Annotated in this window: 107 protein-coding genes, 1 other RNA gene and 2 pseudogenes (1 of these 110 running past the window's edge); 62 read left to right on the forward strand and 48 right to left on the reverse strand. The window is 49.6% G+C overall.

Features of this window, described 5'->3' with window-relative positions; genetic code table 11:
• From DESTI_RS19625 to DESTI_RS19650, 6 genes are all read left to right on the forward strand, one after another.
• Positions 1-549 carry the 3' portion of a hypothetical protein gene (locus tag DESTI_RS19625; RefSeq protein WP_014811720.1) on the forward strand. The gene continues 66 nt to the left of window position 1, outside the view, so 549 of the gene's 615 nt are visible here — the last part of the coding sequence; its start codon lies beyond the left edge, outside the window; its stop codon occupies positions 547-549.
• A 538-nt stretch (positions 550-1,087) separates the two neighbouring features.
• Positions 1,088-3,001, forward strand: a complete 1,914-nt coding sequence (locus tag DESTI_RS29170; protein WP_157212220.1) for a sigma 54-interacting transcriptional regulator — start codon at positions 1,088-1,090, stop codon at positions 2,999-3,001.
• A gap of 480 nt (positions 3,002-3,481) precedes the next feature.
• Positions 3,482-4,480, forward strand: a complete 999-nt coding sequence (locus DESTI_RS19635) for an ABC transporter substrate-binding protein (protein WP_041286340.1) — start codon at positions 3,482-3,484, stop codon at positions 4,478-4,480.
• A 148-nt stretch (positions 4,481-4,628) separates the two neighbouring features.
• Entirely contained in the window at positions 4,629-5,255 is a 627-nt protein-coding gene (locus DESTI_RS19640; protein ID WP_157212221.1) for an ABC transporter permease, read from the forward strand.
• Positions 5,252-5,980, forward strand: coding sequence for an ABC transporter ATP-binding protein (locus DESTI_RS19645; RefSeq protein ID WP_014811724.1), 729 nt, complete (start codon positions 5,252-5,254; stop codon positions 5,978-5,980). Before DESTI_RS19640 ends, DESTI_RS19645 begins: the two co-directional genes overlap by 4 nt.
• A 41-nt stretch (positions 5,981-6,021) precedes the next feature.
• Positions 6,022-6,360, forward strand: coding sequence for a cupin domain-containing protein (locus DESTI_RS19650; RefSeq protein ID WP_041287362.1), 339 nt, complete (start codon positions 6,022-6,024; stop codon positions 6,358-6,360).
• A gap of 154 nt (positions 6,361-6,514) precedes the next feature.
• On the opposite strand, the gene DESTI_RS19655 is transcribed toward DESTI_RS19650, so the two are convergent.
• The gene (locus DESTI_RS19655) at positions 6,515-6,859 is read right to left on the reverse strand and encodes a hypothetical protein (RefSeq protein WP_014811726.1); all 345 of its coding nucleotides are present in this window, start codon (positions 6,857-6,859) and stop codon (positions 6,515-6,517) included.
• 356 nt (positions 6,860-7,215) lie between these two features.
• Here DESTI_RS19655 and DESTI_RS19660 point away from each other — a divergent pair, with 356 nt between their 5' ends.
• On the forward strand, positions 7,216-7,662 hold the full coding sequence (locus DESTI_RS19660) for a DsrE/DsrF/DrsH-like family protein (RefSeq protein WP_014811727.1): 447 nt from the start codon (positions 7,216-7,218) through the stop codon (positions 7,660-7,662).
• 193 nt (positions 7,663-7,855) lie between these two features.
• Here DESTI_RS19660 and DESTI_RS19665 read toward each other — a convergent pair whose 3' ends face one another.
• The 5 genes from DESTI_RS19665 to DESTI_RS19690 form a co-directional block, all read right to left on the reverse strand.
• Positions 7,856-8,152, reverse strand: a complete 297-nt coding sequence (locus tag DESTI_RS19665; protein ID WP_014811728.1) for a hypothetical protein — start codon at positions 8,150-8,152, stop codon at positions 7,856-7,858.
• Between the two features lie 99 nt (positions 8,153-8,251).
• Positions 8,252-8,608 (reverse strand): hypothetical protein, encoded by a 357-nt coding sequence (locus DESTI_RS19670; RefSeq protein ID WP_014811729.1) that lies wholly within the window; start codon positions 8,606-8,608, stop codon positions 8,252-8,254.
• 266 nt (positions 8,609-8,874) lie between these two features.
• Positions 8,875-9,765: an ankyrin repeat domain-containing protein gene (locus tag DESTI_RS19675; protein ID WP_014811730.1), complete on the reverse strand. Its 891-nt coding sequence runs from the start codon at positions 9,763-9,765 to the stop codon at positions 8,875-8,877.
• A gap of 80 nt (positions 9,766-9,845) precedes the next feature.
• Positions 9,846-10,193, reverse strand: a complete 348-nt coding sequence (locus tag DESTI_RS19680) for a hypothetical protein (protein ID WP_014811731.1) — start codon at positions 10,191-10,193, stop codon at positions 9,846-9,848.
• Between the two features lie 701 nt (positions 10,194-10,894).
• Positions 10,895-11,455, reverse strand: coding sequence for an ankyrin repeat domain-containing protein (locus DESTI_RS19690; protein WP_014811733.1), 561 nt, complete (start codon positions 11,453-11,455; stop codon positions 10,895-10,897).
• Positions 11,456-11,959: 504 nt separating this feature from the next.
• Here DESTI_RS19690 and DESTI_RS19695 point away from each other — a divergent pair.
• The 3 genes from DESTI_RS19695 (at position 11,960) to DESTI_RS19705 (ending at position 16,260) form a co-directional block, all read left to right on the forward strand.
• Positions 11,960-13,300, forward strand: coding sequence for an efflux RND transporter periplasmic adaptor subunit (locus tag DESTI_RS19695; RefSeq protein WP_083846820.1), 1,341 nt, complete (start codon positions 11,960-11,962; stop codon positions 13,298-13,300).
• 236 nt (positions 13,301-13,536) lie between these two features.
• Positions 13,537-14,157, forward strand: coding sequence for a hypothetical protein (locus DESTI_RS19700; protein WP_014811735.1), 621 nt, complete (start codon positions 13,537-13,539; stop codon positions 14,155-14,157).
• Positions 14,158-14,274: 117 nt separating this feature from the next.
• On the forward strand, positions 14,275-16,260 hold the full coding sequence (locus DESTI_RS19705) for a B12-binding domain-containing radical SAM protein (protein WP_014811736.1): 1,986 nt from the start codon (positions 14,275-14,277) through the stop codon (positions 16,258-16,260).
• A 339-nt stretch (positions 16,261-16,599) separates the two neighbouring features.
• Here the strand turns inward: DESTI_RS19705 and DESTI_RS19710 are convergent, their stop codons facing one another.
• The gene (locus tag DESTI_RS19710; protein ID WP_014811738.1) at positions 16,600-17,550 is read right to left on the reverse strand and encodes an L-lactate dehydrogenase; all 951 of its coding nucleotides are present in this window, start codon (positions 17,548-17,550) and stop codon (positions 16,600-16,602) included.
• A gap of 227 nt (positions 17,551-17,777) precedes the next feature.
• On the reverse strand, positions 17,778-18,020 hold the full coding sequence (locus tag DESTI_RS19715; protein WP_014811739.1) for a hypothetical protein: 243 nt from the start codon (positions 18,018-18,020) through the stop codon (positions 17,778-17,780).
• A gap of 303 nt (positions 18,021-18,323) precedes the next feature.
• On the opposite strand from DESTI_RS19715, the gene rpsB reads away from it, so the two are divergent.
• The 7 genes from rpsB (at position 18,324) to dxr (ending at position 24,126) form a co-directional block, all read left to right on the forward strand.
• A complete protein-coding gene (gene rpsB / locus DESTI_RS19720; RefSeq protein WP_014811740.1) occupies positions 18,324-19,151 on the forward strand; it encodes a 30S ribosomal protein S2 in 828 nt (275 codons plus the stop codon).
• 75 nt (positions 19,152-19,226) lie between these two features.
• On the forward strand, positions 19,227-19,826 hold the full coding sequence (gene tsf, locus DESTI_RS19725) for a translation elongation factor Ts (RefSeq protein WP_014811741.1): 600 nt from the start codon (positions 19,227-19,229) through the stop codon (positions 19,824-19,826).
• A gap of 3 nt (positions 19,827-19,829) precedes the next feature.
• Positions 19,830-20,552, forward strand: a complete 723-nt coding sequence (gene pyrH, locus DESTI_RS19730) for a UMP kinase (RefSeq protein WP_014811742.1) — start codon at positions 19,830-19,832, stop codon at positions 20,550-20,552.
• A 37-nt stretch (positions 20,553-20,589) separates the two neighbouring features.
• On the forward strand, positions 20,590-21,147 hold the full coding sequence (gene frr / locus DESTI_RS19735) for a ribosome recycling factor (RefSeq protein ID WP_014811743.1): 558 nt from the start codon (positions 20,590-20,592) through the stop codon (positions 21,145-21,147).
• A gap of 254 nt (positions 21,148-21,401) precedes the next feature.
• Positions 21,402-22,157, forward strand: a complete 756-nt coding sequence (uppS, locus tag DESTI_RS19740) for an undecaprenyl pyrophosphate synthase (protein ID WP_014811744.1) — start codon at positions 21,402-21,404, stop codon at positions 22,155-22,157.
• Positions 22,157-22,972: a phosphatidate cytidylyltransferase gene (locus tag DESTI_RS19745; protein ID WP_014811745.1), complete on the forward strand. Its 816-nt coding sequence runs from the start codon at positions 22,157-22,159 to the stop codon at positions 22,970-22,972. The genes uppS and DESTI_RS19745 overlap by 1 nt, the downstream gene beginning before the upstream one ends.
• The gene (dxr, locus tag DESTI_RS19750; RefSeq protein ID WP_014811746.1) at positions 22,969-24,126 is read left to right on the forward strand and encodes a 1-deoxy-D-xylulose-5-phosphate reductoisomerase; all 1,158 of its coding nucleotides are present in this window, start codon (positions 22,969-22,971) and stop codon (positions 24,124-24,126) included. The genes DESTI_RS19745 and dxr overlap by 4 nt, the downstream gene beginning before the upstream one ends.
• Before the next feature lie 392 nt (positions 24,127-24,518).
• Here dxr and DESTI_RS19755 read toward each other — a convergent pair whose 3' ends face one another.
• Positions 24,519-25,280, reverse strand: coding sequence for an orotate phosphoribosyltransferase (locus DESTI_RS19755; RefSeq protein ID WP_014811747.1), 762 nt, complete (start codon positions 25,278-25,280; stop codon positions 24,519-24,521).
• A gap of 202 nt (positions 25,281-25,482) precedes the next feature.
• Between DESTI_RS19755 and DESTI_RS19760 the strand changes: the two genes are divergently transcribed.
• The gene (locus tag DESTI_RS19760; RefSeq protein ID WP_014811748.1) at positions 25,483-27,066 is read left to right on the forward strand and encodes an enoyl ACP reductase FabMG family protein; all 1,584 of its coding nucleotides are present in this window, start codon (positions 25,483-25,485) and stop codon (positions 27,064-27,066) included.
• Positions 27,067-27,152: 86 nt separating this feature from the next.
• Positions 27,153-28,265, forward strand: a complete 1,113-nt coding sequence (locus DESTI_RS19765; RefSeq protein ID WP_041286341.1) for a DHH family phosphoesterase — start codon at positions 27,153-27,155, stop codon at positions 28,263-28,265.
• Positions 28,266-28,672: 407 nt separating this feature from the next.
• Here DESTI_RS19765 and DESTI_RS19770 read toward each other — a convergent pair whose 3' ends face one another.
• The 4 genes from DESTI_RS19770 to glyQ form a co-directional block, all read right to left on the reverse strand.
• Positions 28,673-29,668, reverse strand: a complete 996-nt coding sequence (locus DESTI_RS19770) for a 2-hydroxyacid dehydrogenase (RefSeq protein WP_014811750.1) — start codon at positions 29,666-29,668, stop codon at positions 28,673-28,675.
• Positions 29,669-29,709: 41 nt separating this feature from the next.
• Positions 29,710-30,144: a hypothetical protein gene (locus tag DESTI_RS30895; protein WP_014811751.1), complete on the reverse strand. Its 435-nt coding sequence runs from the start codon at positions 30,142-30,144 to the stop codon at positions 29,710-29,712.
• 582 nt (positions 30,145-30,726) lie between these two features.
• Positions 30,727-32,802, reverse strand: coding sequence for a glycine--tRNA ligase subunit beta (gene glyS / locus DESTI_RS19780; RefSeq protein WP_014811752.1), 2,076 nt, complete (start codon positions 32,800-32,802; stop codon positions 30,727-30,729).
• Positions 32,799-33,701 carry a glycine--tRNA ligase subunit alpha gene (gene glyQ, locus DESTI_RS19785; RefSeq protein WP_014811753.1) on the reverse strand — a complete coding sequence of 301 codons (903 nt, stop codon included), beginning with the start codon at positions 33,699-33,701 and terminating at the stop codon, positions 32,799-32,801. Before glyQ ends, glyS begins: the two co-directional genes overlap by 4 nt.
• 273 nt (positions 33,702-33,974) lie before the next feature.
• On the opposite strand from glyQ, the gene DESTI_RS19790 reads away from it, so the two are divergent.
• Entirely contained in the window at positions 33,975-34,808 is an 834-nt protein-coding gene (locus DESTI_RS19790) for a macro domain-containing protein (protein ID WP_014811754.1), read from the forward strand.
• A 36-nt stretch (positions 34,809-34,844) separates the two neighbouring features.
• Here DESTI_RS19790 and DESTI_RS31420 read toward each other — a convergent pair.
• Positions 34,845-35,051 (reverse strand): annotated as a pseudogene (locus DESTI_RS31420) (IS1 family transposase); the annotation flags it as partial.
• Positions 35,052-35,184: 133 nt separating this feature from the next.
• On the opposite strand from DESTI_RS31420, the gene DESTI_RS19795 reads away from it, so the two are divergent.
• From DESTI_RS19795 to DESTI_RS19805, 3 genes are all read left to right on the forward strand, one after another.
• The gene (locus tag DESTI_RS19795) at positions 35,185-35,910 is read left to right on the forward strand and encodes a tetratricopeptide repeat protein (RefSeq protein ID WP_014811755.1); all 726 of its coding nucleotides are present in this window, start codon (positions 35,185-35,187) and stop codon (positions 35,908-35,910) included.
• Between the two features lie 84 nt (positions 35,911-35,994).
• Complete coding sequence (locus DESTI_RS19800; protein WP_014811756.1) at positions 35,995-37,272, forward strand: hypothetical protein; 1,278 nt, start codon at positions 35,995-35,997, stop codon at positions 37,270-37,272.
• Between the two features lie 127 nt (positions 37,273-37,399).
• Positions 37,400-38,314, forward strand: a complete 915-nt coding sequence (locus DESTI_RS19805; protein WP_014811757.1) for a nitroreductase family protein — start codon at positions 37,400-37,402, stop codon at positions 38,312-38,314.
• A gap of 271 nt (positions 38,315-38,585) precedes the next feature.
• Here the strand turns inward: DESTI_RS19805 and DESTI_RS19810 are convergent, their stop codons facing one another.
• From DESTI_RS19810 to DESTI_RS19820, 3 genes are all read right to left on the reverse strand, one after another.
• Positions 38,586-39,920, reverse strand: coding sequence for a protoporphyrinogen/coproporphyrinogen oxidase (locus DESTI_RS19810; protein WP_014811758.1), 1,335 nt, complete (start codon positions 39,918-39,920; stop codon positions 38,586-38,588).
• A gap of 236 nt (positions 39,921-40,156) precedes the next feature.
• Positions 40,157-40,387: a ChaB family protein gene (locus DESTI_RS19815; protein ID WP_014811759.1), complete on the reverse strand. Its 231-nt coding sequence runs from the start codon at positions 40,385-40,387 to the stop codon at positions 40,157-40,159.
• A 73-nt stretch (positions 40,388-40,460) separates the two neighbouring features.
• On the reverse strand, positions 40,461-41,300 hold the full coding sequence (locus DESTI_RS19820; protein ID WP_014811760.1) for a CheR family methyltransferase: 840 nt from the start codon (positions 41,298-41,300) through the stop codon (positions 40,461-40,463).
• Between the two features lie 205 nt (positions 41,301-41,505).
• On the opposite strand from DESTI_RS19820, the gene DESTI_RS19825 reads away from it, so the two are divergent.
• The gene (locus DESTI_RS19825) at positions 41,506-42,360 is read left to right on the forward strand and encodes an RNA polymerase factor sigma-32 (RefSeq protein WP_014811761.1); all 855 of its coding nucleotides are present in this window, start codon (positions 41,506-41,508) and stop codon (positions 42,358-42,360) included.
• 104 nt (positions 42,361-42,464) lie between these two features.
• Positions 42,465-43,220 carry a TlyA family RNA methyltransferase gene (locus DESTI_RS19830; protein WP_014811762.1) on the forward strand — a complete coding sequence of 252 codons (756 nt, stop codon included), beginning with the start codon at positions 42,465-42,467 and terminating at the stop codon, positions 43,218-43,220.
• 450 nt (positions 43,221-43,670) lie between these two features.
• On the opposite strand, the gene DESTI_RS19835 is transcribed toward DESTI_RS19830, so the two are convergent.
• The 4 genes from DESTI_RS19835 to tyrS form a co-directional block, all read right to left on the reverse strand.
• Positions 43,671-44,615, reverse strand: a complete 945-nt coding sequence (locus DESTI_RS19835; RefSeq protein ID WP_014811763.1) for a diacylglycerol/lipid kinase family protein — start codon at positions 44,613-44,615, stop codon at positions 43,671-43,673.
• Between the two features lie 25 nt (positions 44,616-44,640).
• Entirely contained in the window at positions 44,641-45,465 is an 825-nt protein-coding gene (locus DESTI_RS19840) for a metallophosphoesterase family protein (RefSeq protein WP_014811764.1), read from the reverse strand.
• Positions 45,466-45,653: 188 nt separating this feature from the next.
• Positions 45,654-46,271 carry a type 1 glutamine amidotransferase domain-containing protein gene (locus DESTI_RS19845; RefSeq protein ID WP_014811765.1) on the reverse strand — a complete coding sequence of 206 codons (618 nt, stop codon included), beginning with the start codon at positions 46,269-46,271 and terminating at the stop codon, positions 45,654-45,656.
• A 426-nt stretch (positions 46,272-46,697) separates the two neighbouring features.
• The gene (tyrS, locus tag DESTI_RS19850) at positions 46,698-47,939 is read right to left on the reverse strand and encodes a tyrosine--tRNA ligase (protein WP_014811766.1); all 1,242 of its coding nucleotides are present in this window, start codon (positions 47,937-47,939) and stop codon (positions 46,698-46,700) included.
• 427 nt (positions 47,940-48,366) lie between these two features.
• Here tyrS and DESTI_RS19855 point away from each other — a divergent pair, with 427 nt between their 5' ends.
• Positions 48,367-49,338, forward strand: coding sequence for a coiled-coil domain-containing protein (locus DESTI_RS19855; protein ID WP_014811767.1), 972 nt, complete (start codon positions 48,367-48,369; stop codon positions 49,336-49,338).
• A 193-nt stretch (positions 49,339-49,531) separates the two neighbouring features.
• A complete protein-coding gene (locus DESTI_RS19860) occupies positions 49,532-50,218 on the forward strand; it encodes a hypothetical protein (RefSeq protein ID WP_014811768.1) in 687 nt (228 codons plus the stop codon).
• Between the two features lie 126 nt (positions 50,219-50,344).
• Here the strand turns inward: DESTI_RS19860 and recO are convergent, their stop codons facing one another.
• From recO to DESTI_RS19885, 3 genes are all read right to left on the reverse strand, one after another.
• The gene (gene recO, locus DESTI_RS19865; RefSeq protein ID WP_014811769.1) at positions 50,345-51,115 is read right to left on the reverse strand and encodes a DNA repair protein RecO; all 771 of its coding nucleotides are present in this window, start codon (positions 51,113-51,115) and stop codon (positions 50,345-50,347) included.
• Positions 51,116-51,360: 245 nt separating this feature from the next.
• Entirely contained in the window at positions 51,361-52,737 is a 1,377-nt protein-coding gene (locus tag DESTI_RS19870) for a hypothetical protein (protein ID WP_014811770.1), read from the reverse strand.
• 839 nt (positions 52,738-53,576) lie between these two features.
• A complete protein-coding gene (locus DESTI_RS19885) occupies positions 53,577-54,305 on the reverse strand; it encodes a DnaA/Hda family protein (protein ID WP_157212222.1) in 729 nt (242 codons plus the stop codon).
• 279 nt (positions 54,306-54,584) lie between these two features.
• Here DESTI_RS19885 and rho point away from each other — a divergent pair, with 279 nt between their 5' ends.
• From rho to prfA, 4 genes and pseudogenes are all read left to right on the forward strand, one after another.
• The gene (rho, locus tag DESTI_RS19890; protein ID WP_014811773.1) at positions 54,585-55,838 is read left to right on the forward strand and encodes a transcription termination factor Rho; all 1,254 of its coding nucleotides are present in this window, start codon (positions 54,585-54,587) and stop codon (positions 55,836-55,838) included.
• Between the two features lie 126 nt (positions 55,839-55,964).
• Positions 55,965-56,153 (forward strand): annotated as a pseudogene (gene rpmE, locus DESTI_RS31625) (50S ribosomal protein L31); the annotation flags it as partial.
• Positions 56,154-56,304: 151 nt separating this feature from the next.
• Entirely contained in the window at positions 56,305-57,273 is a 969-nt protein-coding gene (locus tag DESTI_RS19900) for a DUF1385 domain-containing protein (RefSeq protein ID WP_014811775.1), read from the forward strand.
• Between the two features lie 8 nt (positions 57,274-57,281).
• Positions 57,282-58,361: a peptide chain release factor 1 gene (gene prfA, locus DESTI_RS19905; protein ID WP_014811776.1), complete on the forward strand. Its 1,080-nt coding sequence runs from the start codon at positions 57,282-57,284 to the stop codon at positions 58,359-58,361.
• 561 nt (positions 58,362-58,922) lie between these two features.
• Here the strand turns inward: prfA and DESTI_RS30900 are convergent.
• From DESTI_RS30900 to DESTI_RS19935, 6 genes are all read right to left on the reverse strand, one after another.
• Positions 58,923-59,099 carry a Ribbon-helix-helix protein, copG family gene (locus DESTI_RS30900; protein ID WP_014811777.1) on the reverse strand — a complete coding sequence of 59 codons (177 nt, stop codon included), beginning with the start codon at positions 59,097-59,099 and terminating at the stop codon, positions 58,923-58,925.
• A 488-nt stretch (positions 59,100-59,587) separates the two neighbouring features.
• Positions 59,588-60,526, reverse strand: a complete 939-nt coding sequence (locus tag DESTI_RS19915) for a bifunctional riboflavin kinase/FAD synthetase (RefSeq protein WP_014811779.1) — start codon at positions 60,524-60,526, stop codon at positions 59,588-59,590.
• 150 nt (positions 60,527-60,676) lie between these two features.
• Positions 60,677-61,117, reverse strand: a complete 441-nt coding sequence (locus DESTI_RS19920) for a hypothetical protein (protein ID WP_014811780.1) — start codon at positions 61,115-61,117, stop codon at positions 60,677-60,679.
• The gene (locus DESTI_RS19925) at positions 61,114-61,629 is read right to left on the reverse strand and encodes an HIT family protein (RefSeq protein ID WP_014811781.1); all 516 of its coding nucleotides are present in this window, start codon (positions 61,627-61,629) and stop codon (positions 61,114-61,116) included. The genes DESTI_RS19920 and DESTI_RS19925 overlap by 4 nt, the downstream gene beginning before the upstream one ends.
• A gap of 34 nt (positions 61,630-61,663) precedes the next feature.
• The gene (locus DESTI_RS19930) at positions 61,664-62,158 is read right to left on the reverse strand and encodes a metallophosphoesterase family protein (RefSeq protein ID WP_014811782.1); all 495 of its coding nucleotides are present in this window, start codon (positions 62,156-62,158) and stop codon (positions 61,664-61,666) included.
• The gene (locus DESTI_RS19935; protein WP_014811783.1) at positions 62,155-62,910 is read right to left on the reverse strand and encodes a hypothetical protein; all 756 of its coding nucleotides are present in this window, start codon (positions 62,908-62,910) and stop codon (positions 62,155-62,157) included. Before DESTI_RS19935 ends, DESTI_RS19930 begins: the two co-directional genes overlap by 4 nt.
• 311 nt (positions 62,911-63,221) lie before the next feature.
• Between DESTI_RS19935 and DESTI_RS19940 the strand changes: the two genes are divergently transcribed.
• The gene (locus tag DESTI_RS19940) at positions 63,222-64,199 is read left to right on the forward strand and encodes an FHA domain-containing protein (protein WP_041286346.1); all 978 of its coding nucleotides are present in this window, start codon (positions 63,222-63,224) and stop codon (positions 64,197-64,199) included.
• Here the strand turns inward: DESTI_RS19940 and DESTI_RS19945 are convergent.
• The 3 genes from DESTI_RS19945 to DESTI_RS19955 form a co-directional block, all read right to left on the reverse strand.
• Positions 64,135-65,463, reverse strand: a complete 1,329-nt coding sequence (locus tag DESTI_RS19945; RefSeq protein ID WP_041286347.1) for a hypothetical protein — start codon at positions 65,461-65,463, stop codon at positions 64,135-64,137. The genes DESTI_RS19940 and DESTI_RS19945 overlap by 65 nt on opposite strands.
• A gap of 147 nt (positions 65,464-65,610) precedes the next feature.
• The gene (gene cysK / locus DESTI_RS19950) at positions 65,611-66,522 is read right to left on the reverse strand and encodes a cysteine synthase A (RefSeq protein ID WP_014811786.1); all 912 of its coding nucleotides are present in this window, start codon (positions 66,520-66,522) and stop codon (positions 65,611-65,613) included.
• A gap of 11 nt (positions 66,523-66,533) precedes the next feature.
• Positions 66,534-67,001 (reverse strand): RrF2 family transcriptional regulator, encoded by a 468-nt coding sequence (locus DESTI_RS19955; protein ID WP_014811787.1) that lies wholly within the window; start codon positions 66,999-67,001, stop codon positions 66,534-66,536.
• Positions 67,002-67,488: 487 nt separating this feature from the next.
• On the opposite strand from DESTI_RS19955, the gene DESTI_RS19960 reads away from it, so the two are divergent.
• The 9 genes from DESTI_RS19960 to DESTI_RS20000 all read left to right on the forward strand — a co-directional run bounded on the left by DESTI_RS19960 (position 67,489) and on the right by DESTI_RS20000 (position 81,010).
• Positions 67,489-68,268, forward strand: a complete 780-nt coding sequence (locus tag DESTI_RS19960) for an electron transfer flavoprotein subunit beta/FixA family protein (RefSeq protein WP_014811788.1) — start codon at positions 67,489-67,491, stop codon at positions 68,266-68,268.
• Between the two features lie 34 nt (positions 68,269-68,302).
• Positions 68,303-69,283 (forward strand): electron transfer flavoprotein subunit alpha/FixB family protein, encoded by a 981-nt coding sequence (locus DESTI_RS19965; protein WP_014811789.1) that lies wholly within the window; start codon positions 68,303-68,305, stop codon positions 69,281-69,283.
• 734 nt (positions 69,284-70,017) lie between these two features.
• Complete coding sequence (locus DESTI_RS31630; RefSeq protein ID WP_014811790.1) at positions 70,018-70,662, forward strand: prepilin-type N-terminal cleavage/methylation domain-containing protein; 645 nt, start codon at positions 70,018-70,020, stop codon at positions 70,660-70,662.
• A gap of 174 nt (positions 70,663-70,836) precedes the next feature.
• Positions 70,837-72,912: a tetratricopeptide repeat protein gene (locus DESTI_RS19975; protein ID WP_014811791.1), complete on the forward strand. Its 2,076-nt coding sequence runs from the start codon at positions 70,837-70,839 to the stop codon at positions 72,910-72,912.
• A gap of 27 nt (positions 72,913-72,939) precedes the next feature.
• Complete coding sequence (locus DESTI_RS19980) at positions 72,940-74,940, forward strand: tetratricopeptide repeat protein (protein WP_014811792.1); 2,001 nt, start codon at positions 72,940-72,942, stop codon at positions 74,938-74,940.
• 63 nt (positions 74,941-75,003) lie between these two features.
• Positions 75,004-76,962, forward strand: coding sequence for a tetratricopeptide repeat protein (locus tag DESTI_RS19985; protein WP_157212223.1), 1,959 nt, complete (start codon positions 75,004-75,006; stop codon positions 76,960-76,962).
• Positions 76,963-77,272: 310 nt separating this feature from the next.
• Positions 77,273-79,075: a tetratricopeptide repeat protein gene (locus tag DESTI_RS19990; RefSeq protein WP_014811794.1), complete on the forward strand. Its 1,803-nt coding sequence runs from the start codon at positions 77,273-77,275 to the stop codon at positions 79,073-79,075.
• A gap of 375 nt (positions 79,076-79,450) precedes the next feature.
• Positions 79,451-80,221 (forward strand): hypothetical protein, encoded by a 771-nt coding sequence (locus tag DESTI_RS19995; RefSeq protein ID WP_014811795.1) that lies wholly within the window; start codon positions 79,451-79,453, stop codon positions 80,219-80,221.
• Positions 80,222-81,010, forward strand: coding sequence for a hypothetical protein (locus DESTI_RS20000; RefSeq protein ID WP_014811796.1), 789 nt, complete (start codon positions 80,222-80,224; stop codon positions 81,008-81,010).
• Between the two features lie 160 nt (positions 81,011-81,170).
• Here DESTI_RS20000 and DESTI_RS20005 read toward each other — a convergent pair whose 3' ends face one another.
• A complete protein-coding gene (locus DESTI_RS20005) occupies positions 81,171-81,695 on the reverse strand; it encodes a class IV adenylate cyclase (protein WP_014811797.1) in 525 nt (174 codons plus the stop codon).
• A 345-nt stretch (positions 81,696-82,040) separates the two neighbouring features.
• Here DESTI_RS20005 and DESTI_RS20010 point away from each other — a divergent pair, with 345 nt between their 5' ends.
• The 7 genes from DESTI_RS20010 (at position 82,041) to DESTI_RS20040 (ending at position 86,458) form a co-directional block, all read left to right on the forward strand.
• Positions 82,041-82,271: a thioredoxin family protein gene (locus DESTI_RS20010; protein WP_014811798.1), complete on the forward strand. Its 231-nt coding sequence runs from the start codon at positions 82,041-82,043 to the stop codon at positions 82,269-82,271.
• Between the two features lie 336 nt (positions 82,272-82,607).
• Entirely contained in the window at positions 82,608-82,967 is a 360-nt protein-coding gene (locus tag DESTI_RS20015) for a hypothetical protein (protein WP_014811799.1), read from the forward strand.
• Positions 82,968-83,554: 587 nt separating this feature from the next.
• Entirely contained in the window at positions 83,555-83,845 is a 291-nt protein-coding gene (locus DESTI_RS20020) for a hypothetical protein (protein WP_014811800.1), read from the forward strand.
• 58 nt (positions 83,846-83,903) lie between these two features.
• Entirely contained in the window at positions 83,904-84,149 is a 246-nt protein-coding gene (locus DESTI_RS20025) for a hypothetical protein (protein ID WP_041287370.1), read from the forward strand.
• A complete protein-coding gene (locus DESTI_RS20030; RefSeq protein ID WP_014811802.1) occupies positions 84,146-84,574 on the forward strand; it encodes a type II toxin-antitoxin system VapC family toxin in 429 nt (142 codons plus the stop codon). Before DESTI_RS20025 ends, DESTI_RS20030 begins: the two co-directional genes overlap by 4 nt.
• Positions 84,575-84,839: 265 nt before the next feature.
• Complete coding sequence (locus tag DESTI_RS20035) at positions 84,840-85,133, forward strand: nucleotidyltransferase family protein (protein WP_014811803.1); 294 nt, start codon at positions 84,840-84,842, stop codon at positions 85,131-85,133.
• A 71-nt stretch (positions 85,134-85,204) separates the two neighbouring features.
• Positions 85,205-86,458, forward strand: coding sequence for an SIR2 family protein (locus tag DESTI_RS20040; RefSeq protein ID WP_014811804.1), 1,254 nt, complete (start codon positions 85,205-85,207; stop codon positions 86,456-86,458).
• 33 nt (positions 86,459-86,491) lie between these two features.
• On the opposite strand, the gene DESTI_RS20045 is transcribed toward DESTI_RS20040, so the two are convergent.
• The 8 genes from DESTI_RS20045 to DESTI_RS20075 all read right to left on the reverse strand — a co-directional run bounded on the left by DESTI_RS20045 (position 86,492) and on the right by DESTI_RS20075 (position 94,193).
• Positions 86,492-87,115, reverse strand: coding sequence for an NYN domain-containing protein (locus DESTI_RS20045; protein ID WP_014811805.1), 624 nt, complete (start codon positions 87,113-87,115; stop codon positions 86,492-86,494).
• 189 nt (positions 87,116-87,304) lie between these two features.
• Positions 87,305-87,659, reverse strand: a transfer-messenger RNA (tmRNA) gene (gene ssrA / locus DESTI_RS30210).
• A gap of 86 nt (positions 87,660-87,745) precedes the next feature.
• Positions 87,746-88,219 (reverse strand): SsrA-binding protein SmpB, encoded by a 474-nt coding sequence (smpB, locus tag DESTI_RS20050; protein WP_014811806.1) that lies wholly within the window; start codon positions 88,217-88,219, stop codon positions 87,746-87,748.
• Between the two features lie 6 nt (positions 88,220-88,225).
• Positions 88,226-90,064, reverse strand: a complete 1,839-nt coding sequence (gene ptsP / locus DESTI_RS20055) for a phosphoenolpyruvate--protein phosphotransferase (protein WP_014811807.1) — start codon at positions 90,062-90,064, stop codon at positions 88,226-88,228.
• Positions 90,042-90,329: an HPr family phosphocarrier protein gene (locus tag DESTI_RS20060; protein WP_014811808.1), complete on the reverse strand. Its 288-nt coding sequence runs from the start codon at positions 90,327-90,329 to the stop codon at positions 90,042-90,044. The genes ptsP and DESTI_RS20060 overlap by 23 nt, the downstream gene beginning before the upstream one ends.
• Positions 90,326-91,117, reverse strand: a complete 792-nt coding sequence (locus DESTI_RS20065; RefSeq protein ID WP_041286349.1) for a PTS system mannose/fructose/sorbose family transporter subunit IID — start codon at positions 91,115-91,117, stop codon at positions 90,326-90,328. Before DESTI_RS20065 ends, DESTI_RS20060 begins: the two co-directional genes overlap by 4 nt.
• Positions 91,118-91,369: 252 nt before the next feature.
• Positions 91,370-93,475, reverse strand: a complete 2,106-nt coding sequence (gene lpxC / locus DESTI_RS20070) for a UDP-3-O-acyl-N-acetylglucosamine deacetylase (RefSeq protein ID WP_014811810.1) — start codon at positions 93,473-93,475, stop codon at positions 91,370-91,372.
• Positions 93,476-93,806: 331 nt separating this feature from the next.
• Positions 93,807-94,193, reverse strand: coding sequence for a hypothetical protein (locus DESTI_RS20075; RefSeq protein ID WP_014811811.1), 387 nt, complete (start codon positions 94,191-94,193; stop codon positions 93,807-93,809).
• A 1,011-nt stretch (positions 94,194-95,204) separates the two neighbouring features.
• On the opposite strand from DESTI_RS20075, the gene sucC reads away from it, so the two are divergent.
• The 4 genes from sucC (at position 95,205) to DESTI_RS20095 (ending at position 99,580) form a co-directional block, all read left to right on the forward strand.
• Positions 95,205-96,368: an ADP-forming succinate--CoA ligase subunit beta gene (sucC, locus tag DESTI_RS20080; protein ID WP_014811812.1), complete on the forward strand. Its 1,164-nt coding sequence runs from the start codon at positions 95,205-95,207 to the stop codon at positions 96,366-96,368.
• Positions 96,369-96,387: 19 nt separating this feature from the next.
• Positions 96,388-97,257: a succinate--CoA ligase subunit alpha gene (gene sucD / locus DESTI_RS20085; protein WP_014811813.1), complete on the forward strand. Its 870-nt coding sequence runs from the start codon at positions 96,388-96,390 to the stop codon at positions 97,255-97,257.
• 299 nt (positions 97,258-97,556) lie between these two features.
• Positions 97,557-99,101, forward strand: coding sequence for an acyl-CoA carboxylase subunit beta (locus DESTI_RS20090; RefSeq protein WP_041287372.1), 1,545 nt, complete (start codon positions 97,557-97,559; stop codon positions 99,099-99,101).
• A 77-nt stretch (positions 99,102-99,178) separates the two neighbouring features.
• Positions 99,179-99,580: a cobalamin B12-binding domain-containing protein gene (locus DESTI_RS20095; RefSeq protein WP_014811815.1), complete on the forward strand. Its 402-nt coding sequence runs from the start codon at positions 99,179-99,181 to the stop codon at positions 99,578-99,580.
• Positions 99,581-99,672: 92 nt separating this feature from the next.
• Here the strand turns inward: DESTI_RS20095 and DESTI_RS20100 are convergent, their stop codons facing one another.
• Positions 99,673-100,680: a trypsin-like peptidase domain-containing protein gene (locus DESTI_RS20100; RefSeq protein WP_014811816.1), complete on the reverse strand. Its 1,008-nt coding sequence runs from the start codon at positions 100,678-100,680 to the stop codon at positions 99,673-99,675.
• 261 nt (positions 100,681-100,941) lie between these two features.
• Here DESTI_RS20100 and DESTI_RS20105 point away from each other — a divergent pair, with 261 nt between their 5' ends.
• Positions 100,942-101,124 (forward strand): Rho termination factor N-terminal domain-containing protein, encoded by a 183-nt coding sequence (locus tag DESTI_RS20105; protein ID WP_014811817.1) that lies wholly within the window; start codon positions 100,942-100,944, stop codon positions 101,122-101,124.
• A 73-nt stretch (positions 101,125-101,197) separates the two neighbouring features.
• On the opposite strand, the gene DESTI_RS20110 is transcribed toward DESTI_RS20105, so the two are convergent.
• Positions 101,198-101,455, reverse strand: a complete 258-nt coding sequence (locus DESTI_RS20110; protein ID WP_014811818.1) for a hypothetical protein — start codon at positions 101,453-101,455, stop codon at positions 101,198-101,200.
• A 271-nt stretch (positions 101,456-101,726) separates the two neighbouring features.
• Between DESTI_RS20110 and panB the strand changes: the two genes are divergently transcribed.
• Together panB and DESTI_RS20120 are read left to right on the forward strand one after the other, a co-directional pair.
• Positions 101,727-102,569: a 3-methyl-2-oxobutanoate hydroxymethyltransferase gene (gene panB / locus DESTI_RS20115; protein WP_014811819.1), complete on the forward strand. Its 843-nt coding sequence runs from the start codon at positions 101,727-101,729 to the stop codon at positions 102,567-102,569.
• Positions 102,570-102,697: 128 nt separating this feature from the next.
• On the forward strand, positions 102,698-103,627 hold the full coding sequence (locus DESTI_RS20120; RefSeq protein WP_014811820.1) for a ketopantoate reductase family protein: 930 nt from the start codon (positions 102,698-102,700) through the stop codon (positions 103,625-103,627).
• A gap of 157 nt (positions 103,628-103,784) precedes the next feature.
• On the opposite strand, the gene DESTI_RS20125 is transcribed toward DESTI_RS20120, so the two are convergent.
• The 4 genes from DESTI_RS20125 to DESTI_RS20140 all read right to left on the reverse strand — a co-directional run bounded on the left by DESTI_RS20125 (position 103,785) and on the right by DESTI_RS20140 (position 107,740).
• The gene (locus tag DESTI_RS20125; RefSeq protein WP_157212226.1) at positions 103,785-104,738 is read right to left on the reverse strand and encodes a hypothetical protein; all 954 of its coding nucleotides are present in this window, start codon (positions 104,736-104,738) and stop codon (positions 103,785-103,787) included.
• Positions 104,739-105,349: 611 nt separating this feature from the next.
• Entirely contained in the window at positions 105,350-105,955 is a 606-nt protein-coding gene (locus DESTI_RS20130) for a hypothetical protein (protein WP_014811823.1), read from the reverse strand.
• 78 nt (positions 105,956-106,033) lie between these two features.
• Positions 106,034-106,663, reverse strand: a complete 630-nt coding sequence (locus DESTI_RS29175) for a deoxycytidylate deaminase (protein WP_014811824.1) — start codon at positions 106,661-106,663, stop codon at positions 106,034-106,036.
• 9 nt (positions 106,664-106,672) lie between these two features.
• On the reverse strand, positions 106,673-107,740 hold the full coding sequence (locus DESTI_RS20140; protein ID WP_041286352.1) for a patatin-like phospholipase family protein: 1,068 nt from the start codon (positions 107,738-107,740) through the stop codon (positions 106,673-106,675).
• A 125-nt stretch (positions 107,741-107,865) separates the two neighbouring features.
• Here DESTI_RS20140 and DESTI_RS20145 point away from each other — a divergent pair, with 125 nt between their 5' ends.
• The 7 genes from DESTI_RS20145 to DESTI_RS20175 all read left to right on the forward strand — a co-directional run bounded on the left by DESTI_RS20145 (position 107,866) and on the right by DESTI_RS20175 (position 114,728).
• Entirely contained in the window at positions 107,866-108,258 is a 393-nt protein-coding gene (locus tag DESTI_RS20145) for a hypothetical protein (RefSeq protein WP_014811826.1), read from the forward strand.
• A gap of 607 nt (positions 108,259-108,865) precedes the next feature.
• Complete coding sequence (gene sat / locus DESTI_RS20150) at positions 108,866-110,119, forward strand: sulfate adenylyltransferase (RefSeq protein WP_014811827.1); 1,254 nt, start codon at positions 108,866-108,868, stop codon at positions 110,117-110,119.
• A 12-nt stretch (positions 110,120-110,131) separates the two neighbouring features.
• Positions 110,132-110,431 (forward strand): DUF6955 family protein, encoded by a 300-nt coding sequence (locus DESTI_RS20155; protein ID WP_014811828.1) that lies wholly within the window; start codon positions 110,132-110,134, stop codon positions 110,429-110,431.
• Between the two features lie 179 nt (positions 110,432-110,610).
• Positions 110,611-110,880, forward strand: coding sequence for a 30S ribosomal protein S15 (gene rpsO, locus DESTI_RS20160; RefSeq protein WP_014811829.1), 270 nt, complete (start codon positions 110,611-110,613; stop codon positions 110,878-110,880).
• A gap of 77 nt (positions 110,881-110,957) precedes the next feature.
• On the forward strand, positions 110,958-113,045 hold the full coding sequence (gene pnp, locus DESTI_RS20165) for a polyribonucleotide nucleotidyltransferase (RefSeq protein WP_014811830.1): 2,088 nt from the start codon (positions 110,958-110,960) through the stop codon (positions 113,043-113,045).
• 21 nt (positions 113,046-113,066) lie between these two features.
• The gene (locus DESTI_RS20170) at positions 113,067-114,347 is read left to right on the forward strand and encodes a M16 family metallopeptidase (RefSeq protein WP_014811831.1); all 1,281 of its coding nucleotides are present in this window, start codon (positions 113,067-113,069) and stop codon (positions 114,345-114,347) included.
• Positions 114,348-114,461: 114 nt separating this feature from the next.
• A complete protein-coding gene (locus DESTI_RS20175; protein ID WP_014811832.1) occupies positions 114,462-114,728 on the forward strand; it encodes a hypothetical protein in 267 nt (88 codons plus the stop codon).
• Positions 114,729-115,343: the final 615 nt, after the last annotated feature.

Raw genomic sequence — 115,343 nt, forward strand, 5'->3', positions numbered from 1 at the left:
CAGCCTGATAGCAGCTTTATAGTCGTGGAGAGCGATCCGGGAAAAATTCCGTCCTTACCGAATTGTTCGTCGATCAACTCGGACGTGACATCGTTTCTCCTGGACAATGAATCCATGCTCTCTGAGGACATCGTTATACCGATGGTTCCGTTTCATCTCACTGCGACGTACGTCCTTGCTGCCGGTGGACACCAAACAACTGCGCTACCCCCGAATATTGAAGCCAGAGTGCCGAATCCTTATCTCCTGAATGAGAACACTATCTTATGCACCAAAGCGGATTTCATGTGTCCCGACGACTGTCCGGAGGGCGAGACGTGTACAGTGACCGGATTGCCGAGAGTGCCTCTGTACGAGGAATTAGCATTGCTTAAATCTCCTGATTGGACGGTTTTCATCCAGAGAAGTTTTCAAATTTTACCGGGAGTTGGGGGTTATCCGTTTCGGGATCTGAAAAACCTGATGGAGAAAATAAGACCGGGCCTCAATTTAATCGCTACTGCCTGCAAGTGTCACGGGACCGTCACGGCAGTGAAAACTAGGAGCTAACAACGTGCTATACGTCTGACGTAACCGGAATTCCGCAAGATTGGCTTGTTACGCTGCCGAAAGGCATCATCTACTAACCACAGATTGACAACTTGACTATTTTATGGGATTATTTCAGCCAAATCGACTGCCTTTATTACAGTACTTTCCGATTTGCAGAGATAATCACGCTCGCCGCAGATGTGGTCATTTTGACTCCGCTTGAGATACCCCTCTTTTCGAGAATCATATTAGGACAGTCTGGGTAAAGCAAATTCGTTAGGTGAACATGACAGCCAATAAACTGACCTCAGTTGACTGCGAAAGCTCCCCGACCAAGGATGTGAGCTCTTGTGATAGCATTTGCGTTGAAGAGGATGCTCAGGAGATTTTCTTCAGGAAATTCCTACAAGCACTACCCATTCCCGCCTTGTTGATTGACAGATCCGGTTCGGTGGTTTTCGCGAATCAATCTTGCAGCCAAATAGGTGCTGATTTTGAGGACACATCGAGCAGTCTTTTCCTCGGTTTCTTTCCTAGCCACTGCGATACCACGCGAGTGCATTCCTTAGTAGAGAAAGTCTTTGCGGACGGGAAATCCAGGGTGGGCGAAGCACTGCTCGAGATTAACCAAAACAGAGTACGGGCTCGGCTGAGCTTCAAATTAGCCAAAATAGGCACTCGAAGACTTGTCCTTGTCTTCATTGACTTTACTCCGGATACCAAAAGACGGTCACAAATGGAGCAATTGCTTCGGAAAAATGAACAGCTTTATCGTCAGTTGGTGGAAGAGGCGAATGATATTGTTTTCCAGTGCAACGCGCATGGATACTTCACGTTTGTTAATCCAATTGCTGTAAAAATGACCGGCTATTCGGAAAAAGAGCTTATGGGCAAACATTACCTTGACTTGGTTCATCCTGAATACAGAGACGATGCTGCTCGATTCTACGGGGCACAGCTCGTTGAAGGACTAGCAAGCACTTATTATGAATTCCCCTTTTTAACGAAAAAGGGAGAAATGATATGGGTCGGGCAAAACGTGCGGCTGCTCGTCGAGTCAGGCAAAGTGACAGGGGTTCAGGCAATATGTAGAGACATAACTGAACGCAAACGAATGGAAGATGCGCTCAGGGAAAGCGAAAAGAGATTCAGGGCAATTTTTGAGGGCGCTGAAGACTACATTTTTCTCAAAGACAAATCATTCAGGTACATCGATGTAAACCCGGCCGGACAAAGGCTTGTGGGATTATCGGCCTCCGAAATTATCGGTCGGTGCTATGAAGACCTCTTCGGTCCGGAAGATGCAGCTTACCTCAGAGATCTTGATACCCGCGTCCTACAAGGTCAGTCGATAGAGGAAGAGCACACTGTCAAGATCAATGGAATTCCCAGAGTGCTTTTCGAAACGAGAGCGCCGCTGAGGGACGATCTGGGTGAAATCATTGGAGTCCTTGTGATAGCACGCGACATAACGGACCGGACGAGAGTTGATGTCTCGGCTGATCCGGAAGAGCAATATCCGTCGGAGGCGATGCAGAAGACACTGAAGAGCGCTCGTCTGGCGGCAGAGGGAAATATCACGCTTTTGCTCCTGGGAGAGAGTGGCAGCGGAAAGGATCATCTGGCTCGATACATTCACAAGAATTCGGATCGAGCCAACGGTCCGTATTTTTCAATTAATTGTGCAGCAATAGCTCCGGAGCTTGCCGAATCGGAACTCTTCGGTCACGAAAAGGGAGCTTTTACAGGAGCATACGGTCGCAAACGTGGACTTCTGGAATTAGCCGAGGGCGGCACTCTCTTGTTGAATGAGATCGGAGAGCTTTCACTTCCATTACAGGCAAAACTCCTGACGTTCCTGGATACCAGAAAATTCACCCGTGTTGGAGGCGAGAAGGTAATTTCAGTGAATGCCAGGCTTATTGCCGCTACGAACAGAGATCTGGAGCAAGAGGTCCGAAAAGGGCGTTTTCGTGAAGACCTTTTCTATAGGATAAATGTCATGTCCATAGAAATTCCTCCCCTTCGAGAGAGACGAGAAGATATTCCTTTGCTCGTTGAGCAGGTCCTATCTAAGCTTCTGAATGAACTTCAGATTCAAACGTTTCCTGCCATCGATCCAGCCGCCGCAAATGCGCTTAAGAGATATGACTGGCCGGGCAATGTGAGAGAGCTGCGTAATGTGCTGGAGCGGGCTTTGATCCTTTCGCATGGAAAAAAGATCGATCTTTTTGCTCTTGGATTGTCTGACGCTGAAAGTTTGCCGTCGCGAGAAGAAAAAGCATGTTTTTCAATATCGTTTCCAACGGATCGGTCATTAAACGAGATGACCCAGGAGTTGAAACGATTCATGGTGAATGAAGCATTGCGGCGCTCTGGAGGAAGCAGACAAGGAGCCGCGACACTCTTGGGGATCTCCCGTCATTCTTTGAAACATTATATGAAAACGCTAGGTTATGATGATGAATAAAAATACGTTGACCATAATTTGTAGGTTTGAGAGATGGGCCAAATAGAAGAGTTATTGTGTCCCCAGATCCCCAAGCATTATTCATAGACTATGGAATATTGCCCAATCAGATACTTGAACCCATCAAATACGTGCCACAAGATCAAACCTCTTCAGTGAAAGGCTGTGCACCTCCAGGTAACCAGGAGCGATAGCGTTCGTTGTTAAAGCTGCACATGAGCGCTGTTGAAGTGTTTCACAAATCGGAAAAACTTCAAGAGAAAGCATGGTGCAGCATTATCTCGAGGTGCGGTCTAAAAATGTGGATCTTGGGACACAAGCGCCCAACAAATAAGACTTGACATAATGAGATGTGTCGCAGTACGTTAGGCATGCGAAATAAAAGTAGACGTGCAAACGTAGGCGTGCTATTCGGCGAATTTGTCGACCAATGCAATAAGAGGCCTATCCCAGAGGCATGATTGATGTATGAGGAGCTTTATGATGTATCCATGTAAGCTGCGGCTGATGGTTGTCATTGTGCTTTTAACACTTCCCCTTGTGGCGGGTACTGTTTTCGCTTCCGAGCAATCTGCTAAGCCCGACAAAATCATTCTGGCGAGCCCATTCTCTCCTTTAGCCATGCCAATGGCTTACATGGTCCGGAAAGGAATGCTGAAGGATGTGGCAAAAGAGGTTGACCTCATCATATGGAACAATCCTGACCAACTAAGGGCAATAATTACCCAGGGTCAGGCAGATTTCGTTTCCATTCCCAGTAACGTTGCGGCCATTTTCTACAATAGAGGTGTAAAGCTGAAGTTGTTGAATGTATCTGTATGGGGTGTTTTCTACGTTGTGAGCAAAGATCTGAGTATAAAGTCCCTGAATGACATGAAGGGCCGCAAAATCCTCATCCCGTTTCGAGGGGATCAACCCGACCTCCTGTTTCAGCTCGTGTGCAAAGGACGGAGAATAGCCCCTTTTGAGGACTTCGATATTCAGTACGTGAGCTCTCCCTTGGATATAACCATGAACCTCTTGGGCGGAAGCGCCGAGAACGGGCTCATGATCGAACCTGCCGCAGAAGTGGCGATCAAGAAAGCGCAGGAGAAGGGAATCACGTTAAAACGCGTAATCGACATTCAAAAAGAGTGGGGAGAGATTATGGGCACACAACCGAAATTCCCCAATGCCGGCGTAGTGGCATTGCCGGAGGTTTTGAAACATCCGGAGGTGGTTGAGGCGTTCCGGAAGTCCTATGACACTGCTGTCAAATGGTGTACCGAGCATCCCGAAGAAGCCGGCAAGTTGGCAGCCGAATACGTAAAAGGAGTGCCATCGACTGCTTTCACAGAATCTCTGAAGCACACGATCTTCGAATCAACGAGCGCCCAAGATTCCAAAGAAGCTCTGATCTTCATGTTCTCGAAACTGGTGGAGATGAATCCATCATCAATAGGCGGCAGATTACCCGATGATAGTTTCTACTACAAGTGATCCCCAAGAGCGAAGTTCATTCGCGGGAAAATCCCCCGAGGTCTTATTCGGGGTGTGCATCTTCGTTATTTTTTGGCAAGTGATATCGATTCTTGTGTCAGATATCATCATTGCGTCGCCCGGTGAAACTCTCGTCAGATTAGTGCGAATGATTTTGACGGAGAACTTCTGGCAGACTTTGGCAATAACACTCAAGCGCTTCGGGATTAGTCTTTTCTCTGGAGCAATAGCAGGTTTTGGATTGGGATTGGTAGCCGGGCTCAGGCCGAGCATCAGAAACGTACTGGAACCTGTACGTTGGTCCTTAATGAGCATTCCCCCTGTAGTGCTGGTTACCATCGGCATGGTCTGGTTCGGGATGGGGAGTATCCAGACGATATTTGTCACTTCTCTGCTGATTCTTCCCATCATGTACGTGAACACGATCGAGGGCATAGATGCCGTAGATAGAAGCCTTTTGGAGATGGGCCGCGTGTACAAAGCCGGTTCGCTCCTTCTCCTCAGAGATATCTACTTGCCTTCCATAGGGGGACCGCTCTTGGCAGGACTTGCTCTCTCAGCAGGTTTCGGAATCCGAATTGTGGTACTTGCCGAAGTGCTCGGGGCCTATACCGGCATAGGCTACGAGTTCTCACTTGCCAGAACGAACTTGGAGACCGCGACACTTTTTGCGTGGATTGTCGTGTGCCTTATGCTGGTTGGGGTTTTTGAATTCGGAGTGCTCAATCCTGCAAGGAACTACATCATGAGATGGAAAGAAGGAGAGAGTACATGATCCGTTTCACCGGTGTCAACAAATCTTTTCACGGAAGGTCTGTTCTTGAAGACCTGCATTTCTGCGTAGAACGTAATGAAGTGGTTGCTCTATTGGGAAGATCCGGCTCGGGAAAATCGACAATCTTGAGAATAATTAGCGGACTCACTTGTCCGGATAGCGGAACTCTCATGGTGGGAAGCTCCAAAATCGGATACATTTTCCAGGAGCCCCGCCTCATACCATGGAAAACTGCACTCGATAATGTTGGTTTTGTTTTAAAAGCCAACGGTTGCGACAAAAAGAAAGCCAGAGAAATTGCCGCAAACTGCCTCGAGGAAGTGGCCCTGAAAGAATACGCACTTTTCTATCCCCAACAACTAAGCGGAGGAATGCAACAGAGAGTCGCCGTAGCCAGAGCTTTTGCGACAGATCCGGAGATTTTGCTGATGGACGAACCGTTCAGCTCCTTGGATCCGGGATTAAAGGACGAAATGCATTCTCTCATGAAAAGAATCCTGAGCGAACGGCCGCTAACTGTATTGTACGTATCTCACAATCCTGAAGAAGTCATCAGGATAGCAAACAAGATCTACATGCTCGGGCCGGAGGGCAAACTGAAGGAGGTGAGCGCAAAATTACTTGGTGATCACAAGAAAGCGATTTCGAGAACCATTGAATTCTCATCGTGGTATGGGGGTTCCGTAGCACCCTCTAGCCTCTCATCAGGCAATCATGTTCAATGATGCGGTTGCAGATAAGGAGTAGCACGTTGACAGAAGAACTCATGAAAAACATTTCGTTCTCCGAACCCCATCGACTCTTGGAACAAGTGGATTATGCAGATGAAAAAGTTGTGAGCCGAACTCTTGCGAATACCAGTGGAGTAGGTATAACGCTGTTTGCCTTTTCCGAAGGAGAAGGATTAAGCACGCATTCGGCGCCAGGTGACGCCATGGTCCAGATCCTGGATGGAGAAGCTTCCGTTACAATCGGCGGTAAAGAGGTTACCGCCAAAACAGGCGAGATCGTGATTATGCCGGCAGACGTTCCACACTCGCTTCATGCACATGTCCCGTTCAAAATGATGCTTACAGTAGTAAAGAAGCGAAAAAGTGAAGATTAGATCGACTATTGCCGGTGCTATTTCCTGAATTGACATCTGTCGGTCCGACAACCGCGCCGGACCGACAGCGTGCAAGCGTTCTGTTCACAGGCAAGTCTTTTTCTGGCCAGGCTTGAAAGCAAACTTGGTTTTTCCGCGAAGGATCAACTCGGTTTCATCTGCCATCTATGACCGCTTGAAGTTGAGCTAGAATGTCCTCGGGGGCCTCCTGGCAGCAAGAATCATGCATGCCACCGAGGATCATCTCCTGCTCTTCCATATATTTACGGTAGTTCTTCTTCCCTACGATGCGTTCCACCGCCTTGTCCCCTTTTTCAAAACACACTTGGGAAAACAGGGTGGTGAAAGTGCCATACCAGTAAGCGTCCCAAACAGTGGGGAAGCCGGACAGCATGCGTTCGTGAGCGCCCATGACGCTGGGCCACAGGGTCTTGACCATTGTCTCAAAGTCCATGTTTTCGTCAGGGTGGCAGTCAAATATGTCCTTAAATTTCCTCATAGCGGGCTTCCTCCTTAAGGAATCGTGATCACTGATATTCGCACATTTTGTCGTGTCACCTGGAATTGCCGCAAACCCATATCACCAATTTGCGGCAAATGGAATCATTACTCGCGCTTGGTAAGAGAAAATATTTAAGTCTGTAAAATTGTTTCTGTTGTAGAGTGGCAACACCTTTTCCTACTTTTTTTGTAAAAAACCTCTTGCACGAAAAAGGCAAACCTGTCAGTATATTCTTGTATTGATATATATGCATCTTTATGTGTGCGACTGGAGGCTTTGACGATAAATCCTTTAATCATCGCTTTTCCTCAGTGCTCCTCACTGAGGAAAACCTCTCAAAAGGAGACCGACCGATGAATCACGAAGGCAAAAAGAAACTCATGGTGGTCTGTTCCCGCGATTCCCTCGACGGGGCATATCCGTCGGCGGTGTTGGCCATCAACGCTGTCCGAATCGGAATGGACGCGACGATCTACTACACTTTCGGTGGTCTGAACGTCATTAGGAAAGGATTTGCGGGAAAGCTGAAGTTCTACCCCTCGGGTCCGTTGGGGGCAATACCGGGAATGCCGCATCTGGCTACAGGGCTCATGAAAAAGAAGATTGAAAAAGCTGAGCTGCCTACTCTGGAAGATCTTCTGGAAATGTGTCAGTTGGAAGGCGTTAAGCTCATAGGCTGCCACATGGCAATGGCCATGTTCGAGTTGAACTCCGAAGATTTTATTGAAGGAGTAGACATAGCCAACGCCGCCGATTTTCTAAAGATGGCACAACAGGCCGATGTCACGCTCTTCACCTAGAAGCAATAATGAGAATGCCTGCCGTCACCATATCAAGGCATCTGCTCGGCCTGATTGTAGGGACGGGCCTAGTGTCCACCCAAATTAGAGCAGGCGCCAAGCCTGTCCCTACCAAGATGGCCAATCGTGGCACGATGTTTAAGTACGGTGAGTCCAGATCCCGCAAATCCCGATAGGCGCGGTTTATTTCGTTTTATCCGCCGAATTCAGCAGGAGAAATGTCAGCTTGCTCGAAGGCCTTCCTGCTGTGAATAAATCTGCCCTCTGGTTCGGTTTTCTTAGCCTCGATTGCGGTTTCACACTCTGTCCTGAGCTTGTGGATTCTCTCATCAAACTCTTCGAGGATCATATGCAAATCGTTGACGAAAGGAACCATCTTTGTTTTGTCCCCGCTTTCAACGTTGTCGAATTTCTGAACTACCTCATGGAGCCTGGTTTTCCATGTGGCAAGCTCGGCTGACATGCCGTCACAAAAGCTATCGAAATCCATGGTGTTTCTCCGTATTTTCTTCCCGGTTGATTTGCTGGTCCAGGAACAACCCCGCTTCCGGTATCAGTGAGGTGTTACGCCAACCACTTGAGAGCCCGACTAGTCAAAACCGGCGCTCGGCCTGCTGCAACCTTTCTCGGGACATGCTTTTCCAGTGCGTTCTCGCAGTATCTTACTGCTCACGTCATCTCTGACCGCACTGAGAATTCTAAGACCTACTTCCAGGTCCTTCACGTGAGGTCTCAAGACTTGTTTGGAGAATCGCTGATAATAGAGATCATCGCAGCCGCCCAGGACGTACAGCAGATCATTTGCTTTGCGACGCCATTTGTCGAATCGGCACGTGTCAAATTCGTATTCTGCGACCGCGCCGTGTATCTGCCCGCTCTCGACGAAATCGCGTCCCTCGTCATGCAAGGCATCAATCTTTTCCAATACATTTGCGTCGATAGTCACTTCTGATCACTCCCTTTCCGGTAAGTAATCCAATTTCTCTTTCGTCGGCATGATTAGGACCGATCTCGAGACATCTTTCACAATGGCTCTTATGTACCAGATTGTGCTTACGCAGAAGACGACAGTCAATGCCGTTACTCGGAATTATTCCCTAAATAGCGCAAGAAACACGGAAGCTCAAAATTGTCCATTAATTCCGTGACACAATTCCGCACAATTCCCGTCAATTCCCAATTCCGGGTCAATTCCGGTCAATTCCGGCGCAGTTATTCCTTTGCTCCGTGGGCCTTGAGGAGTTCCGCTATTTTGTTGGCTCCTGCAAACTTAGCAAGTGCAACAGCCCTCATGAGTGCCGTTTTGCCCTGTTTGTCCTTAACATGTACGTCAGCTCCTCTCTCCAAGAGCAGTCTCACGTCTTCCTCGCGAAAACTGTGGTGCGAATCGATAGCCCACATTAGTGCTGTCCTCCCATAATCATCCCTAGCATTGACGTCTGCCCCAGCATCCAAAAGCAATTTTACTGCTCCCCCAGGAGGGCTTGATCGGAGGGAAGGAGCATTTGTATCACCGTCAAAAGGACACTTTTTGTCCACACTTATTTTAGTCTCCAATTGGGCAGGTCTTGCCCAAGAACCGAATGCGCACCCACTAACCGCCGATATCAGCGCTGTAAATCCCACTGCATTCTTAGCATTAACATCTGCCCCTCGGTCCAGTAGCACTTTTACGGTGTCACAACACAACTCACAGGAAGCAAGGATCAGCGCAGTATCCCCCGTAATCTCGCGCACATTGATATCAGCGCCGTTGTCAAGGAAGTATTTCACAATGTCCGTCGCACAGCTCCCTGCAGCATATGTCAGGACTGTCCTGCCGCGCTTGGATTTCGCATTAATGTCAGCGCCCCTTTCCAGCAGCAGTTTCATTAATTCGCTATTTCGAACCCCGTACCAATGAATCAGCATTAGAGCTGTACAACCGTTTCTTTTGGCATTGACGTCAACGCCTTTATTCAAAAGGTCTTGGACTCGTTTCAGATCTCGCTTCTGAACAGCCTCAAAAAAATCGTCCTTTTCGTCCGCATGTATGGCGGGCCCGAACACTGTAAAGATGACCAATACCCCGGTCACGGTCATAGCGACCATTGATCTGTGCATTGTAAGCCTCACCTCCGACAATTTGATTCATCATGAGGGTTATCTCATTTACCGGATCCTGCGCGAGCTATTTCGAACTCTTAGCGGGAGGCTCGGCTACGAGGAAATTTTTCTTCTAACACACGTGAGTTCAGCAACGCTCCTGCAAAGATGGTAAATAGACTGACTGAACCGAGAATGATGACTGCTGTGCCCCATGATCGGCCTGCCATCATGCGCTGCTGTACAAGGTCAATCATGGTATTCATCCAGATGATTGCCGCCAAGTAGGACCAGAGTTGCAGTGCAATCAGAATCCATCTTCTTCTAATCAGCAAAAAAAGAGGTACCAGAATGGACACCAGCATCAGGCCTATGTTTCCTTCCCTCAAGAAATGAGCACTCAAGAGGACAGAAGCAATGACGAAGGGTATCAGCCTGAGAACCATATGAACAAACCTCTAGAAAATGGAACTTTGAGATTGGTAATTCTGTAATCCTGAGGACATCATAATTCTAGGTATGATTCCAGGCAAATTCTAGGGGCACCATACTTGATTCCTCGAACCTCTTTCGAACCCTTCGGATCTAATACATTCCATGTGTCACCGATTATATATGGTGTACCCAGATCCCTCAGAATCCACGATTCTTTATGATTCTCTTGAGAAGTCCAAGGAGCCGTGGGATGTATAAGAGGCACAAAGTCAAAACTATGAGAATCCGGATAGGCGGAAACAACGACAGTTCTTCTCTACCTCCAAGAAACCACTCACACCACTGACTCACATCCTGCGGTAACAGGGGAATCACATAAATCAGAAACAGGCCAACAATTATGCATACAATCCGCTCCACAGGCGACAGCCATCGAGACCGATTTCTCTTATTGCTGTCTGATTGATGCGAAATGCGAAATGCCGAATTTGTATCACAGGAATCGCATGGCACTTCTGGAGTTTCTATTTCCTTTCCATACAATGCACTTCTGTTCGGCTGATCCAAGTAATGTCCTTCCGTACGCTTGACCACAGTGACCAGGCACGCGTCAGCTATTAGACCTACCATGGATTTTTTCAGTTTCGTCCCAATCTGCATTGACTGACGTACTCACCCGGTTTCTGAAACGCGCCATGATTCGTCAGAGTAATCATTCCTGAGCTCCGTGAGCCTTCAAAAATGCTACGATCTGGGTGTGATTCTTCTTGAGAGCTGCTGACAATGCCGTATCACCTCGGGCATCTCTGGCATTGATGTCAGCTTTCCTGTCTACAAGCAGCTTCACAAGGTTAAAATGCCCCACGCCAGAAACCAAAATTAACGCAGTCCAGCCACCGCCGGCCGTTGCATTGATATCTGCCCCCCTGTCCAAGAGCAGCCTTACTATATCTTCGTGCTCACCCGCGCAAGCTACCATTAAGACTGTGCCACCATATTTGTCTCTAATATTAAGATCCGCTCCTTTTTCAAGAAGCAGCTTCACAATGTCGCTATGGCCCATAAGGCAAGCAGCCATTAATGCAGTGGCGCCGTGTTCGTTCCGCGCATTGATATCGGCACCAATGAGCAGCAGTAGTTTAACTATTTCAATCTGCCCAGCACCCGAAGAGAATTCCAGCCCCCGGTCTTGAAGTCCGCATGCTGTCTGAGCAAAGAGCATGCTGATAATCAATAGCGATCTTATGAAATTGGCAATTTGAGACTTATACATTAGAAATCCTGGGCTCCGGCGTACACTACGCTTAATTAACTTCGTCTTTTTCTTGACCTGGGTTTTTCTCTTTTCCGTACCTTCGGGCAACAATTGTCTCGAGTAGCGATCGACAACTCATCGTCCTCACAGGAAAGTATCCCAACATGATGGGGTTAATCTCGCGTCAAGACCTTTGATTTGCCCGTATAACGCATGATTGATAGCTTCGCCGAACGATGAAAGACGGAGGCGCCTCTCGAATAACTTTAAGAGAAAAATGTCTCTCTTATCACGAGACCTGGAAATAATGGATTAAGCGTAGACATAGGACCCCTAACACGTCAAGTTAAAAAGCATTGGTTTTTGGGTTTTCCTCAAACAAATACTTGCCAAACTGCCGCCCAAAACTAAAGCCTGCGGGCTTGCTCCTTTTTCCCTTTAAGTCCTTAAAGGAGTAAGCTACAATTTATTGTTTCCGGATGTACGTTTCCGTGACTCAACGAGTCCGCGGTCGGTGCAGGAATGACTTCAAACAAAATGGGTGAACTGACAGTGAAGAGTAGTGTGAAAGAAATAATTGACCGCACTCTTCGTTTGACCTGCCTCAGGGTGAGGAATGGAATTGCTGGAATTCTGTGCTCCTGGAACGGTGATAATGTCAGGCGCACGTGCCTTATCTCGTTCGCGATAATTCTGGCTGTCTCCATGCTGATATCGTGTGGCCAGCAACAGAACAAGAAGCCTCCGCCACCTCCAATGAAGGTTGGTACGCTCAAGGTGGACAAGGGAACTATCGAGCAGGTTTTGGAGCTCTCGGGTACCCTGAACTTCGTAGCCAACACGACTGTCTCGTCTGAAGTGTCTGCACAGGTGAAATCCATAGAGGTTGCAGACGGACAAGCTCTCGAAGTGGATCAGGTTCTCCTCGTTTTTGATGACACGAAAATAAAGGAAACCGCCAATCAGGCATCCGCCAATCTCCAGAAAGACGAGGCAACACTCGCGTACAACAAAATCGAATGGGAAAAGAACCTTGAGCTTTTCAAGAGCGGTTCTATCAGTCATACCCAGTACGAACAGAAGCTTTCCAACTATCAAAATGCACTTGCTCAGGTGGAAGCCGATAAAGCAGTTCTTGCAAAGGCTCTGCAGGATCTGAACAAGACGACCGTAAAAGCCCCTGTTGCCGGTCTGCTGTCCAACAGATATGTGGAAAGAGGTGATTGGGTATCGGAGGCTGGGAAGCTCTTTATGATCAGTGACTACACCAGAGTCTATCTCGAGGCGTACCTTTCCGATATCGACGTGGGAAGACTGAACGTCAAGAGAATTCTTACGGGAGGTATAGAAGGAGAAGTCACGATCGACAGCTATCCCGGCAAGGCTTTCTTCGGCAAATTGACCTACATACAGCCGGTGGCAAATCAGGGACGTTTGTTTCAGGTGCGTGTTTATCTGGATAATCCGGATATGCTCCTCCTGCAAGGAATGTTTGCCCGCGGTCGCACCGTGTACAAAGAAATTCCGGATTGCACCCGAGTACCTTTGCAAGCTCTTTTGGAACAGATTCGAGATAATGACTACAATGCGGTCTATGTAGTGGACAGCGATAGGAAAGCACAATTACGGCGAACCAAGATCGGATTAACCGATGCCAAGAACGCGCAAGTTCTCGAAGGGTTAAAAGACGGCGATACCGTAGTGGTGTATGGGAAAGAGATTCTTAGTTCCGGGCAGCCTCTGGAGCCGTCGGAGATTCAAAAACCTGCAAAGGCGTCCCGTGGCAAGGAAACTGCCGTGGAAGCGCCCAAGATGCAGCAAGAATCACCAAAAACCCCCGGAAATGGAAATAAGCGTTCATGACGTAATACCAATGTGCAGTCGAAGAAGTAATCCCGCCACCGGCAGGAGCAAATTCGGTCCCCGGCACGTCTCCGAAGCGAAGTCAGGCGGTGCCGTTCGTAGCGAAGGAGATTTGCCGGGACCGGCAAATAAGAGGTTTCTCAATATTCCCTAAACTGGTCTAACATTCTATGATGATAAGGCTTTTATATCTTACCCCCTTATAATCTGTGTATGCATGCTAAAGGAGTCTTCTTATGAGTGACTTGGGAGGTCTTGGTATCATATTCACGGAGACGCTCTCCGGATGGGTGGGAATAGGAGAGAGGGATTTTTTCAGCGGGCAAATAAAGGGTGAAGAAAACAACACCTGGATGAGTTTCGATGCGCGGATAACCATTCCGAATCTTCAGGAGTTCATTGATTCACCCGATCATGCTGCTCAGCTCGACGGAAACGTGACGTTTGAGCCGCTCGGCGGCACTTTTCCCATGCGAGACGGGGTTTTCACCTTGTATTCCATAGACCCCAAACTGCGCATAAAGCTGATGACCTACGCGTTCAGGTTTACTGCAGACGACGGCAGGACGTATTTCGTTTTCGGTAAAAAGAATATAAAACACGATCACTGGAAAATTGACGTGTTCCAGGATATTACTACTCTCTTTACCACGGTGCATCAGGGCGACGATTCAGGCGCGCCAATGTATGCGGCTGGAATTCTTCGGTTCAAGTTCTTCCATTTCCTTCCCCTCATGCTGAATATGCAAGTGCCGGGAGCGGATACATTCTGGCGGATCATGGCCGGTAAATGGGCAATAACCAAGTTCATGGTGGGAACACTTATTCGGGAGTACATTTTGGGTTCCGGCCGGTAATCATCCTGAATTCACTGGAAATGTCCATAGAGCATAAGATGCCGGGCTTTCTCCCTGCATCCCGAGGGTACACTTTTTCATGGACGGGAGCGTAACGTTTTCTGCATAAATAGAGTGATGAAACAAACCTTATTCGTACAATTGCCTCCACCCCGTTTTTCTTTTGAGATTCCTCCGACAAATATTCCGCTCGCCGCCGGATTTCTTATAGCTGCTCTTGGGCGAGACCCGGAATTGACGCTCAAGGTCGATGTTCTGCCGCCGGAATCCGTAGATGTACTCGGGGATAAAGCCTTATGTTCCGATATTCTCAGGAGAGAACCGGGGATTATCGCATTCAGCCTGTATGTTTGGAACGTGGAGCGAAGCCTTTTTCTCGCATCAACGATCAAACGGCGATCTCCAGGAACAATTGTTCTTGTAGGCGGACCCGAGGTGACCCCGGACAACAGGTGGGTCCTGGATCATCCTGCAGTGGATCTTGCCGTCTTCGGTGAAGGTGAATCGAGGATAACCACGCTTCTGGGATCGACCCAAAAACGAGCGTTCACCGGTGTTCCCGGCATTGCCTGGAAGGACCCCAAGAGAAGATTGCAGGTAAATACGGATTCACCGGAACCGTGGAATTTGGATGCCTGCGAGTATCCGTACCTGGATAGGAGGATAAACCCGTCACCGGATGGCACATTGTTTCTCGAGACCATGCGGGGTTGCCCGTTCAGGTGCAAGTATTGCTATTATCACAAGGCATCGTGCAGTTTGAGGTTTCATTCTAATGAGCGCTTGGACAAGGTCCTGGATTTCGTCTATTCGCCTGAATCGAAAATCCGGGAAATGTACCTCATGGATCCCACCTTCAATGCACGCAAAGGTTTTCGGAGACTGCTCAGATCCATGGCGCGCAGAAGGAGACGAAGCGAATACCCCAAGCTACACACCGAACTTCGAGCGGATCTCCTGGAATCCTCGGACCTGCCGGTCCTTCAAAAGGCCGGCCTTGCCTCGGCAGAAATAGGTCTGCAGAGCACAAACCAGGAGGCGCTGAGAGCTGCAGGCCGCAAAGGCGATCCTGAGAAGATCGCGGTCGGGGTAGGACTGCTCAAGCAGATCGGTGTCGAAGTGACCACAGGAATTATTGTGGGGCTACCGCGTGATACTCCGCGTGATTTCAGCCGAACACTTCAGTGGCTGAACAAGAAAGAAGCGTATTCGGTAGTTCATCCGTTTGTTCTCTCAATACTGCCAGGCACCGATTTCAGGGCGAATGCGGAACAATTGGGCCTCGTTTACGATCCGAAGCCTCCGTACCACATTCGTTCCACGCCGACATTCAAGTCAGAGAAGATTCAGTCCGCACTTCTGGAATGCGAACAAGCATTCGATATGGAAATGGATTACATCGCGCCGCCATCTCTGGTGGATCGTGGACCGGAAGTATTGCAGTCTGTAGAAGACGGGTACTACGTCAGCAAGTGGATAGTGAATCCCGCAAGAGAAACATGGCGAAAAGATTTCCTGCAAGTAATGGAGAAGGCTTCGGACCCGTTCACCTTATGGTTCAAAGGAGAGTATCACAAGGAGCATATGATCGAGATACTGACCGAATTCGCAAACACAAATCCACATGCTGTGGTTCATGTTGTTCTCGAACTGCAGGAACCGCCGCCCATGGATTTCTTCGAAGCTGCCCTCGCGTCTGCCGGGAACCCTGACCTTTTCCTGAACCGATCCTACTTTCCACTATGCGGTGAGGGTGAGGTGGTCAATATCAATTTTTGCATCATAGTTCCCGATACAGGGAACACTGCAGGTAAGCGGGCTATTTCCCGCAAGTATTCTTCCTTCGCGACGGTTATCTGGGATTCTCCCGAGTACAGGCGGGATCTTGTCACGCGGCTGGAAACACCGATGCTGATCTCCTGGGAATTGGAATCCCACGATGTCACGTTCAAACGCGGGCTGAACCGACTGCTGAAGTTTCACGGTTCGAATCACGAAGAAGTACTTTTCAGAAATCCTTCACACGTGAGAATCTGGAAGCGTCTTGCTTCAGGCTGGAACACCGATTGGCAGTTCAAGGAATCCATACTGCAGTCGATTTAGCCACGGGCGCAAAACCCGTGGACAGCTTAGGGTCGCGGCTGCCTGAATGGGCACCTCCGAGTATGAAGAAGGCCATCAATGTCCCCCTTTTATAAAGGGTGATTCAGCGTGATTTCAGTGAGTTAGATCAACACACCCCTCTTGCCCCATGGCGTTAAAATAAGAGCATCCACTCCCAGCTTTCGTGGTGGGGGTCGGCGTCTCTGCCGACCCATGTTGATGGAAAACGCCCGCGAACAGCGAGGAATCCACCATTCAACAGCCGACTTAATCCTTGTCATTGCGAGGGGTTCTTATTTCAAGGCCTATGGGGATTCATGGTGCTTTCAGGTATTTATATCAAGATGCTTTCGCTTCATCCAATTCATCTATCGCACTCTTCACGACGAGAGCGCTCTTTCGCAATTCGTTGTGTTCATCGGCATCGAGAGGTGGTGGAAACGTGTCAAGAATGCCCTCGCCTCCAACCAGTCTGGGAAGAGATATCGTTACGTCCGTCACACCCTCGATTTCAGGAGTTTTCGCAGAGACCGTCAGAATAGCTCTGTAGTCGTTCAGGATGACATCGACGATGTGAGACACCGCGCCCCCTATACCGTAATAGGTGGCTCCTTTTCCTTCGATGATCTTGTATGCGGCTTTCTTGACTCGGTATTCAATGGTCTCTTTTATCTCTTTGTCCACGTCACAACGGACCCTGCAGAATTCTTCCAGCGGCAATGCACCGACTGAAAGTAAAGACCATGTGAGAACCTCCGAATCGCCATGCTCCCCAATGACGTACCCATGAACATGATGAGGATCGACTCCGAAATGTATCCCAAGCAGCGATCTGAACCGAGCCGTATCAAGGGTTGTCCCGGAACCCATGATTTTTGAAGGGGGGACGCCATGCTGTTCCGCGAACCTCCATGCAAAGTGAGTCATCACGTCCACAGGATTCGTGACGATCAGGAGAAGCGCGTCAGGCGCATGTTCCAGAATTGAGGGAATCACTTCTCTGAACACGTCTTCATTTCGCTTGAGAAGCTCGAGTCGAGTCTCCCCGGGTTTTTGGCCGACACCTGCGCCCACAATGACAACCCTGCTGCCCTTGAGGTTCTGATATTCACCGGAAGTAACCCTGATGCGATTGGCAAAAGGCACGGCATGAGAAATATCGTACGCCTCGGCTTGGGCTCGATTACGGTTCTTATCTATGAGAACGATTTCCGTTCCCACTCCTTTCATCACCATTGCATACGCACACGTGGAACCGACAAGCCCGGACCCTACTATTCCAACTTTCATTCTTCTCCCCCCATCGACGCAATTTCACGAGTAAATAAAACGCAGGGGCCCTTCTTTGTAAAAAATGCTTCCCCAAACTCACTTCGAGAAGCTTCTCTCATTCGTCGGACCCATTTTTCTGAAAGGAAAATGGGTCCGACGAATGTGAAAAGTTCTTGAGGTGGGGTTCGGGGAGGAACCTTCTTACAAGAAGAGCCTCCCCGGTTTTATTTTCTTGCGAAACAATATCAGGCGGCCCTTTCATGCATCCTTGAAATTACGTCTTGCACCATATGTTTTTTTCGTTTCAGTTCTTGCCGGAAGCCATACTCATCTGTTCGGCCGATCTCGAAGGACAGGTCCGAAAGATAAGTCTCGAGGAGTTCCTCCACCATTCCGGCTTCCTGATCTTCCAATCTCATCTCTATCATCGCCGTGATCCTTTCATCAGCTATTTCGTTGAGCAGCCGCACTGTTTTAATGACTTTCATTCATAAAAATAATCATCCATGGGGATAATTCCTACCACCGTGTCGGAAGAGCAGTTCAACTGGTCGAGTGCATGATTTCATTTTTTTGGGTTATACGAAAACGTCCCGCACGCCATCTCAATTCATCGGGATTATTATATTCATACTGTTTACCTCTTTTTTGTCCATTTTGAGGTTGTATTTTCAGCAAGATTGGAACAAAATAAGGGGTTAACTCGCACACCCCTGGATGTCGGGTCGTTCCTGTGAATAAGGAACGCAATTTCAAGGGTGGAGGAAAAACCCGAAAAGGAGATTCTCGCATTGTCACTCATTACCATGAAACAACTGTTGGAAGCTGGAGTTCACTTCGGTCATCAGACCAGAAGATGGAACCCCAAGATGAAACCGTACATTTTCGGCGCCCGTAACGGCATTTATATCATTGACCTGCAGAAGACCGTCAGGCTTTTCAAAAGAGCGTATTCGTTCGTCCAGGAGACCTGTGCGAGCGGACAGAGCGTCCTGTTTGTGGGCACCAAGAAACAGGCTCAGGATGCCATCCAGGAAGAAGCCTCACGGTGCAATCAGTTTTATGTGAATCAGCGCTGGCTCGGTGGGATGCTGACCAATTTCTCCACTATCAAGCAGAGCATCGAGAGACTCAATCATATTAATGCGATACTGGACAGGCCTGAAGAGACCAACTACACGAAAAAGGAGCTGGTAAACCTTCAGCGCCAGTTTGAAAAACTCAGCAAGAACCTCTCGGGAATCCGCGAAATGAAGAGACTTCCCGGGGCTGTTTTCATCGTGGATCCCAAAAAAGAGAACATTGGTGTGAAAGAGGCAAGAAAACTCAATATCCCCATCGTCGCGATCGTGGATTCAAACTGCGATCCGGATGAAGTGGATTACGTAATTCCCGGAAACGATGATGCAATCCGGGCAATACGTCTCTTTTCGGCCAAAATGGCAGATGCTTGCATCGAAGGAAGAAGCATGTACGAAGCTTCTTTGAAAGAGGATGTAGGTGAAGCCGGAGCGCCTGCCTGGAAAACGGAACCCCAGGTCGAAGCTGCCGCTGGAAATGGAGAGCCTGCCGGCTCGGAAGAAGAAGCGGACGTGGAAAGCGAAGACGAAGAAGAGTAGACCGGATTCCACCCGAAACAGTAGATCATATACCCCAGATGGAGGGATCGCTTTTCAATGCGATAGGAGAAGAATATGCAAGTAACTGCGCAAATGGTAAAGGAACTGAGAGAGAAAACCGGCCTAGGCATGATGGACTGCAAGAAAGCTCTGTCGGAGACTGCCGGAGACTTGGACGCGGCGGTAGATTATCTCCGCAAGAAAGGTGCTTTGAAAGCTGCCAAGAGAGAAGGACGGGCGACCTCGGAAGGTCGGATCGGTTCCTACATCCATATGAACGGGAAGATCGGCGTATTGGTAGAACTCAATTGTGAGAGTGATTTCGTGGCCAAGACAGATCAGTACGCAGAGCTGGTCAAAGATTTGTGCATGCACGTTGCCGCAAGTTCCCCCCGCTGGATCTCCTCCGAGGATGTACCGGAAGAAGTGCTGGCAAAGGAAAAGGAAATCTATATGACTCAGGCAAAAGAAGCGGGAAAACCCGATAAAATGCTTGAGAAGATAGCGGAAGGTAAGCTCAACAAGTTCTTTTCAGAAGTGTGCCTCCTGAATCAGCCCTTCGTGAAAGACCCTGATAAGACGGTAGACCAACTGATTAAAGAGAAAATAGGCCAGCTTGGGGAAAACATCACCGTAGGCCGTTTCGTTCGATTTCAGCTTGGTGAAAGCAAGTAATCGATGAAGAGGAGTGAGGGATATCGCCGCGCTCTTCTGAAGATTTCCGGTGAAGCCATGTCCGGCGAACGTGACTATGGCTTCGACAAAGACGGGATTTCCCGTATAGCCCGACAGATCGAGATTGCACGGAATGCAGGCCATGAATTGGGAATCGTCATAGGAGGCGGCAATATTCTCCGCGGAAGAGAAGCTGCCTCCGTTGGGGTCCCTCCCCTTGCCGCGGATCACATGGGCATGATTGCCACAGTCCTGAACGGCCTGGCGCTGCGCTGGGCTCTTGAAGAATTGTCAGTGAAATCCCGCGTCATGTGCGCGTTTCCTGTCGGGCACTTTGTGGAAGAGGCCGATTCCGAACAAGCCAAAGATTATCTCAGCAAAGGGTTTGTCGTTATTTTTTCAGGTGGCACCGGTAATCCGTGTTTCACTACGGATTCTGCGGCTGCCTTGAGAGCAGTGGAGATCGATGCGGACGTCGTGATTAAGGCAACCCAGGTAAACGGGGTGTACGACAAAGATCCGCACGTGTATCCCGATGCCGAATTGTATGAATATGTTACTGTCGAGGAGGCTCTGGAAAAACGACTCGGCATTATGGATGCGGCAGCCATCGAGATCCTGGGACGAAAAAGAATTCCAACCATTGTCTTGAGTTTGCATGAGAATGGAAACATCCAGAGAGCGCTGGCTGGTGAGAAGGTCGGGACGTTGATGGTCTCGGCCTGAACAGTCTCAGGACCCTACTTGAGATAGAGGGAAACACATGATTGAAGACCTTATCCAGGAAGTAAAAACTTCCATGGACAAATCCGTGGAAGCGTTTCAGAAAGATATAAAAAGAATCCGCACCGGGCGTGCGTCACTGGCTCTCCTCGACGGAATCATGGTAGATTACTACGGTAGTTCAACTCCTATTAACCAATTGGCTACTCTTTCCATTCCCGAGGCTCGCCAAATAGTCATCCAGCCGTGGGACTCCCAAGCAGTCCCGGACATCGAGAAAGCCATTCTCAAATCTGAACTCGGTCTTACCCCCAGTAATGACGGTAAGTTGATTCGCATTGTGCTCCCTCCACTAACCGCGGAGCGCCGCAAGGAGCTGGTAAAAGTCGTGCGAAAAATGAGCGAGGAGTTCAAGGTTCAAGTACGGAATCACCGCCGGGACGCGAACGAGATGCTCAAAGAGATGAAAAAAGAAAAGGAAATCTCTGAAGACGACATGCACAAGGGTCAGGAGCGAGTTCAAAAAACTACGGACGATTACATCGCAAAACTGGATAAGGTACTGGCAGAAAAAGAAGCCGAAATTATGGAAATTTGATATCAGTGTGCTTTCAAAGAGATAAAATCTGGGAAACCCTTCTTGTAAGAAGTGTTTCCCAGACCCTTCCCAAGAACTTTTAATATTCGCCCAAGCCCATGGTTTTTCTATCGAAAAACTATGGGCTTGGGCGAGTGCTAAAAGTTTTTTGGAGGGCTCGGGAACCTTTTTTACAAAAAAGGCTCCCGGATATTACTGCCTTAAAAGCAAATCAGGTTTGCACGTGATCCTCTGTCATTTTCTACCGGAGAACCATGAGTTTCCAGACCGATTCGCAATCCAATTTCCCCCGGCATGTGGCAATTGTCATGGACGGAAACGGCCGGTGGGCCAAACGTCGATTGCTTCCTCGTTTGGAAGGCCACAGGCAGGGGGCAAAGTCCGTCCGCCGAGCCGTGGAATTCTGCAGACGAAACGGAATCGAATATCTCACGCTTTACGCGTTTTCCACGGAAAATTGGAAACGTCCCCAAGGCGAAGTATCCGGATTGATGAAGCTCCTTATGCAGTTCATAGATTCGGAACTGGAAGAAATCCACGCAAATGACATTCGACTGATGACCATAGGCGATTTGAAACGCCTGCCTCCCCATGTCGTAGAAAAGATACAGGCCGCGATTGAAAAAACCAGCCAAAATAAGTCTATGGTCCTGAACATAGCCTTGTCGTACGGGGGAAGACAGGACATCGTCAATGCCGTTCTTCAGGTGCACGAAGCGATTCAAGCAGGAAAGATAGAGCAATCTGAGGTGACGGAAGAAACATTCGAACAGTACCTCGACACGGCGAGTATCCCGGACCCGGACCTGCTGATTCGTACCGGAGGCGAGCAGCGACTCAGCAACTTTTTACTATGGCAGAGCGCGTACGCTGAGCTATACTTTTCCACCGTTCTTTGGCCCGATTTCGATGACGCGGAATTTATGAAGGCCATTGAGGAATATAGATCTCGGCAGCGCAGGTTCGGGATGATTTCCGAGCAGATAGAAGCCGAGGGGAGAAGGTCCTGATGCTCAAAGCTCGTGTGATTACAGCGATAATCGTTATTCTTATTCTCGTTCCGGCGATCCTATGGGGAGGCGCTCCGGCGGTCGCTGCACTGGTGGCGCTTTTTTCCGGAATAGCTGCTTGGGAGTTGACGAGAAACCTGGACGACGTCAAGTCACCCCCGGGAAACCACCTGACGATAGTGCTTGCCCTTGCGGTAGTGGTTTCGTTCTACTATCTACCTCTCAGGGCGGTTCCAGCGGCAATCGTCTTCATGCCGTTGACTATCTTGCTGTTTCATCTCTTCCTCTATAACCTGATTCAAAAGACGGTTCCATCGGCTGCGGAGATGACCTTTGTGGTCGGCTATGCAGTCATTCCCTTGAGCCACGCAATCCTGCTTGCGAGATTGGATTACGGGGCGGCTTGGGTGCTTTTTGTGCTCGTGGTGATCTGTCTGGGAGATGCCGGAGCTTATTTTGCCGGGAAATACTACGGCAAACACAAGTTTTCCAGCAACGTGAGTCCCTCCAAAACGCTCGAAGGACTGGGCGGGGGAATAGCAGGAAACTTCGTCGGCATGCTCGTCATGGAAGTTGCAGCTCCGGGATTGCCGGGTGTTGCCATCTTGGCGCAACTGACCCTTATCCTGGCGGTGCTCAGCCCTCTGGGAGATTTATGTGCTTCCGCGCTTAAGCGCCGTTTGGGGATCAAGGATTTCGGCGGCGTTCTGCCCGGTCACGGCGGAGTCATGGATAGAGCCGACAGCCTGATTTTCGGCTTTCCCGTTGTCTACTATTTCATTGTGGGAACAGGAGTTGTGGTGCTTCCCTTATGAAAGGCCTTTCCATCCTGGGCTCTACCGGGTCCATAGGGATTCAAACACTCGATATCGTCAGATTGCATCCCGACCGCTTTAAAGTATGCTCACTTGCGGCCGGGAGCAATATCGACCTCCTCGAACAGCAGATCCGTGAATTTCATCCTGCTTTGGTTTCCTGTGCATCGCCTCAAGGAGCGGCTGATCTGCAGAAACGGCTGTCAAAACGCGATCCCCGACCGACCATAGTCACAAATGCAGAAATCGCAGCAACTGCCGAAGGTGTAGATCTCGTCATTGGCGGACTTCCCGGCAGTGCCGGGCTTGTCCCGAGCTTTGCTGCAGTGCGTGCCGGAAAAGATATCGCTCTTGCCACGAAAGAAGTCCTTGTCATGGCGGGGGACCTCTTCATGCGAACCGCCCGCGAGATGGCGGTGAACGTCCTGCCTGTGGACTCGGAACAATCCGCAATTTTTCAATGTTTGCAAGGAAATGGTGAGTCTGAAATCAGACGCATTCTCCTTACTGCATCCGGTGGGCCATTCCGGGACATGCCTGTTTCAGATATGGCTGAAGTTACCGCGGCTCAGGCGCTGCAACATCCCAGGTGGAAAATGGGACCCAAAGTCACCGTAGATTCTGCAACGCTCATGAACAAAGGTCTCGAGGTCCTTGAAGCACGGTGGCTGTTTGACCTGAAACCTTCTCAGATCGAGGTGGTGATTCATCCCCAAAGCATTGTTCATTCCATGGTGGAGTTCATGGACGGTTCGATCTTGGCGCAGCTCGGTGCGACAGATATGAGAATTCCCATTAGCTATGCAATGGCATATCCTGAAAGAATTGCATCGGGAACTGAACCGTTGAGCTTCCCAAACGTCCGGAACCTTACTTTCATGGAACCGGATATGGAAAAGTTCCCGCTCCTTAAAGCTGCTTTCGACGTGCTCGAAAAAAACGATACTGCAGCTTCCATCATTCTGAATGCTGCCGATGAAGTTGCAGTGGAACTGTTCCTCGCGGGCAAAATTCCCTTCCTCCACATCCACAAGATCGTTCTTGATGCACTCGATTCCATTCCCACCGAAAAAACGAACACGCTCGAGGAAGTAATGGCTTTTCATGAAGAAGTGGTGGGTCAGGTGCGAGACAGATGCGCCTCATTGCTGTAATGAGCTGTATGTGCAAGGATGAGAGATGAGGCGAGTCGGTTTTATTCCGGTAGATTGTGCTTTTAATTTTGCTGAGTGTCATACGATTTTGCATTCAAGATGTTGATGCACTGACCTGACTGCGCAGGTCAGTGGCACCCCTGCGTCTGGGATCAATGACGATTTTGGGTGCCACGGACCTGCCCTGTAGGTGCGTGTTACTGCCTCAATAAAGAAACATAAGATTTATAGCTGTTATCGAAAGTCTTGACGGAATCCAATGCCTGCAATGGGAAGAATCAGTAGCGCCGGCGTCCCTGCCGGCGATAACTTATTGCTTTGTTTGGTGAATTGTTCGCCGGCACGGAGGCCGGCGCTACCAATTGCTGGGAACTGCTCTTCACAATCCGTGATTACTTTCGAGAATCGGTATAGCATGAAAATGCGGCGATTCGCTTCTGCTCGGCTTCTGTCTGGAATGGACTGGAATCCTCCAAATAGCGATTTATCACATCCCATTCCGTGGGATGCATTACGCCTTTGAGCAAGGGCAATCCGACTGTTTTGAATGGTACGATGCTGAGGAGCCTGATTCCTTCCTTTTCTGCAGCTTCCTTGCCGCCCTGTTCCCGATCGAGCACTACCAGAACGGTGTTTGACACTACATCTGAAAGTCCCTTTTTTCGGACCTCATATTTTACCTGTTCCATAGCCACGAGTTTGCTGTCGAATCGGGTTACGAGATCGTCCACAAGGGCAACTTTATCATTCGACGTGAGTTCGCCTTCCAGAAGAGCGTGCTCGCCGTATGTGGTTATTGCTTTCTTGAATGCTTCTAAAGACTTTACCCCCTCCATTTTTCGAGTGAATCCCGCAGGAATACCCAGGAGTGACATACCTGCCGCAAGGGGAACACCGGCCATAGCGATACCGATCACTTTGGTGATTTCCGGAGCCTCCTCCTGCACCATGCGAACCATTCCCTTGCATACGGTTTCGAACACGCGCGGATATGAAATCAAGGGACGGAACTGGATGTACAAGGGGCTGTAAAGTCCTGAAATCAGCTTCCACCCTTCTGGTTTATCCCTGTAGAACGTTCGGATCATACGGTGTTCGTACAGGAGCGACAGGATTTCTCTTGCAAAGCTTTCTTTTTCTTGTGCCCAGGACATCTGAATCCTTTCTCGGGTGTCTTCATCTACAGGAAAACATGAGTATCTTTCTATCTGGATTGCGGTGTATTTCGATATTCGGAGAAACGTACAGTAACTCACTCATTGCCATATTTCAAACGAAAGCCGCAGTTGACTATGTCCCGCAGGTACTATAATCTTATTTTTTCGACTCAATCAATGAAACCGGGAAATTACATTCATGCTGAAAGGTAGGAATATCCTCCTTATAGGAGCGAGAGCAGGAGGCTACGGAGAAGGGATCGCCCGCGCAGCGGTAGCAGCCGGAGCGAACGTATACGGAACCACGCTTACACCCTCGGATCCGCAGGAACAGAATTTTTTCGAGTCCCTGCCGGCGGAGCTTATTGACATTCCCTTGCGATTCGATTCCGAAAACAGGGCTGGTGTTCTTGACACCTTCAAAAGGATTCAAGAATACCTGAGAGACAAAGGGGTTCAGAAGCTTGATGCTGTTATTCATACAGTAGCAGGCGGGTTTCCCAGACAACCTTCTGTCATGAAAGCAGTGGCAGACATTCTGCGCGGGAAATCCACTTTTTCGGATATGGCAACCTGCGTCAAACGAAATGTCTTCTATGTCAACGCTGGTTCATTCGAGGATACGATTACAGGGTTATCCGGGATTTCCGACACCAACACTCAATACGTGGCACTCACGTATCGTGGAGAACTCCCTTACTTCATCTCCCAGACAAAACACTATCTCGAGAGACTCGCAGTCCGGCAGGCCGGAAAGGGAATTCGCACACTGATTGCAGCTCTTCCGGAAGCATGGACCCAGTCTTCCCAATTCTTTGCGGGAATTGAAATCGCTGTCATCCACAATTACCTCTCGCATTTGCAGGGACGCGATCCAGGCCAGGAATTCTCTGAACCTTTTCAGAAGATGGAGAAATCTCTTGCGGCTCTGGCGGGATTCCCGGAATTGCTCTCGGAATTGCAGGAGTTTATACGCGATCGCTGGGGAGATATAAATGCAGCATCGAATCCCGCTATTGTTTCGGAAAGGGTCGAACGTCTCTTCACGGAACTGCGACACAAAGGGAACTTTTCTGTTCTTCGCCAGTCGGTCGAAATCATATCGGATTTCGTAAGATCCGCATCCGGCATGATCGTGGTAAGGGATTTCCTGGAACAGAAGGCCTATGAACCTGGGGACGTAAGGCAGGTATATTATCGCGATTTGTTAGGCTCTACTTCGGTTGAAAAAGCGAAACCTCGCGTCGTCCCGGTGAGAAGAGTAGTGGTCAATCGCAAGTGGCAGGAATTCGATAAAGAGGACGTGCGCTCCACCCTCAGCATGTACGGGGAGAAATTTCTCTTTCTCGATTCCGTCATCATGGAAGTGGGAGAAGTGTACACCGGATTTTTGGGGTTCGCGAAATTTAGAGTGCCAACCCCCGACGAAAATCCTATCCTCAAGGATCACTTCATAGGAATGCCGTTGTTTGGGGGGCATCTCCAGATGGAGGCCGTGGCTCAGTTCGGCACTTTTATGATTCTGAAAGTGCTCAAGGACAAAAGACTGGTACCTATACTGACGGGAACCGAATTCCCCGATCTGAATACTATGGCGCCGCCGGGCGAGGTGCTCAAGATGATGGGCACCATTCACCTTGCGGAAAAAAGAAATCTCGTACTTGAGGCCACCATAGAGAACCGCTTTGCTCGCTCGAAGGGGATAATCAGAGGAATGGTTGTCAACCAGCGGGTGATCCGGAAGATGATGTCAGCGTTCGACTCTGTGGAGGGCGACGATTGACGGAGTAATCAAACTTGACCTCTCCTGATTGCTTTGTTACAAGACCGAATAGCAAGCGTCCCCAATTCTGTCCCCCGGAAACGAGCTTGACGCCAACTCAAACACGGGCTAGCGGAATTGCCAATTCTCTCAAATGGGATTTGGCGAAATCCGTTGCCAAGCTCAATCAACTGTCCGAAGTGCTTGCCCCTGTCAAAGGGCGGCGTATGCTTGTTCTTTGCCATAACAACCCTGATCCTGATTCCATCGGGGGTGCTTATGCTTTCAGTTTTCTCCTGGCAAAGAAATTTGGAATTCGCTCGGTTCTGGGTTACGGTGGAGTAGTCACGCGGGCTGAAAACAAGGCCATGATCCATCGTCTGCGCATCAAAATGATGCAGTTGACCAAGGTCGACCCGTCTAAATATGGCGGAATAGCACTTATTGACGCTCAACCCGGTACCGGGAACAATTTAATGGATGCTCGGAAACCTTCTCCGCTCATCGTGGTCGATCACCATCCATTACGGCAGACAACACTGAAAGCGCCGTTTCATGATATTCGCACGCGGTACGGAGCCACATCCACCATCATTACCGAGTATCTTGTTGCCGCGGGATTAATCCCGTTGCGTTCCGTCGCGAATGCTCTTCTGTACGGCATAAAGGCCGATACGAATTCTCTCACCAGAGCAGCCGCCAAAGTCGACTTCACCGCGTTCAACTATCTATCGCCACTTACAAATCATCGCATCATAGGTCTGATCGAGAGGCCCGCGTTATCATCGGAATATTTTGAGGATCTGTACAATGGTATATCCAAAACAATTATATATCGTGACGTGGCCATATCCGATTTAGGGGAGATTCATTCCGAAGCCATTGTGCCGGAATTGGCCGATCTGCTCCTGCGGACGGAAGGCGTGAGTTGGTCGTTCTGCATAGGAAAAATGGATAAGCTCCTCATTCTTTCCATGCGATCCACTACTCGGACTCATAAAGCCGGATACGTGCTAAGACGACTTGTTGCCGGCCAGGGATCGGCAGGTGGGCACAGAGAAATGGCAGGCGGCCAGGTCCCTCTCACAGGGAAATCCCCGCAGGAAAAGAAGGAGCTTCCCTCGAAGCTCATCGCGAGTTTCTTGAAACTCATCAAGAGGGAGCGCTGTCAGCCCAAGCCTTTCGTTCACACGGATGCCAAATGCAAAGCGGCAGAATAGCCACTGCAGTACAGTTTGCGGAACCTTTTGTATTCAGTCGGGGGAGATCAGGGGGCTACGATCCGGCTGGCGTCCGTACCGGCATAATCGTTGTTTATGGAGTTGTAAGAATTCTGTCCGAATCAAAATCTCCCCTTAAGAAAAGGGGGGTATAGATGCGGCCTTTATCACAATTGCCAAAATTAGTGTCCGATTGAAGATTAGGAATATTGGTGGGTGCCGTGCCTCCGTGCCGGCACATCTTCAATATGATCAATGATATCGATAGAATGGACCGGCAGGGACGCCGGTCCCCACTAGTATCTTGTATTGGAGCATGGGATAAACGTCAGGATTTTTCGCAATCGCTATAAACAAAGCGTTTCGTAATGAGTAGTTTTAAACGCGAACATACCTGATCGATCAAATCAGTTTTTTTCTGATGTATCGTTTTTCTGCTCGCGCTGTTCAAGTATTCCACGATTCACGCAATACTGAGGCACTTTCCCGGACTTGAACGCCAGAATATTGCCTGCAACGACTTTTCCCACACCTTTGTAATTGAGTTCTGTTGCTCCTGCTACATGGGGAGTGGCAAACACGTTCGGCATAGAAAGAAGCGGATTTGCCTGATTTACCGGCTCTTGTGCGTAGACATCCAAGCCTGCCCCAGCGATTCTCTTATCCTGAAGGGCACGCAATAGGTCTTTTTCATTCACCACAGGTCCCCGGGAGACATTGATCACGTATGCAGTGGGTTTCATGGCAGTAAAGAGAGGTTCGGAAAACAGATCTCTCGTTTGATCGGTCAGAGAAACCGTAGAGACAACGAAATCGGCATGTTGAGCAAATTTGTAGAAGTCGGACAAGCTGCCTGCTCTGACTACGCCGCATGCTGCTTCCGCATCCGGGTCGGGAGTCCGGCGGATCGCTTCAACTCTCATGCCGAGCGCATTCAGCCGAGAGGCAAGCGCCTTGCCTACTCTTCCCAACCCCACGATCAACGCAGTCCGTCCCATGAGGATATCACCGACAGGTGCCCCCCAGAGTCCTTTCTGGAATGCTTCGAAACATTCGTGTATTCGTCGCGAGAGTCCGAGCATCAAGAGCAATGCGTGTTCGGCCGTGGAGTCCGCATTTACCGTCACATCGCCGGGGACGTTGCAGACGAGTATTCCCCTAGCAGTCGCTGCAGGAATGTCAACTCCCTCCAATCCAACACCCCATTGATGAATGAGCCTGGCCGATGTCCTCTCGATCAACTCCGGCTCGAGCCTGTGCATAAGCGGGATGATCACATCCACGCCGAGTCCGAGTTCTTTTACGTGTTCGGAATGACAGTTAACTATCTGATCTTCCGGCAAAAGCAATGCAAGCAGTTCAGGGGCTCTTGGGAAAGTAGTGCCGCAGAAAAGGATTTTCATGTACTTTGATCCTGATAGACGGTCGTTTCCTGACTGAAATGTCAAAACTGGGAGACAACCGCATACTGAAGGCCGGGATGCCCATTTATGGGACACACATTTCGCTCGATGTACGCGGTGATCGGGAAAAGCGGGCATGTGTTGCCAGGGACCAGAAATCTGGGAAGTCTCATAGAAAGCAGTTCGGAAAACCCGGTGCCGTACTGCCGAGCCAACAGAGGTTCGCCGGTCACGGGAATGTCCGGATTCAAGGGAACTTTTATACTTCTGATCTGGCCGTTGCGCTCACACACTACAATGATATGTTGTATGTTCCTGGCCTGATCGTCGGCATTCGAACCTTGAATGAATTGGCCCCTGTAGCCGCAGGATCTACAGGTGAACTCAAGTATTTCTCCTTCAGACCAGGAATAAGTGGCGCTGGCACATAGAATTAGACAAACGAAAAACACCTTGCCGCATATTTTCTTCATCATCGTTCTTGGCCTCCCGGTTTCGCAGGCGCAAGGCCGCGGGGCGGAAGAATCAATAATAAACATTCACGGGAAACGCAATAGGTATCGGCAAAAAAACGAGTGAAGATTTGTCCGATGGGATTTGACAATTTGAGGTAAGCGGTCAGTCAAAAGAGCTTTTCAAGGAAGCCTTCCTCGACCTATTAGGGGGGATCGGCGTCCCGAAAGTGTCTCAAAATTCTCGAATACACAACAAATCGTGCCACGATTATCCATCTCTATAAGCTGACAGCGTGGCCAATGTAGGATGCGATGACCAACGGGAATCGCATCAGTCGAGGTCTTTCGCGACCGATGCGATTCGCTTCGCTCATCACATCCTACGTGAGCTACAATCAGTCTGGGAAGACTATGAGAAATTCGTGCCACCATCTGGGACAAATTTCGACTTTTGAGACAGTCTCTCCCTTCCGGTCCATTCTATGGATATCATTGATCATATGAAAAATGTGCCGGCACGGAGGCCGGCACCCACCAATATTCTTATTTTCGATCAGACATTGATTTTTGACAATTTTACAGCCTTGGATCAAGGCGATCAGTCTATTTTGCCGTCGATCCGATAAACGAAAAATCTGCGATTTGGATGAAGAAATCCGCTATCTTCCGCAGCAGCCCGAGGCGGTTGTTTCTCAACTGTTCGTCTTCCACCATCACCATGACTTTATCGAACAAAGTGTCTATCGGTGCTTTCAGTTCAGTCATCAGTTCCAGCGCTTTGGCGTAATTGCCGGAATCGATGAGCGGAGCTGATTGTGCGGCAACTTCCTGAAATTTTGAAAAAAGCTGTTTCTCAGATTCTTCCTGGAACAAATCGGGAGAACACTCTGTAGGCTCCACATTTTTCAGTATGTTCACCACCCGTTTGAATCCGATCATGATGGAGTCGAAATCCGGTCGCATTTTCCACTGATTCAAAGCTTCTACCCGGCGACGAGCGTCCACGACATCATCAAACCGAGCCCGCACCACTGCTTCGACCACATCGAGAGAAAACTCCCGGGATGTATGGAAATTGACAAACCTGGTGCGGAAAAATTCAAGCACGTCAGCTTCCACTTCCGATAGACCTCTGGTTCGCTTATCACCGATGAGCTTCACTGCCTCCCTGATGAGCCAGGGAAGGTCCACGGGCCTGTCGAGATTCATCAGGATCTGGATGATCCCAAGCGCATTGCGCCGCAACCCGTACGGGTCTGCAGCTCCGGTTGGAATCAAACCTACGCTGAAACAGCCTGCGATCGTGTCCATTCTGTCTGCGATGGAAACGAGTGAGCCAACGATCCCTTTGGGAAGACTGTCTCCCGCAAATGCAGGAAGATAGTGTTCTCGCACTGCAGTTGATACTTCTTCAGGCTCCCCGTCCATTTTCGCGTAGTAGCTTCCGATAATTCCCTGCAGCTCAGGAAATTCATAGACAATACCCGTTTCCAGGTCACACTTGCATAAGAGAGACGCGTGCTTCACCACGTCCACTTTGTCCGGAGCAAGCTTTTTCGCCAGCATCATTGCAAGCTCTGTAAATCTTTCCACTTTCTCGTGCGCTGTTCCTAATTTCGAGTGGAACACCACACCCTTGAGTGCCTCTAATCGTTCCATGAGAGGAACTTTTCGATCCTCACGGAAATAAAAGCGTGCATCTTCCAGCCGCGCTTTCAGCACTCTCTGATGACCGCGCAAAGACATCTGCGGATCCTGGACAGGAGTATTATTGACTGCAATGAAACGGTTCGTGATGCGCCCGCCGTCGTCCTGCACGGAAAAGTATCGCTGGTGTTTTTTCATGCAGGTGATGAGGATCGAAGCCGGGAGTTCCAGGAAATCCGCGGAGAATTCTCCCATGACAGGGTACGGGCTTTCCACGAGATACGTTATTTCATCCAGAAGATCCGGTTCCTCGAATACTTTCAGACCTTTCGACGCTGCAAGCTCTTGCACGAGCCGCGAAATTTCCGAACGCCTCCGCCCTGGATCGATAACGACTCCGTGATTCTCGAGGGAATCGCGGAACTGGTCGAACCCTGAAACCGCGAAATTTCCCGGATTGGTGAACCTGTGGCCTCGGGTGCTGTTTCCGGTTTGAATGTTTCCGAAACTGAACGGAATGACCTGTCCCTCGAAAAGAGCGACAATCCAGTGAACGGGACGGGCGAACCTGACGTCCAGTCCCATCCAACGCATGGTCTTGGGAAAGCTGATCTTTTCCAACAGAACAGGAAGCTCTTCCGAGAGCACCTCAACCGTGGGACGTCCTTCTTCTCTCTTGCGGACTGCCACCTGCTCGCCCTTCGAGGTGCTCACAATCAGCAGGTCTTTCACGTTTACACCCTGGCTTCTGGCAAACCCTTCTGCAGCTTTGGTAGGATTTCCGTGCTCATCGAATGCCGCAGATTTTGCCGGACCGGTCTTTTCTATTTCCACAGAGGATTGCACCGGGGCGACATCCAGGGCTCTGAAAATGAGCCGTCTGGGAGTGGCGTACCATTCCTGTGAACTGTACGAAATACGTGCATTATCCAGGAGCCTCCCGAAAAGCTCACAAAAGGACTGAGTGGCCGGTGGAATGAAGCTCGCGGGGATCTCTTCGGTTCCTATTTCCAGGAGAAATTCGCCCTTCATGACTTCGCCCCGCTTTCGCTGAATTTGTTCAACAAAGGAAATCCCATGGCCTCACGCTGGGCCAGGTATGCCGCAGCAGCCTTTCGAGCCAGATTGCGGACCCGGTGAATGTATGCGGTTCGCTCAGCCACACTTATTGCTCCGCGTGCATCCAAAACGTTAAAGACGTGGGAGCATTTGAGACAGAAATCATACCCGGGCAGCACGAGCGGTTCCTCTAAATCGAAGAGGTTATTGGATTCGGTTTCGTAAAGATCGAATAGCGTGAACAGCATCCCTATGTCCGCCTTGTCGAAATTGTAGATCGAACCCTCTACCTCGGACCGGTGGTGAATGTCACCGTACGTGATGTCACCTGTCCATTTGAGATCGTAAATGCTCTCGACTCCCTGAAGATACATGCAAATCCGTTCAATCCCATAGGTGAGTTCCACGGAAACGGGCTTCAGGTCTATACCTCCTGCCTGCTGAAAATAGGTGAACTGGGTGATTTCCATACCATCCAGCCACACTTCCCAACCGACTCCCCAGGCTCCCAGGGTCGGAGATTCCCAGTCATCCTCCACGAACCGGATGTCGTGCTCCAGAGGGTTGATTCCGAAAGCTGAGAGAGACTGGATATAGATGTCCTGTATTTCCAGAGGTGAAGGTTTCAAGATCACCTGATATTGGTAGTACTGCTGTAAACGGTTGGGATTTTCTCCGTAGCGTCCGTCCGTGGGTCTGCGAGACGGCTCCACGTACGCGACGTTCCACGGTTCCGGCCCGAGAACCCTGAGGAAAGTTGCCGGGTTCATTGTTCCCGCGCCTTTTTCCATGTCATAGGGCTGCTGAATAATACATCCCCGGTCGGACCAGAACTTTTCCAGGGAGAGTATCAACTCCTGAAATGTAAGCATGTCAATCCTCGTACGAGTCATTCTGCCGGTGCAAGAATAAAAGTGGGCAGCAACAGAATTTTTTAACACCCGCGCTGACGCGAGTCAAGTCTGGCGGAAAATTAGCAGTGGATCAGTTTGAAAAATATGCTTCGAGTCTCTCCTGTGTTTTTTATATCTTGACAAAAAATCATGGGTGTGATTTGACGCGTATTCGGAAAAGCCCCGGGTTTATTGAGGTGTGACGGGTATATTAGTTTTAAAATTTTCGAGGAAGATAAGAGTTATTTCCACATGACAAGTTTTATTTGGACTCTTTTGACATATTTTATGGCTGCAATGGGGCTTTTTTGGTTAATTCTAAAAATGTTAGAGTTTTTTTTCCCTTCAATTCTGCCGTGGCTTAATTGGAGATGGACGTTTTCAGGTATTGTTGTCACGTCACTTCTCTATGCAGCAATTAGGGTTTGGCCTTGGCGTCCGATCAGACTTCCAATAGCAGGGACAGACGCCCACATTACCATTCGTTTTGATGACATCCTAAAAAGTGAGGGCAATATTGCAATAGCATCTAGCAACTTCTTTAATACTGACTTGAGCTTTATATCAAAATCTAGTTTGCTCGGACAGTATATACTGAAATATTTTAATGGAGGTACAGCAAGAATTGAGGAGGGAATATCCAGATCTTTACAGCATATTACTCCCGAAAAAGTCATCGTATCTAGAGGTAAACCGCTATCATATCCAATAGGAACTGTGGCGATGTTCGATGGGCCTAAGAATAACAAGGTGTTTCTGTTAGCAATTACAGAGATTTTGGAAGAAGATAACGAAGAAAAAATAACCTCAAGCGCTTCGAACGTACAAAAAGCCTTGGAAACTTTGTGGGATAGGGCAGAACAGAATATTAATGATGGAATATTAAATATGGTGCCTCTCGGATCAGGAATATCGCATAGTTTTCATCGTCTTGTAGAATCTGTGATGTTTATCGCCCTTTCCTTCGTTAAACGCTGCAAAATAAGGCGCCCTTGTTCGGAATTAGTCATTTTTATTAGAAAATCTGACGTTAAATTAAAGGATTATGGTGCCCTAAAGCAAATAATTGAAGCTATAACAGGGTGACCTACAACTGATTATCTCACAGGTTAACTAATTCCTTCACACGTGATCCGACGCACCAGCTTCCATAGCAGGCGTGACTCTCAGGTCCGATGCACTCGCCCAAATTGTAATACACGAAGTGAAGGACTACCGCAGCAGCTAAGTTCTCAACTTTCTTTGAGAATGCGTTTTTTAGCCGTATAAATCTTCGCATAGACATGCGCATTGTAACTGTTCTACATAGCTCGTGGATATGTGGCGCTGTCAGAGTTGCCTTTTAACCCGCATAATGCAGACGAAGCAAGTGCCCCGCCCTGCTATTCAATCGCGATTTGCTTCTCCCCGTCTTGTCGGTATAATGCCTCGAAAAAAATGATCCGTGACGAAAGGAAGACGTATGTTGATTCGGCCGCGAGCCGTCATGTTAGGCTTTGTTTTTTGGTCATTGTGCGCGACTGCGGGGGCATCGGACCCTCAGCTTCTTGAAAAAGGCAAATCAGCTCTGGAAGCAGGGCTTTCTGATGAGGCCATATCTCTGTTTACTCAACTTATCGGCATCGATCCCTCCGCAGCCAATTATAATCAGAGAGGCCTTGCGTATTCAGCGGCAGGCAGGGACGGCCTCGCAGTCCGCGACTTCGAGAAAGCGGCATCTCTCGAACCGCAACAGCCTCTCTACCACCTCAGAAAAGGAGCCGCCCTGACCCGCATTGGCAACTATCAGGAGGCTGTGAAAAGCTTATCTCGAGCTTTGGAATTAGAACCTGATAATTTTCAAACCTTCGCGTATCGAGCGAGGGCTTTCTTTCATCTGGGACAGGCTAACGCTGCAATGGACGATTTGACCAGGGCAATTCGCCGTAATCCCAGCAATGCGTCGCTCTACAAGCTCAGAGGCGACATCCTCTCATCCGCTGGTGAATTCGACAGTGCGATACAAGATTACGATACCGTTATCAGGCTTAAACCCAATGATTCAGCGGCGTACAACAACAGAGGCATAGCGCTTGCCCAATTGGGAAAGCTGCGGGAAGCGGTGGACGATCTCAACAGGGCTATGGACATAGCATCGTCCACTCCGTCTCAAATGCAGGTACCTGGAGTCCAGGGCAACCCATGGTAGTTCGATCGATACTCGTTTAACGATGGCATTAGAAGCAGCATGAGAAACAAGTCGGCAATCATGGAAATTCGTTGAGTGTCTCGTATGGAATCCTATCGTTACGAAATAATCCTTGAGTCCGCCATTCAGGAGGGTCTCGAGCGCTCGCAGGTTGTCAAGAAGCTGGCCGCTCTGTTCAAACGAGACGAGCCTGCGATCGACAAGCTGCTCACACTGTGTCCGAGAATTATACGAAAAGATGTCGATCGTGAGACTGCACGTAAATACGTGATGCTCATAAAAGCTGCCGGGGGCACTGCCAGAATACGCATGGAGAAATCAGCAGAGACCCCGGCCCACACCGATTCGCCTGTTCAAGCCGATAGAGCTCTTCCAGAAAACCGTTCCGGTCAGCCTGTTCAAACCGACTCTCCGGCGCCGGAACCTGCAAACGATACTCCTTTAAAGGGGAGTGTGTTTGCTTATGCTTCCTCAGGAAGCGACGATCCGGCCCAGTCTGATTCGGTAGTGGAAAAAACAGCGGAATCGGGAAAGATATCGCATCTCTCGTGCCCGAGATGCGGTTACTCGGCCGAAAGAGAAGATGATGTGATGTTCGTCCGGGGTGATTGCCCTCGATGCGGACTGCTGGTGAGAAAAGAGTTGGCTCACGCAATTCAGGAAGATGATGAGCAGGAAGAACGTGAGATCGATCTCTATGAAGCCAAGATGCCTGCAACATGGGAAAGACGGGCCCTTGCTTCTTTGTACCATTTTTCCCTTTTCCTTGCAGCTCATGCAGGTTTCACTTTGTTGTGCATTTTTCTTTTTGCTCCTCTGGAGTCTGTCGGGGATTACATTTTCCGGAATTTCCTGCGCACAGGACTGGAGGCGTTTCCTCTATTTTCCGCAGTGGCGTTCATATTGGCAGCATGCATCGGAGTACCTTTGATTAATGGCGGTCGGACGTGGGCGCAGAGTAAATTCGAAATATCACTTCTTTATACTGATGAAGCCCAGACAGGTGGATTGTATTTCTCTCTCATTTTTCGCGCTGCAGCTATATGTGCTATCAGTTTCGTACCCGGTCTGTTTGTTGGCTGGGTGGCGCAGAGCATGAATTGGCTCCGGCACGAGATTATCTGGTTTATCATCATGACCGTGTGCGCTGCTCTTTCCTGGGGGGCTGCTTGCTACTATGCCTTGAAGCGCCCGGACAAGCGCAGTCTTCTCGATTTGGCTGCAGGCACGATCCAGGTAGAAGAGACAGTCCTTCCCGACAAAGCTCGAATGATGGCATTTGGTCTATTTGCTGCAGCAACAGGTTTTTGGATTGTTCTCGGCATCCTGCTGCCCTTACTGCAAAGATTTGTGAAATTCTGAACCTGCTCACTTTATGGGGAATCGTGAGAGACTATATAAAATAAGTCCCTATTGTTATCTCCTGAATTGCGAAATAGTACAAGATGTCATACTCGTACAGTTCAAATACATTTGGTGAGAGAAAAACATGTTCGAAGCCCTAAGTACGGTAATCGACAAAGAACTTTGCACGGGATGCGGCCTTTGCGTTGAAATATGCCCTGTGCAGGCCCTTTCAATACGCGACGGCAAAGCTGCGGTGACTGGATCGTTCTCGCTCAATTGCGGTCATTGCATGGCTGTCTGCCCTACAGAAGCAATTAAAGTCGGCGCTCTCGAATCGACAATGTCCAAATTCAAGACTTTCGCTGCCGATGACCGTTGGCTTTCGTACGGCGAGTACGACACGACACAATTGGCCGGACTCATGGGATCGCGACGATCGTGCCGCAGTTTTCTCGACACACCCGTGGACAGGCGCATTCTTGAAGATTTGGTCAAATTAGGATGTACAGCCCCTTCTGCTACGAATTGTCAGATGTGGACGTTTACCATTCTTCCCTGCAGAAAGGATGTGGAGCACCTCGGGAGGTTGATAGGGGACTTTTATGCCAAACTGAATGCAATGGCGGAAAAATCCTGGCTTCGTTCCATTATGAAACTCGTCGGAAAACCGGAACTCGATCAGTACTACAAAAACTATTATGAGTTCGTAAAACAGGGGATGGAGCAATTCAGGCAAACAGGCCGCGACCCGCTGTTTTACGGAGCACCTTCGGTCATAGTAGTAGCTTGCGATCAACGAGCGTCACTTCCCAAGGAAGATGCCATGCTCGCAACGCAAAATATGCTGCTTGCAGCTCACAGCCTGGGTCTCGGAAGTTGCCTGATAGGAATGGCCGTGGAAGCAATGAAGCATGAACCGAGCATTCGGCAGTCGTTGCACATTCCCGATACAGAGGCAGTCTATGCCATAATAGCTCTCGGTTATTCCCGCGAGACGTATGAGCGACAAACAGGCCGCAAGCAAGCTGCCATTCGTTTTTTTGAGACTTCTTCTTGATCCGAAGGTCGCGGACTGCAAATTCTATAGTCACTGCCAAAAATTCTGTCGTTTATCCCGCGTGTGAATTACAGGATATTGGTAGTGACCGGCGTCCCTGCCGGTCCATTTTATCGATATCATTGATCATATTGAAGATGTGCCGGCAAGGAGGCACGGCACCTACCAGTACCCTTGTCCTCAATCGGACATTAGTTTTGACAATTCCTATAATCTGCTGAATTTGCAGTCCCACTTCCGCTTAGTGCCTACTTTTAAAACTAAACCAACATCACTGTAACCGTCCGAACTTGCGGATCAATCGTTCTGCAGCTTTAACACCCGAGTTGAAGCTCACTTCGAGACTCGACTTGTACAGTCCGTCGCCTGCAATAATCAGATCGTCATACTGCTCTTCAAGGGCTTTCCTTAGCGAATGGGACCGGGAAACCGCTCCGGGTGGAAGTTGAACTGCTCCATGCTCCCAACGATATACCCGCGAGAAAAGCACCTGTTCTGACAAGCCGGGATATAGACCGCTTATTTCGGCGAGCGCTGCGCGTTCCACTGCATCGTCAGGTGCATCGAATAAAGCGCGACTCGCGTCTTCGCAAAGGATTGCTGTGATCATCTCCTTGCCGTCCGGCACGTGCGACATTCCCTTGTGACGGTCAAAAACCAGGGTCCCTACAGTTTTGAAATCCTTTCGAACCAGATTTGAGATCATCGACGTGCCCTCACGCACTCTACTCAGAGCGAATACCGCCACTATAGATGGAGCGTACACGATTGCGTTCAGGCGAGTCTTTATCTCGGCTGATAAGTCGGGACAGAGCAGCGGGACAATGGGTGCTGGAATCGCGAGAATAACAGCATCATACAAATTTGTCCCTGATCTATCTCCACCAACCGAGATTGCGTACGCATTTCGTCCGGCCGCACGGCGCACATCCAGGACTGGCGTAGAGAGACGCACATCCAAAGTTGCCGCAAGTCGTTCCGGCAGCATACCCATACCGCGTTCGAATGAAAATATCTTAAATCGAGTGAGATTCTTGATAGTAGAGAGAAAGGCAAGTTTGGAGTTGCCTTCCGGAGTACCGAGGAAGATTTCACAGAAAATAGGGTATGCAATCAACTCGAGGATGTCTTCGTCATAGTGGGTGAGCAGGTAGTCGGCTGACGATTCCTGCTCCAATTCGAGGGTTTTTGCCGTCGGGTCTGCAAGGTTCAACGCTGCACCGAGTGACTGTGCGTAAAGGAACAACTTCACCATGTCTTTCTTATTACGTAACGAGAGAAGTTTGTACGTAAAGAAATCTTTCGGTGACCCGATTTTGATCTGATACTCGCGACCTCGGGCAAACGTGGATGATGTACCGGGTGTCTCTACCAACGCGTTACCTGTGCCGAGGTCTCCAAGAAATTTTGTGAGATTCCGGTGAAATTCCGGATAGGTATAGGCAGCCTTCTCGACAACGAACCCGTCCACAACCTCAGAACTCATTCGGCCGCCAGCGAAAGAATTCTTCTCGAAGACTACGACATGATGGCCGGCGCGGCTCAGGAAGTGCGCAGCAGCCAAGCCGGCAATTCCTGCGCCAATAACGGCAATTTCAGCACACATGAATACCTCCGAGCATCCCTGCTGCACAAACATCATATGTGAACGCTTCGTTCAGAGACTAAAGGTCTGTGCACCGGACAACTTACAACAAGAAATCAGCCTGACCCAGAGAATAATTTTTTGAATATTCCGATACCTTTCGCAGTCTTCATTGCATCTTTCTTCATGCAGTTTCCGCTCACTGACAATATGAATCCGCGTCAGGTCGGAAAACCCAGGTTATATGTCAGTTCCGGCTAATGCTTTTTGCGTCTCCACGTGTCGCCTTTCTTCTCATAATCGTTTTCGACTGCAGACCACGCCACCTTATGAGCAGTGGCTTCTCTTGACGAGTGTCCCTTTCGCTTTTTCGCATCCTTGTATTCTTCGTACGCGCTATTAAAGGCTTTCATATAGATTTCCTGAGCATGCTTGGGCAGATTGCCTTTCACATTATCGGGCAAGTCACTTATGGAATCGTAAGGCATGGTCAATTCTCCTCCGTTCTGTAATTTGTCGATTCGCTATGCATATCGGATAATGTCGTGCAAACAACTTACACTAATATAATCCCGGATTTCTTGCGTCAAAGCCGCAATCTGTCTCCTTGACAAGGATACACCGATTGTAAGTTGAAGGAATAAGAGTACGGCATTCCGCAGGGATTTCCTCGTGCGTGCCGATCACGAGGAATCCCCCGAATCGTAAGCTCTTCACGATTTTGTTGAATGCAGCCTCGCGGGATTCGCCGGAATAGTAGGTCAGAAGACTGTTTCTCAGAAATATCACATGGAATGCATCCCCAGGCGGATCGTCTCTCGTGAAATCGTGAACCCTGAAATCGACTGATTGTCTGACAAATGGAGCAATAGCAGAAATATCTTCTTGCCGAGTCGGCCTGAAACAGGTTTCCAAAGTAGCCTTATCTACCTCTCGAAGACTGCTTCTGTGATAGAGGCCGGCTTGTGCTCGTTCAATCATATGAGCATTACTGTCAGTAGCCTGAATACATATTCTTGGTGCTGTCGGCATCGTTCTACTGAAACCGTGCCACAACATGGAGAAGCTGTACGGCTCTTCTCCCGACGCGCAGCCGGCAGACCATACCTGCACGAATGACTCATTTTCGACGAGCAGAGGAAACACGAACCGACGCAGATCATCCCACATTTGGCGATCTCTGAAAAAACGGCTTATGGAAACTGTCAGCAACCTGCGGATCTCGTCCATGAGCATGGGATTTCGATTTGCCGTTATGAGATATTCTTGCGCTGTATCAAGCCCTAAGGAATGCATATGTTTGGTTAAACGTTTCTTGACTCCTTTCCGGATTTTGCGGTAACCCTTCCAGGATAAATCGAAGTGTGCTAGAATTTGCTGGAACTGCTCGTCATCGATCATGAAAGTTGTTTTTCCGATTCAGCTTTCCTTTGTTTCTTCCAGTATGAAACTTTTTGGCATACGAAGAATCCAATTAAAGGGTGGATTACGAAAATTTCGTTAGAGAGCTTGACAAGTACATTCAAGATGCACACAAAAGTTTTGGTGGACAAGAGGCTTGGCCGGAATAGCGGCCAGGAAAGTATAACTACGACAGGAGGAGCTGATGAGCTATCCAATAGCTGCATCAGGGTTTGATGGTTTTCTCAGCCAGGTGAGAACAATTCAACCACTTTCAGCCGAACGCGAATTTGAGCTTGCAGTCAAATTTAAAGAAACCGACGATCGCGAGGCCGCGCATGAGCTGGTGGTTTCGCATCTACCGGTTGTGGTGAAGGTGGCTTTTCAGTACAGGTTTTATCAGTTCCCCGTCCAGGATCTGGTTCAGGAGGGCACCATCGGGTTGATGAAAGCCCTGAAACGATTCGATCCATACAAAGGATATCGTCTCGTTTCCTTCGCGATATGGTGGATAAAAGCCTATATCAAGAATTACATATTGAAGTCCTGGAACCTGGTAAAGCTCGGGACCACGCAGGCTCAGAGAAAACTCTTCTACAGGGTTGGAGATATCGGCGAGCACGCAAGTCAGGAATCCAAGGACAAGCGTGTCAAAGACCTGGCGGAGCAACTAAAAGTCAAAGAAGACGATGTCATCGAAATGGAAGCCCGGGTCCGCGCCAGGGAGTGGTCCCTCAACGAGTTGATGGGGGAGGACAAAGAACTTGAGGCTATCGAATTCCTCCAGGACCCGTCTCCAGATCAGGAAGAGCAGATCATGCAGAAGGAAACGGAGCAGGCTCTTCCCGTCGTGACTGAAAAAGCCATGGAGAAATTGGACCCCAGGGAGCGCTTCATTATCGAGCAACGCTTTTTGGAGGAATCCCCCTGGACCCTCCAAAAACTCGGAGATCACTTTGGGACCACGCGAGAACGGGTCCGTCAACTTGAGCAGAGGGCCCTTCGCAAACTAAGACGCGAACTTGAATCCAGTGGGGCTCAAGCCCTTCTACCCGCCTGATTTCGAGGAGAGGTTTTGCACGTGCAGACCTCTCCACTTGCACCCACCCTATCGGAAGGCCTCTTTCTCGCGGCAAAGTCTTCAGGCTCCAGGAATAGACTTTTATGACACATTCGTCCAAATGCAGGTTGGATTCTCTCCTGGTTAGCCGCGGACTTGTGACCTCAAAACAACGAGCCCAGGCACTCATCCTGGCGAGAAAAGTGCTCGTGAATGGGATTGTCGCTGAAAAATCCGGTAAAGAAGTCCCCGCTGATGTAGAGCTCGTCATAAAGGAAGAACTCCCTTACGTGAGCCGGGGAGGCCTAAAGCTGGAAGCAGCCCTTGATGCCTTTCGTTTGAATCCTTCAGGGTTAACTGTCCTGGATGCAGGCGCTTCCACAGGAGGCTTTACCGATTGCCTGCTCCAGAGAGGCGCAGCCCGGGTTCTGGCCGTAGATGTCGGCTATGGCCAACTGGACTGGAAGCTCCGTACGGATTCGCGTGTATTCCTCATGGAACGTACAAACATACGGTTGCTCGATCCGGCTTCTCTTCCTTTTCCTGTGGATGCAGCAGTGGCCGACCTCTCTTTCATTTCCCTGAAGTTGATACTTCCCGTGCTTGCAAGACTGCTCCAGCGCTCGGCCTGGGTTGTTCCTCTCGTCAAACCGCAATTTGAAGTCGGTCGCGACGATGTAGGCAAAGGTGGAGTGGTGAGAGATACGGAAAAAATTACGGCAGCGGTCAACGGCATCCGTACATTTGCGGAAACCTGCGGTTTTGAGGTAATTGCTCAGATTGAGAGTCCTATTACAGGCCCCAAGGGAAACCGGGAATTCTTGCTTCATCTGATCAAGAATCCCGAATCAAAGCGGTAAAAGTTCCCTCTGCTTCGATTGCCAACAATATCAATCTATCCTCGTATTTATGCAAGTGTATAAAACAGTGGCCAATTGCGAAAAACACTTCTGGCAATTGGTAGGTGCCGTGCCTCCGTGCCGGCACATTTTTCAAATACAGATCAACCGGTTCGGGCCGGCAGAGAGAGACTGTCTCAAAATTCTCGAATCCAGAACATCGTGCCACGATTCATCGTCCTTGCAGGGGTCCCGCGAACACGCGGGATGCCTGCCCTCCCGCAATGACCGGCACGGAGGCCGGTCACTACCGGGCACCCACGAGGGATGCCCCTACAATCAGGCCGTGAAGATGATGAGAATTTCGTGCCACGATCGGGGGATAAATCCCGACTTTTGAGACAGTCTCTAGACACCGACCCCCTACTGATTCATCTAAGGCACAATGTGTTCAAAAGGTCAGAAATTATGTTATCCGCTATAAGTCCTTTTCTCCCAACCTTCCGGGACAATCACTTTGAGAGCGCGAGGGTGAGATTTGAATACCAGGGGTGTTTGCTCGCTCCGGGTTTCTCCGTCCAGGCTTAGAGTTATGTTCCATCTTTGGGATAGGACGGCGATCTCATTTGTTTCGATGGTTTCCACTTCTTCCAGATCGGATATCCGTCCTATCAGAGACAGAATCGCCACTTTCAGTTTTCCCCATGCTCCTCTCTTTTTTAGCATCATAATCCACAGCGCACCTGTTGTCAGAGCCGTTCTTCGACCCACATCCGGCCAACTCGTCTCATACGGATTGTTTCCGACAAACAGCAGAGGAACAAATCTTCGGGTGGTCACCCCATCCCATTCCAGTGTCACGCGAAACCAGGGCAATCGCGGGAGTATCGTAAGAATCGCGAGAATCATTGCCAGCCATTTTCCGATGTACGGTCGCAAACGATCTCGGAGGCGAATTATTTTAGGATAGAAACCGAGGCTTGCATTGTTGAGAAAGTACCTGCCATTCACCTCCCCGACATCGATAGATCTCGTATTGCCGCTGCATATGACATCAACAGCTTCATCCAGATCGAGCGGCATTCCAAGGTCTCGGGCGAAATGGTTCAGAGTCCCAAGCGGGAGCACCCCCAGCACAATATCACGTCCCACGATCTTCTGGATGACGGCATTCACGGTTCCGTCACCGCCTGCTGCCACGACAATGTCAGTTCCTTGTTCAATTGCAGAATCAACGTGTTTGGAGATGTCTGCCGCATTCTCCGGCACAAAGACACGTAAACTTACATCCGGATGCCGTGCGAATGACTCTGAAATCCGTACCCTCGCGTCTGAGGTCACAGCTCCGGCGGAAGCGTTGCAGATGACTATTACCTTCGGAGCAGGGGTGTTCACTTCCAGCGAACCGGTTCCCATTATATGCTCCAGGTGAGCTTCAGGTTTACTCTTCCAAACAGCCTGCGGGACTTGTAATCCATTTTCCACGATCTCGGAAACGCACACACATGATCCGGGCAAATTCGTTCCGGGTTGCATCCCATTCGTACGCTGTGACATCCGCATAATTCCGAGTTGTATCAATTACATTGAAGCTGTTGGGCGTTGATCTTGTGCGATGAGACAACGCGGTCCCGGCCTGCACTATGAGAATGGACCGAGTTTCTTCGTCGCTTTTGGCTGTCTGCAAAGTGTATCGATGATGGGCGTGTCCTGCCAGGACCATATCTACACCGGCTCTTTCCATGGAAGCCAGTGCCTTTTCAGCTCGACCCACTGCAGCGATTCCCTTGATTTCCTCGGAAGCAACAATGGGATGATGGACTGCGACGATCTTCCAGATATCGGAATTCACGGATCGCATGTCGGTCTCCAACCGTTCCATTTGCTTATAAGATATACGGCCGCCGTCAAAAACAAATGAGCGTGCGGAGTTAATTCCCATAATGAACAGTTCGTCGTCTCGATATTGCGGTTCTATATTGATCCCTATGTAACGCCGGTAGCGGGTCAGAGGTTGAAGGAATCGGTTGTACACGTTCCAGAGCGGTACATCGTGATTCCCCGGAATAATTAGTTTCGGGCTCGGGAGTCGTGCTATGAAAGCCGCGGCTTCTTCGTACTGGTGCCTTCTTGCCCGTTGCGTGAGATCCCCGGATATCACGATTACGGTGGGTTCCAGTTGGCGTATTTCGGAGAGGAGAGGTTCCACCAGTTCGGGCACGACCGTCCCGAAATGGAGATCGGAAAGATGTACTATTCGGGCCATTGGTCCATGAAATCCCCATGGTAATCTGATTTCTTGGCGGATGCCATACGATGAAGACGATCTTACATGGAATTGCCTTTATTTCGAAGCGACTCACCTGAATGAGCTATCGAAGCTTAGAACTCAATTCTGTGTACATCAATTTGTGTGGAGGAGAAAGCCTGAATCAGGCTTCCCCCTCGACAATACTATGAAACGTATTCGGGTCGTTCAGCACTCGGTCGTGCACGAGTAGCAGCGCCAAAACCGCCCTTTCTGAACTCGGAAAACAGGCCGATCATTCCCTTGTTGAACGCGGGCAGATCTTTGGGGCTTCGGCTGCTGACCCAGTTTTCGTCCCGCACGAGCTCGTTGTCAACCCAGTTGGCTCCCGCATTTCGGATGTCGTCTCTGATTGTGTGATAGCTCGTCATTGTTTTGCCTTGAACTAATCCGGCAGACACCAGCAACCATGGCCCGTGGCATATTACCGCCACCGGTTTATTCTTTGCGTCGATCGCCCTGATGAATTTCTGAGCTTCCGGTACAACCCGCAGTGCATCCGCATTCAGGGCGCCTCCGGGTAATAATACAGCATCGAAATCATCGGGATCGGCCTGGCCCAAGACCATGTCTACTCTGAACTCATCTGCTTTCACATCATGATTGACGCCCTGTACGACGCCCGAATGGGGGGCCAGAATCTTTGTCGTGGCTCCAGCTTCTTCCAAAGCAGCTTTCGGACTTGTCAATTCAACCTGCTCAAATCCGTCCGTAACGAGAATGGCTACTTTCAAACCATCTAATCGTCTGTATTCGTCAGCCATTTTTATTTCCTCTTGAGAAACATTGAAGCGTGCCATGAAAAGACACGCCTTACTTACTAAGACATATTTTTCCTCAGAAGTTCTCGGAGCTGCGTTGGCGCACAGACTGATTGTCAAAAATTCTGACGTTTATCTCATGATCCAATTCAAGATATCAGTGGAGATCGGCGTTCCTGAAGGTCCATCATTTATTATCTTTAAGATGTGCCGGCACGGAGGCCGGCACCCACCAATACCCCTATCCTCAATCGGAAGCTAATTTTGGTAATTGTTACAAAGGCATCGGGCAGACTAGGTCGTGGAGCAACAAGGCAGGTGCCGTCCTGACTGCGCAGGTCAGTGGCACCCTCTGTATCCAGGATCGACGGCGGTTTTGGGTGCCACGGACCTGCCCCTGCAGGTCCGTGCTGTCGCCTCAACGAGTTCTCAAGATTCCGAGCGGATGCGGAAGAACCTTCGTTTTCCGATCTGGACTATCTGTTCTTTAGACCCGACCGGGATCTCCTGTGCAGCATCGGAAACCTTGTTGCCATCGATCTTCACGCCACCCTGATTAATCAACCTCCTGGCTTCGGAGCCTGATACGGATGCAAGAGAAGCTATCAGATCCACCGCTATCACCTTATCCGCGGAAATGGATCTCAGTGGTATCTCGTCGGGGACCTCTTTGCGTTGAACCACTTTCTGGAAGTGCTCTTCAGCTTCAGATGCGGCCGCGGGGTTATGGTATTCAGCCACAATACTGCGTGCAAGCGCCTTCTTGATGTTCATCGGATGGAATGGATCGTTCGATTCCTGGTGCTTTTCTATTTCTTCGAGCGCGGCAGCGAACTTGGCCACTTCCGAGGGGTCCACATCCGTCAGTAGAGTAAAGTACTTCACGACAAGATTGTCCTGGATGGACATGGTCTTGCCGAACATGTCCTCAGGAGTATCGTCCACTGCAATGTAGTTCCTCTCGGTTTTGCTCATCTTCTTGGACCCGTCGAGTCCCTCGATGAGCGGAGTCATAATTACGATCTGCGGCGGCTGATTGTGCTGGATCTGCAGATCGCGGCCGGCAAGGAGGTTAAATTTCTGGTCGGTTCCTCCCAATTCCACATGGCATTTGAGCGCAACAGAATCGTACCCCTGCATGAGAGGATAGAGGAATTCCGTGATGCTGATGGGATTTCCTTCCTTGTACCGCTTCTCGAAATCATTGCGTTCCAGCATGCGTGCGACAGTGGATCTGTAGGCCAGATCAAGGCAATCGGCAAACGACATGGGATCGAACCATTCGCCGTTGCTGCGAAGCTCGGTCTTGCTCTCGTCCAGTATTTTGAAGACCTGCTGCCTGAAGCTCTTTGCATGCTCCCAGACTTGTTCTTTGGTCAGCCTGACCCGCGCCTCACTCCGTGCCGTGGGATCGCCAATGCGGGCTGTGAAATCACCTACAAGAAATATTGCCGTATGACCCAGATCTTGAAAATGTTTCAATTTTCGTATGGTGACCATGTGCCCCAGATGGATGTCCGATGCAGTGGGATCGACCCCGAGTTTAATTCGCAATGGCGTGTTGTTCTCGATACTCCACTTGATACGCTGTCGCATCTCCTCTTCATGGATAATTTCTTCCACGCCTCTCATAATCTTTGCCATTTGAGTGTCAACATCCGGGAACGCCATTTCATCACCTTTCGTGCTGTCGGATTCTCTCGATAAAGGACTGCATAGTAATAGATCGGGTCCGCATTTTCAATTAAAAGTCAATGAAACCCACAAAGTATGTCGCTCTACACCGAGAGTCGGCCGAGCTTTGCTACAAAGCATGTACCTTCATCAGTTTCATTACCTGAATAATGGAAAATGTTCCCAATGAAAGCGACATTTCACTCGCTGGAGTTTCATCGCAGTATATTTTTCTTTAATCTCAGCGAAATAAGAAGAAACGAAAGATCACTTGGAATATTTCATCATATTTACTTGATTTATATTGACAAAACACCCAATTACATATTAGACTTCAACTGGAAGAAATTGCCCGAACCGCACGCCTTCGTGTTACGGTTCGGAAACGATAATCAGCCCGTAGCCCTAATGAGGAGGGCGTCCAATGGTAAAATTCTTCTTAATAGTGCTTTCCGGTCTCGCTTTAATGGGGTGCGGAAGCTCCGATCTCGAGCAAGCGCGAATCGAAGATCAGAAGGTCATCTCCGATCTCAAAGCCAAGCTCGCTGATGCGCAAAGCGCAATGGAAGTCCGTCAGAATGAAATTGACCGTTTGACACGCCAGATGCAGGACGTAACCAGTAAAAATAATGAGCTGCAGAACCTTTTGAAGACAAGAATCGAACAGAAGACCGCAAAACCCGAACCGCCGGGACGTGTCGAACTTCTTGGCGCAAAAGCCCTGGCGGAGTACAAAGCCGAACAGTTGAGCCGCAGAGTGGAGAAGCTCACCACCGACCTTGACCAGAGAGAACGGGAACTGGCAGAGATTAACCAGAAGACGAAGAACCAGGGAGCGGAAGTCGAACAATTGCGACAGACGGTCGCGGAACTGCAGAAAACCGATGCGAATCGCACGGCCGAACTGCAGGGCAGGATTGAATCCATCACCAAACAGTTAAAAGAACGGTCCGACGCAGCAGAACAATTCAGGCAACAGTTGAACGAGAGAACCGAACTGCTCAATGCACTCAAGAATGCTGTCGCGGATGCAGGCAAATTGAAAACCACTGCCGAATCGGAAAACGCCACGCTAAGGCAAGCGCTTGAGGAGACGAAAAAACAATTGGAGGCGGCTAATGCTGCTACTGAAGAAGCTCGTCAGGAAGCCGTGAAGTTCCATGCGTACGGAGAGCAGATTTATACTCAATCGGGCCAATGGAAGCAATATGCCGAACAGATGAAGCAGGAGGCCGAACGCCTTAACAGCGAACTTCAGGCAGCGACAACGGAGATTACTCAATTACAGGAACAGGTTCAGACCCTCCAGGCGGAAATTCAAAAGCCTTCAACCGTGGAGCGCCTTCTTCAACCTCCCGATGTTCCAGGAGAGCAACAGACGCAAAGTCTCAACTAATATTAGACGTCCTTCAAGCTATAAGAATTTGAGGTACTTTGCAAACATTCCCGGTATTCTCTGTCTGTTCAGAGTATATTCTTCTCCAAAAACGATTATTTCAGACGAATGCGCAACTGGATGCGGTGTAGGCTTGGCTTTACACAATAATTCCCTTTCTGTGTAAGAATACAGGCCGATATACGGACGATACATGAGTAAGAATCCGGCCCAAAACGTAAGACCTCGTTGGAAGAAATTCTTGCGTGCTTTGGCTGTGATATTCCTGATCACCATTCCGATAATAATTGTTGGAGCGGCAGCTCTCCTATTCGTCTATGAATTTGGTCTGGGACCATTCAGATGTCTCCCCTCGGATGAGACTTTGATCAGACATTTCCAGAAACATCGAGCCGATTTCGAACTACTCGTGCAGATCTACCGGGAAGATCCGGACCTGCCTAACAATTTCGGCATGGTATCAAAACCGACTCCGGAAATTTCAGCAATCATGAATCGAATTAATGTGAGAGATCTCCGAAGTGACTGGACGATATGGCTACCACCGGATCCATATTCGGAAGAAGCCAAAAGTGAGACGAAGGCACGAAAACTCATTCAAAAAGTTCACAGAGGTGAGGCTGAAGGACGCAGATTTAGCGGTGTGTCGATGACCTACGACCACGGACCGGTCAGAAGGTTTGATAAATATCTTTCAGAAGTGTTCAAAGGCTATTATTATACTCCTTTTCCTCCGAGGGTTGAGAATGGTTTGCTCAAAAAGCCGGATGGAGCTGAGCCGGTCTTCCACCATTTGAACACGTATCCACCAAGGCTCATATTGGGCGACTGCGTTTATCGGCAGTTTGCCCCACAATGGTTCATCAAACTGTGTCAATAATTTGTGGTGACAATCTGAATAAGGGACATTGGTTTTCCTTGACAAAAGAGGACTTAATCTAACCTATTCAAATATCCAAAGCTGCTTTCCAAAGGCCTTGTGACCTACAGACGCGTTTTTCATTTGCTAATCTGTACGAGTAGGCCATAGTCCCAGTTCTTCCAGGAAATAGAGAGAAGGTATTTCACCTCCGTGCAGATATCTGATGAAGCCGGCAAGCGCTGCGGCTAGTTCATCCAGCCCCTTTTTATGGAGCCTCAACCGCTTTGCGGCTTCACCTTCCAGCTTCAAACCCTGACGAATGACCGCGAGCGTTCCGGGACTTAAAGTTACTACTCCCGGCACTCCCGGAGGCAAGCACTCGCGATGGCATATCCCTCCGAGCGCTGAAGAAAATGCTGCTTCCTGGCCGGTACTGAAGGTCTTGCCGCAAACCGTGCAGGAATCGAAACGCGGCGAAAAGCCGACGAACCCGAGCAATCGTATCGTATCGAGCATGATACTCAAGAAACCCGGCGCAACATTGTCTTTTTCCAGTTGCTCAAGAATGTCGTGGAGAAAATCGAAAAGATTCTGGTCCGGAGAGTCTTCCGGGAGGAACATCGAGGCTAATTCAAGGAAATAGGAGGCCCAAGCGACTTTGGTGATGTCCGAACGTATGCCGAGATGACCGTGGAGAACCTGGGCTTCATCGATCCAGACCAGGTCATCTCGTTTTCTCTGCCGAAGCGTGAGATCGACCAGCGAAAACGGCTCTAGGTGTCCTCCAAAACGAATGCGACTCTTCTTGGAATTTTTCGCTATTCCTCTGAGCCAGCCAAGCTCGCGACTGAAGAAAATCACCAGTTCGTCTGCTTCGCCGCGGTCCTGTTTCTTGAGAATTAATGATTGCACCACGTATCGCCGCCGTAAGCCTGTCCCAGGCCAATGCGCGTCCAAAGCAGTAAGATTTAGGGAACCTTTTTGTGAAAAAGGTTCCCCAAACCCCTCCAAAAACTTTTAACACTGGCCGAACTCATCGTTTTGTCTATCGACAAGACGATGAGTTCGGCGAATGCTAGAAGTTCTTGGGAAGGGGTTCGGGGAAACACTTCTTACAAGAAGGGTTTCTCCGATTTTACTTCCTTGAATGCGAATAGATATCAGAATAGTTGTGCTCCTCCGAAGACCCTGTGTGTTTTCACCCATTCCTTCTGGAATTCCACCTCTGATTTTACCGATCCCGAAGATTCGGAAGCAATCTTCTCCAGAGCTTCCAAAGCTTGTTTCTGCATGGCGCGGTTCTGCAGAATGACAATTCCTCCTGCAGCTTTGGTAGCCGCTTCGTTAGCCGGGGCTCCTTTAATGCCGAGGATCGCCAAGGTGCTAATGCCGAGAGGTCGGAACACATGATCCTTGGGTCTACTTGCAGCGTACATCGCCGCGGAAAGGGCCTTGTAGTCAACCATGTCGTCAAGGCAACTCAAAGCGGTCTGAAGCAAATCGAGGCGACGACCGGCCAGTTGGACGAATGCCAAAGTTTTCTCCCGGTCGGCAGTCCGTTCTTGTACACGCGCCAGTTCTTCGGCTGCCCGTTTCTGAATACCGATCCCCCAGATCAGAAACCGTGCCCCACCCGGTTCATTGAGTATTTGTCGGCCGAAAGTGATGAGCCGTTTGTAAATGCTTTCGGCCACACGTGAGTTTCCTTGTTTTTCCGCTGCCTTGGCGCGCTCGATTGCCGCTTGGGCATACTCAGCGAACATTTCCCAGGGCATCGACGGGCGTTTATCGTCAGGCCCTGCCTTGAAGTCAGGCTGATAATGCTTGAGCAGATTGGCATGTTCTACGTTGACCGCTTTCAAAAACATCTGGACACCTTCGGCTTTGGGATCGATGCCCTTAGAACTGCGTTCCTTCGGATAGAGTCGTTCGAGTTCCCTGTATGCTTCCAGGGCTTTTCCCGAAGCCGGACGGCCCATGATCTCCTTGTCTTCCTCACCCGGCATTCCAATAGTGTTCATGACTTCGAGTGCAGTCTTGAACCGCAATTCTGCCTCGTTCTGTTCCGGAGTGGGGTACGGTTTTGTCCACTGCACAACATGCTCCATCGAGATCGGGCGTTCCAACCACCATGCTCCGTCCTCTGCGATCCAGAGGAGTACCATGCGGAATTCCGGGCGATTGGGATACGCAGGGCCCAGGTTCGGTCCAGTGAAGGTCATGGTACACTGGAATCGCTCAGTTGTACCGTCCTCGGATTTGATCCTCGCGTCCACACGGGAATTCGTGAGAGTCAGGACGTCGCTCCTGTACCGCTTGAGGAATTCCTGAACATCCTCTAATTTGATATCTTTTTCCGAGACTATCTCCGGATACGTCATGCTCAACACAGCAGCCGCGTCCTGTGCTTTAAACGCAGTGATGAATTTTTTCATGGCTATCTCGGGTTCTTCGGAAGAAGACAAAAATGACAAGACCCCTAGAAATCCCAGTATAGCCACACAAGGGTAATTGCGACCGAACAGTTTGACGAGCATGGTATTCTCCGGCTCCAAATAGAACACAGATCTCGGCGTCCTATCGCCAAAGCGCGTTGTCTGTTTACCTGTTTACATGAACTAATTCAAGGGGAACTTCGTTCGGGCGGAGAGTCAGACCAATATGCTTTCAAAGCAGTAACATCCGGGAACCTCTTCTGTAATTGTTAAAAAGGTTCTCGAACCCTCTTTGAATGCAAATCCGCATCAAACCGGAGTTAAGATCCGGAACTCTCATTGATTGGCAAGGGGCCACTCCAATTCTCTTCTGATAAGGCTGTTTCCAGGTCTTGATGAAAGGTTGCCATGGGGCGCTGTATGAATGAGTGAAGCAGCACGATAGCGGAGACGGCTAAGATCAATGCAGTGCTCTTCAAGAATATCTGTTTCCAGGAAATTTTGAAAAAGGCTATTTCGCCCAAAATGATTATCAGGGGCATAGTAACAGCATTTTCCTTGCTTAATACTGCACATACAAAAAGAACAAACGCGCCAATGTATCCAATAACCGGCCGAACCAACATTCCCGAACGCGATCGGAGTACAAAAGGAGAGATGAAAAATAGAAAAAACAGGCAAGAAGAGCCGCGCGTTGCCAAATATACAACGTTACCAGGTCCGGAGAGGATGCACCAAGAAGAAAAGGCCGCAAAGACAGGAAGTTAAGTAAATTTCCCATTCCGCAGCATGTAGAGCTGCAATCTTTAGCAAAAGAGCAATTAAGTACACCAGTACAGTGGAAGTTGCTGCCAACAGAAATAAGTTGACCATGCGAAAAGAAGACAGATCCCAACCGAAGAGTGATAATTCAAGAGGGAGAAAGACAGCGTTTCTGTACCCTACAGCAGACCGTCTTCTTCGAGAAGCTTGATGAGAGGCACGGTAATGCGACGTTTTAGCTGTAAGGATTTTCGATCCAGGATATCGACTATTCTCTCGAGCTCTTTAATGTTTCGCGATTTCCGCGTCACGAGATATCCTGCTACTTCTCTCGGGATACGAACATTCTTATCCCGCGCCATTTTATCCAGGATAAGCATGCGGACGGGATCCTCTGGTGGGGTCAGTTCCAGGACCAATCCCGACAGAATGCGCGATCTGAGGTGCGGATCGTCAGGCGAGAAATGGGCAGGGGACTCGCATGAGGCTATCAACAATGCAGCGCCCATACGTGTCAATTTGTTGAAGATCACGAGGAGAAGCGAACCAAGCTCGCGGTCGATGCGAGGAACATCGTCTACTGCGAGAGCAACGAGAGAATCCATGAGGTCGGGTCGAGCGGCCAGTTCCTCGAGTTCTTCAAACCGCGGCTCGGCCTTTTGTGGTATAATGATTCGTGCATGCGTTCCAGGAGCGGATTTTTGTTCCCATTCCGTGATAAACGCGTGCAACAAATGAGTCTTTCCCGTTCCCGGCGGCCCGAACAAAAAAATGTGGGGCAAAACACCGTCCGGAGAGAATAGGAGTGACCTGAGCGCAGTAACAGCACCCTCGTTCCCTTCATGAACGATGAGATTATCGAAGGTGTACCGGGGTGGCGTGGATAGCGGAAGGACAAGCTGCATCATGAAGCTCATTGTAGACCGGGAAGTCTTAATGATCAATGATGAATACTGCAACAAAGACTTGACAGGAACGGGTCTGTTGATTAATAAATAAGTATTGGAATATTTTTTTCTGATATTCATCCCTCCAGGAGCACATTCCATCCGAGGAAAAAATCACCGAACGCTGGGGTAATGCGCCATATCTGTAAAGAAGCGCGTACCTCGCCCTAGAGACTGCAGGCATTATTCCAAACCCAAGATTTATGCCCCCGCTGAAAGAAATGAGCCAGGAGAGCCCATATGGACGTTGCAGAGTTGAAAGAAAAAAAGGTTAGCGAACTTCTTTCTATAGCCAATTCGCTGGATGTAGAAGGCGCAAGCAGTATGCGCAAACAGGAGCTGATCTTCGCCATCCTTCAGGCCCACCAGCAGACCGAAAAGGAAGCTCCTATCAGGGGTGAAGGAGTGCTCGAAACGCTGCCCGATGGATTCGGTTTCTTGCGAGCACCTGATTACAATTATTTGCCCGGGCCTGATGACATCTATGTTTCGCCCAGCCAGATACGGCGGTTCAACATGAGAACCGGGGACACCATCGCGGGTTATATCCGTCCTCCCAAAGATACGGAGCGTTACTTTGCCCTGTTGAAGGTGGAGGCGATCAATACCGAGGATCCTGAAAAGATCAGGGATAAGGTCCTGTTCGACAACCTCACCCCGCTCTATCCGAACGACAGGTTGAAACTGGAAACCAGCCCCACAAATTACTCCATGAGGGTCATGGATCTTCTGACTCCCATCGGCAAAGGGCAGCGCGGGCTCATCGTTTCGCCACCGAAGGCCGGAAAGACCGTTTTGCTCCAGCAAATAGCCAACAGCCTGACCAGAAATCATCCGGAAGTCTATCTCATCGTGCTGCTCATTGACGAGCGTCCTGAAGAAGTCACCGACATGCAGCGGTCGGTCCGAGGAGAGGTCATCTCCTCAACCTTCGACGAACCGGCTCAACGTCACGTGCAAGTTGCCGATATGGTCATAGAGAAGGCAAAAAGGCTTGTAGAACACAAACGGGATGTTGTCATTCTCCTGGACAGCATCACCCGATTGGCGAGGGCTCACAACACCGTGGTCCCCCCGAGCGGAAAGATTCTCTCGGGTGGTGTCGATTCAAATGCGCTTCACAGGCCCAAACGCTTCTTCGGGGCAGCGAGAAATATCGAAGAAGGCGGAAGTCTGACGATCATTGCAACGGCTCTCATTGACACCGGCAGTAAAATGGACGAGGTTATTTACGAGGAGTTCAAAGGCACTGGTAACATGGAAATCCACCTTGACCGGCGTCTGTTGGAACGAAGAATTTTCCCGTGCATCGATATCAACCGGTCCGGAACCAGAAAAGAAGAACTCCTGCTAAGCCAACAGGATCTCCAGCGTATATGGTTGCTGAGAAAATTGCTGGCAGATATGAATTCAGTGGATGCCATGGAATTCCTCCTGGACAAAATCGTTCAGACCGATTCCAACCGAGAGTTCCTTGAAGTCATGAATAAATAAGTTCGAAATCCCGCATTCTGGAGCCCATGTATTGAGGGCGGATGCGGCGTGCAAAAATTCTCTTTTGACCGGAACCGTTTTCTGTTATATTGATCTGCTCAAAAGAGCTTAATGGAGGAAAAGGGAATGAAGAAGGATATTCATCCCGAATACCAAGAGACCGTTTTTAGATGCGCTTGCGGCGCGGAAGTAAAAACCCGCTCCACAAAACCCGAGTACCGCCTGGAAATTTGTTCCGCGTGTCACCCCTTCTTTACAGGAAAGCAGAAACTCGTGGACAGCGCCGGTAGGGTTGAGCGTTTCATGAAAAAATATGCCGATGCTGCTATTGCAACAGGCAAGAAACCGGCAAAAACCTCAAAGGTGAAACCGGCAATTAAACCTGCGGTAAAACCCAAGAAAGAAAAAGCCGAGAAACCGAAGAAGTAAGAGAAGAAGTTTTTCTTCATTATTGGTGCGGAGGCTCATGTTAATCAGCAATCAGTCGGGAGATGAAACGGCTCAAATCAGAGTGGGCGGCCAAGCGGTTATAGAAGGAATTATGATGCGCGCGCCCAAAACGTTTACCGTTGTGGTGCGTAGACCGGACGGTGACTTGTCAATTCGCGAGGATCGCTGGTACTCTCCTATGGAGAAATGGCCGATTCTGAGCAAACCGTTTCTGAGGGGCAGCGTGGTACTGTACGAATCACTCTTTAATGGAATCCAGGCCCTCACCTACTCTGCTCAGGAAGCTCTCGGAGAAGAAGAAGAGAAGCTCAGTCCCATGGCGCTGGGAGCTACTATAGCTCTTGCATTGGGTGGGGCTATTCTGCTTTTCGTGATTGTTCCGCATCTGGCCACTCTCGGCATCGGCACCTTGCTCAACACGGATTTGGGCGTACGAAGCGTATGGTTTCATGTAATTGACGGTATCATCAAAGTAAGCATTTTTATTGCCTACATTTTGCTGATTTCCTTGCTCAAGGATATTCGACGAGTATTTCAGTACCATGGCGCAGAGCACAAATCCATACACACGTATGAAAAAGGTGAAGATCTGACAGTCGAAAACGCCCGCAAACATTCCACGCTGCATGCGCGATGCGGGACCGCCTTTCTGCTACTGGTACTGGTGCTCAGTATTTTCATTTTTACTGCAGTCTTCCCCTTCCTGCCCAAAGATTTGTTGGGGAACAAGATTGTAACGAACGCTTTCTATATCCTGGTGAAGATAGCTTTGTTACTGCCCATCGCTGGATGCTCGTACGAGCTTATCCGCCTCGGCAATAAGTATCAGAATCCTGTACTGCAGGGATTCCTTTTGCCGGGAATGTGGCTTCAAAAGCTTACCACACGAGAACCGAGCGACGATCAGCTTGAAGTGGCTTTGGTGGCTCTGAAGAAAACATTGGAAAAAGAGGAATTACGGGCCCAACTGAATACAGCGGCCTGATCGATCTCATGCAGGTAATCGAAAAACTCGAAGAAATTAATCGCAGATATGAAGAGCTCAATGAAGAGCTTTCTCGACCGGATGTAATTTCCGATCCCGCAAAACTGAAGAAAGTGGCCAAAGAGCAGTCCGATCTTGCGGATATCGTGAAGGCGTACCACACCCTTTCCGATATACTCCGGGAAATCGACGATCTGGAAGCAATCATAGCGGCCGGAGACGACCCGGAGCTGGTGGAAATGGCTCGCGAGGATTTGCCGCAAATCAAAGAACGCGAATCCGACGTGCGGCAAGCGATTAACATATTGCTCCTCCCTAAAGATCCAAACGATGACAAGAACACCTTTCTTGAAATTCGTGCGGGGACAGGGGGAGAAGAAGCCGCTCTTTTTGCCGGAGATCTCTTCCGTGCCTATTGCCGATATGCAGAAGTCCGGAACTGGCGCGTGGAACTTATGTCTTCATCGCCGGCCGCGGCAGGCGGAATAAAAGAAGTGATCGCTCTTATTCACGGAAGCGGAGCCTACTCCAGACTGAAATTCGAACGCGGCGTTCACAGGGTTCAGAGAGTGCCGACTACCGAGTCTCAGGGGCGGATTCATACGTCTGCAGTGACTGTGGCTGTTCTCCCGGAAGCTGACGACGTGGAGATAGATATCGATCCCAAGGATTTGAAGATTGACGTGTACCGATCTTCCGGCCCCGGCGGTCAGAGCGTGAACACTACGGATTCAGCGGTACGGGTTACACACCTGCCCACAAACCTGGTAGTAACGTGCCAGGATGAGAAATCTCAGCACAAGAATAAGGCCAAGGCCCTGAAGATATTAAAGGCCCGCTTGCTGGACAGAATGGAAGAGGAAAGAAACGCGCAGATCAGCAAAGAGCGAAAAAATCAGGTGGGCTCAGGCGACCGTTCCGAGCGCATTCGGACGTACAATTTTCCTCAGAATCGAGTGACCGACCATCGGATCGGCCTGACCCTCTACAAACTGGATGGTGTGCTTGAGGGCAAGCTCGACGAAATTATCGATCCCCTTATTTTCCACGCACAGACGCAAGCAATCCAGGAAGGCTTCACTCAGTAATAAATAGAGACGGATATTTTTGCAGGAAGCTACCCCGCAAACGCCCACATGCGCTAACTTACCGCCACGTTCGCCCGTCTTTTTTCGGAGAGACGTCAACTGAGTATATAGGAATTGCAAAAATTAATGTCCGATTGAGGACAGGGGTATTGGTAGGTGCCGTGCCTCCGTGCCGGCACGTCTTCAATATGATCAATAATATCGACAGGATGGACCGACAGGGGAGGGACTGTCTCAAAATTCTCAAATGCATACAAATCGTGCCACGATTCTCCATCCGAGTAGGGGCAGACCAATGCGTCTGCCCTGATTTGGGCGGACACACGGGTCCGCCCCTACCAGTCAGGCGGGAAGGATGATGAGAAATACGTGCCAGGGTCTGGGACAAATTTCGATTTTTGAGACACATTCGGGATGCCGGTCCCTACCATGAGCTGGTCGTGCTCGGGTCTCCGTGCCGGGGTCAATAGAAATTGACACCGATTGGCCGAGAGCAGTCCGACAACAAAAATCCCCTCTCTCTACTGTCGTATGCAGCCGGAGATGAATGGAAGGGATTACCTACCCTCTCCGTCTCAGGGATGTTCCTTTGAGCACGGCTTTTCGCTGCTCTTCGGGGATACGTGTGAAGTGATCCACAGCGGCAATGACCAGGTCTCTGGGGGATTCTCCGTAGCGTTCAGCCATCTGCTCCAGCTTTTTCAGAAGATCTTCGGGAAGACTGAATTCTTCAGACATTAGTTGCTCCGAATTCCAGGACAGCAGAAGGATGCCGATATCCCTAGGATGAGGTCTTAGATGGGAAGAGTTTACCCAGGAAGATGTATACGATAGAGGAAACCGCCACCCATAGTCCAAAATCAAGCGCCCACCCTGCAACTATTGGGAAATCTCGGATCGGATCAAAATCGTACTTCTGGCGAGCTACTCTGGTTAAGATGTACGCGATTATGAAGGTTGTAATAAATTTGTGGCGGCTAATGCATCTAGCGATTTCTTTTGGGAGGTCACGGAAAACAACCGCTATCTCGTCTATAATCGACAAGGTGGAAAAGCCCTCCTCGTGCTGATTGACTACGTGCAAAATACTCCTCCACTCCATTCTGGTCAATCAGGTTTCAACTACGCTTATGTGAAGGCCTTATTGTTCTTCACTGATGTGAGAATCCTTCTGACGATTCCGGATGAGTTCCTGTTTGATAACAATTAGAATCCAAGTGTTTCGATTACGGTATTATGGGCGACGAAGTAGTTATACGGCGGCTGGTCTCTACATCGCGGCGTATTTGTTCCCGCAACTCGTCCACCGAGGCAAAGGTCATCTCTGCCCTCAATCTTTCCACAAGATAAACTCGGATCACCTGACCGTAAATGTTTCGATCGAAATCCAGAATATGCACTTCATAAGAGACTCTGCGATCCTTGAATGTGGGATTGTAACCGATATTCATGACCGCTTTGTACATTTCTTCGCCAACGCGACAATAGACCGCATACACCCCTTCAGGTGGATGGAGCTTCACTTCGGGTTTGATATTCGCAGTAGGAAATCCCAGCCCCTTGCCGCGGTGATGACCGTGAATCACTCGGCCTTCGATTATGAACTCGCGTCCCAGAAGCTCGTTCGCTTCGCGAATCTCTCCATTCATGAGGTGCTCTCGTATTCGACTTGAGGAGACCACGACTCCATTAGCTGTCACGGGCGGAATTACGTGAACAGCGAATCCGAGTTCCGGAGCCATATCCTTCAAGATGTGGGGAGTCCCTGCCCTCCCTTTTCCGAATCGATAGTTGGTGCCTATAAACAGGTGTTTTACGCCAAGCTCTTCCACGAGCACGTTCTGCACGAAGTCTTCGGGACTCTGTTTAGCGAAATCCTCGGTGAACTCCGCCAGCACGAGCACGTCTATCCCCATATGCTCGAGAATATCTGCCCGCTCCCGGGGAGTGGTAATTCTCGGGATATCGGGTACTTTTTTCAATACGAGCCGCGGATGCGGGTCAAAAGTGTAGACTACCGCATCACGACCTTTCCTGTGTGCCGATTCAACAGTTTTCCTGAGAATCTCCTGATGTCCCAGATGAACACCGTCGAAGTTTCCCAGGGCTACGGATGGAGCATTGAAGTGCTGATAGATTTTCTCGCGAACACGAATAATTTCCATATCGTCTTGCGTCGAATTACCTGTTGTTGATTGTATGCCGGCCGCAATCCACCTGCCGGGCTAGCCGAACAATCGATTCGGAAAAAGCTGTCCCCGGAATACCAATTGCCATGGAGATGAAAGGACTCCATGAAGTTCTCTGCCTGTCACCTACCCTGACAACTTTTCTGTCGTAGGTTGCGTGCGTTCAGGTGTGGCACCGGGCAGAAGGGATCCGGAGCTGTGTGACGGTATTCGCTGGGAGGAAAGCTCTCTTGATTGCTCGTCCAATTCTTTCTTCAACTTGACGTTGTTTTCCTGTAGATCCAGCAACTTGGCGTTGAGACGATCTACTTCGCCCTGGTGTTCCTTATCACGCTTGATCATTCTACGTCTCTCGCCAATCCATTTCAACTGGGTAATGAAATCGCCCACTGCCGCTATAATAATGCCAAGGGACACACAAAATGTCACCAATTCCCAAAAGGCAAGTTTAATGGGCTCTTTCAGGCCGTAATAATCTATTTGCAGCTCAATATTTTTATTTTTCATAAAAACAGAGATAACGAATACCACTAACGCAAGTTCTATCAGTCTTCTGACCAGCCTCATTTCTCCACCTCTCTTGAACTTTCAGGGAACAGACGGTTGAAACCCGCTCTCAGTCTCTTACACGTACTGAGCAGGTGCTCCGGAATCACTCTGACGTCCGCCAGCACCGGCATGATGTTGGTGTCGCCATTCCATCTCGGGACCACGTGATAATGTAGATGTTCCTCGATCCCAGCACCGGCTGCCGCTCCAAGATTGATTCCTATGTTGAATCCCTCGGCTTTCATGACTTTGCGGATGACTTGAACCGCCCTGCAGACCTCCTGGATCAGCAACGAATTGTCTTCGGGGCTGAGACTGCACGGGTCGGATACATGCTTATATGGCGCTACAAGAACATGCCCTCCGTTGTACGGATACTTGTTCATCATAGTAAAGGCACCATCCGCAAGATGCACGATCAGGTTTTCATCAATGCGGTCAGATACCGGTTTTGTACAGAAAATGCAACCCGGTTCCTTTGCCCCCCCCACAATATAGTCTATTCTCCAGGGAGCCCAAATTCTTTCCATTTTTCATCCTGTGCAAGCATGCTTCGTCACCTGATCACTCGGGCCGCACAACCAGGATTTTTGCATCGAGTGTTCCATCTTCTATGTCAATGATTCCGACTGTACCCGTTTCCAGATACCGATTCTGGGAAGCAGATCCCGGGTTGAACAGGTCTATTCCGGCAATTTTTCCCCAAAATGGAACATGAGAATGTCCGTACACGATAAGATCCAGATTTTTTTCCTGAAATCTTTCGATAATTCTGTTTTCGAGTCCCTGTTTCGCACCCCACCCGTGTATCAGACCGATGCGTTTTCCTGCTATAGAAACGATTCTGGTTTGGGGAACAGCCTCAATTACGTCGTAGTCATCCATGTTCCCGCAAACGGCTATCACGTCTCGCTCTTGAAGACGCTCTAAAACGTGCCGGGACACAATGTCTCCTGCATGGAGGATCAGATCCGTGTCTTTGAATACCACATCAAGGATGAAATCCAGCAGTTTATTGGGTCTCGTGAGGTGAGTATCGGACAATGCTCCAATTTTCATTCAGCGGCTCGCGAATTTATATTTGTTTGTCCATTGACTGATCTTAACACCAATTCCCCACCTACTACAATCTTGTCGCCAATGATGAGAATTACGCCCCCAACGTCAGTGTAATCCGCAGCTCTGTTCATCACCGAGGCAAGTTTCTCTCCACCCGCCAACCTCGATCCGATGTCGCTTGCGAACGCGGACGCCCAGGACGCCGATCGCGATATGACGGTCACTGAATGAACTCCCCCACCTGGAACAAACGTGGATATTCCGAAGCAGTGTTTGTAGGCAGGCATCGCGAGAATCAGCTTGTCGTGGGCAGGAGCACCTTCCGCGTAAATACGTATTTCAAGCGGATGAGCACTCCGGATAAACGAATCGCCCCCGCTGGACACCACTATGTTGGCGGAATCCGCAGAGAGATCCCGGCCCACGAAATCGGCAATAGCTCCTCCCAGACATGACATGGGAGCGATTCCCGTGCAGCGGCAGGAAAGATCCGTGTACCGTACTATTTCCGGGGCTGATGCATAGATCTGGATGGGCACGGGTGTTTCACGGAACGCCGGATGCTGCCTGAGGTATTCTTCTATCTGGTAACGGTAACGGAATACCGAATCCTTTGCCTTTGCGGTCAAGTCGCTGTGGGCCTGGATGTAGAGATTCGTTTCGCGAACCTCAACCTCGAAACTGACCGACTGAGGCAGTGGGATTCTGTTACGGTAATTCTTTCTCTCATAAATGTCGTAAATTGACGGCATTACTCATCCAGGGGCCATTTTTTTGAATCCTATAGCGGACTTGCCCCCGGATTATTCACCGCCTTATAAGATGCTGTCAAGGATATTTTGCCAATTGCTCGTTGCACAGAGCAGAGCGGTTTATTACTATACTGCCGCAAGAACCTGGTTGTGTGCGGTAATTCGATTCCAAAAAACGCGAGAAACCGAACCCCAAGAAAGACGAATAAGGCTACAGCCGCTCTAACCGCGCTTTGGTCGCATCGTCCCGACGGAATTAAGGTAATATGTGGCTAGACTATCTTTCGCTATTCCATCGCCCAAGTCCCTCCATGAGCGCACTGTTTTGCTCGGCCGCAGCATTGGCCGGTTGGACCGTTTGTGAGCCTTTTTTTGCTGAAGGAGGTTCACCCGAACCGATCGGCGCAGGCAACAGTTTCATGGGCCCCTTTATCACAGGTGTGATCGTAGCGGCTTTTATTCTTATTTACCGAAGATCAGGCTTGACCTATGTCGATATGGCACTTTCCATCATCGCCGGGTTCGGCATAGCGTTCGTGATCGGTTTCACGCTCATGATCCCTTCGCACATTCTTTTCGATTGGTGCAAAAATTCTTGGTCTCTGAGCTATTTCTTTCCTTCCAACTCAGACTTTTTTGCAGTGCAGGCAGGTAGGGGGTTATCCTGGTCCGTCTTTTCTCTTGGGGCTGCTGTAAGCTTGTTTGTCTGCGCAGATCGAAGCACGGTTCTCTGCGCCGCAAGTGGTTGCGTCCTCGCCGGAGCCATTGCAGGGATACTGTTCGATCCGATTCAGCTTTGCTGCAGCAGTTTCGGGTTTACGGCGCCGTGGCTGAGCCGACTGGTCTGTTTCGCCGTACTGGGTGGCATGTCAGGATTATTCTTTGGGATAGTTCAGAAGATTTTCACTCGTGGAGCACTCCTCATAGTGTCCGGAACCCTGGCAGGATGGAGACTCGTCATCGATGACTCACCATGTCTGATCGGAGCATCTCCGAAGTGCGATCTTGTTGTCCACGGGCAAGATCTCGATGACATTGTAGGTATTGTGGAAAAATGCGGATTTGGCTACAGATTTTTCTGTCAGGCTCACATGCGGGAATGCACGATTAACAATAAACAAACTCATTCTGCCTTATTGCAGCCCGGCGACCTCCTTCACATCGGAGGTCTCAGCATGGTTTTTTCAGAGATATCTCGTCAAGAACCGGGGAATGACAGCAGAGCTAATCTTCCTTTGCGCCTTTTTGAACGCCCTCGGACTGCAGATAATGTAAATCGTAGACCCTGATTTGACTTCTGGATTTCAGAAAAGAAAACCAGTCTGTTTTTCTGCGCTCCAACGTTATAAGCCGTTCACCCGAAAAACCGGGTAGAGTGTTTATGGCAAAATCTGTGACCATTCCTTGAATTCTCGGAGTGCTCCAGGCTTCGACAATTGTATCGCCGTTCCACTTCAGGCAGAACACTTGACCGTCTTCGAGCATTTTTGTCTGGGTTAAGAGCCTTCTCGTTTTGGAGGAATGAGTTATCGCCAGGATTTCATAGAGCGCATCCGTGCCGAAATTCTTGGCCATAATGCGAGGCCTGAAATATTCCTTTTCTTTTTCAGAATCACCTCTCATAGGATCGGACCTCATTTCGGGCCCAGCGGCTCTCATTACTACGTCCGATCCTCCATAATAGTCTTGAGAGAGATAAAGCCTCTTGCCCGAAGGTTCATATATCCTCAGGTGCTCGTCACGATCGTACACCGCGATCAAAGGTTGGCGATTTCCTTGAAAATCTCCAATTGCAAATCCGAAGACGGGTATTTTCAATGGAACCCCGAATCGTCCCATTGACTCGAGGTCGTCACCCTTGTCAGTCAGACGATAGACGGGGCCATCATACATTCTTTTGAGGCCTTTCTTCTGTCCGAGGAGGAACTGTCCGTGCGTCGGGTAATCGATTACCCGCAAGAAGTAGGGGTTGTCGGAAATGACTGGAACCAGAGCCCCATTCCGGTATTCAAGCACAAAAGAATTTACGGATCCACGATTCTGGGCAGAAACGTAGATTCTGGCAGGGCCTTGTTTTCGTATCTTGGCTACATCTACACTTTTGAGTTCCAATGAGCTCGCGGAATATTCGGTGACTAAAGAGAGTTTCCGGTCCGGCGACATTCTATAGAGGTACACGGTAGCAGGATCGATAACTACGATTTCATTTACACCGTCTCCATCAACATCCCCCACTCCCATACCGATTCCCAGGATTTCCAGTTCGTCGCTTCTCCATACCTGATCCTCCGTACGTTTGTCCCCTTTGTTCCCCTCATTCGATCGGCTGCGCTGGGCAAGTAACAAACGTTTTGCGGGGTTCTCGACAGAATCGGTTGAATGAGAAGCGTCAGAAACACGCTTTGAATGAATCCTGCTCTGTATCGTGCGATCTACATTCTCCTGTTCTGCGATACACAGACTGCCGGCCCCGGATGATAGAAAGAGAATTGCCAGTCCCATGACAAGAGCGTGAAAGCGCACAGTGGTCCTCAGACATGCCGGAGAGTTCATTACAGTCTTTCAGAGTATTTTAGTAGAGTGCAAGATCTTTGGAAGCACCCGGCCAGCATTATACGCAGACCGGGCACTTGAGGCAAGATAAGGAAGCCTAAATTCTGCAATATGGCAATAATAGGGAGTCGAGTTAAAGAAATAGTTTCACGGCGCGGCTGCCAAGTAACGTTCTCCGGAATCACATAAGACCGTCACAACGATCTTGGTTGGATCGAGACGCTCGGCGTTTCGAACCGCTCCAAAAAGAGCTGCTCCTGACGAAAGGCCGGCAAAAATCCCTTCTTTCTCCGCCAGATGTTTTACGATTTTCATAGCATCCGGATAGGTAACTACTATGACATCATCAATAATGTCCGTATTGAGCACTCGTGGAATAAATCCTGCGCCGATTCCGGGAATCCTGTGAGGGCCCGGATTTCCTCCGGAAAGAATCGCAGATTCAGCGGGTTCCACAGCCACAACACGAGCGCGTTGGTCTTCTTTCTTGAAAACCTCGCCAACTCCAGTAATCGTGCCTCCGGTGCCTACCCCTGAAACAAACACATCCGGAGCCCTTCCGATGGCACGCAAAATCTCCGGCGCTGTAGTGCGTCGATGGACCTCGGGATTTGCAGGATTCTCGAATTGATTGATCATGAACGTGCGTTTCCTGGAACCCGCTATCTCAAGGGCCTTACTGATGGCTCCTCGCATTCCGTTTGCAGGAGGGGTAACGATGACGGTAGCACCGTATGCAGCCAGGAATCGCTTTCGCTCGTTGGGAACGGTATCCGGCATTACCAGCGTGAGAGAGTACTTTCTTGCAGCGCACATCATTGCCAAGCTTACGGCGGTATTTCCCCCGGAAGCTTCCACCAACGAATCCCCGGCGGTTAAGCCTTCAGTGGCTTCCATAGATTCGAGTATGCCGAGACACAGTCTATCCTTGCACGATCCGCCCGGATTCATAAATTCCAGTTTAGCCCAAATCTGAGCGGATCCCGGCGATTCCATCGACTTCAGGCGTAAAAGCGGAGTACTACCGACAAAAGATGACAATCCATTTTGCGTAAGCATGAGATTCTCGACTAGATGAAATACATATATTTGTGATCAAGATCTCTGGACACGCCTTCTTTTCTCGCAAGCGCACAGAGATCCGCAATGGACACTGAATTGTAATAATCGATCAGCAGCTTCTGAGTCTCATGCCAGACGTGCCGAGTTATGCAACCATTCAAAATGGAACAATCCTTTTTTCTCGGCTCCTCGTTCGAGAGACATCTCACGGGCACAATGGGACCCTGAGCAGCATTGATGATGTCGCCCACCGAGATTTCGGAAGGATCCCTGGAAAGCATATAACCCCCTCTGGGCCCGCGCCTGCTCTTGAGAAGGCCTGCTTTGAGAAGCTTGTTAAAAATCTGCTCCAAGTAACGCTGCGATATCTTCTGACGTCGAGAAATATCTTTTATCTGGGTAGGTTGTCCCCCGCCGTGATAAGCCACATCAAAAATCGCGCGTACTCCATATCTACTAGTTGTAGTAATCCGCATGTTTTCTCCCCGAGAAAAAACAATTCGCTCATGAAGAATCTTCTCATTATGTGTATATTTTACTTTACTACGAATGTCAAGATAATTGATTCCCTATACACAATCCCGATAGTATTTCCCCAAAACCTATTGCCGAGAATCTCCATGTCAGAACACGAGATTCATCGGCTCTGAAAAGATTCGTGACACATAGTACAAGTCCGCTTTTATCGTTTCTCTCGAGGTCATTGCTTCTCCCCATGAGATCGGAGAGATTTTTCCACCTAATTAAAGGAGGATAAAGAACTATTTTTACTTGACTCGGGAATCAACCGTCTTTTAAACTCCAAAAGTTGTACCGGGACTGGACGCAGGATTCCGGTGCGGCTGATTGAAGTATGGGTTAATCGCACTTTGAGCCATATGGCTCTAAAATTATCAGCGAAATCAACACAGCAACGGGCCGCCCAGGACCCGAATAAGTTGCTTCATGAAAGGAGGATCATCCTTGAAATCATTGGTATGCTTGAAACAAGTACCCGACACGGAAACCCAGATCAAGGTTAAACCCGATGGATCTGGGATAGTGACGGACGGAATAAAGTACGTCATCAATCCGTACGATGAGTTCAGTGTAGAGGAGGCGCTTCGGCTTAAGGAAAAGTTTAAGACCGGAGAAGTTGTCATCCTCAGTATAGGACCCGATCGCACTACCGAAGCAATCCGGACGGCACTCGCAATGGGTGCGGACAGAGGAATTCACGTGAATGACGAATCCGTGAATAACGCAGATCCCTTTGCTATTGCCAAAGCTCTCGCCGCTGCTGCAGCAAACGTGGAATACGACGTGATATTCTGCGGACATCGCGCGATAGACGACGACTTTGGTGAAGCAGGCGCTATGCTTGCGGAATTTCTCGGACTCCCGCAGGTTACTCTCGTCACTAAAGTTGAAGTTGCTGCCGACAAGAAATCCGCAACAGTGGAGCGTGATGTGGAAGGCGGAAAAGAAACGGTGGAAGTTCCTCTTCCGTGCGTTCTGACTTCTCAGAAAGGTCTCAATGAACCCCGCTATGCTTCCTTGCCGGGAATTATGAAGGCAAAGAAAAAACCGATTGACAAGAAGACGGCAGGAGACCTCGGAATTAGCCCGGAAGCCAAACTTCAAGCCAAGCAGTACTCTATGCCTCCCGAACGGCAGGCCGGGAAGAAATACCAGGATATGGAACCGGCGGACGTAGCCAAGACGGTGGTCCAGGCACTTCGTAACGAAGCCAAGATCATCTAAGTGACCTGCAATATCATCTCGGAGGACGCAATACATGTCAAAAGTAATGATATACGGTGAGATCAAGGGAGGAAAACTCAAGAAAACCGCCTACGAACTTGCGAGTGAAGGACGTAAGCTTGCGGATAAACTGGGTGGAGACCTTGGCGCAGTAATCATGGGATCGGCTGGAGAGCAGTTCGCACCGGAGCTCGCCCGTTACGGAGTGGACACAGTGTACGTAATGGAATCCAGCGACCTGGATACCTACAATTCTGAAACATACGCACAAGCGCTTGCAAAGATCGTCTCGGAAAAGAAGCCGGAAATAGTCCTTCTGGGCCATTCCATGCAGGGAAAGGATCTGGCACCGAGAACTGCAGCGAAACTCGGAATCGGTGTCATTGCGGATTGTGTGTCTTTGGAACTTGATGGATCGACCCTCGTCGGTACACGCCCCATGTACGCGGGTAAATGCAACGCAAAGTGGGTCACGTTGGGATCTCCACAGATGGCTTCAGCAAGACCGAACGTGCTCGAAGTTGTGGAAAGCGCAAAAGCCGGCGCGGTTGAGAAAGTTTCCTTTGCCGCTGACACGAACAGACCGACTTACACAACAAAGGACCTGAATCTCGACACCAGCGGAAAAGTTGATTTGACAGAAGCAGAGATAATCGTCTCCGGCGGTCGCGGCATGGGTGGCAACGACTTTTCGCTCCTGGAAGCCATGGCCGCAATCTTCGGGCCTACAGCCACGGTAGGAGCTTCCAGAGCCGCAGTCGATGCCGGCTGGCGTTCGCATTCGGATCAGGTGGGCCAGACGGGCAAAACCGTTACTCCCAATCTCTATGTAGCTTGCGGTATTTCAGGTTCGATCCAGCATCTCGCAGGAATGGGCTCATCCAAGGTGATCGTAGCCATCAATAAAGATCCTGAAGCTCCGATTTTCACCAAAGCGGATTACGGTATAGTCGGCGATCTATTCAAAGTAGTACCCGAATTCAATAAAGAACTCGAATCACTTCTCAAAGAATAGACCCTGCTTAATCCTCATATTTTGATAAAGGGAGATTTCTACATACGGAAATCTCCCATGCCCGCCATAAATTCAAGCTTTGTTGCCATTCTTTGTCCCGCAGGGACTGAAGAGAATAGCCCGGTAATTCGGAAACTGTCTCAAAAGTTGAAATTCACCCCAGATCGTGGCACGATTTTCTCATCAGCTTTCCAGCCTGACTGTAGGGGCGGACCAGAGCGTCCGCCCAAATGAGGGCAGACACATTGGTCTGCCCCTACCCGGATGGAGCATCGTGGCACGATTTTGTCGTTATGTATAATTTTGCGGCAATCTCTTCATTGCCGGGAATTTGTGTATCAGCCGTCCCCCCGAGAACAAAGGGCCCCAAAACAGGCTGAGTTAGCGCCTATACCCCCGCCTCCTTCTGCCCTCCCCATGCAATCAATAATACCGGCTGAGACACGGTGAGCGAATTGCGGAAAGTAAAGTGACAAAACTCTGTACCCTGTCCACGGACTTGACAGGCGAGGCAAGCAATAAAAACAGCAAGTTACTCGTTAGAGGAAAGAGAGGTGACATTTTTTGTTACCCCTGTCCCTTGCTGTAGCGGATCTCAGGGGAAATTCTTCGGCATTTCACTGCTACGAGTCCTGGCACAGATATTGCTCCTACCCATTCACGAACTCATGAAAAATGTCGGCATGAGTCACATTCCAACCTTTTTCCGTTACAGTGAAAGGAGAGGCTTTACTATGCTGAGCAGACTCAGAAACGTGAAGGGTTTTACCCTCATCGAGTTGATGGTTGTTGTGGCGATCATCGGTATCATCCTTGCGATCGCTATTCCGTATTACATTTCTTACAAGAGAACGAGCTGCGACAGATCGGCTGATGCAGATATTCGCAAGCTGGCTGCTGCAGTCGAACGTTTGGGGAACGAACTGGTCGACCTCAACCTGAAATTCGATGCTGACACCACCGCACAGCAGATTCACGATCAAGACTTGCTGCAATACCTTGTCGGTCCTTTCTACGGCTTCCGCGGCGGCAGCAAGAAGTGCGAAGTCCTCATCAGAATGGCGCAAGAAGGAACCCGCTTCACGGTCGAAGGTTGCTCCATGAAGGGTAGCCATCCTGCCGGCACCTCCACCCGTTATCTGTATCGTGCACCTGTTGCAGGCGGCGGCGATCTTCCCGTTACCGTCAGCGGTGGCGGTGACTGCACGGCTGCTGGAAGTGGGGCTGCCTCGATATTCAATGAATACCCCGTCTTGTCCGGCACCATCGAACAGTGCTACACTGAATCAGTCGTTAACCCCACTGGTGCTGCGAACCCCGCATTTACCTCAAGAGCACCCAACAGCATCAACTGCAAATCCATCGGTGGTTCCGACTAAGATTCTCGTTTTGGGCTGTCCTGAAACAGGCTCCTTTCAGGAGCCTGTTTTCGTTCTTCAACTCGCGTTCGCGTCACTTCGTAATCGTTGGGCAAAGAAAATCGATTGCCCTGCTGCGTCCGGCAGGGTAAATGTTTCAGGCAGTGGTTCTGAGAAGGTATTTGCGCGGTTTTCATGATCGGGAAACGAACGAGACTTATTCTACTATTTTCGGCATTCCTCGTGATTCTTGCGGTTCTGCATTTCCGCGGCCTGGATGCTCCGCTGTATTATGACTCCGTTTATCTCGCAGAAAACGAGTACGCGTTCGTGCAAGGTCCTCTCCAGGTGCTTGCCCTATTTCCCCAGCGTCCAGCCGCCATGCTGAGTTTTTACCTGAATTATTGTGTGACCGGCCTAAGCCCTGAAGGTTTTCGCATTATCAATGGCCTGCTCATTGCCGGTACGGCATTTCTTGTCTCGTTGATCACTCTCATCTTGTTAAGAATCTCATATCAAGATAAGGACTTTTTGCGCGAAATCCAGGATTCCTGTGCATCGGCCGACAGAGTTTCACAGAATTCGTTATTCTCCTTCGGACCTGGTGGTTCAGATCGAGACATAGTCGTTTGTGCAATCGTAACGGGTCTTTTCTTTCTTATTCATCCGGTTCAGGTATTTCTCGTTTTGTACGCATGGCAGAGAATGGCCATACTCGCCGCATTCTTCTACTGCGCTGCTTTTCTAGCCTATTTATGTGCTCGCATCGGATTCTTGCGACCTGCGTGGGCAGGATATTTTCTAGCCGGCATCCTGTTCCTCCTGGCAGTCGCGAGTAAAGAGAATGCGATTACCCTTCCCGGAATAATCGTCCTGGCAGAATTGGCTTTTTTCAGAGTAACCTGGAAAACCGCTTTTAAAGAAGCTTCTATTCTAGCGATCGGTTTAGTTGCACTCCTGGCGGTTTTTTCTTTTCTGGAGAGGCCGCATGGGGAAATCCTCCAGGATTCCGGCATCCTGACCACGGTGCGTCAATACTATCGGGAAAGCGGCATCTCGCTTCCTCAGATCGTGCTCAACCAGTGCAGGATGGTATTTGAATATATCGCGCTGATTCTGTTCCCCGATCCGGACCGTGTTCAGTTCATCAGTCCTCAGGTGATTTCCAGATCCTTTTTCGAGTCTCTCGAAGGAACGGCAAGTGTTGCAGGTACGGGAATCCTCATTTTGTCCGGAGTGATTCTACTCTGGAAACGACCGATGGTAGGCTTCGGCATACTCTTCTTTCTCGTAAATCTGCTACCTGAAGCACTCCTTGTACCGCAGTATCTTTTCATCTCGTATCGGGCGTTGCTTCCCATGGTGGGGCTGCTCGTCGCTGCCGCGGATACGCTCCTCTGGGTGTGGAGATCGGTTGGAAAACTGCAGATGGCAAAGTCTCTCAGGGCAGCACTTGCAGTCGGTCTTCTGTTGGGATTCAGCTTCACCGGTGCATCGACCTGGGCCAAGGTAGATACCTGGAGTAATCCTCTCGCCCTATGGACTGAGGTGGTAAACAGGATGCCCGAGGATTATACAATCACCGAGAAACACGGAACAATGCAGGCTCTGAACACCCTCGGAATCCACCTGCAACGGGAGGGAAGGAATCAGGAAGCTATCGATTGTCACCTCCGTGCCCTCCAGGTATCTCCGGGTCATAGGCTCACGTATATCGCTCTGGGAAATGCTTACGCTGCAGCCGGGCATAATGACGAAGCCGAACAGGCTTATGGAGAAGCTCTCGCCGCAAAAAGGGATGCAGACAAAGCCCATGTCGGCATGGGAATGCTTTTGCTCAAACAAGGCAGAACTGCTGAAGCAAGAATTCACGTGACCAAAGCCATGGCGCTCTCACCCCATAATCCGGAATATCGCAATCTCATGGCAACAATCGATCTACAGGAGGGAAAATATACCGATGCAATGGTGCACTTGCGTAAAGCATTGGAGCTGAAACCGGATTACGCGGAAGCAGAATTTCATCTGGGTAAGGTCTTTTCTCGGCTGGGCAGCCCTAACGATGCTGCGGTCCATTTTTCGAGGGCTATAACTATGAATCCCAAACACTGGCAAGCTCGGAACGATCTTGGTATCCTCCTTGCCAAATCCGGGCGAGCCAGGGAGGCGGTGGCACATTTTCAGCAAGCGCTGGCCCTTAATCCGGAAGATCCAGCGATCAGGGCCAATCTAAAAACGGCACTGGAACAAGCGGGATTGCCGCCACAATAGATGTTCGTATTTCGATCAAGGACGACCATGCATACAGCTATTCGCCCTGTTCATTACATTCTCCTGGCACTCTTCTTTTCCGTTCTCGTATTCTTATTGCATTTTCGAGCTCTTAGCGGGCCGATGTACTATGATTCCGATGCAATCCTTGCCCAAATGGAACATGTATTTGCCGCCGGGAGCGTTCTCTCCGTAATAGATCTTTTTCCGCAACGTCCGATTCCCATGCTCACTTTCTATTTCAATTATCTCATCGGAGGCATGGACCCTTACGGCTTTCGTTTTGTGAACTGTCTGCTCCTTGGAACCACCGCGGCTCTGACGTTTGTCACCATGCTCATGCTTCTAGAAGCGGTACGATTAAAAGATGACCTCAATCTTCAGCAAGCTCGCTTGATCGCGATGATTCTTACTCTCCTGTTTCTCGCGCATCCTGCTCAGGCTTTTATCGTAATTTATATATGGCAAAGGGTTGCTCTTCTGGCCATGTTGTTCTTCATGGCCGCATTTTGCACGTACTTGGCCGTAAGGCTGGGAAAGCTCGAAAATCCTTTCCTGGGCTATGGATTGACAGGCGCCTTTTTCATCCTTGCTGTGTTCAGCAAAGAAAATGCGCTCACTCTGCCGACTATCCTTTTGACTGCGGAAGTCGCTTTTTTCAGACCGGACCGCAAAGAGCTGACGATTCGTGCCATTTCAATGGTTTTGATCGTCTTATTGCTTCTGTTTGCGATGTCATTTCTGCAACGGCCGCACGGAGATGCAGCGGTTTCCGGACTGAGCGCCACTCTGCTTAAATACGCGTCTGAGGGAGGCATGAGTTTTTGGCACTTGTTCTTGACTCAGTGCAGAATGCTCTTCTCTTATATCTCTCTGGCGATTTTTCCTACGGCGTCGCAGGTTCAGATGCTGACGCCTCAGTATGTTTCCGTCAGTGTGTTTGAACCGTGGACAACATTACCCGCGGTAATCGGCGCGATTGCGCTCGTTTCGACTGCTCTTTTGTTATTGAGGAAGCGCCCGTTAACAGGATTCGGTTTGCTTTTCTTCATTCTGAATCTTGTGCCCGAATCGTTTCTCGTGCCTCAGTATGTTTTCGTGTGCTACAGGGTCATTCTTCCGATGATAGGATTGCTCATGGTAGCCGCTGATACAATTATGTTTCTGGTTTCCAGGGCTGGTTCGTATGAGACATGGGTCAAACGCGGTCTGGTAAGCTGTGCGGTGTTGTTTATTGCTGTTTTCTCGTGGGTTTCCGTGTCAAAGGCAGGTCTGTGGCAGGAACCGTTGATCTTTTGGAAAGATGTCATTGCCCATTTTCCGGAGGACGCTCCCCATTTGGAGAAGCGATCCAGAGTCCAGGCGCTGAATACGGTCGGTTTTTGCCTTCAGCGCAAAGAAAGGTACGCCGAGGCAATCGAGTATCATGAAAAAGCTCTATTGCTTCCGAATCGTCGCGAAGCATCCGGTTCCTTTCTTGGCAAAGCGTACCTTGCGCTGGGACGCATCGACGATGCGGAACGCATGTTCAGGTTGGCAATACAGGCAAATCCCACGTTTCCGGATGGTTATCTCGGAATGGCTGCAATAACGATCAAGAAGAATCAGCTTGCGGAAGCATCCCGATTCACTCGTTCAGCCATCGACATTGCACCGAATAATTATGGATATCAGAATCTCATGGGAATTGTTCTCCTCAAACAGGGCAAAGTCGCTGAAGCGGAGAAACATTTTCGTACGGCAATAGCGATAAGCCCTCAATTTCCTGACGCATATTATCAACTGGGCAAATGTCTCCTGGACAAAGATCCTCAGAATGCAATAAAGCTGATCACGCGGGCTCTGGCGTTGGACCCGGATCATTCTTTGGCTAACACCGAGATAGGAGTCATTCTGGCGATTTCCGGGAGACTTACAGAAGCTGAATCTCATTTTCGGAAAGCCCTGAAACGAGACCCGAATAATGAACTCGCACGAGAGAATTTGGACACCGTCTTGCATCAAATCGCGGAAATGAACGGCCGTTAAAATATGATCCGCTCCATTACAGGTTGCATCTTTCTTGCTATCGTCTTTTCCGGGATTGTGTTCGTGTTGAATTATCCCGCGCTTGATGGACCATTCCATTATGATTCGATGCTCCTGGAAAAAAACCAGGAACTGTTTCAATCCGGCGGTCTGAGAAGTGTTATAAAGATTTTTCCTCAGCGTCCCCTTACAATGGCATCTTTTTATGCCAATTACCGATTTGCGGGACTGATCCCGTATTATTTTCGCGTGGTAAATGTACTGATCCTGGGACTGGCCGGTGTGGCAGTAACATTGCTTGTGCGATTGCTCCTGGGGACCCCTGCCCTCAATACGCACAGTGACAGCCGCCAAAAGGATGTGCTGTCAATTCTCCTGGGCCTGCTTTACGTAGTGCATCCCGTACAATCGGTGCTCGTCATCTACATCTGGCAACGCACTGCACTGTTGTGCAATGTGTTTTTTCTCGTTGCACTTGTATCGTATGTTGCTTCCAGGCTGAATCGCATACCCGCGGCCGTCGGATATCCGCTGAGCTTGCTGTTCTTTCTGCTTGCCATGGTATCCAAAGAAAACGCCATCATTCTTCCTGCGATCGTTCTTCTGACAGAGTTCGCCTTGTTCGGAACCGGATTCAGAAAGCTGATCCGCATTGGGGCAATTGTCGGAGGCGTAACAGTTCTGGTGCTCGCGATGATGTCGATCCTGGAAAGACCCCACGGGGCCGGCGAAGAAGCATCGGGCATCATGGCTACTATCCTCAAATACTATGACGAAAGCGGACTTACGTTCTCACGGGTACTGGTGAACCAAAGCCGCATTCTGTTCTTGTACGTCTCAACGATATTTGTACCCACGTCTTCCAAACTGCAGATTATCACTCCTCAGATCCTGGTGAACTCCATAACCGAATCAGCGGGAGCAGCGGCATGGATGCTTGCTGCGGGGACATTGATTGTTTCAGGATTAGTCCTGCTCAAGAGAAGCCCCCTCACGGGACTCGGAATTCTTTTTTTTGTGGCAGCGTTGCTCCCTGAATCCTTTCTCGTGCCACAGTATTTGTTCATCGTGTACAGAGCTTCCTTGCCGATGATCGGGCTCCTGCTGGTGGTGGCTGATATTTGTTTGTTCTTGTACAAATCTTTCAGCCGCGCTATTGACGCCGGGTTCATGCGCAAAGCTGTTTCAATCGGCCTGATCGGGTCAATTGTACTGCTCGGCGTAACAACCCGGCTCAGGGCTGCAGAATGGAGCGATCCGTTGACCTTTTGGAAGCAGGCAGTGCAACTGCTTCCCCCCCTTTCGGAAAACATCGAAAAAGAAGGCACTTTGCATACCCTGAACCTTCTGATCCTCAATATGATCAGAAAGGGAAGCAGCCTGGAAGAAATCGCGGATTACGAACGTAAGGCACTTTCACTAAGGCACCGGCCGGAAACGGTCAACGTGGTTATGGGGAATGGATTCTATGCCCGAGGTGATGTTCCTTTGGCGGAAGCCGCATACAAGAAATCTCTGCAAATCCGACCGGACTTTGTCCATGCACACGTGGCTCTGGGAGGACTCTTGAGTAACCAGGGACGGAATGCCGAAGCACTGCAGCATTATGAAAGAGCCGTGCAATTGGAACCCGGGAATGCGCGGTACCGACATTACCTGGGAGTCGTGATGTTGAAGATGGGAAATTACCAGGGAGCAGCAGAATCGTTTCATAAGGCAACAGCATTGGACCCGTATGCAGCGGATTCCTGCTATCAATTGGCAAAGGCGCTTCTGGAAATGGGAAAGCAGAATGAAGCTGTTACCCAATTTCAGAAGACGATACACTTGAATCCCGGACACGCTGCAGCACACACGGACCTCGGTGTGCTTTCCGCAATGTCAGGACATCTGCAGGAAGCAGTAACGCATTTCAGGAGTGCGCTCAGAGCAAAACCGGGAGATCCTCTGGCTGCTGATAATCTCGAAACCGCGTTGCGCCAATTGCGTGATGGGTCAGACAGTGAAAAGGAAGGATACTAATGTGTAATCAAAGAAATGAGATTCGAGGAAGCTTTTTTGCCATCAATAAAGAAGGTTCCCCAACCCCATAGGTGCTAACTTTGCAGTAATTCTTTGTCCCGCAGGGACTAAAGAAAATAGCCCGGTAATTCATTGCCGGGGATTTGTGTATCAGTCGTCCCTCTGGGACTGGAAAATAATTGTATTTTACCTCAACCGGCGATGAATCGCCGGCCTATTTTCAGTTGTTCCTCCGGAACAATCCACCAAAAGCACTTGGGTTAGCGCCTATGCTCACCCCACTTCAAAGAGACTTTGAGTACGAACAGGTATGAGCACACCAGCGGAACGGGGCACAATCTCCGGTCAAATGCGAAGCATTCTGCCGCTGCTTCTGGCAATCGGTGCGACTCTCGTTCTGTACGTGCCTCAAATCCCCATGGCGTTTGTGGACTGGGATCTGATTTCGTATGCACGCGTTCTTGGAAGCACGGATTATGTTCAGACCATTGTGACATTGTTCAAAGATGTTCGCGGTGAAATAGTTCCGGGCTATTACGCTCCCTTGAGTTCCATAAGCCTCATGCTGGACAATGTCTTTACCGGCGAACCCTCTGCCTGGATCACGGTTTTCGTGAATCTGCTGTTCCACTGTCTGGTGGGAATCCTGGTATATCTCCTTGCCCGTGAAGCGGGAGCCGATGACGTGACTGCATCGCTTTCCGCGCTCATATTCTTGCTTCATCCGGTGCAGGCTTCTTCCATTCTCTGGTTTGCCCAACGTAAGGGCGTGATGGCCGCAGCGTTTTATTTGGGTTCGTACATACTATTCCTGAAATACGCGAAGACGAGCAGTTCCGCTCATTATGCGGCTTCTCTGTTGCTTTTTATTGCTGCACTGTTTGCCAAACCGACAGTTGTGGTATTCCCTATAGCATTGGTGTTCACGCTGGTATTCTTGCATGAGCAGCTCGATCGACAGTCCATTGGGCGGCGAGTCCTGCAAATCGCTCCTTTTTTCCTGATAGCTCTCCTGACAGGACTGGTTACCATGAATAGCGAGGGAATCTCGTACGGCGAGACATCTCCTGATGTTCCCTTGCTGGAGCGGCCTTTTGTCGCGGCTGCTGCAATCTGGTTCTACGTTCAGAAAGCTTTCTTCCCGACCGGGATTTCGCCTCTCTATGCAACCTGGGAGGTAGATTTTTTCAGCGTGGAATGGTGGCTTCCGTTGGGTTCTCTCGTGACACTCGCGGTTATGGTGTTCCTGCTTCGCAAGAGATTGTCCGCAGCCCTTCTCTGGAGTGCCGCGAATTTTTTGATCCCTCTTTTTCCAGTCTGCGGTCTGTTGAAATTCGGTTTTCTCAGGCTGTCGTATACTGCCGATCATTTCATGTACTTGTCCATGGTCGGCTTTGCTCATTTTTTTGCCTTCGCCATGCGAATGCTGTATGGACGACTCCGTCCCTCGGTTTCCTATGTGATGATTGCCTGTATTGCGGCTTATCTGGCATTCCTTGCTGTGCAGACCAATTCCGCTGCTCACATGTGGAAAGATTCGGTAACTCTCTGGAGCCACAACCTGCGGATGAATCCAGACAATTGGACTGCACATAATTTTCTCGGCCATGCGTTGATCCGCGCAGGACAACCGCAGGAATCGATTCAGCATTTCAGAAAGACCCTGGAGCTGAAGCAAGAATTCCTTGTACGAAAACGTCAATCCTGCATGGATTTGGAGAGATCCGGCAATGTGCAGGCACTTCAATTTGAGAAGCAGAAGATTGCCCCAGTTCAGGCGGGAATGTACATAGCTCACCACAACCTCGGAAATGGGTTCTTGTTGTCCGGGATGCACAAAGAAGCAGCCGAACAGTTTCGCATTGCATTGCAGCTCAAGCCTGAATATGTGAATTCCCGCGTGAATCTCGGAATAGCATCTATGGAAATGGGAGATGCGGGTACGGCAATAGCACTGTTATCGGAAGCTTTGCAGTCAGCTCCCAACAATTTTGAAGCTCACTACAATATCGGCCGTGCTTATCGGGCAGCAGGCCAAAAGGAGAATGCAAAGAAACACTTTATCCGTGCGCACCAATTGCGGCCGGATTATCCGTTGCCTCCCGACAGTTAAGAACAATGCAGCTTTGAGAAATTTCGATTCATACTGTTTGGTTTTGTTACTGGTTTGCTAATTCGATCACTATAAGAGTATAAAACTTGCTTTGGCTACGCGAATCAGCCATCCTCTTTTGAGGCACGCTAGCTGTAACTTTAGGGAGTGCCTAATGTTTTCTCAACAGATGAATAATACGCTAAGTGGATCGACCAGTTTGAATCTATAGTGAACGACTTCGTACACATACGAATAACTTGAATGTAATGACCCGGCAACAGCTTGAGGAAATGGCTCTGGAGAGACTCGTTGCTTTTCTTGTCATCGCATCGAGGATTCCAAGAATGCACAGATCGAATGAGTAAATTGCTGAAGGTCCACAGGAGTGTTTAGATGTACTGGTGGAACATGTCGAAATTGGAAGATGACCTCCGAGAGGGTCGGGTCAGTGAAAATGAACGTTTCATGTACTATCCCGCGACATTTCTCGCATGGAACCTTGCCGTTTGTTCCGGCTATTCGTTCAGCATGGAGGATCTCACTTCCACGGCTCTGAATCTGACTGCTACCATCATAGGGACGATCTCTTGTCATAGGGTCAACAAAATGGGGGACAACGCAGACTTTATCCCCAGGATGATCTGCTTGGGTTGGCCCGCAGGCATTCGGATTGCAGTGTTTTTCGCGAGTATTGCATTGTTGATTGCTGGTGTTGTCCGCCTACCGGCAGCAGCATATGGCCTTGAGGCATACATATCCGCAATGCGGGACCATCTCGTGCATATCTGGGGCATTTCTTGGGGAGTCTTTTTTCTTGTGCCTTATTACTCTTTGATTTACAGCGGTTTTATCCGAATTGCCCAGACGAAAGCGCCTGAGAATATGGCGAAAGTCGAACCTATTAATACTCGCCGTCCCAAAAGTGATCGAGAGTTGGCTTGGGAAGCGCTGAAGTATCCACTTGCGGTCGTTGGAGGGATAGGAATTGCTGTGTTAAGCCTAATCGTGGCAATGAACTTGGGCGATCTAGAATTTTCGGAGCGCACCAGAACATTATTATTGCCTGGTCTGGCGCTGATGTCGGGAGCGGTCTGGTTGTGCGATGTGAGAACACGAACCGCATCGGAGACAATAGCTTCTCGAAAGGTCCACAGGAGTGTTTAGATGTACTGGTGGAACATGTCGAAATTGGAGGAAGACCTCCGAGAAGGCAGGGTTAATGAAAGGGAGCAGTTCAAATGCTACTTGGCGACATTTGTCGCATGGAATCTTGCTGTTTGCTCCGGGTACACATTCAGCGTTGAGGACTTAGCGTCGACGGCTTTGAATGTGACCGTCATCATCATAGGGACAACCCTTTGCTATAGAGCCAACAAAAAAGGGGACAATGCAGATTTTATTCCCAGGATGATCTGCTTGGGTTGGCCTGCAGGCATTCGGATTGCAGTGTTTCTCGCGAGTATTGCATTGTTCCTCTCGGGGCTCAGTGGTCTCCCCGCGGCAGCATATGGCTTTGAAGCCTATGTCTTCGCAATGCTGCACAAGCTCCGCGAATTATGGAGCATCTTTTGGGGAATCTTTTTTCTACTGCCTTACTACTTTCAAATTCATCACAGCTTTATCCGTATTGCCCAGGCCAAAGCATCTGACAATGCGGTAGAAGCGAGCAAGCCGATACTTCAGCAAAACGGTACCGCAGTAGGACAACGTCTCAAGAGTGATCTGATAGAGTCGGAGTTACTGAAGTATGCCCTCGGGATTCTTGGAGGCATAAGCATTACGGTACTAATCGTAATCGTACCAATTTATGTGAGCGATCACGCGATATCGAAGCGTTTCAGGATATTGTGCAGTGCTTGGCCGCTGCTGATATCATGGCTGTTGGTTTGGCTGATGAGATGGGAGAAGACGCGAAACCAATCAGGAGGGTCTCCGAAGAGGTCTCCACAATGATTTCTTCAAAGATCCACATTGTAGGATATGGTGAGCGAAAGCGAACCGCATCGATCGAGAAATGAATGATCGACTCGACAGATGCGGTTCCCGTCGGTCAGCGCATCCTACGTATTGACAAAGAATGATGTTTTGTAAAACCGCTCAAGTTCATCTCCATTCAAGTCTTGGAGCCTCGTTGAGCAAGAAGATCCACATAAGCGCCTTCGATGAGCTGCTCTGGCGCAATCCCAAGCTTTGCCATAAGCTCATGAGCTTCCCGGATGCCGGCTTCGGCGAGCTCGCCCTCTTCCAGGAGGACCTCCAGTTCGAGGAAATGCCCAAGGCCTTCGACTCTGTCGAGATGAATCCGTGTTCTTCCGACAAGATACAGCGTGCGGTGCTTCCGAACGCGACCTGCCTGTCCATATGCCAGAGACAGGGAATCTCGCAACGTGTCGGGTGTAGACGTTGGCGAGCGAAGAAAAAACGATTCCTTCGGACCCGGCTGGTCTGGTCGACGGTAGAAGATGAGTTCGCCTTCTTTATTGGAAAAGACGCGTAATTTCAGCCGTCCCGAGTTACACCTGAAAAATGTATCGTCCTGGACAATTTCGATTGGTCCTTTATCTGCGATGGCCGCGGCTTTGGGCGCAAGAGCCTCCACGCTTTCGATATGGGCTTTGATTTCGATGTTTCTCGCCATAGGAAGTCCGAATTTGGTTGAAGTCATTCATAATAAGTCGAACACAGGATATCTCCAGCCTCCCAGATTATGAGAAGAAAACCGAATCGGCATAATATCATGGATACTATGGCCTGAGATTTCGAAAAGGGCATGCATAGCCAAATTTGTATGATATAGGTTATATTGATCATCAAAATACTATCGTTAAAGCCTTTAACTCGTATCAGCCAGTTGCATCATAACGAAATTAGTCTTGTGTTCATAATAACTAGACGTTACAATGTACTATGTCTAAATAGGTCTTTTCATCGGCTTTGTTCTGGGAGGCTCTACATCGGCTTACCGCAGAATAAGGAGCCGAACATGAAAATCGAAGTATTGGGCCGAGGATGCGTTAAGTGCAACTTACTCTACCAGATGGTCTTGGAAACTTTAACGAAATTGGGTCGAGATGCTGAAGTCATCAAAATAGATGATATCAAAAAATTGCCTGATTATGGCGTCTGGCTTACCCCAGGGCTCGTTGTAGATGGTGAGGTCAAGATGTCGGGGAGGATTCCCAAACAGGAAGAACTCGAAGATTGGCTTTCCTGAATGTTGCATGCCGAAAGCTCGGAAGCGAGGCGGTTTCTCACGTCTCACACCAATGCGCTTTCATACGAGTGATATCGGGAAGCCGATCAGTTGCCGGCTCCGGCGGATCTCCTCTGCCACGGACGGCGCAGCCTGACTTCGCTTCGGGGACCTACCGGAGCCGGCTTCAGCATTGTCACTTTTGATAGCGCATTGGAATTAGTTGCGGCGAGACCGGGTTGGTGAAATCTCCCGCTTGTTTCAGCACTGCGACACGCGTTAGGAACGGAGTAGAGAGTATTTCAAAGATCTCGGCAGAGTTGCCTAGCTCACAGGGTTTGTCGGGGAGGTGACGACATGGAAATGGAAGACCTGACTCACCGATTGGCGAGCCTCATCAAGACAGGCAAAGAGTTCACTTTTGAGCCATCTTTCGACTTCAGCCCGATGCTGCAGTGGATGGAAGCAGCCTTCTCGGCGCTCGCACCGCTTCCGGAAGATCAGGCGAGATTTGGGAAGTATTCACTGCATTACAAAAGCCATCCGCAAGATCGGGTTCTTCTGGGGATTGAGGTGCTCTATAATGCTCTCATAAATGCCATAATCGAATCCGAAAAGCCCGTACCTCCTATCATGATCTGGGGCAATCCGGATCGGATCGAACTGCAGTCTCGTGGCGCATCCGGCTGGGGAGGGCAATCGCGTCTTCATCATTAGTCTATGAGATCGAAGAAAGCAAACACAGATGCGGTTCTCAACGGTCATCGCATCCCACACACTGACACAATGAAGCCAATCTTCAAGCCAATTTTTCTGAAAAAGGCGGCATAGAGTATTTCTGACGATTCGGTTCGTTTCGCTCACCATATCCTACGCACCCGAAGTTTCGGACCATAGGTGTCCGTGGCGTCACGTAGGAGTTCTCTTGTTGTTTCTTGCTGCTTCTGGCAGCAAACCTGTCATTTGGGTATGGAAAACAAACCATAGTTTCGGCATCGTTAGTATGGAACAATTTCCCTAGATCCGCTCTTGGAATGCGTCCGAGCAAGACAAGGACTGTAAGGTCTCTGCCCTCGAATTCCCTGCCTGACGCTGTTTTGCCCTTCCTATCTCTCATGTCCAAGCAGGAACAGCCCTGTTCGTGAATCGCTGGAGAAGACCCTCCAAACACGCATTCAGAGCCGATTTAAAGACAAAAGCAGCATCTAAACAGTCTTCCTGGCACGTCCTTTGCAATTCGGCTTTTTGGAAGGGCAGAATTCAGGGTGGGGTAGAAGATCATGATAGGCAAAGGAGCTTCTTCGATGGGCAATCAGAATACGTTAGGCGAGATGGATGAAAAGGTAAAGGAGGGGCTCAGGATCGCTCGCGAATCGCTTGAAGATGAAACGCTACTCAAACTCTGCGACGACCTGGAATATACCTGGCAGCACCTGTGTTCCAATCTCATAATAGTCAGTGTGGGACTCTCAGCCATGAGATATCGGACATCCGATCAGATTAGAGAGCAGCTCATGCAGTACCTGCAGACGATTAAATCAACGAAGAAACAACATGAGCGGATGTTCTTTCCTGATACAACTCTCGCGAACTGAAGAAATAAGATTTCGGAGATGTCTTGACATCATTATGAAAGATGTCATGATGACTTTCATGAGAACAACATTATCAATAGACGATGACGTGATCGAAAGGGCGAAGGCAATTGCAGCTAAACTCCGCAGGCCATTCAGAGCGGTTGTAAATGACGCTCTTCGTGCCGGTCTTGACCAAATGGAGAAGCCTGCAAGAAAGCGTGCCTATAGAACGGAACCTCACGCCATGGGCCTTCGATCCGGTCGTAATCTGGATAATATTCAAGAATTGTTGGCTCAGATCGAAGGAGAGGACTTCCGTTGATTCTCGTCGATGCCAACATTCTTCTGTATGCGGAAGACTCTCTTCACCCTCGTCACGAGCAAGCCCGCTCATGGTGGGATACCCAGCTATCCGGCACTGAAACTGTATGTCTATGCTGGACGGTTCTCTGCGCATTTATTCGGATAGGAACCAATTCGAGGGTTTTTGAAACACCTCTTTCTCTCGAACAAGCACTTGCTCGTGTCCAGAGTTGGCTGGACCAGCCATGTACACGCATCATTCGTCCAACTGAACGTCACTGGACTATTCTTCAGCAAATGCTAGTGGAAGGTCAGGCCGTTGCCAATTTGGTTACAGATGCACATTTAGCTGCTCTTGCCATCGAACATGGCTGCGAGTTGGCCTCCACCGATTCTGATTTTGCACGTTTCACCAAGCTGAAGTGGAAGAATCCTCTCATCTGACCGATCCATCCCAAATTCGTTCCTTAGAGATGTTCTCTGATCTAGAGCGGGGATGTTCCCCAACGATCTAGAGCAAAGATAGTACTTGACCGGTGCAGAATCGGTGAGTTACGGTAATTACTAGAAATTCGTTTCATTCATCGCCGCAACGAGACCAAGGTCCCCCAACTACCTGGAGATTTCTCATCAGTGGTCAAAATGGCCAATCTTTTCTGGAGAAACCGAAACTGTTATTCAATAGCAGATGGGCCGGAGAAACATGAAAATGACTCGCGATGAAATCTTAAACATACTGGAAAAAAACCGGGACGCCATCCGTGGCTTTGGCGTTCGCCGCCTGGGAATTTTCGGCTCGTACGCCCGCGATGAACAGACGGAAACCAGCGACATGGATTTTCTCGTTGAGTTTGAGATAGCCAGTTTCGATAACTACTTCGACCTGAAATTCTTCCTGGAAGGCCTTTTTGAACGTCCGGTCGATCTTGTCATATCGGATAGCATCAAGCCCCGAATTAGATCCACAATTCTCGAAGAGACCGTCTATGCAGCGGGATTATAGGTCGTACATGGCCACGATTTGCGGCTCATTAAAACTAATAAATTGGATCAATGAGACCGGGAGTCAGAAAAATGCTTAAACGGGTATCGTTTCTTTTTGGTTCTGGCATTTCGCTTCCCGCTAAAATGCCCTCGGTGGATGATATAACGCAAAGCGTTCTCTCAGGATCAGGCATAATGCGGCATACGAACGGAAGATACTACGTTGATCAATCTTGTTGTGGCATTATGGCCGAATATGTCGAAAGAGTTGTGAAATTCCTGACGAGGTTATCCGTTGAGATCGAACGCTATTATAATTCTAAGCCGTATTACAACGATACTCCCCCCGTAAATTATGAAGACCTATACTATTTAGCTCTCCAGATACTTGATAGTGAAATGGGAGAATATGACAATCCGATTGTTCAGCCGTTTGTCGACAAAATTCTTCCAGATATCTCCCCGCTCTTGGGCATAGATGAATGCGAAACGAAATGGGAATTTTATAAAATTGCGGAAGAAGCTACCAATTTCATTAGTGATACCGTCTGTGGCCTTCTCGAGAGTACCAAACCGACCAACTTGGATTATCTGAATTGCGTCCGCGACGCAAGCTGTGATCTGAAAACATCATTTCTTGAAATATTTACCTTAAATCATGATACCATTCTTGAATCCTATCTTGAAAAACAGAATATCGAATATACCGCCGGATTCGAACCACCAGAAAATGGTTACCATTATTGGTCACCAAAGGCGTTTTCTGATTCTTCACATAAAGTGCGGCTGTTTAAGCTTCATGGATCTGTGAACTGGTTCCGATATAAACCTACCGCAGCTACGGGAATCAACGATCCTGTAGGTATTGCCGATGATGGGCGTCATTGGCTCATCAAATCTCCAAGTGGCGAATTGCGGCGGCGTTATGCTCGTAACCGTGGTCGCCCTGTACTGCTGGTTGGAACCTTCAACAAAATGCTGGAATATACGAACAGAATTTTCGCTGACCTTTTCTTTGAATTTCGTCGTGCTTTGAGTCAAACAGATCTTCTGATCGTTTCCGGGTACGGTTTTGGAGATCAAGGCATAAATGCGCAGGTAGTTGAGTGGATGAATTCCTCCAAGAAAAAGAAGATCATAGTAATACATCAAGATCCCGATGGCTTGAAATGGCGCTCACGGGGCAACGTTTTGACCAGATGGGATGATTGGGTCAGAGATCGGCAACTTGCGACCATTGAGAAATGGATTGAAGATACTTCTTGGGAAGACATTCAGAGCAGGATGGCTGAATTAAGACAGTATTGTGCGAGGCGAACGTCTCGGCAAAGAGACTCTCGCTGACGCGACTTCTTTTGGTAACCTGCAACCGAGAAGCTACCATTTTGCCGGTTTGTGAATATTCGTTCCCGGAATCGGGTCTGGGAGCTGGGATATTCGCAGAACTCCCTCTCTTATTTTCCCCACGAAATCGGCATATTTGATCAATTGCCGCGATTGAGGATTCTTATGAGGAGTAATCACTCCTATGCGTTTCTTGTTTTGAGATCTCACCAGCTTCAAAGGCTCCGCTAGATCGCTATCATTAGAAATCAAGACAGCGCAGTCATACGAATCCAGCCAGGCGTCATTCAGTAAATGGACTGCCAAGTTGACATCAGATCCCTTTTCTTCAGTTTTTATGACTTTTATACGCGGTGGACCTTCCGATCGATCTGCTAAAGGTGCCCAAACGGGATGGCTCAAGAAATGCCCATAGTAGATCTCTACTTCTGGCAGATAAGCTTGCAGTGCCCGCAGAAAAGTTTGTTGCCGAATATATTTGTCAGGGTCATGTGGAGTGGGTCGAACGCGAGCTGTAAAATACTTGATTTTGAGAATGTCATGGTGAGGTTTGAGGATGTGCTTGCAGAGAGCCCTAAAATCGAGCCACTTGTAATGAGTACCCCGGACTGCCCCATAGTAGAGATTGAAGCCGTCTATGTAAACGTAGGTTCTCAATAAGCAGCCTCAAATAAGCAGGGGCCCCAGAAGGGCCCCGCGCCCCATCGTCGAAACGAATGGGGGGAATATACATCAAATTCGACACCAATTAGACCGGAATCGTTCTGACAAGTCAAGCAATTATGAGAAACCCAGCATCCTACGTCTTTTTTCACGAATAATATTCATAATACTGACGATTTCATCTGGTGGAGGCGGCGGGAATCGAACCCGCGTCCGGAAATCTTCAGCCGAAGGCCTCTACATGCTTATTCCGAGTTTTGATTCTCGTCCGTTGGGACCCCCTCGGAAAAGGTTCCCTTCAGACCAGCCCGCTAGGTGTTTCGCCTCATCTCCAACAGGCACGGAAACTCGGCTATCCTGCTGCCCTCACTTCTTCCATCCCCACAGGAAAGAAACGGAGAAGTGCTAGCCTTACGCGGCTAGAGCGTACTCGTAATCGTTGGCGAGTATCTTTTTTTACCGGCGGTTTTACGAGTCACCGGAGTGCTCGACATGCAGCCTTGACCTCAACTATCCCCGTCGAAACCAGGTCGCCCCCTTTCGAAGATGGGAAATATTAAGATCGCTTTAGTGAAGACACTCGCAGAGCCTTTTTGTTTCCTCTAGCTCACAATAAAAATGAGACTATGAGGATCTCTGGCGATACTTCACCAGACGTTCCAGTTCTCTGCGCTGGTCTTTCTTCTTAATGGTTTCTCGCTTGTCGTAGGTTTTCTTGCCCCTCGCGAGAGCCATTTCCACTTTGACCCTACCACGCTTGAAGTACATTTTCAATGGTATGAGCGAAAAGCCTCGCTCCGCTACCTTCCCGGTGAGCCTTTTCAACTCTCGTTTGTGGATCAACAACTTGCGGTCGCGAAGAGGCTCGTGGTTCTCCCGATTCGCCTGTGCATATGGAGAAATATGAGCATCCACCAGAAAAAGCTCTCCATCGACAATCTTGCCGTACGAATCCGAAAGATTGGCCTTGCCGCTCCTGAGAGATTTTACTTCCGAACCGAGTAGACTGATCCCTGCTTCAAAGGTGTCTTCAATCTCAAAATTGAAAAACGCCTTCCGGTTCTTGCAGATCAGCTTTATGCCGTCGTTTTGCGTCATAGAGAACTATTGATTCTGATCGATAAAATAGTCTTTGGGGAATCGTTTCCTGATCCAGGACTCGAGGAAACCGTGGATCTCCCGGGCGTCACTCATCTGGAACGCCTGCCAGGTCAGCTCCCGGCATTCGTCCATACTGATCGATCGGATGAGTTTCTTCACCAAGGGGATTGCAAGAGCATTCATGGAAAGCTCGTCCAGACCGAGACCCAGGAGAATCGGGGTGTTCACAGGATCACCGGCCATTTCTCCGCACATTGCCACGTGAATGCCTCCAGCCTGGCCTGCACTCACTATCTGCCGTATCAATCTCAGGATGGCTGGATGAAGCGTATCATACAGATAATTAACATGTTCGTTCACGCGGTCTATCGCAAGAGCATATTGAATGAGGTCGTTGGTTCCTATGCTGAAGAAATCGACCTCCTTGGCCAAGAGATCGGCGATCGCCACCGCAGAAGGAACTTCCACCAGAATCCCCAGCTTTACGTCATTACCGTATGATAGACCTTCGCTTCTGAGCTCTTCCTTTACGGTTTCAAGAAGCTTCTTCGTGGCAAACAACTCTGGAAGGCACGAGATCATAGGAATCAGCAATTTGCAGTTGCCGTAAACCGCAGCTCGATAGATTGCACGCAGTTGGGTTTTGAAGAGGTCAGTCCTGCTCAGACAAAGCCGGATCGCCCTGAATCCCAGAGCCGGATTCGTCTCATGCGGAGTATCCAGACTTACTGCAATCTTGTCACCGCCTATGTCGAGGGTACGGATGGTAACCGGTTTCGGAGCATGGTGTTCCAGAACGTGTCGATATGCTTGAAACTGCTCCTCTTCGGATGGTAGATCCGGTCTTCCCAGGAAAAGATACTCTGTTCGGAACAGTCCTATACCTTCAGCTCCATGGGAATAGGCAATGTCAATCTCGTCCACCAGCTCAATGTTCGCGGAAATACGAACAGACCTCGATCCGTCCCGTGTAACCGCGGGCAGACGGCCGTAGGTCATGAGAGATTGCTGGTATTTCTTATAAAGCTCTTGTCTTTCCCGATACCTGAAGATTACGTCCGGATCGGGGTTGATAATGAGCACTCCCGTACTGCCGTCGACTATGATCGTGTCCCCGGTTTGTACCTGCTTGCTGATCTTCTCCAAACCGGTGACAGCAGGGATCTTCAAGGATCTGGCCATAATCGCGGTATGAGAGGTTCTACCCCCCATATCTATGGCAAATCCGAGCACGCATTCTCTTCTGATCTGAGCAGTATCTGCCGGAGACAAATCTTGCGACACTATGATGGAATTCGGCGGTAACTGATGGATTTTCTTTTCGGTAGCAATGCCCATCAGAATACGGAGCACGCGTTCGCCGACAAAATGAATGTCTCTCGCCCGTTCCTTCAGGTACTCATCTTCAATGGTGTCGAACGCTGAGGTTATCTTGAGCATTATCTCGGACAATGCCCATTCCGCATTCTGCTTCTCGGATGCGATGGCCTGCTTTGTGCCTTCGTAGAACATCCTGTCCTTCAGGAGCAGAATGTGCGTATCCAGGATGTAGGCGTGATCCCCCAGGGGATGATGCGGTCCTATGTGACCCTTGATGGACTTTATGCGTTCAGCCGCGGTTTTGACCGCACCCTCGAACCTGATAATTTCCGCAGGTACTTCCTCAGGTTTCAGCATGCGTTTGGGACAGATTTCCGTTGTCAAACGTTCGATAACAACGGCCTGACCGATTCCGATGCCGCCGGATACTCCAACCCCCCGCATCAATTTGTTCTTGTCGTTCTCGTTCGCTTTAGGCGACGTACGGTTTTTTTTCCCGCTAACCTTTTTCGGGCTCTTCATTTTGAATTAATCGACTGATCTCCTGGATTGCTTGCTCGGAATCCGGGCCGTAAGCTCGTACAGTTATCTCGCACCCGGGCGTCGCAGCTAAAAGAAGTAATCCTAACACACTTCTTGCATCAACTTCCACTCCATCTTTCACCAACGTGACCTGTGAAGAATAATTCTGCATAGCCTGTACCATCATAGTGGCCACTCTTGCATGAAGCCCCAATTCGTTGCTCACCGTGAGCTTGGTTTCTAAGAGTTCGTAATTCAGAATCATACTACCAGCATCCCCGTTTGAAGAAATACGAATATGGAAAACACGCCCAATGCAATCAAGTAAATGACTGCTGCAGGAGGCATCTGCAGACGAAAGAGAGCTACAGCAGCCAAAGCGGCAACAAACAGCCCGCCTCCGGCCACCAATCTCACTGAGACTTCCGGCACCGGTACTTTCATGCCCAGATACAGGATCAACCCCGTCAAAAGCCCCAGAGCAACCGCAAGGACATCCCGAGCCGAGGCAACAATCGCCGCTATTCCCGGACTCTTAAGGATCTGAAGGATCTGAAGGCCTTCCGTCCACCCCATCAGAAACCCTCGACCGCGGAGAAAAAACTGGGGCAGATTGTACGTTGCCAGCAGTATGACAATGCCAACCACAGATCCGAAAAACAAGAAGCCGAACAACGTCCCGCATACCGCAGCCAACGGTTTCAGATGACTCCAAAAAAAACGATCGCCATATGCAGCCAAAGTAGCCATGATACGTTTTCTGTAAGGAATGATCGTAGACGGCTCAAGATCATGCTCCAGTCTGGCTGTCAAACCGGCTAGAAGCGGTCCCATGCTGGGATGTGTATTCACCGGCTCTAAATGGCGGCGTATTGCTTCTCTCCGCTCTTCCTCATCCGGGTATAACCGTTCGAGTGCAGGGAAAAAACAAAATACGAATCCGATATTCTGCTTTTTTTCATAGTTCCACAAGACTTCCATAAGGAAAGATCTCTCGAAGACTCTCCGGTTAACCCCTCTCATACTGATGGAATCGGAAATCTTATAGCGCATGGAACAAGATTAGACTAGCGTCTCAGACCTGTCAATGGACAAGAAAACGCGGTTCGGATACGTTTTTAATCGTCATGATCGTCGAAATCCTCTATGGTCGGCGGGAGTGGAATCCTCTTTTGAGACTCCGGAGAGGTAACAGCCGGCGATCGATCCAGTTTGGGAAAATATGCGCACGAGCCAACAACATGGCTCATACAACATAGTAACAAAACTACCGCAACTTTCTTTAACATCTGATTATCGTGGTGCTTACAGGATCCCCATCTTTTCACCTATGAGCTTGAGCATGGCAATATTCTCGGTATGTCCCGTCCGGCGGGCGATAATCTTGCCTTTAAAGGGTCTCCCGAACAGGTAAAAATCACCTATTATGTCCAGAATCTTGTGACGGACGAACTCGTTTTCATAACGGAGCGGTGGATTGACCACTTTCTCATCATCCAGGAGGATGACATTGGATAGTCTGCCGCCCCCCGCAAGCCCCATTTCATCCATCATGCGCATGTGTTTGACGAATCCGAAGGTTCGGGCAGGGGCTATTTCTTGCTTGAAACTCTCGGGGCCGTCACACCTGTAACACATCTGCATCGTGCCTATTGGCGGCGGATAGTCCAGAAAGTAATCCACTTCCAGGCAATCGGACGGTTCCACCCTCATGAACTTCGGGCTTCCCGAAGGCACGGGCAGTTCGATGGGCTCGGTTATCCTGACTTCTTCGATTGGATCTTCCTGTACAATGATTTCCGCGTTCTCAACCAGATTACAGAACTGAAGAGCCGAGCCATCCATAATCGGCACTTCGCCTGAAATCTTCACGAGCACGTTTGTAAGGCCGTACACGTGAAACACCGCCATAAGGTGCTCGATAGTCTTGGCCAGCAGACCGTTTCGTTTGAGACACGTGGATAATTCCGTTGATTCCACATTGGAAATCACTGCCGGAACTGTACCTGCTGAAGTAATATGACCGAAGAGAATTCCACTGGACGGCGGCAAAGGCGACAATGTCAGGCCCGTTTTCACTCCGGAGTGGAGCCCCTGCCCGTACATGACTACTCTTCCCCGCAGCGTTTTCTGGCGGGAGTTGCTGCTTTCCGACATTACTTCTCGATCGGCCGGTCCCGGGATAATCGTAACATTTGGCGTGCTTTCAGATGTGACCGGTTCCGGTGTGGCTTCAATAATGGTATCTACACCGGAGTTGCCCAGTACCCCCGTCATGGGAATGAGAAGGTCGTTTGCCGTAATCTGCGATCCGGGCGCTGTCATCACCACATGCTCGATCAAAACTTTGAGCTCTTTTACATTTCCCGGCCAGGGGTACGCAAGCAGGCGATCCATGGCCTCGTTGTCCATTTCGACCGTGTTCCGGTCGAATTCTTCACCCGCTTCCCGCAGAAAGTGATCGATATAAAGCGGAATGTCATCGGGCCGCTCGCGAAGAGAGGGAACTCGAACCACTCTCTGGGCCAGCAAATCCGCCAACTCCTGAGGGAACCCGTCCGTGCGGACCAGATCGTCTGCATCGGTCAGGCTTGTGGAAAGAATTCTGAATTCCGAGGAGTCGGATCGTGGATTTTTTCCATCTGAAATCATCAGCTCGCGAAGAATGGCGGCCAAAGGATCGCGCACGTCTCGTGCAAGCCGATCCACTCTCACGAGCAGCAAAGTCTTCTCATTCCTGCGGCGGTCGAAAGATGAAAGCACACTACCTGAACCGGACTTCTTGCCCAGCAAAGATTCGCGCACGTTTTCAGTAGTAAGTTCGGTACAACGGATCTTTATCAGATTATCGCGATCTTTGCCTTCCATCTGATGGATGACCCGCGCCAGGAACTCCTTCCCCGTTCCTTTCTCGCCCGCAAGCCAGACAGCCCCCTTCTGTGCTATGGTTTTTTCCAAGGTCTTCTTGAGACCGGCCACTTTGGACGATGTGCCGATAAGGTGAGCCTGAGCAGTACCGTTCCCTGAGTTTGTCTTCTCAGATTCCTTGACAAGAATGGCCTTGTCTACCAGGTGAAGAACGTCTTCCAGATTAAGCGGTTTTTCAAGATAATCAGTGGCACCCAGCTTGATGGCTTTGACCGCGGTTTCAATCGTCCCGTGTCCGCTCATCATGATGACGGAACACTGCGGATCGATCTTCTTGATGGCTTTCAGTGTCTGCATCCCGTCAATGCCCGGAATCCAGATGTCCAGGAAAACTATATCAGGGGAATCGCTCTGAACGATATGAAGTGCTTCCTGACCGTCTCTGGCCTTAATCAGCGAGTGTCCTTCATCCGTCAGGATTGCGCCCAGAGATTCCAGGATTTCTTCCTGATCGTCAACTACAAGTATTCTGCCTTTTTTCATAATCGGACGATAATAGCTTGGGGACCGACAGCAAGCAATCAAAAAAATCTCATTCCTCGTAAGTGCAGAATCATACGAGTAAATCTGTTACTGCTACCCGTCATCGCTCGCTCTTACCGAAACAATTGCCCAAGCGAAAGACCGAAGTTGTTTAGTAACGAGCTCGGATTCATGACAGGCCTCCCTCTGCCTGGCCTCTGTTTCAGGAGTGGTGACATGTCACCACTCCTAAATTTGTCTGAGATTCCCGTCTCCATACACGCGCATCCGTATTCTCGCAGCTTACCGCCTACCGTCGGCGATGCAGCCTGCCATAAAACAGTTCAAATCATCATTTTGGGCTTTTCGGACAATTCTTACAACCCGCGCGTGCAGGTTGAGACGTATCCGGAACATTTTGGGTGACTCCTTCAGCCTGAGTATTCCCGGTGTCCGACGATCCTTGAGGACAATTCCGACAGGGCTTAAGCGGTTTGGAACTATCTACACCCACAAGCGTTCTGGTTGCAGCCCCTGAAACATCGAGCTTCTGGGGAGCCACCCCGTCCTGGGAGCCACTGGCGTCCACCAGGTGAATCGAACCTTTGGCCTTGGTCGGCAGTTGATCTGCCAGATTCGTTGGCGGCGGTTGTATCGATTCGTTCGCCCATACGAAAGGTGATGCACAGATGAAGGTTACCATGACAAGAGAACAAAGAACTGCTGCTAGAATTCGCATTGTGAAACGCCTCCCGAGAGATAGGCTTTCAACGAAAGCTGGGAGACTTGTACACCAAAATCGTACTTAGTTAAATAGTTATGTTGAATTGCTAGAAGAAATAGTAGCAATAGTGGTAAGTCAGCAATATATCAGAATAACGTAATGTCTATCCATCATCTTAAACAAGATAGCCTTTTTCACTTTTTCTTACGGCTCATGAGACGAGGAGTCTTCCCTGAGATTACGTGAACAAATACGTCTTCATCGTGGGACTGATTGTCGAAAATTCTGACGTTTTATCTTACGCTCTAATTCAAGATATCAGTGGGGACTGGCGTCCCTGCCAGTCCATTCTATTGATATCATTTATTATATTGAAGATGTGCCGACACGGAGGCCGGCACCCACCAATACTCCTATCTCTAATCGGACATTAGTTTTTGGCAATTGTTATAATCGTTCAGTCACGAGCGGGCGCTTGGGAATCTGCGCCCTGGAAGGGCGGTCCAATAATAGCCACGGGTGCAACCCGTGGAACAGCATGCCATAATCCTTGGCAAACGACCCTAGCGAGGTCGTCCAGGGCGCAACAATTCCTGAACATAATTGGAGGACCCTTCCAGGGTCGGCAATAACGAGATACACCGTCTCCGTGGGTGCAAACCCACGGAAGCGGAACGGCAAAATCCTTTGTCTTCATGACCCTGAAAGTGTCCACCAATGACAGTTGGGAATCATTGCCTGTTGGTCGACCCTTTCAGGGTCGTTGAACCATGTTTATGGACATCGCGCTGTCCACGGGTTGACAACCCACGGCTACCATTGGGTTGCCCCTTCGGGGCATTCACCGCATTCCGCACGTACGTGAACGGTTGCGTCATCATCTGCATTTTTCTTGATTGTGAACGGTGGGGCAGGTAAACTAAACAGTCATTGTTTGTGTTTTGCAGTGTATAATGACGTTTCTCTTTGAGGCTGCGCGTACAGATACGTTTCAAGCAGTCTTACTTAAATTGGGGGCCCTGGTTTATGAATCTTCACGAATATCAGGCAAAAGAAATCCTGGCAAAGCGAGGGGTACCTATTCCCAGAGGCTCGGTTTGTTACGATCCCCTGGAAGCACAGATTGCCGCACGGGAATTGAAAACTGAAAAGGTGGTTCTCAAGGCACAGGCGCATACAGGCGGCAGAGGAAAGGCCGGCGGTGTTGCACTCGTCTCCGCAGAAGGCGATATCAGGACTAAAGCATCGGAAATCTTGGGACGCCAGTTGGTGACCTACCAGACCGGACCGGAAGGCAAACCGGTGAGCGCTCTGTTGGTAGAAGAAGTCCTTCCCATCGACCGGGAAATGTATCTCGGTGCCGTCCTGGACAGGACTTCCGGCAAAGTCACGATTATGGCGAGTTCTGAAGGCGGTGTGGAAATCGAGAAGCTTGCCCGGGAATCACCGGAAAAGATTATCACGATCGCGGTCGATCCGCTGCGAGGACTCACGCCTTTTCAGGCAAGACTCCTGGCATACAAGCTGAGCGACAACAAGATTCATGCACAGCAAATAGCGAAAACGGTCAGTGCAGTGTACGACGTGTTCATAAAGTACGATTGCACTCTCGCGGAGATAAATCCGTTGATCGTTTCAGGGGACAAGGTTCTCGCCCTGGATGCCAAGATCAACCTGGATGAAAATGCCCTGTTCCGACATCCGGAACTGGAATCGATGCGAGACAGGTCCCAGGAAGATTTGCTCGAACTGTCTGCAAGAAAAGACGGATTGAGCTATATCAAGCTGACCGGCGATATCGGTTGTATCGTCAATGGAGCCGGTCTCGCTATGGCCACGCTTGATTTGATCGCTCTCCACGGGGGCTCTCCCGCTAATTTTCTGGATGTAGGAGGCGGAGCAAGCGAGCAGGGCGTGGCAGACGCGATGAATATTCTTCTGGACGACCGGCGGGTAAAGGTAGTTTTCATTAATATATTCGGTGGCATATTGCGGTGCGATGTGCTGGCCCGAGGCGTTATCAAAGCATTAAACGCCCGCGGAGTAGCGCTCCCTATTGTTGCTCGAATTGAAGGAACCAACATCGAAGAAGGCCGCGAACTGTTTGAGCAATCCGGTCTTCCCATAGAGATGATACCGTCCCTGGACGAAGCCGCACGACTGGTGGTTGCCAAGGCCAAGTCCCTTTAGTTTTTTATGGAGAGGTGAAATGGCAATTCTCGTAAACAGGGAATCACGAGTCATATGCCAGGGAATTACCGGGCGAAATGGAACATTCCATTCGCTTGCCTGCCGGGAATACGGCACGAATATGGTAGGCGGAGTCACCCCGGGAAAGGGCGGTTCCACAGTTGATGGCATTCCGGTATTTAACACCGTTTGGCACGCCGTCAAGGAAACCGGTGCTGATGTCTCCCTCATTTTCATTCCCGCAGCCCAGGCCAAAGACCCGATTCTCGAAGCAGTGGATGCAGGGATCCAGGTTGTCGTATGCATTACGGAAGGCATCCCGCCCCTCGATACTGCGTCCGCATTGTACACACTCAGGCAGGAAGGAAGAATTCTCATAGGGCCGAATACCCCGGGGATCATTTCTCCACCGGAATCGTGTAAAGTCGGCATCATGCCCGGATACATTCACAAGCCAGGACCGGTGGGGGTGATCTCACGATCGGGAACGCTCACGTACGAGGTTGTGGACCAACTCACCAAGAATGGAATCGGGCAGAGCACGTGTCTCGGCCTGGGAGGCGATCCGGTAGTCGGGCTCAGCTTCGTGGACGTTCTGAAGATGTTCCGGGAAGACCCTGCAACTGAGGCCGTGGTGCTCATAGGAGAAATCGGCGGATCTGCCGAGGAGCAGGCTGCGGAATATATTAAAAACGAATTCAACAAACCGGTCGCAGCCTATATTGCCGGAAGACTGGCTCCTCCAGGCAAAAGGATGGGGCACGCTGGAGCGATCATATCCGGGGGATCCGGAACAGCTCAGGGAAAAATCCAGGCATTGCAAGACGCGGGAGTGACCGTTATTGAGAACCTGACTCAGGTGGGCTCTGCGGTTAAGCAGTTGCTTTAAGTTCGTGATGGGGCTCAGTTCACCTGCGCTGTGCCGAAATGGGTGAAAAATTTTTTGCACGACGTTCCTTACCGCACCCTGTCTGATCTTTTAGTGCTCGCTTCACGTTGAATTTCCATACGGGATTTGCAGTGGCGACACATGCCGGGATTTGCTGAAATTTACCGCGCGTCAAATCAAAGTCCGCATCTCGCGTGCCGACAGATTGACGCTTATGTACCAAACTCCCGCTTTCCCGCGCAGGCTGCGCAATCGATCTTGGACCTTATCGAAATAAAGAGGAGATGTACATGTCCGTGATGGAACAGAAGTTCGAGGAGCTGTTGGAAAAGCTTGCCGAGGCCGATATGGCCGGAGGCGTAGATAAAATAGAAAAGCAGCATAAAGCCGGCAAGATGACTGCTCGAGAGCGAGTCTTGGAGCTTCTCGACGATGGTTCCTTTGAAGAGATCGACAAATTCGTTGTCCACCGGTGCAGCGATTTTGGTATGGACAAAACCGTAATACCCGGAGAAGGCGTAATCACAGGGTTCGGAAAGGTAAACGGCCGGGGTGTCTATGTGTTTGCACAGGATTTCACCGTGTTCGGTGGCAGTCTCTCTTTTATGCACGCGCAGAAGATCTGCAAGGTGATGGATCTCGCGTACCGCAACGGTTTTCCTCTCATCGGTATAAACGATTCAGGCGGTGCTCGAATCCAGGAAGGCGTGGAAAGCCTTGGGGGCTACGGCGAAGTCTTTTACCGGAATGTCCGTGCATCGGGCGTAATCCCGCAAATCTCGGTCGTCATGGGACCGTGTGCAGGTGGGGCAGTCTATTCGCCTGCTGTTACGGACTTCATCTTTATGAAGGAAAAAACCAGCTATATGTTTATTACCGGTCCTCAGGTAATAAAACAGGTCACCAGCGAGGAGATCGATCCGGAGAGCCTCGGAGGCGCGAAAGTTCACGGAAGAGTTTCCGGCGTGTGCCACTTCCATTATGCCTCGGAAAAAGACACTTTGGCCAAGGTAAGGGAACTGCTTTCATTCCTCCCTGATAGCAACAGAGTCCCTCCACCGATTGTTCACACCGAAGACCCTGTGGACAGGCTGGTCCCGGAGCTTGATACCATTATCCCGGACAGTTCCCGCCGACCGTACGACATGAAGAAAATCATTGTCCCGGTTCTGGACAACCGCCATTTTATGGAAGTACATGCGAATTACGCGAAGAATCTCATTACGGGTTTCGGCAGACTCAACGGCAAGACCATCGGTATAGTCGCAAACCAGCCGAATTGGATGGCGGGATGCCTGGATACGGAAGCATCGGTCAAGTGCTCCAGATTTGTACGATTCTGTGATGCTTTTAATATTCCACTCTGGACCCTCCTGGACGTTCCCGGGTATTTGCCCGGAACTCAGCAGGAGCACGGCGGCATCATCAAGCATGGCGCCAAGATACTGTATGCTTACGCGGAAGCCACGGTTCCCAAAGTAACCCTCATCACGCGAAAAGCGTATGGCGGTGCGTATGTGGTTATGTCAAGCAAGCACTTGAGGGCTGATATCAATCTGGCGTATCCTTCAGCGGAAATCGCAGTTATGGGACCTGAAGGAGCTATTCAGATTCTGTTCCGAAAAGAGATTTCCGACGCTGAAGATCCCGCAGCGAGGAGGGCGGAACTGATACAGGACTACGTCGAAAAATTCGCTAGTCCTTACAGAGCAGCTCAACTGGGATTCGTGGACAGAGTCATTTTTCCGCGGGAAACCCGCTCGGTGTTGATCAAAGCGTTTGCTCAATTGGAAGGAAAAACGGAAGAGAAGCCGAAGAGGAAACATGGAAATATTCCTCTCTAGTAGATGACCTGATATCATTCCCGCACCGGAGCGAGATTTGACCGGATGGAGAACTCTGGGGAAAAGAGGACTGACGAATGGAAAAACGCATCAGGGTAGTTGTTGCCAAACCCGGGCTCGACGGGCACGACCGCGGAGCCAAAGTTGTAGCACGAGCATTGCGTGATGCAGGCATGGAGGTCATTTACACCGGATTACGACAGACTCCGGAAGCTATTTATCAGACCTGCATTCAAGAAGATGCGGACGTCTTGTGTCTCAGCTCGCTTTCCGGAGCTCATGATTACTTGTTCCCGAAAGTAGCAGAAATCTTCAAGCAAAACGGGGTCAATGACGTGCTTATTCTCGGTGGAGGCATTGTTCCCGAAGAGGATATCGGAGAGCTCAAAGATGCAGGGATTGAGGAAATCTTCGGTCCCGGCACGCGTACGGATTATATTGTCAAATACATCGAGACCCACCTGAAAAAAGCCATTTGATCCCGATTTGCATTCAAAATCCCCCCTTCCCCCCTTTATAAAGGGGGGTTAGAGGGGATTTTTGTCTAACTTTGAAAACAAATTGGTATGACTCATTCCGCCTTCTCTCGATTGTACACCGCGAGAAAATCCTCATAGGTAATTGCAAAGCTAATCCCTTCAGCCTGGGATTTGTCTTTTGTCCAGCTCACGATTCCTATGAGTGTGCCATCCTCGAGGTAGAGGCCTCCGCCGGAATTTCCCTGGTTAATCGGTGTCTGGGTCTGTATGATTTTGAGCTGAATCGATCCCTTGGAAGACTCCCGTATGCCCGAGATTGCTCCTTCTGCATAACTCCAGCTCAATTCGTGCGGATTCCCGACGGTAAAGACTCTATCCCCGATTTCGAAATCAGGTGTACTCTGGAGTTCCGGGAAGGGAATTCCGTGAGGATTCGGGCCGGTTGCAACCAGCGCGAGATCCAGACCTTCCGGCGCAGTCCACCACACGTACCCTTTTTTGTTCGTGCCGTCGTGAAAGTAAATGGTAATAAATGCCCGCTGATCCAGCTTGGATGTTTGATCTCCGTTAAAAGCAGGGTCTACCACGTGGCGATTCGTGAGAATCACGTATTCGCCTTCATTTTGCCCCAGAATAATACCTGAACCGGTAAGAGATTCATTGTGGAGAAATGCAGGCCATCCTCTACGCTCCACAACGAAGAACACGTTCAATTCCATGGCCCTGCGAATACTTTCTGGAGCCCGTTCCAGGAAATTGGCCGATGGAAACGTGAACTGCTCGACAGACTTGTAGGCAGTGTGAACCGACCTGGGGAAGGCAAATCCAAGAAGAAACACCCACAGCACCACGTCCGCCAATCCGATGGCCAATCCGGCAATGGCTAGCTTTCGCCCATGCAAATATGGGTTGGCTGCAATCTGAGTAATGGCTATTCCCGCCAAAATCACTGCAATCACGCCCGTGATGAGCCCCATCAAAGGGATTCCGAGCAGCGCAAGAATCAAAGACCACAACGCGAACGGGTGCAGACGCGTGGCGAGGTTTCGCACGGAATCGGTACCCTTGCCGGGCAACGTTTCGGAGGTGTAATCGTCCATCTATGGTATTTCAGCTCCTCTTGTGACTCACAATGTATCACAAGCAAGCTTTCTTTCCACTCTCGGAGAGATTTTTTTCTGAATTCTCATAATGCGCTTTCGTTGCCAGCCTAACTTCCCGATGGAGCGAGTCACCGCGTTCATCGATCGTATCCTGTCGCGCGGTGCAGTTTCTCCTTGCTTTTCCGGACAATTTCTGCTTTACAAGCCTCACGAGGAATTGATTTTTCAATTCAGCATATTACGTAAAGGAGTTAAGATATGACTTTAAAAGAGATTCGAGACAAGGCCAGAATAGTCGGTGTCAAGAACTACACCCGCATCAGAAAAGAAAGCCTCATTCGAGTCATCCAGGAAATGGAGGGAAATTCTCCGTGCTTTAAAGGCATTAGCAACTGCGGAGAATTCGGTTGCCTCTGGAGAGACGAGTGCCAGGAGATCTGAGAGACAAGATTCTCCAAACTGAAGAACTTACGAAGTCAGCTTGTACGCCAGTGCTTTTAGCCGGACAGAGAACTCATGCATCGGGGGCTTCGTTAGTAACACGACAGCCCATGACCGGCCAATCCCTCAGCGTCATTTCAGCACGGGAGGGATGCGAGACTGCATTCAGGGGAAGCAATAAGAAAATGTTCAGGCCGTGAACGCTCGATGGCTCGTCCATTTTGCCATTGATGCTGCCGTCATTCTCTACAAGCGCCAAATCCGCCGCAAGCATTGCTGCCGGATCTGAAAGATTTCCCCATCCGTAGAATTTGGCCACTGATCGGGGCACCAGGTCAGTGGCATCCTTCTTTCGAAGTTTCTAATGGAATCCCACAGCGAAGCCCCAACATCCCGGATCGTATCCGCCTAATAGTCTTTCCTATCTCTTCGCATTCTCGAACAGCCGCCAAATGCTTTCCTGAATTCGCCTGAACACAAGGCAGTGTTGTGGCTACCGGCGAAGAAAACGTGGTATGATCATCCTTCGGGTAAAAAAGTCCCATCGTTTTGATTAAACCCAGGGATCCCGGACAATCCCGGAATCCGGAAACGGAGCAATGATGGCAAAGATCACCATTCAGACGCTGAGAGAAAAAAAAGCGCGCAAGGAGCCTATGACATTCCTTACGGGATACGATTATCCTTTTGCTCTGTTGGAGCAGAAGGCCGGAATAGACGTGATTCTGGTTGGCGATTCCATTGGAATGGTGGTTTACGGGTACAATTCTACACTCCCCGTGACGATGGATTTGATGATGCCTCATGTAAAAGCGGTTCGACTGGGTGCACCTGATGCGTACCTTGTAGGTGACATGCCGTACATGAGCTATCAGGTTTCAAAATCGGAGGCGATTCGCAATGCCGGAAGGTTCATGGCGGAAGGCGAGTGCGATGCGGTGAAGCTCGAAGGCGGACGTGAAGTGGCTGAGACGATTCGAGCCATGGCTGACGCGACCATCCCGGTGATGGCACATATGGGGCTAACTCCGCAATCCGTGGCACAGTTGGGAGGATACAAGGCTCAGGGTCGAGATCTGGCAACTGCCAAGAAGCTTATTGAAGATGCTGACATTCTTCAGGAAGCCGGAGCGTCCAGTCTCCTTCTTGAGGCAGTTCCTGCGGAAGTGGCAGCAATAATCACCCAGCGCTCTAGGGTGCCGGTATTCGGTATCGGCGCTGGACCCCATGTTGACGGTCAGGTACTTGTAATCCATGACATGCTTGGCATGTTCGATCGGGGCACCGCAAAATTCGTGAAGAAATATAGACTTATCGGTCAGCAGATTCTCGAGGCTCTCGCAGAATTCAAAGAAGATGTCACAGCGAAACGATTTCCGGCAAAAGAGCACTGCTACCCCATGCCGGAAGACGTTGCAGCGGAATTGAAGAAATTATACTCATAGCAGCAACGCCATTTGAGTAATAACCCCGTAGTTTCGCATGCAAACCGCATAACCGGGAACCTTCTCGTGCAGAAAAGGTTCCCGAACTCTTGGCGGTTTAAGCGCAACAAGGAAACGAAAGGCTCGTGATGCGGATAGCGATAATAGGAGCAGGCGCATTGGGATCTGTGCTCGGCGGACTGCTCATTGAGGCAGGTCTGGATACGGTTCTCATCGAGCGAAACAAGGACGAGGTAAATCTCGTCTCGAATAACGGTTACCGCCTAGATGGCGTATCCGGAGACAGAACCATCCACCCCAGAATTGTGGCTGATGCATCGGATACCGACGGCGCAGATCTTGTCATGGTGGTGGTGAAATCATACGACACGAGCGCCGCTATCGGAGCAGTGCGAGAAGCCCTTGCACCGGACGGTCTGGTGCTGACGCTTCAAAACGGTATCGGTAATTTTGAGACTCTGAACGCTGCTTTTCCGGGACGAGTCCTCCTCGGTACGACCACCATAGGAGCAATGGCCGTTGAACCCGGCCATTTTAAGCATACCGGTTTCGGACAAACGCACCTGGGTGAGGCGGACGGCAAAATCCTGGAACGCACCCGTGCAGTTGCCGAAGCCCTGGAAAAAATGAAGGCCGGTCCGGTTCATCTCGTGGATAATGCCATGGGGTGCGTATGGTCCAAACTGATTATCAACGCGGCGATAAATGCGCCTGCAACGCTGCTGCGGCTGCGGAACGGCGATCTTCCCTCAAATGAACACGGCAAGCGGCTTATTCACGAAATAGTGGAAGAATGCCTCCGCATTGTGAATGCAAAGGGTATCAAACTGATTTTTGACGATCCGGAAGAGCGCGTAATAGCAGTGTGTGAAGGAACCGCGGGAAATCTCAATTCCATGTTTCAGGACGTTCTGGCAGGCAGAAGAACCGAAATCGATTTCATCAACAATGCCCTCGCAGAAGAAGCCGAGACCCTTGGAATTTCGGCTCCCGTCAATAAAACACTTGCTCTGCTCATAAAATCGCTGGAAGCCACAAGGGATAAAAGGGTGGGATAGACACGTATGAATAGTGGTCTTGGCATTGGGGGCAGAGCCACGGTAGGGGTCCAGCGAACACGCGGGATGCCTGCCCATCCGGAATGACCGGCACGGAGGCCGGTCACTACCGGGCACCCACAAGGGATGCCCCTACCGGGTTTACTTCTTTGGGGCACTAGAAAAAAGAGCTGATAAAGGCAAAAGGCATACCGATGATTTCCGCTGCAGCGGAGATCAGATCCGAGCCCGCGGACTCTTCTTCAGGATAAGGGAGCGCATTGGCAGGTGCAGCCGCAGGCGCCAGTTTAATGGTCACACCGTCTCTCACGAATCGATCGGAGCCGGGCGGCACCGGGACTCTCCTGGGATCTGAAGTCATGAATGCAGGAGAAGGCGAATTCGGTTCTCGGTACTGCCGGTATGCTACCTGAGAATTGGGAACCGGGCATTCCGAGACATTGCACATACGACCGGCAGGTGCCGATGCGACCGGACGCTGAACATGCGATCCTGCCGCCACGTGCCAGGGATTCTGGATAGAAGCAGGCTTCACTTTTTGAATCGGCTTATTCTGCGCGGTGTACTGCGGGGCACGGTCCGGGTTGATCTTTCGGACCTGTGCGGCTGCTTTCTTCTCGGGTTTCTTCTCCGTTACGGCTGCTTTTTCCGCTGGTTTCTTCTCTATAACTTTCGTAGTGGACTCGGCTTTTTCCTCTGTTTTCGGGGGAGGAGGCGAGAGCACCAGGTCTTTCTCAAGATCTGCTTCAAGATCGTTGATCTCTTCACGTGTCTGGGCTGTTGCACCAAACGTGTCCTCGCTCTTGGGAGCAGTCTGCGGAGGAGGAGCCATTCCTCTGGAGCGCTCTTTGTACGCTATTGCAGGTTTGGCTTTCACACCCTCTTTTCCCGATACAGGTTCGGGAAGAAGACTGTCGGACTCCAATTCCGTGTCGGATACCGTCCGGATGTTAGACTTGAACTCGGCTTTCACAACGGTTCCGGGAGCTGCATAAAGCGGAGTCGGTGGCCGGACAACGCCTGCGTCGGCCAACAACTCAAAATTCCCGGCGCAAACCCACGAGGCCGTCAATAAAAGGATGGCCGTCGCAATCGAGCAAATTCTTCCCATTCTTGTATCTCCTTTCGAAACTGTTCCCCTGGGAGAGGAGCAACCTTGATCTCTGGGATTCTGACGGGTGGGTGTCATAATTCCCTCCTTCCCGTTAACTGAAGGGGGCAATAGCACTACTGTTCGCAATTGTCAACAAGAAATCAGAATGTTATCGTGATTTCTTAAAGTATAAGATGAATAAATGCTCGCGATGCGCTTATCATACGCCGCATCTGGCCCCAAAAAAACGCGATGTGAAGACGGGAAACATATTATCGGAATTGCCAAACTAATGTCCGATTGAGGACAGGGGTACCAGTAGGTGCCGTGCCTCCGTGCCGGCACTCTTCAATATGATCAATGATATCGCTAAAATGGACCGGCAGGGACGCCGGTCCCTACCAATATCCTGTAATTCCACACGCCGGATAAACAACGAAATTTTCGGCTCTGACTACATAGAGCTGAGGGCTAACAGGGAAAGGTTTTCTACGGCACTGTTACGGAACGTATCATTGACCGGAACCCGGCTCTTTGAGGAAGAAGGGTTCCGGCCAATGTCAAAAGTGCCGGTTGGATTCAAAAAAGACGCGCTATGTTACGAGATCACGGGCAATTACTTCTGATTTTTAGGAAGAGAAGAACTGACGTGGCCCGCCTACATTTGTGAACGCGGAGTTAAAATTTCTGTACAACGCGTGATAATTCTCGATCCTGTGCCATTTTTTGAGAAAACCTTCAGGCAAATCGTCGCGTTCCTCGACGGAATTCCACTTACCGGGCACGGGAAACGCATAGTACGGCAAGTTTTTGGGAATGCCTCTGACAAAGATCACCTGAGGAACGACCCATTCACGCAATGCCATGTAAACTCTATGCATTCCGTCATTCACGATGAGATGAACCGATCCGTCGCGTTCGATGGATTCTTCCACCACTGGAGGAAGCAGATCCACGGGTTCCGGAGAGCCGTCAATCAGGAGCCGCACGAATCCGTTTAGTTTGAAAATGTCTATTCCGTGCTCTTCCAGTGCCCACTTCAATTCCCGCACCTTTTTGAGCTCTCCGCGCAGGATGTAATTCTGAGGCGGTGAGAGTTGTTCCACCGCGATGGTCTCCAGAGAAATGAAAGCTTTTTCATAAATCTTAACCTCGGGAGCTTTGAGCATCGTGACCTGTCGCAGTCGCTCCACCAGGTCTGCAGCCGAGAATTTTTCCACACCCAGAATTTTCATACACACCTCTTCTTGGGAGTTTTCATTTTAATCAAGGTAGGGCAGGGAGATTACATGAATTCCGTTCCCGTTGAAAAATCATCCTTGAGCCTTGCCTTCCGGCTCGAGCATGCGAATCAGTTCTTCCACATTCATGTCGGAGGAATCATCGGGAGATGTCGCGACCATTCTCCGGGCGGAAGTCTTTGTCCCGGAGAGCACGTTAATGACCATATCCAGGGCTTCGCGACCGACTTCGATTTTCTGGAACGTATGGATGCCTTCGTGGTTTTGCATGATGCTCCGCCAGTACATATCGAAATCTTTATTCTTGGAGTCGTAATACTCTTCGAAGTAAATATCCTTGATGCCCGCCTGAATAAGCTGTTTGAAGCACCAGTTGCACGGTTCCAGCGTGCAGTAGAGACTCGAGCCGTCCAGCGGAATGCCGAACCGTGCAGCCTGATCGATCGCGTTTACTTCCGCATGGCTCGATATGCAATAATTGTATTTGTCTGCATCGTGGGCTCCGATTGCGCGGCGTAAACAAAAATCAGGCCCCTTGTCCGTGCAATGAGGTGCGCCGTGAACTGCGCCATTGTATCCGGTCGCCAGAATACGGTTGTTGCGGACAATGATTGCTCCGATTTTGCGAGAATTGCATGTGGACCGGACGCTCACAAGTTTTGCGAGCATCATGAAGTATTCTTGCCATGACGGTCTATTCATATTCTATCCTTATAGAGGCCGAACGAGGTGGCGAATGTTACCGGACGTTACCGCTTCACCGAATTCCTGCCCGAGTATTTCGCTCAATTCCGACACTTTGTCCCAGCGCCTGATTCTCTCCTTGGGATCGTTCACAAATATGCGGAAATCCTCACGGTCCGGTAATCGGCCATCGGGAAGCCGCTTGAGAAAATCCGGACCGGGAAAAACCTGCAGGACCCGATCGAGAATTCCGGATTGCGGCACGCGCCAGGTGAGCAATTTGTCGAACCATCCGGGCACTATCCGTTCCTGGTAGTGAAAGAACAGCGTTATCGAGCCGTCACGGGGACAATAATCCTGATTGAGCTGATAATCCGTGATGCCTCCATCACGGTAAATTCCCGGAGGTGCACCCGCGATGTCGGTAACTCCTTTTACTATATACGGGAGCGATCCGGTGGCAAGCGCGGCTTTCCGGACATTTTCTTCATTCATCCGAATCGCCCGGCCTTTGAATGCGTGCACGAAATCCGGGAGTTCCGGACCCGACACAAAGACAACGCGCTCAAAAAACAAGCGCATATTTTTCGGTGTAAAAGCATTCGCGAGCGCTGCAACAAGAATTGCGCCGCCCTGCAGTCTCTTGTTTTCCGATGCGGTCAATCCCAGTGCTCGTACGGCATGGACCGCAAGATCATAATGGGGATGATTGAGAATGTGGTCAACATTGTCATCGGAAAGGAAGGACTCAACGTTCCGGGCGAGGGCCTCGGAAACTGTAACCGGTGTGTCTTCCGCAGTAAAAATATTGCGGGAGTAAGCGATCCTCAGATTCTCGTAAGCAAGCAGTGGGTCTTTGCAGGCCATGGCCAGACATCTCCATGCCCCTGCGGACGACCCGGCCAGGAGCACCCGACCGTTTCCATGGCACAGAAAATCGGTCTTCATGAGCATTGTATCGAACCCGACCGATACAAACCATTTCGGTCCCCCCGCCGGGCCGGTGAAGACGCTGATCAGTCTGGAATCCAGCCCCTCATCCCTCAGTCGGGTCAGAATTTCCGAACCGGCTTTGAATTCGATGTACTTTTTCATAGCTGTCAACAATACAGTACCCTTCCAGGCGAGTTCAATAATCCGGAGTTGCTTTTTCTCGTTTGATTTTTCACCTGTATCGGGTAAATATTTGTGCATCTCGAGTTGAAAGAAAAGAGTCGCACGTGGTGGACAAACCTGACAAGCCGCTGATCCCGAGCAGGGTTCTCCTTCTGGGTGAGCAATCCATACCCCAGGAATTGTTGGACACACTGGAGGATGCGCACCTGCAAATATTCATGCGAGAGCCGGATCCTGCGTTATGGCCTCGGGAAATGGAGGCGCTTGTACAATATATTGCGCCCAGAGATCGAATCGCTTTTGATTTATCGAAAATCATGCCTTTACACGACTCGACAATAGTAAAGCCTCTGCAGAATTGGGCTCAATCGGTGTTGAACGATCTCTCGGAACGCAATGCCTCGCATACTGACCATTCTGAGTCCGTATTGGAGGAAATGCTGAAGTATTTGGAAGGCGTGCTCGTGCAAGGTCTCAATCGTTCAAGGAAAATCTAGATAAGCGCAGCGATCTTCTTTTTTGGACTGAGCTAACGCAAATTGTTAGACCTTTTTATGAATTTGGCATATAAATGAATCGGTATAGATGAGCTCAATGCTACTTCTTATTAACTATCGCGATCGCCGGTGACAAACGAACGGAGAGTCGGTCGACTTCTGACACGAGCGGAGTAGTGTCTTTGCAATTGCAGACGGGGACTAATGGGCTTTCAGGAATAACCGGAGGCTCCCCCGGGTTGGTTTTTATTCTTGACAAGTTATAGGAATTTCATCACTATAGAAGCCTTTTCAAGGGTTGCATTTGTGCCGTACAGACGGGTAACCTCAAACCAAAAACGTAAGGAACACAGCGGCTTAATGATAAGCGGGATCCTTTCGAGGAAACATGCGGAGGAACCGCGTCGTGGGGTGGTGCTGCTGCCTGAAATAGTTGTTAGGTGCCGTAAACAACCCCGAAAAAACACGCGTTCATACCGGAAGCGGACGCATGTTGCTGGTTTGGTTTATTTGTCGTAGCCGCAAGCCCTTCCAGGCTCACGCGGCTAGTGTCTCTCGAAGAAATAGATGAAGTCAGTAGGACTTTAGGGAAAGGAGAAGAAAACACATGGCCGAAATAGGACACGGTGGAAAAGAAATCGTCGAGCGGATTATGGAGCCTAAAGAGGCTGCAAGCAAGATCCAGGGTCTTGCTCAAATTCCCATCCGTAGCCAGCTCGCCAATGAGGTCATCGGAATTACTTACGGTTTTTTTAGCCCCCTGGAAGGTTTCATGGGCAAAGCCGATGTGGACAGCGTAGTTAAGAACATGCGACTGGCCAACGGTGCAGTATGGAGCATTCCGATTCTGTTCGACCTGAGTGCCGAAGAAGTCGAGAAATATGGTGTGGCAGCAGGGAAATCAGTGCTCCTGACCTTCGGCGGCAATCCGATGGCGATTTTCGAAGTCGAAGAAGTGTTCGATTACGACAAGAAAGCAATGTGCCAGAGTGTTTACGGAACTGACGAAGCAAAACACCCTGGTTGCGCACGTACATATGAGTACAAGGACAAGTTTGTCGGCGGCAAGCTGACTCTGGTGAACAGACCGAAAATTAATGCGCCCTATGATCCTTATTTCATTCCGCCTCTGGAAATGCGGAAGAGATTCAAGGAAAAAGGCTGGGAAAGAGTTGTCGCCCACCAAACCAGAAACGTGCCCCACACCGGCCATGAATGGCTCATGAAAGGCGCATGGTTCCAGGCCTATGCTGAACTTCCCATCGAAAAGCCTCTCGTAGGCGTGCTTGTCAATGCCATTATCGGTGCCAAGCGAAAAGGCGACTATATTGACGAAGCAATTATTCTCACCCAGGACGAGCTGAGGAAGTCAGGTTATTTTGGTGACCACAACCATCTGACCTCTCTCACCTTCTGGGATATGCGCTATGCAGGCCCCAAGGAAGCCATTTTCCATGCGGCACTCAGGACCAACCTGGGCCTGAGCCACCATATGTACGGCAGGGATCATGCCGGCGTTGGTACCTACTACGGCGCTTACGATGCTCACCACCTGCTCGCAACCGTTCAAAAAGAACTGAGCATCGTTCCGGTCTATTCTATGAACTGGCTGTATTGCCCTCATTGCGGTGAAATTACCTCTGAGGGGCTTTGTGACCACAAGAAAGAATGGCAGAAGTTCAGTGGAACGGTTATCCGCAGCATCGTGCAGGATGGCGTGAAGCCTCCCCGCCTGATTTTCCGCCCCGAAGTCTTCGATCTGGTCATGGAATGCGCCGACAAGTACGGTTTTGGGTCACCTTTCGTAACTGACGAATATCTCGAGAAGAGAATTCCTGTTTTTGAGATCCCGCCTATGTAAGGAGGTAATATCATGGCAGAAGAAAAATATCCGATCAATATTTGGATTAATGAAGATCGCTACTCAAAATTGCAGAAAGCCGGACTTGCGGATATGTGCGAGGAAATGCTGGCCGGCCTCAAAGTTCTGCGCGTATACGCAAACGACACTGAAAAGGACAAGATCCTGAAAGTGTTTCCGACTGCTAAGTTTGATAGCGCAACCACCAAGAGCATCGAGTTGCTGCCCAAAGATGTGAAAGATAAAATTTTCGACAAGATCGTTGAAAAAGAGTCGGTCAACATCATGGGTGATTTCTTGGCTGCGTATTAATTTCCACCTTCGTGAAACCGAAAAAGAGGGCTTCAGAGCCCTCTTTTTTTTGCATACTGAGTCCGTACCGGACAAAAGTAACAAATACGCTTCACATAGCTTTACATCGAAAACGCCGTGTGATAGTAATAACAGATTATGCAGAAGATATCTCAGTGCCCTTCAGGAGGAAGAGGAGAGTGGCATTTCTCACTGAAACAAAGAAAAATATCATAGAAAAACATCGGCTCCATGAGAGCGATACGGGTTCTCCGGAAGTTCAGATAGCCCTGCTGAGTGAGAGAATCAGTTACCTCACGGAACATTTTAAGATTCACAAGAAAGATTTTCACTCCCGCAGAGGCCTTCTGAAATTGGTGGGACAGCGGCGGCGGCTTTTGGATTACTTGAAAGCCAAAAGCGTCGATCGTTATAAGACCATAATCGGCGAACTCGGGATCAGAAAATAACGCTCATGTGGGTCGGTTGAAACCCTGTAAGCAGGCGTTGTTTACAAAGATATAGTAAATCAAGGATCGTCAATAATATGGTCTATAGGACAAGCTGTAACGTATCAGGAAAAGAAATTGTTTTCGAAACCGGGCGTCTCGCCAAGCAATCCTCCGGTGCAGTTCTTGCCAGCACGGGGGAGACTATGGTGCTGGTTACTGCGGTCGCAGAAAAAAAAGGCCGTGAAGGAATCGATTTTTTTCCCCTCACTGTGGATTACCTGGAAATGACCTATGCCGCGGGTAAGATCCCCGGAGGCTATTTCAAACGGGAAGGCCGCCCTACCGAGAAGGAAATCCTCACTGCAAGATTCATCGATCGCCCCATTCGCCCTCTTTTCCCCAAAGGATTCACCGCGGAAACGCAGATTATTGCCACCGTGCTCTCGTCGGACGGAGAGAACGATCCGGATATGCTGGGCATTAACGGAGCTTCGGCAGCTCTGCATCTCTCCGACATCCCCTTTGCCGGACCCATCGGTGCAGTTCGCGTCGGACGGGTTGAAGGCAATGTCATAATCAACCCTACCAGCCTGGAAGACTCCTATTCGGATCTCAGTCTTATCGTGGTGGGATCTCGTCTGGGAATCGTGATGGTCGAAGGCGGGTCCGACAAATTGCCTGAAGAGGTGATCCTCGAGGCTATTTTTAAAGCTTACGATGAAATCCTCAAGATCGTCGAAGCCCAGGAGAAGCTCAGGGAGCTCGCCGGTAAGCCGAAACGTGAAATCGTTGCCCCTACGGAAGACAGTGAGCTGATTGAGAAAATAATCGCCACCTGGGGAGAGAGGATCGGTCAGGCTGTTACCATACGCGAGAAACTACCGAGACGCGATGCTCTCAATCAAATTTATGATGAAATCCTGTCATCCGTAGAAGATGCCGAGCACAGACGTCTGGAGATTCTCGGGTACCTGGAGAAGCTTGAAGGCAGGTACATACGTAACCTGATTATCGAGAAAGGCGTCCGCGTAGACGGTCGAGGCTTCAAAGAGATTCGTCCCATCACAACTGAGGTGGGAACGCTTCCCCGAACTCACGGAAGTGCTTTGTTCACCAGAGGTGAGACTCAGGCTTTGGTCATCGTGACTCTGGGTACTTCTTCGGACGAGCAGAAAGTGGAAGCTCTTGAAGGAGCAAGTTACAAGTCTTTCATGCTTCATTATAAATTCCCGCCCTTTAGCGTGGGGGAAGTGAAGTTTCTCAGGGGGCCGTCTCGCAGAGAAGTCGGCCATGGAGCGCTTGCGGATCGCGCAATTCAGTACCTGCTGCCGAACGACGAAGATTTTCCCTATACAATCAGGGTCGTATCCGAGATTCTCGAATCCAACGGATCCAGTTCCATGGCGACGGTATGCGGTGCCTCCCTGTCGCTTATGGACGCGGGAGTTCCTCTCCTGGAACCTGTGGCAGGCATAGCCATGGGACTTCTTCAGGAGAACGACCGAATCATCATCCTCTCTGATATCATCGGTGATGAAGACCATCACGGGGATATGGATTTCAAGGTGGCAGGGACAACGACAGGCGTAACTGCCCTCCAGATGGATATCAAGATTCAAGGGATTACCCGTGAAATCTTGACCGAGGCTCTGTACCAGGCCAAAGAAGGTAGACTGCATATTTTAGGCGAAATGGCCAAGACGCTCGATAAACCAAGAGCCGAGATATCCAGACATGCTCCGAGAATTTTCATCATGTTCGTTAATCCGGATAAGATTCGGGATATTATCGGACCTGGTGGAAAGATCATCCGGGCAATTCAGGAAGAGACCGGAACCAAGATAGAAGTGGACGATACCGGAAAAGTGGTGATTGCCTCGGCAGATTCCGATGGCGCTCTTCAGGCGAAACTCGCCATACAGAAAATTACCCAGGAAGCGGAAATGGGGAAAATCTATATGGGGACGGTCCGGAAAGTCACCGACTTCGGAGCATTCGTCGAGATTTTTCCCGGAACGGACGGTCTGGTGCACATTTCCCAATTGGCTCCGGAACGTGTGCGTAAAGTGACAGACGTCGTCAAAGAAGGGGACTCTTTCCCGGTAAAAGTAATAGGAATCGATCCAAACGGAAAAATTAAACTCTCAAGAAAAGACGCCATCGGCGAAACTCCCGATTTTTAGGGGCAGGATATAACCTCTCAGTTGAAATCCAAACACAACGAATTCGCATATAAAAAGACAACTCTGGATAACGGTGTCCGTGTCATCACGGAGACCGTTCCGTACGTTCAGTCAGTGTCCATGGGGATCTGGGTTCATTCGGGTTCTCGCTTTGAGTATCCCGAAGTGAACGGCATTTGTCATTTCATAGAGCACATGCTCTTTAAAGGAACCCAGAGACGCACAGCTTTTACCATTGCAAAGGAAATCGATTCCGTGGGGGGCGTGCTCAATGCTTTCACCAGTAAAGAGATGACGTCGTTCTACTGTCGCGTGCTCAACGAAAATACCGAACTATCTGTCGACCTACTCAGCGATATATTTCTGAATGCTTCATTTCCTGCCGATGAAATCGAGCGCGAAAAACACGTGGTCTGTCAGGAGATTCATCAACTGGAAGACAGCCCTGAGGACCTGGTCCACGAGATTCTCGGCATACGATTCTGGAGAGACGATCCTATCGGACAACCTATTCTTGGGACTGTACCGAACGTCATGCGATTGGATCGAGATACCCTGGTAGGATTCAAGAACGCGTATTACACCCCCGACGAAACACTCGTATGTGCCGCAGGAGATCTGGAACATGAATGCTTTGTCGAGCTGGTAAATTCCCATTTGCAGCAATTTGCACCGCTGAAGACGGCTGTATCGAAAACAGAGGCAAAGATCGACGCGTCTGCCTATGTGGAGGAACGCGATTTAGAGCAAGTGCACGTATGCGTGGCGATGAAGGCTCCCAGTGCTGTCGATAAGCGTCGACATGCAGGATACATCCTGAATACCATTCTCGGCGGAAGCATGAGTTCAAGGCTTTTCCAGGAAGTGAGGGAAAAACGCGGATTGGCCTATTCCGTGTATTCTTTCCTCTCTGCTTTTTCGGATACGGGGATTTTCGGAATTTACGCGGGCTGCGATCCGGACGATCTGGAAGAGCTTCTCAACGTCATGGGAAAGGAAACCTTGGATTTATGTCGGAATTTGACGGAAGACGAAGTCGCCACAGCTAAGAGTCAGATCAAAGGTAACCTCATATTGGCTATGGAGTCTACTGATTCCAGGATGAACAGGCTGGCCAAGAGCGAGTATCATTTTGGCAGGCATGTTCCGGTCGACGAGATTATCGAGAATCTACAGGATGTGTCCTTCGCTGAACTGCAGGATACGGCTGAATGGATGATTGAAGACTGCCGTTTTACACTTGTTGCTCTCGGACCGGTTGATAAGAATGCTGACTTGTTCGGATATTTCACCGCAAAATAACCCCGCTGTTCACAATTTTCGTATTTGTAGCAAGTGACATAATTAAAGAAGCTGAATCCCCTCGCTCCTCCGTGCATCTAATGAACAACATGATGTGAACGAGAGGAGAAGGACATGGATTACAATCTCCTGTTGATTGTGAGTATCCTCATTCTTGGCATTGGCGGTTTCACTTTTCTAGCTCTCACCATACTTGCAAACTGGAGGATGAAGTCGCGTGATACTGCGGAATCCGATGCTCGTTATAGTAGACTGAGTCGGGATTTCGAGAATTGTTATGAAAACTGCATGCGTGAGGAGAAATGGGACCGGGACAAAGAAGAGGAATGCGATTCGCGATGCAGGTTGCGTTTGGCAGGATCGTATTCTCTCCCTGATTGATGTGCAGCACAGTGAGAGATTGAGAAACTTCATATGGACTATTTTTGAGCCGGCGGAGAGTTCATTTCTGCGGGCCTTTATATTGTTTTAGCCGAACCTTAATGTGGCTGGGTCTAATCAGCCCCCAACCTTGGCTGATTTGAGTCTTTTTTGCCCAGAACACCAGAAGAAGCCATTCTCTGGCTACAACATTCCTCCGAGAAATCAGATGAGAAATAGACGAGAGAATTGTGGCATTTTTCTTGCTCTTTTTCTTGAAGTCAAATTGAACATTCCATGTTAGGAAGTACTACCATAAGAATATTCCTTTGGAAGAAGAAATCACTAATTCCAAAGCGAGAGCGTGTGGCGTAGTCTCATACATTTTTTGGTGCATCTTTTATTTCCATTATGAGAAGCTGTTGGTTTTTGTATGTGGCGCGATTCTGTCTGAATCACTGAAGAAATGGTTTGTCATTTTATCATTTCTCTGTATTGAAGACGGCGTTTGTTTTTTTGCAGCAAAACCATTAGCGGGTTGCCCATGAAAATTGTACCGTGATTTACTTTAACAGTTTCAGCCAATTGTTTGTTCGCGTTATGGCATTCTTGTACAGTTTTTTTTTGACCCAAAAT

It is taken from the genome of Desulfomonile tiedjei DSM 6799 (assembly GCF_000266945.1).
In the GTDB taxonomy this organism is placed as follows: domain Bacteria; phylum Desulfobacterota; class Desulfomonilia; order Desulfomonilales; family Desulfomonilaceae; genus Desulfomonile; species Desulfomonile tiedjei.

Excerpts from the sequence above, each read along its gene's own strand:
- DESTI_RS20130 (WP_014811823.1), bottom strand. The coding sequence starts at position 105,955 with ATGAAAATTCTGGGTGTGGAAAAATTCTCGGCTGCAGACCTGGTGGAG.
- tsf (WP_014811741.1), top strand. The coding sequence starts at position 19,227 with ATGCAAGTAACTGCGCAAATGGTAAAGGAACTGAGAGAGAAAACCGGC.
- DESTI_RS19655 (WP_014811726.1), bottom strand. The coding sequence starts at position 6,859 with ATGAGGAAATTTAAGGACATATTTGACTGCCACCCTGACGAAAACATG.
- ptsP (WP_014811807.1), bottom strand. The coding sequence starts at position 90,064 with ATGAAGAGCCCGAAAAAGGTTAGCGGGAAAAAAAACCGTACGTCGCCT.
- sucC (WP_014811812.1), top strand. The coding sequence starts at position 95,205 with ATGAATCTTCACGAATATCAGGCAAAAGAAATCCTGGCAAAGCGAGGG.
- tyrS (WP_014811766.1), bottom strand. The coding sequence starts at position 47,939 with ATGGCGTTCCCGGATGTTGACACTCAAATGGCAAAGATTATGAGAGGC.
- DESTI_RS19920 (WP_014811780.1), bottom strand. The coding sequence starts at position 61,117 with ATGAGGCTGGTCAGAAGACTGATAGAACTTGCGTTAGTGGTATTCGTT.
- DESTI_RS19980 (WP_014811792.1), top strand. The coding sequence starts at position 72,940 with ATGCATACAGCTATTCGCCCTGTTCATTACATTCTCCTGGCACTCTTC.
- DESTI_RS19955 (WP_014811787.1), bottom strand. The coding sequence starts at position 67,001 with ATGCGGATTACTACAACTAGTAGATATGGAGTACGCGCGATTTTTGAT.
- DESTI_RS20040 (WP_014811804.1), top strand. The coding sequence starts at position 85,205 with ATGCTTAAACGGGTATCGTTTCTTTTTGGTTCTGGCATTTCGCTTCCC.
- DESTI_RS19700 (WP_014811735.1), top strand. The coding sequence starts at position 13,537 with ATGAGTGACTTGGGAGGTCTTGGTATCATATTCACGGAGACGCTCTCC.
- DESTI_RS19870 (WP_014811770.1), bottom strand. The coding sequence starts at position 52,737 with ATGCTCGTCAAACTGTTCGGTCGCAATTACCCTTGTGTGGCTATACTG.
- DESTI_RS19680 (WP_014811731.1), bottom strand. The coding sequence starts at position 10,193 with ATGGTTCTCAGGCTGATACCCTTCGTCATTGCTTCTGTCCTCTTGAGT.
- DESTI_RS30900 (WP_014811777.1), bottom strand. The coding sequence starts at position 59,099 with ATGTCTGAAGAATTCAGTCTTCCCGAAGATCTTCTGAAAAAGCTGGAG.
- DESTI_RS20020 (WP_014811800.1), top strand. The coding sequence starts at position 83,555 with ATGGGCAATCAGAATACGTTAGGCGAGATGGATGAAAAGGTAAAGGAG.
- cysK (WP_014811786.1), bottom strand. The coding sequence starts at position 66,522 with ATGCTTACGCAAAATGGATTGTCATCTTTTGTCGGTAGTACTCCGCTT.
- DESTI_RS19660 (WP_014811727.1), top strand. The coding sequence starts at position 7,216 with ATGAATCACGAAGGCAAAAAGAAACTCATGGTGGTCTGTTCCCGCGAT.
- DESTI_RS19635 (WP_041286340.1), top strand. The coding sequence starts at position 3,482 with ATGATGTATCCATGTAAGCTGCGGCTGATGGTTGTCATTGTGCTTTTA.
- DESTI_RS19810 (WP_014811758.1), bottom strand. The coding sequence starts at position 39,920 with ATGTGTGCTGAAATTGCCGTTATTGGCGCAGGAATTGCCGGCTTGGCT.
- DESTI_RS20000 (WP_014811796.1), top strand. The coding sequence starts at position 80,222 with ATGTACTGGTGGAACATGTCGAAATTGGAGGAAGACCTCCGAGAAGGC.
- glyQ (WP_014811753.1), bottom strand. The coding sequence starts at position 33,701 with ATGCTTACATTTCAGGAGTTGATACTCTCCCTGGAAAAGTTCTGGTCC.
- sucD (WP_014811813.1), top strand. The coding sequence starts at position 96,388 with ATGGCAATTCTCGTAAACAGGGAATCACGAGTCATATGCCAGGGAATT.
- DESTI_RS19935 (WP_014811783.1), bottom strand. The coding sequence starts at position 62,910 with ATGCCGTCAATTTACGACATTTATGAGAGAAAGAATTACCGTAACAGA.
- DESTI_RS19925 (WP_014811781.1), bottom strand. The coding sequence starts at position 61,629 with ATGGAAAGAATTTGGGCTCCCTGGAGAATAGACTATATTGTGGGGGGG.
- DESTI_RS19860 (WP_014811768.1), top strand. The coding sequence starts at position 49,532 with ATGAGTAAGAATCCGGCCCAAAACGTAAGACCTCGTTGGAAGAAATTC.
- DESTI_RS20100 (WP_014811816.1), bottom strand. The coding sequence starts at position 100,680 with ATGGACGATTACACCTCCGAAACGTTGCCCGGCAAGGGTACCGATTCC.
- lpxC (WP_014811810.1), bottom strand. The coding sequence starts at position 93,475 with ATGAAAAAAGGCAGAATACTTGTAGTTGACGATCAGGAAGAAATCCTG.
- DESTI_RS19675 (WP_014811730.1), bottom strand. The coding sequence starts at position 9,765 with ATGCACAGATCAATGGTCGCTATGACCGTGACCGGGGTATTGGTCATC.
- DESTI_RS20155 (WP_014811828.1), top strand. The coding sequence starts at position 110,132 with ATGGCAGAAGAAAAATATCCGATCAATATTTGGATTAATGAAGATCGC.
- DESTI_RS19790 (WP_014811754.1), top strand. The coding sequence starts at position 33,975 with ATGACAAGTTTTATTTGGACTCTTTTGACATATTTTATGGCTGCAATG.
- glyS (WP_014811752.1), bottom strand. The coding sequence starts at position 32,802 with ATGAAGGGCGAATTTCTCCTGGAAATAGGAACCGAAGAGATCCCCGCG.
- frr (WP_014811743.1), top strand. The coding sequence starts at position 20,590 with ATGATTGAAGACCTTATCCAGGAAGTAAAAACTTCCATGGACAAATCC.
- DESTI_RS19855 (WP_014811767.1), top strand. The coding sequence starts at position 48,367 with ATGGTAAAATTCTTCTTAATAGTGCTTTCCGGTCTCGCTTTAATGGGG.
- DESTI_RS20010 (WP_014811798.1), top strand. The coding sequence starts at position 82,041 with ATGAAAATCGAAGTATTGGGCCGAGGATGCGTTAAGTGCAACTTACTC.
- DESTI_RS20075 (WP_014811811.1), bottom strand. The coding sequence starts at position 94,193 with ATGCGAATTCTAGCAGCAGTTCTTTGTTCTCTTGTCATGGTAACCTTC.
- uppS (WP_014811744.1), top strand. The coding sequence starts at position 21,402 with ATGAGTTTCCAGACCGATTCGCAATCCAATTTCCCCCGGCATGTGGCA.
- pyrH (WP_014811742.1), top strand. The coding sequence starts at position 19,830 with ATGAAGAGGAGTGAGGGATATCGCCGCGCTCTTCTGAAGATTTCCGGT.
- DESTI_RS19945 (WP_041286347.1), bottom strand. The coding sequence starts at position 65,463 with ATGAACTCTCCGGCATGTCTGAGGACCACTGTGCGCTTTCACGCTCTT.
- DESTI_RS31630 (WP_014811790.1), top strand. The coding sequence starts at position 70,018 with ATGCTGAGCAGACTCAGAAACGTGAAGGGTTTTACCCTCATCGAGTTG.
- DESTI_RS19650 (WP_041287362.1), top strand. The coding sequence starts at position 6,022 with ATGAAAAACATTTCGTTCTCCGAACCCCATCGACTCTTGGAACAAGTG.
- DESTI_RS20120 (WP_014811820.1), top strand. The coding sequence starts at position 102,698 with ATGCGGATAGCGATAATAGGAGCAGGCGCATTGGGATCTGTGCTCGGC.
- dxr (WP_014811746.1), top strand. The coding sequence starts at position 22,969 with ATGAAAGGCCTTTCCATCCTGGGCTCTACCGGGTCCATAGGGATTCAA.
- DESTI_RS20060 (WP_014811808.1), bottom strand. The coding sequence starts at position 90,329 with ATGATTCTGAATTACGAACTCTTAGAAACCAAGCTCACGGTGAGCAAC.
- DESTI_RS19885 (WP_157212222.1), bottom strand. The coding sequence starts at position 54,305 with ATGATGCAGCTTGTCCTTCCGCTATCCACGCCACCCCGGTACACCTTC.
- DESTI_RS20105 (WP_014811817.1), top strand. The coding sequence starts at position 100,942 with ATGACTTTAAAAGAGATTCGAGACAAGGCCAGAATAGTCGGTGTCAAG.
- DESTI_RS19800 (WP_014811756.1), top strand. The coding sequence starts at position 35,995 with ATGGAATCCTATCGTTACGAAATAATCCTTGAGTCCGCCATTCAGGAG.
- DESTI_RS20065 (WP_041286349.1), bottom strand. The coding sequence starts at position 91,117 with ATGCGCTATAAGATTTCCGATTCCATCAGTATGAGAGGGGTTAACCGG.
- DESTI_RS19930 (WP_014811782.1), bottom strand. The coding sequence starts at position 62,158 with ATGAAAATTGGAGCATTGTCCGATACTCACCTCACGAGACCCAATAAA.
- DESTI_RS29175 (WP_014811824.1), bottom strand. The coding sequence starts at position 106,663 with ATGAATAGACCGTCATGGCAAGAATACTTCATGATGCTCGCAAAACTT.
- DESTI_RS19705 (WP_014811736.1), top strand. The coding sequence starts at position 14,275 with ATGAAACAAACCTTATTCGTACAATTGCCTCCACCCCGTTTTTCTTTT.
- DESTI_RS19815 (WP_014811759.1), bottom strand. The coding sequence starts at position 40,387 with ATGCCTTACGATTCCATAAGTGACTTGCCCGATAATGTGAAAGGCAAT.
- DESTI_RS20025 (WP_041287370.1), top strand. The coding sequence starts at position 83,904 with ATGAGAACAACATTATCAATAGACGATGACGTGATCGAAAGGGCGAAG.
- DESTI_RS20125 (WP_157212226.1), bottom strand. The coding sequence starts at position 104,738 with ATGGGAAGAATTTGCTCGATTGCGACGGCCATCCTTTTATTGACGGCC.
- DESTI_RS19835 (WP_014811763.1), bottom strand. The coding sequence starts at position 44,615 with ATGGGAACCGGTTCGCTGGAAGTGAACACCCCTGCTCCGAAGGTAATA.
- DESTI_RS19795 (WP_014811755.1), top strand. The coding sequence starts at position 35,185 with ATGTTGATTCGGCCGCGAGCCGTCATGTTAGGCTTTGTTTTTTGGTCA.
- DESTI_RS19825 (WP_014811761.1), top strand. The coding sequence starts at position 41,506 with ATGAGCTATCCAATAGCTGCATCAGGGTTTGATGGTTTTCTCAGCCAG.
- pnp (WP_014811830.1), top strand. The coding sequence starts at position 110,958 with ATGGTCTATAGGACAAGCTGTAACGTATCAGGAAAAGAAATTGTTTTC.
- DESTI_RS19745 (WP_014811745.1), top strand. The coding sequence starts at position 22,157 with ATGCTCAAAGCTCGTGTGATTACAGCGATAATCGTTATTCTTATTCTC.
- DESTI_RS19715 (WP_014811739.1), bottom strand. The coding sequence starts at position 18,020 with ATGAAAGTCATTAAAACAGTGCGGCTGCTCAACGAAATAGCTGATGAA.
- sat (WP_014811827.1), top strand. The coding sequence starts at position 108,866 with ATGGCCGAAATAGGACACGGTGGAAAAGAAATCGTCGAGCGGATTATG.
- DESTI_RS19900 (WP_014811775.1), top strand. The coding sequence starts at position 56,305 with ATGTTAATCAGCAATCAGTCGGGAGATGAAACGGCTCAAATCAGAGTG.
- DESTI_RS20015 (WP_014811799.1), top strand. The coding sequence starts at position 82,608 with ATGGAAATGGAAGACCTGACTCACCGATTGGCGAGCCTCATCAAGACA.
- DESTI_RS19755 (WP_014811747.1), bottom strand. The coding sequence starts at position 25,280 with ATGTCCTGGGCACAAGAAAAAGAAAGCTTTGCAAGAGAAATCCTGTCG.
- DESTI_RS20175 (WP_014811832.1), top strand. The coding sequence starts at position 114,462 with ATGGATTACAATCTCCTGTTGATTGTGAGTATCCTCATTCTTGGCATT.
- DESTI_RS19990 (WP_014811794.1), top strand. The coding sequence starts at position 77,273 with ATGAGCACACCAGCGGAACGGGGCACAATCTCCGGTCAAATGCGAAGC.
- rho (WP_014811773.1), top strand. The coding sequence starts at position 54,585 with ATGGACGTTGCAGAGTTGAAAGAAAAAAAGGTTAGCGAACTTCTTTCT.
- DESTI_RS19665 (WP_014811728.1), bottom strand. The coding sequence starts at position 8,152 with ATGGATTTCGATAGCTTTTGTGACGGCATGTCAGCCGAGCTTGCCACA.
- DESTI_RS19975 (WP_014811791.1), top strand. The coding sequence starts at position 70,837 with ATGATCGGGAAACGAACGAGACTTATTCTACTATTTTCGGCATTCCTC.
- DESTI_RS19645 (WP_014811724.1), top strand. The coding sequence starts at position 5,252 with ATGATCCGTTTCACCGGTGTCAACAAATCTTTTCACGGAAGGTCTGTT.
- DESTI_RS19830 (WP_014811762.1), top strand. The coding sequence starts at position 42,465 with ATGACACATTCGTCCAAATGCAGGTTGGATTCTCTCCTGGTTAGCCGC.
- DESTI_RS19915 (WP_014811779.1), bottom strand. The coding sequence starts at position 60,526 with ATGGAAATTATTCGTGTTCGCGAGAAAATCTATCAGCACTTCAATGCT.
- panB (WP_014811819.1), top strand. The coding sequence starts at position 101,727 with ATGGCAAAGATCACCATTCAGACGCTGAGAGAAAAAAAAGCGCGCAAG.
- DESTI_RS19965 (WP_014811789.1), top strand. The coding sequence starts at position 68,303 with ATGTCAAAAGTAATGATATACGGTGAGATCAAGGGAGGAAAACTCAAG.
- DESTI_RS19760 (WP_014811748.1), top strand. The coding sequence starts at position 25,483 with ATGCTGAAAGGTAGGAATATCCTCCTTATAGGAGCGAGAGCAGGAGGC.
- DESTI_RS30895 (WP_014811751.1), bottom strand. The coding sequence starts at position 30,144 with ATGATGAAGAAAATATGCGGCAAGGTGTTTTTCGTTTGTCTAATTCTA.
- DESTI_RS20090 (WP_041287372.1), top strand. The coding sequence starts at position 97,557 with ATGGAACAGAAGTTCGAGGAGCTGTTGGAAAAGCTTGCCGAGGCCGAT.
- DESTI_RS19770 (WP_014811750.1), bottom strand. The coding sequence starts at position 29,668 with ATGAAAATCCTTTTCTGCGGCACTACTTTCCCAAGAGCCCCTGAACTG.
- DESTI_RS19710 (WP_014811738.1), bottom strand. The coding sequence starts at position 17,550 with ATGAAAGTTGGAATAGTAGGGTCCGGGCTTGTCGGTTCCACGTGTGCG.
- prfA (WP_014811776.1), top strand. The coding sequence starts at position 57,282 with ATGCAGGTAATCGAAAAACTCGAAGAAATTAATCGCAGATATGAAGAG.
- DESTI_RS20005 (WP_014811797.1), bottom strand. The coding sequence starts at position 81,695 with ATGGCGAGAAACATCGAAATCAAAGCCCATATCGAAAGCGTGGAGGCT.
- DESTI_RS19640 (WP_157212221.1), top strand. The coding sequence starts at position 4,629 with ATGATTTTGACGGAGAACTTCTGGCAGACTTTGGCAATAACACTCAAG.
- DESTI_RS19845 (WP_014811765.1), bottom strand. The coding sequence starts at position 46,271 with ATGGCTGACGAATACAGACGATTAGATGGTTTGAAAGTAGCCATTCTC.
- DESTI_RS19940 (WP_041286346.1), top strand. The coding sequence starts at position 63,222 with ATGAGCGCACTGTTTTGCTCGGCCGCAGCATTGGCCGGTTGGACCGTT.
- DESTI_RS20140 (WP_041286352.1), bottom strand. The coding sequence starts at position 107,740 with ATGAAAAAGTACATCGAATTCAAAGCCGGTTCGGAAATTCTGACCCGA.
- DESTI_RS20095 (WP_014811815.1), top strand. The coding sequence starts at position 99,179 with ATGGAAAAACGCATCAGGGTAGTTGTTGCCAAACCCGGGCTCGACGGG.
- DESTI_RS19805 (WP_014811757.1), top strand. The coding sequence starts at position 37,400 with ATGTTCGAAGCCCTAAGTACGGTAATCGACAAAGAACTTTGCACGGGA.
- DESTI_RS19695 (WP_083846820.1), top strand. The coding sequence starts at position 11,960 with ATGACTTCAAACAAAATGGGTGAACTGACAGTGAAGAGTAGTGTGAAA.
- smpB (WP_014811806.1), bottom strand. The coding sequence starts at position 88,219 with ATGACGCAAAACGACGGCATAAAGCTGATCTGCAAGAACCGGAAGGCG.
- DESTI_RS19995 (WP_014811795.1), top strand. The coding sequence starts at position 79,451 with ATGTACTGGTGGAACATGTCGAAATTGGAAGATGACCTCCGAGAGGGT.
- DESTI_RS19840 (WP_014811764.1), bottom strand. The coding sequence starts at position 45,465 with ATGGCCCGAATAGTACATCTTTCCGATCTCCATTTCGGGACGGTCGTG.
- DESTI_RS20035 (WP_014811803.1), top strand. The coding sequence starts at position 84,840 with ATGACTCGCGATGAAATCTTAAACATACTGGAAAAAAACCGGGACGCC.
- DESTI_RS19690 (WP_014811733.1), bottom strand. The coding sequence starts at position 11,455 with ATGTATAAGTCTCAAATTGCCAATTTCATAAGATCGCTATTGATTATC.
- DESTI_RS19820 (WP_014811760.1), bottom strand. The coding sequence starts at position 41,300 with ATGATCGATGACGAGCAGTTCCAGCAAATTCTAGCACACTTCGATTTA.